Origin of the sequence: Weissella sagaensis, from assembly GCF_005405285.1 — a bacterium.
GTDB lineage: Bacteria > Bacillota > Bacilli > Lactobacillales > Lactobacillaceae > Weissella > Weissella sagaensis.
Genome location: NZ_BJDT01000002.1, coordinates 1 through 115,343, shown reverse-complemented (window position 1 = coordinate 115,343; position 115,343 = coordinate 1). Strand labels below are relative to the sequence as shown.

The 115,343-nt window shown below is 36.8% G+C and carries 92 protein-coding genes, 1 tRNA gene and 3 pseudogenes (1 of these 96 running past the window's edge); 85 read left to right on the top strand and 11 right to left on the bottom strand.

Annotated elements, in window-relative coordinates:
* The 5 genes from walK to FFM55_RS03155 form a co-directional block, all read left to right on the top strand.
* A protein-coding gene (gene walK, locus FFM55_RS03175; RefSeq protein ID WP_042492986.1) for a cell wall metabolism sensor histidine kinase WalK crosses the window boundary here: on the top strand, positions 1–985 show its 3' portion. It extends 899 nt beyond the left edge of the window; only the last 985 of its 1,884 coding nucleotides appear in the window; its start codon lies off the left edge, out of view; it ends in the stop codon at positions 983–985.
* A complete protein-coding gene (locus tag FFM55_RS03170) occupies positions 972–2,291 on the top strand; it encodes a two-component system activity regulator YycH (RefSeq protein ID WP_165206661.1) in 1,320 nt (439 codons plus the stop codon). The genes walK and FFM55_RS03170 overlap by 14 nt, the downstream gene beginning before the upstream one ends.
* Entirely contained in the window at positions 2,292–3,110 is an 819-nt protein-coding gene (locus tag FFM55_RS03165) for a two-component system regulatory protein YycI (protein WP_042492984.1), read from the top strand.
* Positions 3,111–3,218: 108 nt separating this feature from the next.
* Positions 3,219–4,019, top strand: coding sequence for an MBL fold metallo-hydrolase (locus FFM55_RS03160; RefSeq protein WP_137600478.1), 801 nt, complete (start codon positions 3,219–3,221; stop codon positions 4,017–4,019).
* Positions 4,020–4,118: 99 nt separating this feature from the next.
* Positions 4,119–5,336 carry a S1C family serine protease gene (locus FFM55_RS03155; RefSeq protein ID WP_137600477.1) on the top strand — a complete coding sequence of 406 codons (1,218 nt, stop codon included), beginning with the start codon at positions 4,119–4,121 and terminating at the stop codon, positions 5,334–5,336.
* Positions 5,337–5,654: 318 nt separating this feature from the next.
* Here the strand turns inward: FFM55_RS03155 and FFM55_RS03150 are convergent, their stop codons facing one another.
* The gene (locus FFM55_RS03150) at positions 5,655–6,098 is read right to left on the bottom strand and encodes a YwiB family protein (protein ID WP_042492981.1); all 444 of its coding nucleotides are present in this window, start codon (positions 6,096–6,098) and stop codon (positions 5,655–5,657) included.
* Between the two features lie 104 nt (positions 6,099–6,202).
* Between FFM55_RS03150 and FFM55_RS03145 the strand changes: the two genes are divergently transcribed.
* The 11 genes from FFM55_RS03145 to FFM55_RS03095 all read left to right on the top strand — a co-directional run bounded on the left by FFM55_RS03145 (position 6,203) and on the right by FFM55_RS03095 (position 20,794).
* Entirely contained in the window at positions 6,203–7,564 is a 1,362-nt protein-coding gene (locus tag FFM55_RS03145; protein WP_042492980.1) for an HD domain-containing protein, read from the top strand.
* 24 nt (positions 7,565–7,588) lie between these two features.
* Complete coding sequence (locus FFM55_RS03140) at positions 7,589–8,425, top strand: Cof-type HAD-IIB family hydrolase (protein WP_042492979.1); 837 nt, start codon at positions 7,589–7,591, stop codon at positions 8,423–8,425.
* A gap of 79 nt (positions 8,426–8,504) precedes the next feature.
* Positions 8,505–9,110, top strand: a complete 606-nt coding sequence (gene rpoE / locus FFM55_RS03135) for a DNA-directed RNA polymerase subunit delta (RefSeq protein ID WP_042492978.1) — start codon at positions 8,505–8,507, stop codon at positions 9,108–9,110.
* Positions 9,111–9,301: 191 nt separating this feature from the next.
* A complete protein-coding gene (gene pyrG, locus FFM55_RS03130; protein WP_042492977.1) occupies positions 9,302–10,912 on the top strand; it encodes a CTP synthase in 1,611 nt (536 codons plus the stop codon).
* 308 nt (positions 10,913–11,220) lie between these two features.
* Positions 11,221–12,483 carry a UDP-N-acetylglucosamine 1-carboxyvinyltransferase gene (gene murA / locus FFM55_RS03125; protein WP_042492975.1) on the top strand — a complete coding sequence of 421 codons (1,263 nt, stop codon included), beginning with the start codon at positions 11,221–11,223 and terminating at the stop codon, positions 12,481–12,483.
* Positions 12,484–12,751: 268 nt separating this feature from the next.
* Entirely contained in the window at positions 12,752–14,299 is a 1,548-nt protein-coding gene (cshA, locus tag FFM55_RS03120; RefSeq protein ID WP_042492974.1) for a degradosome RNA helicase CshA, read from the top strand.
* A gap of 145 nt (positions 14,300–14,444) precedes the next feature.
* Entirely contained in the window at positions 14,445–15,962 is a 1,518-nt protein-coding gene (alr, locus tag FFM55_RS03115) for an alanine racemase (RefSeq protein ID WP_042492973.1), read from the top strand.
* 10 nt (positions 15,963–15,972) lie between these two features.
* A complete protein-coding gene (locus FFM55_RS03110) occupies positions 15,973–16,335 on the top strand; it encodes a type II toxin-antitoxin system PemK/MazF family toxin (RefSeq protein ID WP_042492972.1) in 363 nt (120 codons plus the stop codon).
* A gap of 81 nt (positions 16,336–16,416) precedes the next feature.
* On the top strand, positions 16,417–18,720 hold the full coding sequence (gene helD / locus FFM55_RS03105) for an RNA polymerase recycling motor HelD (protein WP_137600476.1): 2,304 nt from the start codon (positions 16,417–16,419) through the stop codon (positions 18,718–18,720).
* Positions 18,721–18,814: 94 nt separating this feature from the next.
* Positions 18,815–19,834, top strand: coding sequence for a tryptophan--tRNA ligase (gene trpS / locus FFM55_RS03100; RefSeq protein ID WP_042492969.1), 1,020 nt, complete (start codon positions 18,815–18,817; stop codon positions 19,832–19,834).
* Positions 19,835–19,864: 30 nt separating this feature from the next.
* Positions 19,865–20,794, top strand: a complete 930-nt coding sequence (locus tag FFM55_RS03095) for a Ppx/GppA phosphatase family protein (RefSeq protein ID WP_042492967.1) — start codon at positions 19,865–19,867, stop codon at positions 20,792–20,794.
* A gap of 725 nt (positions 20,795–21,519) precedes the next feature.
* On the opposite strand, the gene FFM55_RS03090 is transcribed toward FFM55_RS03095, so the two are convergent.
* Positions 21,520–22,575 carry a Gfo/Idh/MocA family oxidoreductase gene (locus FFM55_RS03090; RefSeq protein ID WP_042492966.1) on the bottom strand — a complete coding sequence of 352 codons (1,056 nt, stop codon included), beginning with the start codon at positions 22,573–22,575 and terminating at the stop codon, positions 21,520–21,522.
* A 159-nt stretch (positions 22,576–22,734) separates the two neighbouring features.
* Here FFM55_RS03090 and FFM55_RS03085 point away from each other — a divergent pair, with 159 nt between their 5' ends.
* The 19 genes from FFM55_RS03085 to FFM55_RS02995 all read left to right on the top strand — a co-directional run bounded on the left by FFM55_RS03085 (position 22,735) and on the right by FFM55_RS02995 (position 43,716).
* Entirely contained in the window at positions 22,735–23,583 is an 849-nt protein-coding gene (locus tag FFM55_RS03085) for an NAD(P)H-hydrate dehydratase (protein ID WP_081839298.1), read from the top strand.
* Between the two features lie 83 nt (positions 23,584–23,666).
* Positions 23,667–25,082 carry a dipeptidase PepV gene (gene pepV, locus FFM55_RS03080; protein ID WP_137600475.1) on the top strand — a complete coding sequence of 472 codons (1,416 nt, stop codon included), beginning with the start codon at positions 23,667–23,669 and terminating at the stop codon, positions 25,080–25,082.
* 391 nt (positions 25,083–25,473) lie between these two features.
* On the top strand, positions 25,474–26,049 hold the full coding sequence (locus tag FFM55_RS03075) for a guanylate kinase (protein WP_042492964.1): 576 nt from the start codon (positions 25,474–25,476) through the stop codon (positions 26,047–26,049).
* A 3-nt stretch (positions 26,050–26,052) separates the two neighbouring features.
* A complete protein-coding gene (locus FFM55_RS03070) occupies positions 26,053–26,517 on the top strand; it encodes a hypothetical protein (RefSeq protein ID WP_137600474.1) in 465 nt (154 codons plus the stop codon).
* Complete coding sequence (locus FFM55_RS03065) at positions 26,517–27,323, top strand: DUF6681 family protein (RefSeq protein ID WP_042492962.1); 807 nt, start codon at positions 26,517–26,519, stop codon at positions 27,321–27,323. Before FFM55_RS03070 ends, FFM55_RS03065 begins: the two co-directional genes overlap by 1 nt.
* 167 nt (positions 27,324–27,490) lie before the next feature.
* Positions 27,491–28,225 carry an amino acid ABC transporter ATP-binding protein gene (locus FFM55_RS03060; RefSeq protein WP_042492961.1) on the top strand — a complete coding sequence of 245 codons (735 nt, stop codon included), beginning with the start codon at positions 27,491–27,493 and terminating at the stop codon, positions 28,223–28,225.
* An 11-nt stretch (positions 28,226–28,236) separates the two neighbouring features.
* The gene (locus FFM55_RS03055; protein WP_170999647.1) at positions 28,237–29,085 is read left to right on the top strand and encodes a transporter substrate-binding domain-containing protein; all 849 of its coding nucleotides are present in this window, start codon (positions 28,237–28,239) and stop codon (positions 29,083–29,085) included.
* Entirely contained in the window at positions 29,082–29,735 is a 654-nt protein-coding gene (locus tag FFM55_RS03050; RefSeq protein WP_042492960.1) for an amino acid ABC transporter permease, read from the top strand. The genes FFM55_RS03055 and FFM55_RS03050 overlap by 4 nt, the downstream gene beginning before the upstream one ends.
* Positions 29,732–30,388, top strand: a complete 657-nt coding sequence (locus FFM55_RS03045) for an amino acid ABC transporter permease (RefSeq protein ID WP_042492958.1) — start codon at positions 29,732–29,734, stop codon at positions 30,386–30,388. The genes FFM55_RS03050 and FFM55_RS03045 overlap by 4 nt, the downstream gene beginning before the upstream one ends.
* Before the next feature lie 322 nt (positions 30,389–30,710).
* On the top strand, positions 30,711–32,327 hold the full coding sequence (locus FFM55_RS03040) for a peptide ABC transporter substrate-binding protein (protein ID WP_042492957.1): 1,617 nt from the start codon (positions 30,711–30,713) through the stop codon (positions 32,325–32,327).
* Positions 32,328–32,655: 328 nt separating this feature from the next.
* Positions 32,656–33,576, top strand: a complete 921-nt coding sequence (locus tag FFM55_RS03035; RefSeq protein WP_042492956.1) for an ABC transporter permease — start codon at positions 32,656–32,658, stop codon at positions 33,574–33,576.
* Between the two features lie 14 nt (positions 33,577–33,590).
* Positions 33,591–34,622, top strand: a complete 1,032-nt coding sequence (locus tag FFM55_RS03030; RefSeq protein WP_042492954.1) for an ABC transporter permease — start codon at positions 33,591–33,593, stop codon at positions 34,620–34,622.
* A gap of 17 nt (positions 34,623–34,639) precedes the next feature.
* Complete coding sequence (locus tag FFM55_RS03025) at positions 34,640–35,743, top strand: ABC transporter ATP-binding protein (protein WP_137600473.1); 1,104 nt, start codon at positions 34,640–34,642, stop codon at positions 35,741–35,743.
* The gene (locus FFM55_RS03020; protein WP_042492951.1) at positions 35,743–36,696 is read left to right on the top strand and encodes an ABC transporter ATP-binding protein; all 954 of its coding nucleotides are present in this window, start codon (positions 35,743–35,745) and stop codon (positions 36,694–36,696) included. Before FFM55_RS03025 ends, FFM55_RS03020 begins: the two co-directional genes overlap by 1 nt.
* A 307-nt stretch (positions 36,697–37,003) precedes the next feature.
* Positions 37,004–38,956, top strand: coding sequence for a DHH family phosphoesterase (locus FFM55_RS03015; RefSeq protein WP_253952932.1), 1,953 nt, complete (start codon positions 37,004–37,006; stop codon positions 38,954–38,956).
* Positions 38,957–38,974: 18 nt separating this feature from the next.
* The gene (rplI, locus tag FFM55_RS03010) at positions 38,975–39,427 is read left to right on the top strand and encodes a 50S ribosomal protein L9 (protein ID WP_042492948.1); all 453 of its coding nucleotides are present in this window, start codon (positions 38,975–38,977) and stop codon (positions 39,425–39,427) included.
* A gap of 161 nt (positions 39,428–39,588) precedes the next feature.
* Positions 39,589–41,004, top strand: coding sequence for a replicative DNA helicase (gene dnaB / locus FFM55_RS03005; RefSeq protein WP_042492947.1), 1,416 nt, complete (start codon positions 39,589–39,591; stop codon positions 41,002–41,004).
* 106 nt (positions 41,005–41,110) lie between these two features.
* Positions 41,111–42,286 (top strand): MDR family MFS transporter, encoded by a 1,176-nt coding sequence (locus FFM55_RS03000; RefSeq protein ID WP_228179643.1) that lies wholly within the window; start codon positions 41,111–41,113, stop codon positions 42,284–42,286.
* 170 nt (positions 42,287–42,456) lie between these two features.
* Positions 42,457–43,716: a M20/M25/M40 family metallo-hydrolase gene (locus FFM55_RS02995; protein WP_042492945.1), complete on the top strand. Its 1,260-nt coding sequence runs from the start codon at positions 42,457–42,459 to the stop codon at positions 43,714–43,716.
* A gap of 46 nt (positions 43,717–43,762) precedes the next feature.
* Here FFM55_RS02995 and FFM55_RS02990 read toward each other — a convergent pair whose 3' ends face one another.
* Positions 43,763–44,146: a YbaN family protein gene (locus FFM55_RS02990; RefSeq protein WP_042492944.1), complete on the bottom strand. Its 384-nt coding sequence runs from the start codon at positions 44,144–44,146 to the stop codon at positions 43,763–43,765.
* A 140-nt stretch (positions 44,147–44,286) separates the two neighbouring features.
* Here FFM55_RS02990 and ispE point away from each other — a divergent pair, with 140 nt between their 5' ends.
* The 13 genes and pseudogenes from ispE to FFM55_RS10135 form a co-directional block, all read left to right on the top strand.
* On the top strand, positions 44,287–45,159 hold the full coding sequence (gene ispE, locus FFM55_RS02985) for a 4-(cytidine 5'-diphospho)-2-C-methyl-D-erythritol kinase (RefSeq protein WP_042492942.1): 873 nt from the start codon (positions 44,287–44,289) through the stop codon (positions 45,157–45,159).
* A gap of 154 nt (positions 45,160–45,313) precedes the next feature.
* Positions 45,314–46,369 (top strand): BMP family lipoprotein, encoded by a 1,056-nt coding sequence (locus FFM55_RS02980; protein WP_052348405.1) that lies wholly within the window; start codon positions 45,314–45,316, stop codon positions 46,367–46,369.
* A gap of 220 nt (positions 46,370–46,589) precedes the next feature.
* Entirely contained in the window at positions 46,590–47,777 is a 1,188-nt protein-coding gene (locus FFM55_RS02975; protein ID WP_042492941.1) for an MFS transporter, read from the top strand.
* Between the two features lie 387 nt (positions 47,778–48,164).
* Positions 48,165–48,983: an SseB family protein gene (locus tag FFM55_RS02970; RefSeq protein WP_137600472.1), complete on the top strand. Its 819-nt coding sequence runs from the start codon at positions 48,165–48,167 to the stop codon at positions 48,981–48,983.
* Between the two features lie 35 nt (positions 48,984–49,018).
* A complete protein-coding gene (locus FFM55_RS02965) occupies positions 49,019–50,032 on the top strand; it encodes an NAD(P)/FAD-dependent oxidoreductase (protein ID WP_042492938.1) in 1,014 nt (337 codons plus the stop codon).
* A gap of 78 nt (positions 50,033–50,110) precedes the next feature.
* The gene (gene gpmA, locus FFM55_RS02960) at positions 50,111–50,830 is read left to right on the top strand and encodes a 2,3-diphosphoglycerate-dependent phosphoglycerate mutase (RefSeq protein WP_137600471.1); all 720 of its coding nucleotides are present in this window, start codon (positions 50,111–50,113) and stop codon (positions 50,828–50,830) included.
* Positions 50,831–51,739: 909 nt separating this feature from the next.
* On the top strand, positions 51,740–51,958 hold the full coding sequence (locus FFM55_RS02955) for a hypothetical protein (protein ID WP_042492936.1): 219 nt from the start codon (positions 51,740–51,742) through the stop codon (positions 51,956–51,958).
* A gap of 232 nt (positions 51,959–52,190) precedes the next feature.
* Positions 52,191–53,003, top strand: coding sequence for a hypothetical protein (locus tag FFM55_RS02950; protein ID WP_240006004.1), 813 nt, complete (start codon positions 52,191–52,193; stop codon positions 53,001–53,003).
* A 901-nt stretch (positions 53,004–53,904) separates the two neighbouring features.
* A complete protein-coding gene (locus FFM55_RS09780) occupies positions 53,905–54,075 on the top strand; it encodes a hypothetical protein (RefSeq protein ID WP_155982506.1) in 171 nt (56 codons plus the stop codon).
* 177 nt (positions 54,076–54,252) lie between these two features.
* Positions 54,253–55,009, top strand: a pseudogene (locus FFM55_RS09910) (DEAD/DEAH box helicase family protein); the annotation flags it as partial.
* A 242-nt stretch (positions 55,010–55,251) separates the two neighbouring features.
* Positions 55,252–56,061, top strand: a complete 810-nt coding sequence (locus FFM55_RS02935) for an RNA-dependent RNA polymerase family protein (RefSeq protein ID WP_137600469.1) — start codon at positions 55,252–55,254, stop codon at positions 56,059–56,061.
* A gap of 77 nt (positions 56,062–56,138) precedes the next feature.
* Positions 56,139–57,008 (top strand): hypothetical protein, encoded by an 870-nt coding sequence (locus tag FFM55_RS02930; RefSeq protein WP_042492932.1) that lies wholly within the window; start codon positions 56,139–56,141, stop codon positions 57,006–57,008.
* Between the two features lie 448 nt (positions 57,009–57,456).
* A pseudogene (locus FFM55_RS10135) lies at positions 57,457–57,738 on the top strand (restriction endonuclease subunit S); the annotation flags it as partial.
* Positions 57,739–57,838: 100 nt separating this feature from the next.
* Here the strand turns inward: FFM55_RS10135 and FFM55_RS02920 are convergent.
* Positions 57,839–58,435, bottom strand: a pseudogene (locus tag FFM55_RS02920) (site-specific integrase).
* A 607-nt stretch (positions 58,436–59,042) separates the two neighbouring features.
* On the opposite strand from FFM55_RS02920, the gene FFM55_RS02915 reads away from it, so the two are divergent.
* The 4 genes from FFM55_RS02915 (at position 59,043) to FFM55_RS02900 (ending at position 62,604) form a co-directional block, all read left to right on the top strand.
* Complete coding sequence (locus tag FFM55_RS02915; RefSeq protein ID WP_042492929.1) at positions 59,043–59,957, top strand: magnesium transporter CorA family protein; 915 nt, start codon at positions 59,043–59,045, stop codon at positions 59,955–59,957.
* A gap of 172 nt (positions 59,958–60,129) precedes the next feature.
* The gene (locus FFM55_RS02910; protein WP_042492928.1) at positions 60,130–60,852 is read left to right on the top strand and encodes an ABC transporter ATP-binding protein; all 723 of its coding nucleotides are present in this window, start codon (positions 60,130–60,132) and stop codon (positions 60,850–60,852) included.
* Complete coding sequence (locus FFM55_RS02905; RefSeq protein ID WP_137600468.1) at positions 60,852–61,955, top strand: ABC transporter permease; 1,104 nt, start codon at positions 60,852–60,854, stop codon at positions 61,953–61,955. The genes FFM55_RS02910 and FFM55_RS02905 overlap by 1 nt, the downstream gene beginning before the upstream one ends.
* Before the next feature lie 4 nt (positions 61,956–61,959).
* Positions 61,960–62,604: a TetR/AcrR family transcriptional regulator gene (locus tag FFM55_RS02900; protein ID WP_042492926.1), complete on the top strand. Its 645-nt coding sequence runs from the start codon at positions 61,960–61,962 to the stop codon at positions 62,602–62,604.
* A 69-nt stretch (positions 62,605–62,673) separates the two neighbouring features.
* Here FFM55_RS02900 and FFM55_RS02895 read toward each other — a convergent pair whose 3' ends face one another.
* Both FFM55_RS02895 and adhP read right to left on the bottom strand, forming a co-directional pair.
* Positions 62,674–64,119, bottom strand: a complete 1,446-nt coding sequence (locus FFM55_RS02895; protein WP_137600467.1) for a catalase — start codon at positions 64,117–64,119, stop codon at positions 62,674–62,676.
* A gap of 298 nt (positions 64,120–64,417) precedes the next feature.
* On the bottom strand, positions 64,418–65,434 hold the full coding sequence (gene adhP / locus FFM55_RS02890) for an alcohol dehydrogenase AdhP (RefSeq protein WP_042492923.1): 1,017 nt from the start codon (positions 65,432–65,434) through the stop codon (positions 64,418–64,420).
* A 171-nt stretch (positions 65,435–65,605) separates the two neighbouring features.
* On the opposite strand from adhP, the gene FFM55_RS02885 reads away from it, so the two are divergent.
* The 6 genes from FFM55_RS02885 (at position 65,606) to FFM55_RS02860 (ending at position 73,897) form a co-directional block, all read left to right on the top strand.
* On the top strand, positions 65,606–66,622 hold the full coding sequence (locus FFM55_RS02885) for a LacI family DNA-binding transcriptional regulator (RefSeq protein ID WP_042492922.1): 1,017 nt from the start codon (positions 65,606–65,608) through the stop codon (positions 66,620–66,622).
* 188 nt (positions 66,623–66,810) lie between these two features.
* The gene (locus FFM55_RS02880) at positions 66,811–68,778 is read left to right on the top strand and encodes a sugar MFS transporter (RefSeq protein WP_042492920.1); all 1,968 of its coding nucleotides are present in this window, start codon (positions 66,811–66,813) and stop codon (positions 68,776–68,778) included.
* On the top strand, positions 68,778–70,979 hold the full coding sequence (locus FFM55_RS02875) for an alpha-galactosidase (protein ID WP_137600466.1): 2,202 nt from the start codon (positions 68,778–68,780) through the stop codon (positions 70,977–70,979). Before FFM55_RS02880 ends, FFM55_RS02875 begins: the two co-directional genes overlap by 1 nt.
* 122 nt (positions 70,980–71,101) lie before the next feature.
* Positions 71,102–71,560: an ASCH domain-containing protein gene (locus tag FFM55_RS02870; protein ID WP_042492918.1), complete on the top strand. Its 459-nt coding sequence runs from the start codon at positions 71,102–71,104 to the stop codon at positions 71,558–71,560.
* A 20-nt stretch (positions 71,561–71,580) separates the two neighbouring features.
* On the top strand, positions 71,581–72,360 hold the full coding sequence (locus FFM55_RS02865) for a glucose 1-dehydrogenase (protein WP_042492917.1): 780 nt from the start codon (positions 71,581–71,583) through the stop codon (positions 72,358–72,360).
* Positions 72,361–72,565: 205 nt separating this feature from the next.
* Positions 72,566–73,897, top strand: a complete 1,332-nt coding sequence (locus FFM55_RS02860) for a gluconate:H+ symporter (protein WP_137600465.1) — start codon at positions 72,566–72,568, stop codon at positions 73,895–73,897.
* A 58-nt stretch (positions 73,898–73,955) separates the two neighbouring features.
* Here the strand turns inward: FFM55_RS02860 and FFM55_RS02855 are convergent, their stop codons facing one another.
* A complete protein-coding gene (locus FFM55_RS02855; RefSeq protein ID WP_042492915.1) occupies positions 73,956–75,008 on the bottom strand; it encodes an AI-2E family transporter in 1,053 nt (350 codons plus the stop codon).
* 437 nt (positions 75,009–75,445) lie between these two features.
* Here FFM55_RS02855 and FFM55_RS02850 point away from each other — a divergent pair, with 437 nt between their 5' ends.
* The 5 genes from FFM55_RS02850 (at position 75,446) to FFM55_RS02830 (ending at position 81,357) form a co-directional block, all read left to right on the top strand.
* A complete protein-coding gene (locus FFM55_RS02850; protein WP_042492914.1) occupies positions 75,446–76,525 on the top strand; it encodes a BMP family lipoprotein in 1,080 nt (359 codons plus the stop codon).
* Between the two features lie 220 nt (positions 76,526–76,745).
* Positions 76,746–78,296, top strand: a complete 1,551-nt coding sequence (locus FFM55_RS02845) for an ABC transporter ATP-binding protein (protein WP_042492913.1) — start codon at positions 76,746–76,748, stop codon at positions 78,294–78,296.
* A 4-nt stretch (positions 78,297–78,300) separates the two neighbouring features.
* Positions 78,301–79,425, top strand: a complete 1,125-nt coding sequence (locus FFM55_RS02840) for an ABC transporter permease (RefSeq protein WP_042492912.1) — start codon at positions 78,301–78,303, stop codon at positions 79,423–79,425.
* A 2-nt stretch (positions 79,426–79,427) separates the two neighbouring features.
* Entirely contained in the window at positions 79,428–80,384 is a 957-nt protein-coding gene (locus FFM55_RS02835) for an ABC transporter permease (protein WP_042492911.1), read from the top strand.
* A gap of 163 nt (positions 80,385–80,547) precedes the next feature.
* Positions 80,548–81,357 (top strand): Cof-type HAD-IIB family hydrolase, encoded by an 810-nt coding sequence (locus FFM55_RS02830; RefSeq protein WP_137600464.1) that lies wholly within the window; start codon positions 80,548–80,550, stop codon positions 81,355–81,357.
* 48 nt (positions 81,358–81,405) lie between these two features.
* Here FFM55_RS02830 and FFM55_RS02825 read toward each other — a convergent pair whose 3' ends face one another.
* On the bottom strand, positions 81,406–82,776 hold the full coding sequence (locus FFM55_RS02825) for a UDP-N-acetylmuramoyl-tripeptide--D-alanyl-D-alanine ligase (protein WP_137600463.1): 1,371 nt from the start codon (positions 82,774–82,776) through the stop codon (positions 81,406–81,408).
* 182 nt (positions 82,777–82,958) lie between these two features.
* On the opposite strand from FFM55_RS02825, the gene FFM55_RS02820 reads away from it, so the two are divergent.
* The 15 genes from FFM55_RS02820 (at position 82,959) to FFM55_RS02750 (ending at position 101,793) form a co-directional block, all read left to right on the top strand.
* Positions 82,959–83,939, top strand: a complete 981-nt coding sequence (locus tag FFM55_RS02820; protein WP_042492908.1) for a rod shape-determining protein — start codon at positions 82,959–82,961, stop codon at positions 83,937–83,939.
* A gap of 12 nt (positions 83,940–83,951) precedes the next feature.
* Positions 83,952–84,161: a DUF2969 family protein gene (locus FFM55_RS02815; RefSeq protein WP_042492907.1), complete on the top strand. Its 210-nt coding sequence runs from the start codon at positions 83,952–83,954 to the stop codon at positions 84,159–84,161.
* A gap of 28 nt (positions 84,162–84,189) precedes the next feature.
* Positions 84,190–85,374 carry an FtsW/RodA/SpoVE family cell cycle protein gene (locus FFM55_RS02810; protein WP_042492906.1) on the top strand — a complete coding sequence of 395 codons (1,185 nt, stop codon included), beginning with the start codon at positions 84,190–84,192 and terminating at the stop codon, positions 85,372–85,374.
* A 111-nt stretch (positions 85,375–85,485) separates the two neighbouring features.
* Positions 85,486–86,277, top strand: a complete 792-nt coding sequence (locus FFM55_RS02805) for a pyrroline-5-carboxylate reductase family protein (RefSeq protein WP_137600462.1) — start codon at positions 85,486–85,488, stop codon at positions 86,275–86,277.
* 76 nt (positions 86,278–86,353) lie between these two features.
* A tRNA-Glu gene (locus tag FFM55_RS02800) sits at positions 86,354–86,425 on the top strand.
* A gap of 134 nt (positions 86,426–86,559) precedes the next feature.
* On the top strand, positions 86,560–89,091 hold the full coding sequence (locus FFM55_RS02795; protein ID WP_042492904.1) for a M1 family metallopeptidase: 2,532 nt from the start codon (positions 86,560–86,562) through the stop codon (positions 89,089–89,091).
* A 19-nt stretch (positions 89,092–89,110) separates the two neighbouring features.
* Positions 89,111–89,920 carry an HAD-IIB family hydrolase gene (locus tag FFM55_RS02790; RefSeq protein ID WP_042492903.1) on the top strand — a complete coding sequence of 270 codons (810 nt, stop codon included), beginning with the start codon at positions 89,111–89,113 and terminating at the stop codon, positions 89,918–89,920.
* A gap of 134 nt (positions 89,921–90,054) precedes the next feature.
* Positions 90,055–92,040, top strand: coding sequence for an ABC transporter ATP-binding protein/permease (locus FFM55_RS02785; protein ID WP_137600461.1), 1,986 nt, complete (start codon positions 90,055–90,057; stop codon positions 92,038–92,040).
* A gap of 249 nt (positions 92,041–92,289) precedes the next feature.
* Positions 92,290–93,465 (top strand): N-acetylglucosamine-6-phosphate deacetylase, encoded by a 1,176-nt coding sequence (gene nagA, locus FFM55_RS02780; protein ID WP_042492901.1) that lies wholly within the window; start codon positions 92,290–92,292, stop codon positions 93,463–93,465.
* Positions 93,466–93,470: 5 nt separating this feature from the next.
* Positions 93,471–94,175 carry a GntR family transcriptional regulator gene (locus FFM55_RS02775; RefSeq protein ID WP_042492900.1) on the top strand — a complete coding sequence of 235 codons (705 nt, stop codon included), beginning with the start codon at positions 93,471–93,473 and terminating at the stop codon, positions 94,173–94,175.
* Between the two features lie 233 nt (positions 94,176–94,408).
* Positions 94,409–95,020 (top strand): 30S ribosomal protein S4, encoded by a 612-nt coding sequence (gene rpsD / locus FFM55_RS02770; protein ID WP_042492898.1) that lies wholly within the window; start codon positions 94,409–94,411, stop codon positions 95,018–95,020.
* A gap of 239 nt (positions 95,021–95,259) precedes the next feature.
* Positions 95,260–96,993, top strand: a complete 1,734-nt coding sequence (locus FFM55_RS02765; protein WP_042492896.1) for a septation ring formation regulator EzrA — start codon at positions 95,260–95,262, stop codon at positions 96,991–96,993.
* Between the two features lie 162 nt (positions 96,994–97,155).
* The gene (locus tag FFM55_RS02760) at positions 97,156–99,732 is read left to right on the top strand and encodes a cation-translocating P-type ATPase (protein ID WP_042492895.1); all 2,577 of its coding nucleotides are present in this window, start codon (positions 97,156–97,158) and stop codon (positions 99,730–99,732) included.
* A gap of 229 nt (positions 99,733–99,961) precedes the next feature.
* Positions 99,962–101,254 (top strand): adenylosuccinate synthase, encoded by a 1,293-nt coding sequence (locus FFM55_RS02755; protein ID WP_042492894.1) that lies wholly within the window; start codon positions 99,962–99,964, stop codon positions 101,252–101,254.
* Positions 101,255–101,256: 2 nt separating this feature from the next.
* On the top strand, positions 101,257–101,793 hold the full coding sequence (locus FFM55_RS02750; RefSeq protein WP_042492893.1) for a phosphoribosyltransferase: 537 nt from the start codon (positions 101,257–101,259) through the stop codon (positions 101,791–101,793).
* 59 nt (positions 101,794–101,852) lie between these two features.
* Here the strand turns inward: FFM55_RS02750 and FFM55_RS02745 are convergent, their stop codons facing one another.
* From FFM55_RS02745 to FFM55_RS02735, 3 genes are read right to left on the bottom strand one after another with little or no spacing between them, the layout of a single operon-like run.
* On the bottom strand, positions 101,853–102,749 hold the full coding sequence (locus FFM55_RS02745) for a cation diffusion facilitator family transporter (RefSeq protein ID WP_042492892.1): 897 nt from the start codon (positions 102,747–102,749) through the stop codon (positions 101,853–101,855).
* 1 nt (position 102,750) lies between these two features.
* The gene (locus FFM55_RS02740; RefSeq protein WP_165206631.1) at positions 102,751–103,026 is read right to left on the bottom strand and encodes an ArsR/SmtB family transcription factor; all 276 of its coding nucleotides are present in this window, start codon (positions 103,024–103,026) and stop codon (positions 102,751–102,753) included.
* A gap of 54 nt (positions 103,027–103,080) precedes the next feature.
* Complete coding sequence (locus tag FFM55_RS02735; protein ID WP_042492890.1) at positions 103,081–103,878, bottom strand: hypothetical protein; 798 nt, start codon at positions 103,876–103,878, stop codon at positions 103,081–103,083.
* A gap of 132 nt (positions 103,879–104,010) precedes the next feature.
* Here FFM55_RS02735 and FFM55_RS02730 point away from each other — a divergent pair, with 132 nt between their 5' ends.
* The 7 genes from FFM55_RS02730 to FFM55_RS02700 all read left to right on the top strand — a co-directional run bounded on the left by FFM55_RS02730 (position 104,011) and on the right by FFM55_RS02700 (position 114,903).
* Positions 104,011–104,442, top strand: coding sequence for a GtrA family protein (locus tag FFM55_RS02730; protein ID WP_042492889.1), 432 nt, complete (start codon positions 104,011–104,013; stop codon positions 104,440–104,442).
* Positions 104,432–105,256 carry a Cof-type HAD-IIB family hydrolase gene (locus FFM55_RS02725; protein ID WP_137600460.1) on the top strand — a complete coding sequence of 275 codons (825 nt, stop codon included), beginning with the start codon at positions 104,432–104,434 and terminating at the stop codon, positions 105,254–105,256. The genes FFM55_RS02730 and FFM55_RS02725 overlap by 11 nt, the downstream gene beginning before the upstream one ends.
* 100 nt (positions 105,257–105,356) lie before the next feature.
* Positions 105,357–106,193: an undecaprenyl pyrophosphate synthase gene (gene uppS / locus FFM55_RS02720; RefSeq protein WP_081839295.1), complete on the top strand. Its 837-nt coding sequence runs from the start codon at positions 105,357–105,359 to the stop codon at positions 106,191–106,193.
* Entirely contained in the window at positions 106,190–106,981 is a 792-nt protein-coding gene (locus tag FFM55_RS02715) for a phosphatidate cytidylyltransferase (RefSeq protein ID WP_137600459.1), read from the top strand. The genes uppS and FFM55_RS02715 overlap by 4 nt, the downstream gene beginning before the upstream one ends.
* Before the next feature lie 165 nt (positions 106,982–107,146).
* Positions 107,147–108,403 (top strand): RIP metalloprotease RseP, encoded by a 1,257-nt coding sequence (rseP, locus tag FFM55_RS02710; RefSeq protein WP_042492884.1) that lies wholly within the window; start codon positions 107,147–107,149, stop codon positions 108,401–108,403.
* 98 nt (positions 108,404–108,501) lie between these two features.
* Positions 108,502–110,214 (top strand): proline--tRNA ligase, encoded by a 1,713-nt coding sequence (locus FFM55_RS02705; protein WP_042492883.1) that lies wholly within the window; start codon positions 108,502–108,504, stop codon positions 110,212–110,214.
* A gap of 372 nt (positions 110,215–110,586) precedes the next feature.
* Positions 110,587–114,903 carry a PolC-type DNA polymerase III gene (locus FFM55_RS02700; RefSeq protein ID WP_042492882.1) on the top strand — a complete coding sequence of 1,439 codons (4,317 nt, stop codon included), beginning with the start codon at positions 110,587–110,589 and terminating at the stop codon, positions 114,901–114,903.
* The last annotated feature ends 440 nt before the right edge of the window (positions 114,904–115,343 follow it).

The following is a 115,343-nucleotide window of genomic DNA, read 5'->3' as shown; positions in this document are numbered from 1 at the left end:
GCTTGCAGATAATCATGATGCAATAGGACGTTCAATTCTAGATATCTTACGCATTGCCGATCAATATAGTTTGCGTGATTTATTGGACAATCGTCATGAATTATTGTTAGATTTTAGTACCAATGAACATCAATTAATGATTCGGGCATACTTTAGTTTAATTGAGCGGTCATCCGGATTTATTTCTGGATTAGTCATTGTGTTGCATGATGTTACTGAACAGCAGCGCACTGAACGAGAACGTCGACAATTCGTATCAAATGTGTCTCACGAGTTAAGAACACCATTAACATCAGTTAAGTCATATGTTGATGCCTTGCAAGATGGTGCATTAGAAGATCCAGAAGTGGCTCATAGTTTCTTGAGTGTTGCACAAGATGAAACAACACGTATGATTCATATGATTAATGACTTGTTAGAATTATCACGCATGGATTCTGGTACGATGAAAATTGATAATGAATTTATCAATATTGCTAATTTATTTAATTATGTTTTAGATCGTTTCGATATGATTATTGCAAATGATGATAAACCTGAAAAATATTATACCGTTAAACGAGTTATTCCAGATTTTCAAATTTGGGTTGATGTCGATACATCAAAGTTAACTCAGGTGCTTGATAATATTATGAATAATGCAATTAAATATTCTCCTGATGGCGGTGTGATTACGGCACGACTAGAAGATCATCAAACTGAGGTTGTCTTAAGTATTACAGACCAAGGTTTGGGTATTCCAAATAAGGATGTAACGCAAATATTTGATCGTTTCTTTCGTGTTGATAAAGCACGTTCACGTGCACAAGGTGGTACTGGGCTTGGTTTGGCAATTTCTAAGGAAATTATCGAACGTTTTGGTGGCCGCGTTTGGGTTGAATCAACTGAAGGCCGTGGATCAACATTTTTTGTAGCATTACCATATGAGCCATACAACGAAATAGATGATGATTGGGATGATGGTGATTGGGATGAAGAAAGATAGGCAATGGCGGATTCGCTTAATTTATTTTCGACAACGATATGGTTTAATCATAGCCCTAATTATTGCCATTTTAATTAGCGTATTTTTGTCAGTTCAATTATGGCAAACACCAGGACATGTCACGCAAAAAAAGCAAATAACAGCTACACAACAAGAAGAAGCTGTGGGGAAGAATTTAGCGAATGTTTACGGCCTTTCAAAATTGACGTTTAATGGTAAATCAAAAAATTTAAGCGTGTTGGATTATCAAGCAGTTTCCTCGAAATTAATTTCGCGAGTTAAAGGTTGGCATCTGAAGTATAAAGGTGATCAGAAACTTTCTAAAAGCGCTTATTTGCAATCTTTATCAAAGCAAAATATGCTTGTGATGAGTTTTCCGGATTCAGTGTCAGGAAGTGTTATTAAAAACGTGTTTGGTAAGGATATCAAAATTGCTGATAATGTCATGATTGATCACGTACGTTTGCCACAAAGTGGAACAAATATTATTTTGTATAATGATGCTCATCATAAAACTTATCATTATCAAGGAACTGATGTTGTACAAACGATTAAACAGGTGAAACGTAGTGAAAGTGCAGTACCGGTAGATTATCGATGGATTGGTAAGCATGTTGTGACTGCACCAACAGAACGTGTTCAGTTACAGGCGCACAGTTATTTATTGAATTCTGATGATACGATGGCACAATTATTAAAAATTTTCCCTGATGGTGGCAAACGCACAGTTAATAATGATCAAGAAATTCTGACTTATACAAATGGGAATAATCAGCGTATGACTCGTAATATGACGACTGGTATCATTAGTTATGATGCGTATGGTATAAATGATCATGTTGATCAAGTTAGTCAACGACAACGGCAAGGTTATCAATGGCTAGTTGATTTGCATCAATTGACGGATGATTTATATTATTTTGAAGAAACTAATAATGCCAAGTCGTTAATGTACCGTTTGTTTGTAAATGGATTGCCTGTATTTAACCAAACTGATAATGGTACGGTACAGGTAAAACAAAAACCTAATAACCATGAACAAATTATTTTGTCGCAATATTCATTACGGGTGCCGTTACCAACTGATAATAAAAATAAAGTAACGTTACCAACGATGGATGAAGAAATTAATAAATTAATGGCAGCTGGGATTGATAAAACTGATATTCAAAAAATTTTACTGGGTTATCGTTGGCGACTTAATCCCAAAGATCAAATTGTGACGTTAGAACCAACTTGGTATTTTGAACAAGATCATGTATGGCGTTCGGTAGATAACTGGACAGCTGATAAAGGAGGGCAATAAATGGATTTTAAAAAAGTCTTAACTGCCTTCTTGATTGTCTTTGTGTCTTTGGATATATTCTTAGGTACGCAATGGTTACGACAATATCCATTTAATGATCGTCGTACAACGGAAGAACAAATTATAGACGAGATGCATGATGATGGTATTGCTTACCGGACATTGTCAAAGAGTCGTACAACAGGATCGTATGTGGCTGGTAAAGATGGTAGGAGTATTTTGGCTGCACATCAAGCACAGTTGAATCATGATTGGAAAAGTAAAATGGTAGGCGATACGTTGAAGGTAACGATGCCTACACCAGTTAAATTACATTATCCAAGTAAAAATGATATTCATGCTTTGAATGATTTTATAAAGCAGGACGATCAAGTTATCAATGGTTCCCAATATAAGTTGAGCACTAAATTGAGTGAAATTGCGCAAAAAGATAATAAATCAGCAAATAAATTATATGTTTATGTACAAAAGATTGCGAAAGAGAAAAGAACATTTACTACAAAGCGTGCGCAAATTATTTTTGAAGTCACACCAAATCATGAAATTAAGGGGTATGAACAACGTTATATAAGTGATACACAGTATTTACGGGATGACGTACAATTAATTTCTGAAGAGCAAGCATTGATTTCATTGTATCAATATAATGATTTATCGAATAACAGTCAGATTACCTTTTCACAATTAGGGTATCGTGAAATGACGACCGTAGGAAAAGATGTTATTTTTGTGCCAACATGGCAATTTTGGGTGTCGAATAATAAACGGAAGGCAACAATTATTACAGTTAATGCAATAAATGGTGCAATTATGAAATAAAGGTTTTACAACGTGTTAAAATATAACAAGTGGTGGAATCAGAAATAAAAAGCCGCTTGTTTTAGGATAACTAAAATAAACGGCTTTTTATTTGATAAGGAGTTAGGAATGTCAAATGATTTTAAAGTATCAATGTTAGCATCTGGTAGTAAAGGTAATGTGACATACATTGAAACTCCCAGACATAAGGTGCTTGTTGATGCTGGCTTATCAGGTAAAAAAATAACGGCGCTCATGTCACAAATTGGGCGTTCACTAAATGATGTTGATGCATTATTTGTGACACATGAGCATAGTGATCATATTGCTGGCGTAGGCGTGTTGGCGCGTAAGTATGGTATGGATGTTTATGCTAATCAAAAAACATGGCAGGCGATGGCTGGTAAAATTGGAAAAATTAATACCGATCAAATTCAATTATTTGAACCAGGTCAAACCAAATTAATGGATGATTTGGACATTGAAAGTTTTGGCGTTTCGCATGATGCGGCTAATCCGCAGTTTTACGCTTTTCATCATGATAATAAAACTTTTGCTATGTTGACAGACACGGGCTATGTAAATGATCGTATTGTGGGGACATTAAAAAATGCGGATGCAATTTTGATGGAAGCCAATCATGATTATGAAATGTTACGTATGGGGAGTTACGCCTGGCCATTAAAACAACGTATTTTGGGTGATCAAGGGCATTTATCTAATGAGGATGGCGCATTAGCGTTAACCCAGATATTAGGTAATCGTACAAAACAAGTTTATTTAGGTCATTTGAGTCAAGAAAATAATCAAAAACCCTTGGCACATTTGACTGTACAATCAGTTTTGTCAGAACATGATTTTGGGGTAGATCATGATTTTAATTTACTAGATACAGATCCAAATATTGCAACGAGATTGATTCAAATATAGCCTGGGGTTAAGGCGATTTAAAGGGAATCAGCTTAAAGTAACAACTAACGTTAGTTATGATAAATATATGATGAAATGAATAAGATATGGGGCATAGATATGAAATTATCTTCGGGAACAAAAATTGTTGTCATGAGTGTTGTTGCTGGTTTAATTGGTGGTGGTGTTGCTGCCGGTGGTGTCGTACATTTTACACAAAATGATCAAGCAGCAAACGTGACGACTGCAAAGAATAGTGCAGTTAAAGTGAATGAAAATAATGTAAAAGGCAAGTCTAGTGCAACTAAAGCGTTTAAAAATGTTTCTAGCGCAGTCGTGTCTGTTATTAATTTACAAAAACAACAATCATTACAGTCCGATTTTTTTGGGGATCAAACACAAAATCGTGATAGTGATTCGTCAGATTTACAAACAGCTTCGGAAGGATCAGGAGTTGTGTATAAAAAAGATCGTAATACGGCCTATATTGTGACAAATAATCACGTGGTGGCAGGTTCGAATGCGATTCAAGTCTTATTAAGTGATGGCACGAAGTTAACAGGAAAATTAGTGGGGACTGATGAACAAACCGATTTGGCAGTTTTGAAGGTGAAAGCTGATAAGATTAGTGAGGTTGCTAACTTTGCCGACTCTGGTAAAGTTGAAGCAGGACAATCAGTTCTAGCTATTGGGTCGCCGCTAGGATCTGATTATGCCACTTCAGTAACGGAAGGTATTATTTCGGCAACGAAGCGTCAAGTTGATGCAACAGATGAATCAGGAAATTCTCTTGGTAAAGCAAATGTTTTGCAAACTGATGCAGCTATTAATCCTGGTAACTCTGGAGGCCCACTAGTTAATCTAGCGGGTCAAGTTGTTGGTATTAATTCGATGAAGTTAGCGTCATCTGAAGATGGTACATCAGTTGAAGGGATGGGTTTTGCAATTCCGTCAAACACAGTGGTTACCATTATTAATGGTCTGGAAAAAGATGGTAAAATTGAACGGCCAGCTTTGGGTGTATCAATGGTTGATTTGAGTAACGTGTCAGCTAGTGACCAAAGAGAGGTATTGCATTTGCCAGATAGTGTTTCTGATGGTGTTATTATTGTAGAGGCACAAGATGATTCGCCAGCAGCAAAGGCTGGACTTGAACGTTATGATGTGATTACAAAGATTGACGATACAAAGGTGAGCGATTCTGGTGAATTACGTGATGCGCTTTATAAGCATAAAGTTGGTGATTCTGTTAAATTTACGTACTATCACAAGGGACAAGAAAAGACGGTTACAGTTAAATTAGATAAAACAACCAGTTCTTTAAATAATGCACAATAAACATGACGAGAAAGTACACTTCAAGTATACTTTCTTTTTTTGTGTTTAAATCGAAAGAATTATGAAACTTTTTTGTAACTTTAGTTGTATATATTATATATATTCACTTTTGTTAGTGGAATTCATTACTCCCCAAAGTATATGAAATTACATAGTTCCCCAAACTATGTATCCCCCCTTCGCTGGTTGCGATAGTAGCCGGCGGTGGACCATCGTTGCGTTCCCCCTCTTGCACGATGGTCTTTTTTTTACCCCAAAAAACCGTTTACAAAAGAATTGACAAGTGTCAATCTATTTTTGTAAACGGTTTTTGTTTTATCAGTTAGCTTTTGCTATGGATAAATTTAAGGCATAAGTGCCAATGATGCTATCGTTATTAAGCAATGAATAAGTAATCGCTAGTTGCCCATAAGGATGGTCAGCAGTGATTTGATTAACAAATGAATCAGTACGAACTGCTATTGGTATGTTTCCTTGAGAGGTAACATATTGCGTTTGAAAGGTTTTGTTTGGCACGAAATGCAGTTGCATATCAGTAAAGTCATTATGACGATGCAACAGCACAGCATCAATCTGTGATATTTTAAACGTAACGGGTGTTTCAAGGTTTTGTTGATGCTCTGTGTAGCGAATGTATAATGCGTTTTGCGTACGTGTTAAAATGCCGACTTCTTCAAATGAAAATTCTTCATGACTTGTATCCTGGGTAATTTGTGTGGTGAGGGTGACAATAGTTGACCAACTTTTTGGTGTGGTTTGCATATTAAACTCCTTATAATTAAAGATTACTTCAGTTTATTATACCGTGTTCAATAAGGTATAATATAGTAAATTAGGTATTATTCGTCAGAATTGGAAAGGATATCATGGCACAATTTATTAAAACAGGTTCGGAAAAAGTTTTTAGGGATCCTGTGTTAAATTCAATACGAGTAAAAGATCAAGTGATTTTGGATTTGATTGGAACGTCAGAATTTCAACGTCTACGTCGTATTAAACAACTAGGTGTTGCCAGTGCAGTCTTTCATGGTGCTGAACATTCTAGATTTTCACATTCATTGGGCGTGTATGAAATTGCGCGTCGGTTTGCGAATCACTTAGCGCAATTTTATCCTTCACAGGAGCCTGGGGATGGGTTATGGGATGTGAATGAACGATTGGTGTTATTATGTGCAGCGTTGCTACATGATGTTGGACATGGGCCGTATTCTCATACTTTTGAACATATTTTTAATACTGATCATGAAGCTTATACGCAATCGATTATTTTATCACCAGATACTGAAATTCATCAGGTCTTGGTAAAGGTAAGTACAGATTTTCCACAAAAAGTTGCGAGTGTTATTGCCAAAACATATCCAAATCCACAAGTTGTCCAGTTGATTTCCAGTCAAATTGACGCAGACCGCATGGATTATTTATTACGTGATGCTTACTATTCTGGCGCTACATATGGTCAGTTTGATTTATCACGTATTATTCATGTGATGCGCCCGTACGCAGGTGGCATTGCCTTTGATGATAAAGGTTCATATGCTATTGAAGACTATGTGGTGTCACGTTACCAAATGTACGTTCAAGTTTATTTTCATCCAGTATCACGTTCGTTTGAAGTTGTATTGCAACATTTATTAGAGCGGGCAAAATTTATATATGATGAAAGTAAGCACGATACTCGCGTTAATATTAATTTCATCTCACCGACGCTACAACCGTTATTTGCAGGTGATTTAACCTTGCAACAGTATTTGATGCTGGATGATGCCGTGATGATAGCTGATATTAGTGCTTGGCGGCATGCTGATGATCCCATTTTGAAAGATTTAGCAACACGTTTTATTGATCGCAAGCCATTAAAATCGATTGTGATTACAGATGAAACACGAAATTTGTTGCCAACCATTAAACAGTTAATTGATTCGGCTGGGTTTGATACACGTTATTATACTGCTGAAAATGATAGCTTCGATTTGCCGTATGATGCTTATGATCCCAAGGTTAAAAAGCCACGTACCCAAATTGAATTAATGCAGTTAGATGGCTCGCTGGTTGAATTATCAACGCAAAGTGCTTTGGTAGAAGCGATGACTGGGCGCGTCTTTGGTAATGCACGCTTTTTCTTCCCGCGTGAAATGTTAGTACAACATGCAGTGGATGATATTATGGCACCAATTTATTCAGATTTTCAAAGGTATGTCCATAACGAGACGTTGGTGGCACCAAAATAAATAACTAGGGGAAATATTATTAAAATGGGAATAGAATTAATTACAATTGATATTGACGACACATTGGTGAATTCAGATAAAAAAATTACGCCACGTGTCAAAAAAGCTTTGCAAGATGCGACTGAGCAAGGGGCTAAAGTCGTGTTAGCAACGGGACGTCCACTGTCTGGCGTAAAAGATTACTTAGCAGAGTTGGGGTTGGCTGATGAAACAAATCAATTTGCCATTACATATAATGGGAGTATTGTACAAACAACAGCCGGCGAAAAATTGGGTGGTCATGAATTATCATTGGCAGATTTTAAGAAATTTAAGGCGGTTGCTGATGAATACGATGCGTATTTTCAAATTGAATCGTTAGACTATGCGATTACTGCCAATACATTGATTAATCGTTATGCAAATGGTGAAAACAACATGGTACAAATGCCATTGCAAATTAAGTCAGTTGATGACATGTCGGCTGATGAGCATTATATAAAATTTATGTTTATTGATGAAACAGAAATAATCGATAAATTAGTTGCTAATATGCCAAAAGAATTGCAAGATAATTATTATATTGTGCAGTCGACACCTAATTTTTTAGAGGTCATGCATAAAGAATCAACAAAAGGTAATGGCTTAGCTATTTTGGCGGATAAATTGGGCATTGATCTAGCAAAGACGATGGCGTTGGGTGATCAACATAATGATCTAACAATGATTCAACAAGCTGGTTTGGGGATTGCGATGGCCAACGCAGTTGATGAAATTAAAGATAATGCTGATTTCATAACAACTTCACAAAATGACGATGGCGTTGGTTTGGCTGTTGAAAAGTGGGTTTTAGGTAAAAATGTGCCTGAGTTAGAAAAATAAAGTGAAAAAGATTTGCTGAAAAGCTAGAAATATTGTAATATTAGACATTGAGTAAAATCGCGAAAGGACGTGCAGTGATTTGGCATTAACACAATTTGACGGCCAAAATAAGGATGAGCTTTCAATGATTGAAGTTGCTCGTGCAATTTTGTCTGACCGTAATGAAACAATGGGATTTAATGATTTGTTGAATGAAGTACAATCATTCACGGGTAAGTCGGACGAAGAGATTCGTGCGCGCTTATCACAATTTTATACTGATTTGAATATTGACGGCTCATTCATTTCATTGGGTGATACGATGTGGGGATTGCGTTCGTGGTACCCAATCGACTCAATTGATGAGGCCGTTCATTTGGATCTAGAAGAAGAAGTTGAAGGCAAGCCAAAGAAGAAGAAGCGTAAGAAAATCAACGCCTTCTTGGCAGATGCTGACGCTGATGATGATGTTATTGATTACAATAATGATGATCCTGAAGACGATGATTTTGATGTAGATGCGACGGATGATGAAGTAGCAGATGCAGCAGATGATGATGATATCGATGATGACGATACCGATGACGATGACAGTACGGATGATGATTTTGGTCATGATGAAGTTGCTGGCGGCATTGGCGATGAAATTAGTGGTATTAAGACTGATGTCGATGATGATTATGGTTCAGGAGATATTGAACACTAATTAATCGGTTGAAGGTTGTCTTTGATTAATTGCTTGACAGTCATGTGTTTTTAATGTATAGTTAAATTCCGGGCTCTTGTATTAATATACAAGGCGTAATCAAAGTTGATTAATGCTCCCAACGCTACCTAAGCATTGGGAGCTTTTTTATTTTTTTTGGCATTGACATAGAACTCGGAGGATATATTTATATGACGGCTAAATACATCTTTGTTACTGGTGGTGTGGTTTCATCATTAGGTAAAGGTATCGTTGCAGCTTCATTAGGACGCTTGTTAAAAAACCGTGGCTTCAAAATCGCAGTACAAAAATTTGATCCCTACATTAACATTGATCCTGGTACCATGTCACCATATCAACACGGTGAGACATTTGTGACCGAAGACGGTTTAGAAACTGATTTGGACCTTGGACATTACGAGCGTTTCATTGATATTAACTTAAATAAATATTCAAATGTGACGTCAGGACGTGTCTACTCAGAGGTTCTTGCAAAAGAACGTCGTGGTGACTATGATGGGGCAACTGTTCAAGTAATTCCACATATTACAAATGCACTAAAAGAAAAAATGATGCGTGCAGCGGAAACGACAGATGCAGATATCGTGATTACTGAAGTGGGTGGAACTGTAGGTGATATTGAATCACTACCATTCATCGAGGCTTTACGTCAAATGAAGAGTGAAGTAGGAGCAGAAAACGTTGCTTATATCCACACATCATTGATTCCATATTTACGTGCTGCTGGTGAAATGAAAACTAAGCCAACTCAACATTCTGTTGCTGAATTACGTTCACTAGGTATTCAGCCTGATATGTTGGTTGTCCGTACTGAACAACCAATTAGTCAAGGCATGCGTGATAAGTTAGCTTTGTTTACAGATGTTAAACCAGAAGCTGTTATTGAATCATTAGACGTTGATATTTTGTATGAAGTTGTCTTGAATATGCAAAAGCAAAGTATGGACGACGTTATTTTGAAACGTCTAGGCCTAACGGCACCTGCTGCTGACTTGACTGAATGGCGTGCGATGATTGATAAAATCCGCTATTTAAAGAAGGAAATTAACATCACTTTGGTTGGTAAGTATGCCGACTTGCAAGATGCGTATATCTCAGTTAATGAGGCGTTACGTGCGGGTGGTTATGCCGTTGATGCCGACGTAAAGATTACGGCTATTAATTCTGAAAAGGTTAATGCTGAAAATGTTGCTGAGATACTTGCTGATGCTGATGGTGTGATGGTTCCAGGTGGATTTGGTTCTCGTGGTACTGAAGGTAAGATGGCAGCTATCCAATATGCGCGTGAAAATAATGTGCCATTCTTGGGTGTTTGCTTAGGAATGCAACTGGCAACTGTTGAATTTGCACGTAATGTTTTGGGACATGCTAACGCTAACTCAATTGAATTAGATGAAAAGACGGATACACCAATCATTGCTTTGATGAATGATCAAAAAGAAATCACTGATCGTGGTGGCACAATGCGTTTGGGATTATATCCAGCTAAATTAAAAGAAGGTAGTTTAACGAAAAAGTTGTATGGAGATAAGACTGAAATTACAGCTCGTCACCGTCATCGTTATGAATTTAATACGACTTACCGTCAAGAACTAGAAGAAGCTGGTATGGTATTTGTCGGCACTTCACCTGATGAAACATTAATGGAAATTATTGAAATTCCAGCAAATGATTTCTTTGTGGCTGCACAATACCACCCAGAATTCACATCACGTCCAGATCATCCTGAACCTTTGTATGCCGGATTTGTTAAGGCTGCCTTGGCTCATCATGAAAATTAATAAATGATATAAAAAGAGCTGATAATTTTAAATTGTCAGCTCTTTTTTAGGTTATTATAGTATTCAGTTGTTATAATAAAATATATAGTTATTTTTTGAATGTTTTGTATTATTTTAAAGATGTTTAATAACGACATGTTGTTGTAATTTAAATGTAACTACTGTAAAATTGACTGAGTATATTATTCATGATGATATGGGATCATTATCGTTTGGCGATAGTCATGCGAAGTAAAATAACAAAAAATTTTGAATGAATGGACCTTGATTAAGGATGATAGAGTTTTAACTCTAAAAGGATTAATAAAATGAAGAAGTTGATTATCCATGGTGGACGGCGACTCAGTGGTGAAGTGACCATTGGGGGGGCTAAAAATTCGACTGTCGCGTTAATTCCAGCAGCTATTTTAGCTGAGACACCGGTGAAATTCGACAGTGTACCTGATATTTTAGATGTTTATAATTTGCAAGCTATTTTAAGTTCTATGAACGTTAATTCAACGTTTAAGGGTGGCGAGTTGATGATCGATCCAACGGAAATTGTTGAATCAGAGTTACCATCAACAGCCATCAAGTCTTTGCGTGCATCTTATTATTTTATGGGATCTTTACTGGGACGCTTTGGTCGTGCAACAGTGACGTTCCCAGGTGGCGATAATATTGGTCCACGTCCAATTGACCAACATATTAAAGGGTTTGAAGCATTAGGTGCAACTGTATATGAAAAAAATGACACCGTGTATATTAATGCTGAAAATGGCTTGAAAGGTGCTCGTATCTTTTTGGATGTTGTTTCAGTAGGTGCCACAATGAATATCATTATGGCTGCTGTTCATGCTGAAGGAACGACAGTTTTAGAAAACGCTGCTCGTGAACCAGAAATTATTGATTTGGCAACATTTTTGAACAATATGGGTGCCCAAATTCGTGGTGCAGGAACTGACGTTATCCGCATTACTGGGGTGTCACGTTTAGAGTCTAAAAATACACATACAATTATTCCTGATCGTATTGAAGCAGGTACGTATCTTGCTTTGGCTGCGGCTCAAGGAGATGGTGTTTTAGTTAAAAATGTGATTCCAGAGCATTTAGAATCATTTACAGCGAAGTTACTTGAAATGGGTGTCAAATTAGATGTTCGCGAGGATAGCATTTACGTCCCTAAGTCAGTTGACTTAAAGCCTATTCAAATTAAGACAGCACCATTCCCTGGCTTTGCAACAGATTTGCAACAGCCAGTGACGCCATTGCTAACATTAGCAAATGGTGAAAGTATTGTGCATGAAACAATTTATCCGGAGCGTACACGTCATGTACCAGAGTTGCAAAAACTTGGGATGGCAGTTACAAATCCAGAACATGGCAAGATGGTCGTCGCACAATGCAGTGATTTCCATGGTGCTCGTGTTTCGGCTGCTGAAATTCGTGCCGGTGCTGCGTTGGTTTCAGCGGGGTTGATGGCTGATGGCGTAACAGAAGTAATTAATGCAGAACACGTATTACGTGGTTACGATCGCATTGTTTATAAGTTAACCATGTTGAACGCTGATATTGAAATTGCTGAAGAATAATGTCTCAAAATGTAAAAGTCAAACAGGTCATGAAAGCGGACTCATTTTGATTTTTACATTTTTTTTGAGTAATTAAGTAAAAAAAGAGTGTTAATGGTTGCTAATTGCTGATTATAAGGATAAACTAGATAAGTTACAAAAATTAGCGGACGATTACTAAAAACAGACGCAGTAGGGACGCCGGATTGTGTCTAGTCTGTTTTTATGTTGATAAGTTCAAGACAATTAGAGAACGTTTGTTGCGGCAATCGTTACTGGAGGAAAAATTTTGAAGTTTTCAGAGTTAGGTCTTACACAAGACCTTTTGACGGCCATTGAGAAGCATGGCTATGTAGAAGCTACGCCAATTCAGGAAAAGACAATTCCGTTGACGATGGCTGGTAAAGACGTTATTGGTCAAGCCCAAACAGGAACCGGTAAGACAGCTGCATTTGGTTTGCCAATCCTAGAAATGATTGACAATGATAATAAAGATGTTCAAGCCTTGGTTGTTTCACCAACCCGTGAATTAGCTATCCAAACCCAAGAAGAATTATTCAAGTTGGGTCGTGATAAGCATGTTCGTGTACAAGCCGTTTTCGGTGGTGCTGATATTCGTCGCCAAATTAATGGGTTAAACCATGGTGCCCACATTGTTGTTGGAACACCTGGTCGTTTAATTGACCATATTCGTCGTGGTACGATTAACCTATCACATGTTAAGACATTGGTATTAGATGAAGCCGATGAAATGTTGAACATGGGATTCTTAGAAGATATTGAATCAATCTTGAAGGCCGTCCCTGATGAGCGTCAAACATTGTTGTTCTCAGCAACGATGCCTGCAGCTATCAAGCGTATTGGTGTTCAATTTATGACTAATCCTGAGCACATTCAAATTGCTGCTAAGGAATTAACAACAGACTTAGTTGACCAATATTACGTACGTGTACGTGATTTTGAAAAGTTCGATGTACTAACGCGTATTTTGGATGTACAACAACCACAACTAGCTATTATGTTCGGTCGTACAAAGCGTCGTGTTGATGAATTGACACGTGGTTTGGAATTACGTGGCTTTAATGCTGCTGGTATTCATGGTGACTTGACACAACAAAAGCGTACACAAGTTTTGAAACAATTCAAGAATGGTGAAATTCGCATTTTGGTTGCAACTGATGTTGCTGCTCGTGGATTAGATGTTTCTGGTGTTGATTACGTTTATAACTTTGATATTCCACAAGATTCAGAGTCATATGTTCACCGTATTGGTCGTACAGGTCGTGCCGGTGCTCATGGAACTTCTGTAACTTTCATTTCAAATGCTGAGATGGATTACTTGAAGGATATTGAAAAGCTAACTAAGAAACGTATGCAACCATTAAAGCCATACACACACGAAGAAGCACTTGCTGGTCGTATGAGTGTTGCAGCTGCATCTGTTGATGCAATTGTTAAGACGACTGCTAACGTTGCTGATTCAGAATTAGTTGATCAATTAGCTGAAAAGTATGATGCTCGTGAATTAGCAGCTGCCTTATTAGGTTCTGCCGCTAATGTTGAAGAGATGGATGCTGAATTTAAGTTATCACACGAACGTCCTTTGCCACACAAGCATGGTGGTAATGGTGGTCGTCGTGGTGGCGGTAACCGTGGTCGTCGCGATGGTGACCGTCGTCATGGTAATGGTGGTGGTTACCGTGGTAACCGTGGACAACGTGAGCGTCGTTCATATGATCGTGGTTCACGTACTGGTTCAGGTGATCGTTCACAACGTGGACATTCAGGTGCACCACGTCGTCAATCACGTAACTTTGTGATTAAGAATAACGACTAATCATTAAGTCAAAAATTATTAAAAGCATCACAAGAATTTATTCAAATTCTTGTGATGCTTTTGTGTATGGTAGAATAAAAATTAAGCGAATATATTTGGACATAGAGGGTATAATGAAATTAGTATTTTTTTGGGAGGAAACAACATGATTGTGGGACATGGAATTGATGCACAAATGATTAGTCATGTTGCTGACGTTGCAAAACGACGTCCGAGTTTCATTGACGTTATTTTGACACCAGCTGAACTAGCAGTGTACAATGCTCGAAAAGGCAAACATCAAAAAGAATTTTTAGCGGGTAGATTTTCAATTAAAGAGGCTTATAGTAAGGCGATTGGAACTGGTATTGGCACACAAGCTCGTTGGCAAGATATTGAAGTTTTGCCAAATGAAGCAGGTCAGCCGGTTATGGTTAAGCACCCTAAGCAAGGGGAAGTTAACGTACATATTTCAATATCACATACAGGTGATATGGTTCATAGTTCTGTTATTTTAGAAACGGCTACATCAAAAATAACTGCACCACATCAACTTGATGTCATCGATCAAGCTGTTATTAGTACTAGGCGTCCGGCTTGGATTGAAGTTTCAGCAAGTGCCATTGCACATAATATAACGGCAGTACGCCATTTAACGGGTACTAAACGATTTATCGCAATTGTAAAAGCGAATGCGTATGGTCATGGCTTAACACAAGTGGTGTTGGCTGCGCAAAAGGCAAATGTTGATGGTTTTGGTGTCGCAACAATTGATGAAGCCATCTGGTTACGTGAATTTGGCATTGACTTACCAATTTTTATCCTTGGTGTAACGCCGGCTACTTATGCAGCTGATTTAGTTAAATATCAATTAATACCAGTTGTAACTAGTGAAGCTTGGTTAGATGAGTTAATTAACAATATGCCTCAAGGCAAGCGGCTAGACGTGTCAATTGGGGTCGATACGGGGATGGGACGAATTGGTATTCGTCAAAAAGATGAGTTGGTACGAGTCGTTGCACAAATAATAGCACATCAGCAATTATCTCTAAAAGGAATTGGTATGCATTTTGCAACAGCTGATCAAAAAGATACGGCTTACTATCAAAAGCAACTTCAAAATTGGCATGACTTGGTTGATGATTTAACTTTGCCAGCGGATGTTTGGTATCACATGGCTAATTCAGCCACGACATTATGGCATGAACAACCGACGTTAGATACCGTGCGTGTTGGAGCAGCTATGTATGGTTTTAACCCGTCTGGTGATGAATTAGCAACTGATAAGTTAATCGCTGCTTTATCATTAAAAGCAGCTTTAGTGCATGTTAAACAGGTAGCGGCAGGAACATCTGTATCCTATGGGGCGACTTATACAACTAGCCAACCAGAATGGATTGGGACGTTGCCAATTGGTTATGCAGATGGTTATGCACGTCAATTACAAGGAATGTACGGTTTGTTACCCGATGGCCGCCGTGTTGAAATTATTGGGCGCATTGCAATGGATCAATTAATGGTTCGTTTACCAGAAGCGTTACCAGTGGGAACGGTTATAACGTTAATTGGTCAAGCTGGTCAAGAAACAATTACGCTAGAAATGTTAGCCAATCGCTTAGGAACAATTCCGTATGAAGCAGCAACCAGTTTAGCGCCCCGCTTACCACGAAAATTAGTGAAGTAAAGAGAGACGTATGGCAAATAAAAATGAAATTAAACGCGGTGATATCTTTTTTGCAGACTTATCACCCGTTATTGGTTCAGAACAAGGTGGTCAACGCCCTGTCGTTATTATTCAAAATAATGTTGGTAATCAGCACTCACCAACTGTTATTATCGCACCAATTACAGCAAAAATTGCCAAGCCTAAATTACCAACACATGTTGGCTTACCGGTAGAAGCAACAGAAGCTGGCATTGGTCGTGATTCCGTTATTTTATTGGAACAAATCAGAACCATTGATAAAAGACGTTTGCAAGATCGTATTGGTTTGATACCGGATGAATTATTAGTTAGAGTTGATCAGGCATTAGTCATTAGTTTGGGACTAGTGTAATTTAATGTTAGATAGGTGGATAAAGCGCTAATGCTTTAGCCGCCTGTTTTTATTAGTAACATCCGTGAAAAGGAGGGTAGTATGGCTAAGGAAAGAGATCTTGAACAACATAGATTAAATGATGTGGCTCAAGAAATTGATAAGCAATTACAAAAAGCTGAAACGTTTTATGATAAAGCACATTCAGAGACCCGGGCAGTTGAAAGTAATTATATTGCCAATACTTCGATTAATACTGCTGAAGTAGATGATGCAATGGAAACGAATGCCGAAATTCAACAACAACGAAGTATTGTCGCCCGTGTTACGGAAACTGAAAATATCATGGCTAAAACAGTTGGTACACTTAAACTTTTACGGAAGAGTCCTTATTTTGGTCGCGTAGATATTATTGAAGATAATTGGCCTGAAACTTTATATATTGGTTTAGCATCTTTACAAGATGAGGCGGGTAATTTCCTGATTTATGATTGGCGGGCACCAATTAGCGGTATTTATTATAATGGTACGTTAGGTAAAGTTGCTTATCCCACACCAAATGGTGAACAAACGGTTGACTTACAAAAAAAGCGGCAATTTGTTATTCAGGATGGTCAAATCACGAGTATGTTTGATACAAATGAAACTGTTGGGGATGAAATGTTACAATATGCGCTTGGACAACAAAACGATGATGTGATGCGTAATATTGTGGCAACTATTCAAAAAGAACAAAATCAAATTATTCGTGATACAACTAGTGATTTATTAGTCGTACAAGGTGTTGCTGGTTCCGGTAAAACATCAGCCATTTTGCAACGTATTGCTTTTTTGCTTTTCCATTCTAGAGAAGAATTGAATTCTGATCAAATTGTGTTGCTTTCACCTAATCGTTTATTTTCAAGTTATATTGCGGATGTCTTGCCGTCACTTGGTGAACGAAATATGCGTCAGGTAACGTTAGCAGAGTTCTTTAGCGCTCGTTTGCAAGGGTTAATCGTTCAGACGTTGTTTGATCGTTATGAGCAAGAACAGCATTTTATCGGTCAGGCTAGTTACTCTGTACGCCAAGAATTAGAAAGTGAACAGATTGTATCGTTAATTGATGATTATATGGCACAACTATCTGCTAGTGATATCCATTTTGTTGATATTTATTACGAAGATAAAGTTTTCTTTGGTGCGCAAGAATTTCAGGCATATTTGGCAACGCTATCAACCAGTTATACAATACGCGAACGGATTAGCCAACTTCAAAAACATTTTATGCAAGTGTTAACTGATCGTATTGAAAGTTTACAGGACGCTGACTGGGTACAAACAGAACTAGATAATCTAACAGACCAAGAATATCAAAATTTACTTGGCGATGATGATCTTGAAGAAACGCTGGTTGCTGAAAATGAAGATAGTGTTATTTCATTAGTTGCTAAACGTTATTTAACAAAACAATGGCAAGCTATTGATGATGCTTTGTACAATAATTTTTATTTAGATATTTATCAACAATATCGTTCATTTTTACAATATGTTATGCAACAAAAAAATGATGAACAAGCTGAATGGTGGCGGGCTAAGCAACGACGTTTTGATCTGCAATTAGAATACCATCGCATTGATTTAGAAGACGCAGCACCCTTATTATTTTTGCGTGACGAGTTAACTGGTGGGGGAACTAACCAGGCAATGTCCTATGTCTTTATAGATGAAATGCAAGATTATGCGATGGCACAGTTACTATATTTGAAACATGCTTTTCCTAAGGCTAAATTTACCGTTTTGGGAGATTCTGAACAAGCATTATTCCGACAAGTTGAGACACCGCAAGCCTTGTTAAATAAATATGCGCAAGGATTTGATGCACAAAAACCAGCATTAATTAAATTAAATCGAGCTTATCGTTCAACGCATGAAATTATGAATTTTGCTAAAGCACTCTTACCTGATGGTAATGATATTGTGACTTTTACACGCCACGGCGAAAAGCCAAGCTTACGGCAAGCATATCCAGAAACGATTGTGGAGGTTTTAAATGATGAAGTAGCCCAGCTACGTCAGAATTTTCAAACAGTGGCGATTTTAACTAAAACAGCAGAACAAGCTGAATTAGTACTGGAAGCTTTACGCCGTTACCCAGAAAAAGTACAATTGCTACATGCAATGGATCGTACACGGACAGCTAATGTGTTAGTGATGCCAATTTATTTAGCCAAGGGATTGGAATTTGATGCCGTTATTGGTTATGATGTATCACAAAGCAATTATCCTGATGATAAAGCAATTGGTTTATTATATACATTAGCTTCCAGAGCAATGCATGCGTTACATTTGGTGACAATTGGTCCGGTATCACCATTAATAATTCAAGTACAAAATACGGTGGCGTCATCATTATTAGTACAATAATGATTTAAGTGCTTGTTATCATGCAAAAAAACTTTTACAATTGGGTTTGACGAATTTAAATTTGTGGTTTTACCGCATAGAAAGAAGAAAAGATATGGATGAAAAGAAAGTTTTGTTAACGGGTGATCGCCCAACTGGTAAATTACACATTGGGCATTACGTTGGTTCTTTAAAAACACGTGTTGCAATGCAAGATTCTGGTTTGTACGACCCATATATTATGGTTGCTGATAAGCAAGCATTTACGGATAATGCACGAAATCCCGAAAAAATTCAAAACTCTCTTTTGGAAGTTGTTTTGGATTACTTGGCGGTGGGCATTGACCCTAAGAAAACAACAATTTTCGTGCAATCAGCAGTACCTGAATTATCTGAATTAACGGAATACTTTCTTAACTTGGTCTCAGTTGCACGTGTACAACGTAATCCAACTGTTAAAGCAGAAATTCAACAAAAAGGTTTTGGTGAAAGTATCCCAACAGGTTTCTTTATCTATCCTGTATCGCAGGCAGCTGACATTGCTTTGTTTAAAGGCCAAGTTGTTCCGGTAGGGGATGATCAAAAGCCTATGTTGGAACAAACACGTGAATTAGTTCGTACGTTTAATCGTTATTACAATACAGACCTTTTGGTTGAACCAGAAGGTATCTTCCCACCAGAGGGTCACGGACGTATTCCAGGATTAGATGGTAATGCTAAGATGTCAAAATCTTTGGGTAACGCAATTTACTTGAGTGATGATGAAGAAACATTATGGGCAAAAGTTAAGTCAATGTATACAGACCCAACACATGTTCGGTTGACTGATCCAGGTCATATTGAAGGTAATATGGTATTCACATATCTTGATATTTTTGATGAAGATAAAGCATATGTTGCGGATCTTAAAGCACAATATCAAGCAGGTGGCTTGGGCGACATGAAAATTAAAAAGTATTTGTTTGAAGTATTAAACAAAGAATTAGCCCCAATTCGTGAACGTCGTGCGCGATATGCGGAGGATCATGATGCTGTTTTGCAGATTGTTAAAGAAGGTTCGGAAAAAGCACGCTTAATTGGACAACAAACCATGGCTGAGGTTCGTCACGCTATGGGTGTTGATTATTGGGGTTAATGATTAATTAGTACCTTTAAGGAGTATTAAATGAGTTATTTAGCAGTCATTGACTTGGGTTCAAACTCAACTCGTATGGTAGTTGAAGAACTGCAAGCAGATGGGAATTTTATTGAATTGCGTCGCCGTAAATTGGACACACGTTTGGCAGAAGGTATGGCCGAAAATGATGGTGAATTAACAGATGCAGCGATGACACGTGTTGTTAATGCATTGTTAGAGTTTCAACAAGATTATATGATGTTTGACGATGTGACAGTTGTGGGTATTGCAACAGCAGCTGTGCGTGAGGCTGAGAATCAAGCTGTATTCTTAGATAAAGTTTTCCGTGCAGTTGGTGTGGAAATTCGAGTACTAACAGGTGATCAAGAAGCCTATTATGATTATCTTGGTGCTGCATCAGCGTTGGATATTACTGATGCGTGGTTGTTAGATACTGGTGGTGCAAGTGTTGAATTAGTTGGTATTGAAGATCGAATGGCAACAAATATGATGAGCTTACCATTTGGTGCCGTTAATTTATCAGAAAAATTTAAATTGAATATTGAAGGTGTTGTATCACCTGAGTCCATTGAAAAGGCAGCTAAATATGTTAATACACAGTATGCTAAGTTGCCTTGGCTTGATGATACGGTAACGCTACCAATTATTTTATTAGGCGGTGCTAATCGTTCATTGGCCCGGTTAGATCGGGTAAAACATGGGTTACCTGCTGATTCAGATTTTCATGGATATGAAATGTCAACATCCGCAGTTGTCGAAACCTATCATAAATTAACAATGATGACTAAGGCCGAACGAGAAGAACTATTAGACTTAGAAGCTAATCGTGCTGATATTATTGTGAGTGGTTTGCTACCTTTGATTGAATTAATCAAACACACTGGTGCAAATAAAGTAATTTTCTCCGCTTCAGGGGTACGCGAGGGATTGCTACAAGAATACCGTATGGAAAATTAATAGAAAACAGCGTTTGGAGCATTGCTCCAAACGCTGTTTTGATTTGTTATACAAAACGGTAGTTATATCCGCTCTTCATAAACGCGCACCAATCAGCAACATTCCTTATATAAGCCCAATTTTGACCCAGACTCTTGGCAGAGTCAGGGCACAAAACAGGTCTTATACCGGAACGTTATTCGCAGATTGGCGACGCTCTCCATACAAAAAGCCGCCGGTTCGTTGACCCGCGGCTGTTTTTGTTAGATATGATACGTCTAACAAGGGGTACACTTTAATTTGTATCCCTATATTCAATTGTAATGGTAACTACTAGAGGTTTAATCTGCAGATTTAAACGACTGTCGCTAGCAATTACCTAAACCAACTACATCTTGCTGCAACTACTACTGCATCCAAAGTTATTCGTATAAAAAGCGAATCGTGTCGGGAGCAGCCTTCAAATCAAGATATATGCTTACGCCCTAATGTGGGTTATCATATCTCGTTGAAGAAACTGATGCTAATGATAACAAGATAGTCAATTCATGACTTAATGTTTATCTTTAAAATTTGATACGAAAATTATCTTGTTTCATTACTGTAACACGCCCATATGGATCTGTGTAGAAGAAGTGATGTTTGTGGTTAGATTAATATAATCTGTCAAATCACGCCCTCCTTTTCCTTTTGGTACACCTATATAGTAGCATTTAATGAAAGCGGTTACAAGAAAAAGTGTCTGATTAATCGTTAAAATTTACAATATGAGGACTAGGTGCTGATGCACCAGCTTCTAGAATACTAATTGTTGTGAGTAATTGCTCATTGGAAACCAGTTTATCCTGATGATTAACAAGTGTTTCATAAACGGCATCATAGACACGCCCATAATCACCATTAATAGTAGGAATGATTTTTTCGATACGATCGTTGTTTTGATTATAGTAAGTGACTTTACCATAATCTTGCGGTGCATCAATTCCAAAACCAGTATCACCAGGCATAATACCGGTTTTTAAATCATATTCTTGTTGGTCGATATTGTATTTAATATATGAACCTTTAGACCCATGTAAAATCCACTTAGGATAGTGTACTGCAGTTATTTCACTAGATTGAATCGTTGCTTTAAAAGCATCTTTATAAAATAGGTTGACTTCAAACTGGTCAGACAAACTGGCTGATAAATCACGCGCAACGCGTAAATCATATGCAACATGTTGTGGTTTACCAAATAAGGCAACCATTTGATCGACTAAGTGTGCACCATGATCAAACCAAGTTGTTTCCATAACGCCACCAGATTGTTTAGCATCATTCGGACGATAGTGATCCATATGTAGTTCAAGTTCAATAGGACGACCAATATAACCAGCAGCTAGCACATGCTGTAAAGTAATAAAATCACTATCAAAGCGACGGTTTTGGAATGGCATAAAGAAGGCGTTGTGTTGTTTGGCCAAATCAATTAATTCAGTAATTTCTTTAACAGTTGCAACAACGGGTTTATCGATCAAAACATTTTTACCAGCAGCTAGTAATTGTTTAGCAACAGCAAAATGAGTTGGCGCAGGTGTGACAACAACAACTAAATCTAGCGTGTTATCAGCAATGATATCTTGAATATCGGTTGAAAAGACAGTCCCAGTTGCCTCAAGCTTTGCACGATCACTGGGTCGTTTATCAATATGTGGTGCAACAATACGGCTAATGTGGAAATGTTCTGAACGCTCTTTAACGTAAGGAATATGATAACGATTAGTACTTTTACCAAATCCAATATAAGCAATATTAAGCATAAAAATTCTCCTAAAATATTAATTACTATTATTGTTACTTAATTAATGTATTTGTGCAATAGATGATAGAATAGTAATATAAAATAAAAAATATCGGTTAATCTTATACCACTATCTGGACGCGGTATAATTGATATACTAGACAAACGGAGCGTGACCATGGTTATTAATGAATTAAAATCAGATATTTTACATGAAGTTATTTTAAGGCGTCCTGACGATAGCCATAAAGGGGATTTTGGTCGTGTGCTGTTAATCGGGGGCAGCATGCAATATGGCGGTGCCATCTTAATGGCTGGACAAGCCAGTGTTGGTGCAGGTGCAGGTTTGACCACAGTGGCAACAGATAGGGTTAATTTAACTGCTTTACACACGAGAACACCAGAAGCCATGTTTTTAGATTGGCAAGATGATGACCAATTACTAACTAATATTGAAAAGAGTGATGTTATTGTTATTGGGCCAGGTTTGGGTGTTGATCAACACGCATTACATCTTGTGAAGTTAGTGTTTAAAGCAGTAACTAATAAGCACATTTTAGTTGTTGATGGTTCCGCTTTGACAGTGATGGCAGATAATCATTTAACTTTTCCAAGGTCAGCATTTACAATTGCAACACCGCATCAAATGGAATGGGCCCGTTTAAGTGGTATTCAATTAAATTATCAGACAGAGCACCAATTAAATGAAGTACAACGGCAAATTTTAAATTTGGATGTCTTAGTATTAAAACAACATCATACGTTGATTTATGCTGAAAACGTCTTGCATCAACTGATGATTGGTGGTGCATATCAAGCAACTGGTGGAATGGGTGATGTTTTAGCAGGCATTATTGGTGGATTTGTTGGTCAGTTTAAACAAAATCATCTTAAAGCAACGGAAGCAGCTGTCTATGCGCATTCAATTATTGCGCAAGAAATGGCAGTGCATAGCTATGTTGTTAAACCATCATTTATAGCGGATGCAATATCAAATTATATGTCACGCATTCAATCTAATTTGTAAGGGCATCTAAAGTAAGGTGTGTAATAATATAAAGAAGTGTATAATTGAGAACAAATATGAATGACTCTTGGAGGGATTTACAAATGGTAAAACAATGGCATGCTGAAGCCTTAAAATATGAAGATGATTTATTAACAGATTTAAAAGAAATGTTAGCAATCAAATCTGTTCGTGATGACGATGCAGCAACAACTGATGCACCTTTGGGGCCAGGTCCTAAGGAAGCTTTGTTGAAGTTTGAAGAGTTTGCAAAGCGCGATGGTTTCCGTGTTGGTAACTACAAAAATTTGGTTGCCTATGCTGAATTAGGTCCAGAGGATGCTGAAGAAACAGTTGCTATTATTGGACACTTGGATGTGATGCCTGAAGGGGATGGCTGGACTAAAGATCCTTGGACACCAGTTATCGAAGATGGTCGTTTGTATGCTCGTGGCTCATCTGATGATAAGGGACCAACTTTCACAGCTTATTATGCTTTGAAGATGATTAAAGATTTAGGTTTGAAACTAAACCGTAAACTCGTCTTAGTTGTCGGCATTGATGAGGAGTCTGATTGGACTGGAATGGACGAATTCTTTGCAGAATATGGTGAGCCAACAATGGGCTTCTCACCTGATGCAGAGTTCCCAATCATCAATGGTGAAAAAGGAAATGTTTCAATTGTAACGCGCTTTGCTGGGACGCAAGATGGTGCGTTGAAGTTGGTATCATTTACGGCCGGGCAACGTCCAAACATGGTGCCTGGTGTTGCTAAGGCAGTAGTTGAAACTGTGGATGCAGATGCATTAGTTGCTGCTATGAACAATTATCTAGCAACTGAATCACGCGTTAAGGGTGAGGCTGACGTTGTCGACAATCAGGTAACCGTTACTTTTTATGGTAAGCAAGTTCATGGTGCCATGCCTGAAACTGGTGAAAATGCTGGGACTTACTTGGCTAACTTCCTCCAAGAACAAGACTTTGGTGGTAATGCACAAGGATTCTTAACATTCTTAGGAGCGCAATTACATGATGATACAGTTGCAGCTAAAATTGGTGCCAAGACCCATGATGACTTGATGCATGACTTATCAATGAATGTTGGTATTCAACGCTTTGTTGATGGTGAAGATGGTTTTGTGAATGCTAATTTCCGTTATCCACAGAATACAACGGCACAAGAAATTGAAGACCATGTTGCAGCATCTTTGCCAGCTGGTTTTGAGGCAACTGCTAAGGCTGAAGGTCATGCTCAAGTACCACACTACGTGCCTGGGGATGATCCATTAGTTCAAACATTGTTGCAAGTTTATCGTGATCAAACTGGTTTGCCAGCAGCAGAACAGGTAATTGGTGGTGGAACATTTGGCCGCTTGTTGAAGCGCGGTGTTGCTTTCGGTGCAATGTTTGAAGGTGTTCCTGATACGATGCACCAAGCTGACGAATTTTATCCAGTTGCTGATCTAACACGTGCAATGGCTATTTTTGGTCAAGCGATGTATGAATTAGCAAACGTCTAAGCATATACAAATAGGATGTCGTAACAATAAACTACCTATTCTAACAAAAGCAAATTACCAATGTTATTGGTAATTTGCTTTTTTAAAAGGGTGCCGGTCAAAGTCAATATCTCATGATGCTTTTTTTCGTTTTCAATAAAAGTGTGTTACAATTATGTTACATGTCAATGCGTGATTGGTGCTTAATTAGCAAAAATGTTTTAAAATATAAGTCGTCACATAAAAGCATGTACAATTTTGTGCATGCTTTTATTGTGAAAAATTAATCGGTCAATTAAACTGAAAAGTGAAAATTAAAACAGATTGTTAGGGAACCTTAAGCATAACGCATTATACTAATAGCATAACGCATTATACTAATAATAGTTAATTAAAGAGAGTAGAAAGAGTTATGAATCGAAAAATATTCGTTTTGACGGGCAATACTGGCACTGGGAAAACGACGGTTGCTAATTATTTAAATGAATTTTATGAAATGCCAAAAGTGATTACGCACACAACGCGACCACCACGTGAAGGAGAGATTGATCAAATTGATTATTATTTTGAGTCAACTGAAAGTTTTGCAAAAAATCATTATTTAGAAAGTGTGGCATATGCTAATTTTCAGTATGGTTCATCATATGAAGGCTTAGAGCGAGCTTGGGAAAAAAGTCCCTTAATTACAATTGTTCTAGACACAGCGGGCGCTAAAACTTATGCTGATAAACTAGGAGATGAAGCGGTGATTATTTTTTTGACCGTAACTAAAACAGATGAAATTTTAGGACGTCTATCTAAACGTGGTGATAATCTAGAAGAGATGCGTCAACGTTTAACCAGTCAAGAGTATCAACGTGATATTCAATTACCAGCATCATTACAAGATACAGCTCATGTGGTGGTAAATGATGATTGGCAAAGTACTAAAATGGCAATTGATAGGATTGTCAAACAGGCTGTGATTGTTGAACCAGAGGAGGAATAACATATGGCATACCGTACACCACCATTTATGACACCGGTAGCATTAGTGTCAATTATTTTAGCAGTTAGTGCTGGAAATGCGATTGTTAACGTTTCAACGCATTCATCAAACGGGGCACCTAAATCATCAGTAGTATCAACCAATACATCAACATCTGAGATTGACTCAACGAATAGTAGCAAGTCATCAAGTGAATCAGAAAATTCTGATACAACCAGTAGTCAATCTGTTGAAGATGATGCGGATGTTTCTTCATCTAGCGCAGTATCATCAGCTAGTGATGCAGATAGTAGCCAAACAAACGAACAACAGTCATCAAGTGAAGAGACAACGGATGATGCTGACCAAGCATCAAGTAGTAGCGATGCTGGTGGCGCTAATGATGTTACCCCGGATACAAATAATGCAACAAATGATGCCACGAATAATGCGGCAAATGATGCACCCCAGGAAGGAGTAACTAATTAATGTTAACGATCTTAGATTTACTTAATCATTATTTGGGTATGTTCAATGTGAATGCGCGTTGGAAGGGGCAAGTATACTCAATTCTTGCCGGTGTTGGTAACTTTTATATTTTGTATTTGGCAATACGACATATTCAAAATGGGGCTTATCTACGAGGTGCCGGCTTATTAATCGTCTTTTTGTTTATTTTGTATTGTGTCATCCTAAATATTCTTTATTACTACACTAAAAAAACAGTTAAATGGGATATTTCACCGTTACTTGAAAAAATGTTAGGTGGTTCACAAGCGGATAAGTCAGATAACAGTTCTGCTGCGATGCCCTATGTCCCAGCCAATGGCTTATATGATAAACAACAAGTGTTACCAGCAACTGCTGTATCTGATGGTGACATGGAAGCCGAACTAAGTAAAGTTGTTGATCAACTACGTGAAAGTGGTATGTTTACCGATAATTATGGTGGTTTATCAGAAAAAGAACAAATGGCTTTTTTGGCCACAGGTCAACCACATATTTTTGCTAATCATCCGGGAACACCATTACCTTACTTTCGTTTAGAAGAGGAACGCGGTGGCTTGTCAGTTTATGGTGGTGTTAATGAAATGCTATCATCACGTTTGGCTCGTATCCAAACCATCGGTTTACAGCCAGTAGATTTAGCTTTAAAGTCATACAATTTATATATTGCTTCAGTTGTGGTATCTGGGGGGCCTGGTAAGGCACGTGGCCGCAGCTCATTAACGCCAATTGAAAAGCCTTATTTTTTATCTGTTGAATTAGCATATACCAAAAAACAAACATTTTAAATGAACTAATTTCACATGTCGTGTTAATAAACTTAACAAGATGTTTGACATTTTAGATAATTTAAGATTATTATTAGTTTAGCGACCCGTCACGATTAAACTCGCGGCGGGCCATTTTATATACCAAGATAATCCATTGAGAAGATTATCTATAAGGAGGAACCGTTATGTCGATGATCGAATTCAAAGATGTCAATAAGTTCTATGGTGATTACCATGCGTTGACGGACATTAACTTAAAGGTAGAGGCTGGTGAAACAGTTGTTTTAATTGGACCTTCTGGGTCAGGTAAATCAACATTAATTCGGACAATTAATGGTCTAGAACCGGTACAAGGTGGTCAGTTAATTGTTAATGGTCAAGACTTAGCCAATCCTAAGACTGATATGAATCGTACACGTAAAAATGTGGGAATGGTTTTCCAACATTTTAATTTGTACGCTAATAAGACAGTTTTGGAAAATATCATGTTAGCACCACGTTTGGTACTACATCGTGATGAAGCCGAAAATAAGAAAATGGCTATGGAATTATTGGATCGTGTTGGTTTGGTTAGTCAAGCTAATAAAGTACCGTCAGCATTGTCTGGTGGTCAGCAACAACGTATTGCTATTGCGCGTTCATTAGCTATGAAACCAAAGGCTTTGTTGTTTGATGAACCAACTTCAGCTTTGGATCCGGAAATGGTTAATGGTGTTTTGCAAATTATTAAAGACATTGTTAATGATTCATCAATGACAACATTGGTTGTAACACACGAAATGGGATTTGCTAAGCAAGTGGCTGACCGTGTTATTTTCATGGATAAAGGACAAATTTTAGAGGATTCACCAACCAATGAATTCTTTGCGCAACCAAAGGAACCTCGTGCACAAGAATTCCTATCGCAAATTATTCGCTAAGGAGGTGCAACATGAAAAGTAGATTTCAAGTTGTTATGAAGTCAATATTAGCGGCTTCAGCCTTTGCATTGGTTGCTGGTGTATCAGCAACCAATGAGATACATGCTGATAATGTTAAAAATGACACATACAAGCGTATCATGAAAACGGACCGTATGAATTGGGGTGTTAAAGGTGACACTAAATTAATGGGGTTGATGAACATCAAAACGGGTAAACTAGAAGGTTTCGATGTTGAGATGGCTAAAGAAATTACGAAACGTGTTAATCCAGATGCTAAGGTTGTTTATACACAAATTACATCAGGAACACGTGTGCCAATGCTAATTAATGGGAACATTGACGCGATTATTGCAACAATGTCTGTTACCCCAGATCGTCAAAAAGTTGTTGATTTTTCACAACCTTATTTTAATGCGGGACAATCTATTTTAGTAAAGAAATCAAGTAAATATCATAATGTGAAGGAGCTTAATACGCCTAAAGCACGTGTTTTGGCAGTACAAGGGTCGACTTCAATTGATGAAATTAAGGAATTTGCACCTAAAGCAAAGGTTGTTGGTCTTCAAGATTATGCAACCGCTTTGACGGCCTTAAAAGCTGGTCAAGGAGATGCGTTGACCACTGATAACGGTATTTTGTATGGTATGGCTGCTGGTTCTAAGTCATTAGAAGTTCGTGGTGGTACCTTTACAAAGGAACCATATGGTGTTGCGATGCAAAAGCAAAATCCAAAGCTAGTAAAAGCTGTTGATAAGGCCATTGATGATATTAAACAAGATGGTACTTATGAAAAGATGGCTAAAAAGTGGTTTGGTGACGTTAAAGGTATGGACTGGAAGGAGTTGGCTGGAGAATGATATCATTATTTCAATCACATGCCGGTGAATTTCTAACCGGCTTTGGCTGGACGATTCTGTCGTCGGTATTAGCGTTGATTGGCTCAACTATTTTAGGAACAGCTTTTGCGATTATGGAAGTCGTTCCCAATAAATTAGCCAACATTATCGGACGTATTTATATAGAAATTGTACGTAATATTCCATTATTGGTTATCACGATGTTCTTTTATGTTGTAATTGCTAATGTCATTAAAATTAGTGGTTTTGCAGCTGGAACTTTTGGTTTGACCCTTTATACGTCTGCATTTATTGCTGAAACGGTACGCGCTGGAATTAATGCCGTGCCAAAGGGTCAATTAGAAGGTGCGATGTCAAATGGCTTGTCATGGTGGCAAGGAATGCGTTATGTTGTTTTGCCCCAAGCTTTTAAGTTAGTGATTCCACCACTAGGTAATCAATTCATTAATCTAATTAAGAATTCATCTGTTTTGGCATTCGTTGCAGGGTTGGATTTGATGTATCAAGCTAACCAAATTTCACAGTCAACTTTTGATACATTTGGACCATTTATTATTGTTGGTATTTTCTATCTTATTTTGACGATGCCTTTGAGTTACTACATGCGTTATTTGGAGAATCGTCTTGAGAAGAAAGGAGGCCAAGCATGAGTGAATTCTTTTCAGCCTTTTCATGGGTTAATTTACGTTTTCTAATAACTGGATTAGGTGTTACGGTCCAAGTAGCTGTTATCTCAGTTATTTTGAGTTTTATTATTGGATCAGTTTTGGGTGTGATTAGATATGTAAAGATTCCCTATTTTTCACAAATTATTGGTTTTATTATTGATTTAATTCGTAATTTACCATTATTGTTGATTATCTTCTTTACTTATTTTGCTTTGCCTAAGGTTGGTATTCATTTTGGGGTGGTAACGTCAACTATCTTTGCATTGACTATCTTTGAATCAGCGATGTTGGCCGAAATTATTCGTTCAGGTATTATGGCTGTGCCAAAGGGACAATTAGAAGGGGCATTATCAAATGGTTTGAATTTCAAGCAAGCGCTATGGCATATTATTTTGCCACAAGCTTACAAGAAAATGATTCCACCAATTGTGTCACAGTTCGTTTCTTTGATTAAAGATACGTCGTTGGCAACGATTATTATGTTGCCAGAAGTGACGTATCGTGCACAAATTGTTTATGCCCAAGAACCAAATGCAATTGTGTCAATGTTCTTTGCTTTAGCGGTTATTTACTTTATCCTAAATTTCATTATCTCAAAAATTGGAGATATGTTGGATCGTCGTATGGCTGCATAACAAAATTTTGAATATAAAAGCATATGCCAATTATTTTTTGGGTTATGTTTAAAAGCGTCAATCTACCAGACTAATATGGCTAGATTGACGCTTTTTTAATAGTTTAATGAGAAATGCAAACGTCATAAAATGAGCTGAAAATGAGAAACAATATTTTGATGAAACGTTTTAATTCGTTTGTATATCAGTGTTTTTGGGGTGTAGTAGCAACTTTATTAAAAATAATCTTAAATAAATTGTTGACTAGGACAAATGTTTATTATACTATTATGAAAAAGTTATCACGTATTATAAATGTGGTTATAAGGAACGGGGAACGATTATGAATAAGACATTAAAGGTAAGTGCTTTGTTGTCTGGTGCAGTGATTTTAGGATCAGCTATTGTACCAGTTACAGCAAGTGCCGCAAAGTATAAGACAATTAACTGGACAGAAAGCGCTAACGTTGGAACGATGGACCCTTCAAAAACAACGGCCGCAATTGATTTTACATATCTACAATCAATTGGTGAAGGTTTGTACCGTATGGATAAATCTGGTAAGCCAGCATTGGCAGGTGCCACATCAGTTGATAAGTCTGATGATGGTTTGACATTTACCTATCATTTGCGTGATGCAAAGTGGTCAAATGGGGATCCTGTTACAGCTAATGATTATGTATACGGCTGGCAACGTACCAACGATCCTAAGACTGCATCACAATATGCATACCTATTCTCAGGTATTAAGAATGCCGATGAAATTCAAAAGGGTGACAAGCCTGTAGCTGACTTAGGGGTTAAAGCAATTGATGATAAGACACTTGAAGTAACCCTTGACCGACCAATGCCACAATTAGAATCAGTTATGACAATGGCTACTTTTGAACCACAGAACAAGAAGTTTGTGGACAAAGTTGGTAAGAAATATGGAACTGCTTCAAAGTATACAATTTCTAACGGACCTTTCGTCATGAAGGGTTGGACTGGTTCAAATAACAAAATTTCTTTGGTAAAGAACAAGGACTACTGGGATGCAAATACAGTTAAGACACCAAAGGTAAATATCCAAACTATTAAGGACCAAAACACAGGTTATAACTTGTATAAGTCAAAGAAGGTTGATTACACAACCCTATCACCTGATCAATATAAGGCCTCAAAGAACAAGAAAGACTACACTGTTATTTCACAAGCTTCAACGGCCTTCATTGAATTCAATGAGAACAAGAAGCCATTGGATAACACAAATATCCGTAAGGCATTATCAAAGTCAATTGACCGTAGCACAATGTCATCTAAGATTCTTGGTGGAGGTGGTAAGCCAGCCTACTCATTTACTGCTACAAAGTTAGCTAAGGATCCTAACTCAGGTAAGGACTTTGCTACAGTAGCAGCTGATAAAGATGCCAGTGGTTACGATCTAAAGGAAGCCAAGAAGCTATGGAAGCAAGGCTTGAAGGAAACTGGTAAGAAGAAGGTTAGCCTACAATACCTAACAGATGATACTGATGGTGCTAAGCGTTCAGCACAATTTATCCAATCACAAATGGAGAAGTTGCCAGGCTTGAAGGTAACTATCAAGACGGTACCATTTAAGCAACGTATTTCATTATCAGATGATAAGAAGTTTGATATGGTTAACACAATTTGGGGTGGTGACTATGCTGACCCATCAACATTCTTAGATTTGTATACATCTGATTCATCATTTAACAATGGTAGCTGGAAGAATGCTGATTACGATAAGTTGATGAGCGATGCTAAGACAACTGATGTTAATGATGAGAACAAGCGTTATGAAGATTATGCTAAGGCTGAAAAGTTGCTACAAGAAGATGCAGCAATTGCGCCAGTATACTACCAAGCAAAGCCATCACTATTGAATAAATCAGTAAAGGACGTTGTTTCAAATACAACCGGAGCACCGTTCGACTGGAAGTGGGCTTATAAGAAGTAATTTAATCCTTATATTAAATGACTGATTAAAAAGGGGGAGTGACGAATGCAGATTTGTCCTGCTCTCTTTTTTTATTCTCTAAAATAAGTAAAAAATTAGCATAGCTATTGTTAATAAGGTTCGTATAATGATTGATTTTATTAGGTAAACACGTATAAAAATTAAATGATTATGTGAAAAATTATCACAAACTCTTTTATAAACAGTAAACGTCTGGTAAAATTAAAAACATCTAATTAATAACTATGAGATATGAGAGTATGGTTATTTCAATAATGACTTTCTAGCATATTATGAATAGAAGTAAAAAATAGGGGAAGGCATAGCCATGTTCAAATATATAATTAAACGGTTAGCAATTATTGTGTTAACTTTGGTCTTGATTATTTCAGCCACATTCTTTTTAATGAAGCTGATGCCAGGATCACCGTTGGCTAACGCAGAACGTTTATCTGCCAGTCAACAAAAAATGATTGAATCACAGTATGGTCTAGATAAGCCATTAGTTGTGCAATACGTTACTTATCTTTGGGATGCACTGCATTTTGATTTTGGTGTTTCATTCCAATTTGCTAACCAAGAAGTTTCAACGTTGGTGGCACAACGTCTTGGCCCATCTGCTCAGCTTGGAATTCAAGCATTGATTTTTGGCCTAATAGCTGGAACAGGATTGGGTGCTGCAGCTGCCGTTCGACGTAACACAAAAACTGATACCTTCTTATCTGTTGTGGCAGTTTTGGGTATTTCAATCCCATCATTCGTATTCGCCGCTTTGTTGCAATATTGGATTGGATTGAAATTAGACTGGTTGCCAATTGCTGGTTGGAAAGGGTTTGCCGCAACTATTTTACCAACAATTGCGTTAGGAATGAGTCCGTTGGCAACATCAGCACGTTTTATTCGTACTGAAATGGTTGATGTGCTAGGTTCTGACTATATTGAATTGGCTCGTGCTAAGGGTCTTTCAAGTAATGAAATTATTTGGAAACATGCACTCCGTAATTCATTGATTCCATTGGTCACTTTGATTGGTCCAATGGCAGTTAACTTGCTAACTGGATCAATTGTGGTGGAGAATATTTTTTCAATTCCCGGTATTGGAAGTCAGTTCGTTGATTCAATTTTGACTAATGATTACCAAATTATTATGGGAACAACAATTGTTTATTCAATGATGTTAATGGTTATTTTGTTAATTACAGATATCCTTTACGGTATTATTGATCCACGTATCCGATTGGCTAAATAAGGAAGGAGCCGCTCATGTCTGAAAAAGTAAATTTAACAGCAGATGATTTTAAATTGCTTCCCGCTGATCGTCATACTGATAGTGAAGAGATTTTAAAGCCATCGGTCAGTTTTTTGAAAGATGCTTGGCGTCGTTTAAAGAAAAATAAAGGGGCATTCGTTTCACTTTGGATCTTAATTGCTGTTTTTGTGGTGGCTTTTGCGTCATCACCAGTGGCTAATTCAAAAGCAACTTCACGTCAAGATGTTACGATTCAAAATTTGCCAGCGCGTCTGCCAGGTGTGCTGGGTGAAATTCCTGGCTTTACAGGTGAAGCCAAATTAGATGGTACTAAAATTGATCAGTATGAATCAGCTGGTGTGTCTGATAAGAAAAATTATTGGTTTGGAACTGATCAATTCGGTCGTGATATTTTCAAACGTGTCCTATATGGAACACGTATTTCACTAGAAGTTGCCTTAATTGCGACCTTAATGGATTTGGTCATTGGTGTTATCTATGGTATTACGTCAGGTTGGCGTGGTGGTAAAGTTGATATCGTGATGCAACGAATTATTGAAATTGTTTCTTCAATTCCAAATTTGGTTGTCTTTGTGCTTTTGATTTTAATTATGAAACCAGGTATGTTGTCAATTTCATTAGGAATTGCATTAACTTCTTGGACTTCCATGGCCCGGCTAGTTAGAGCGCAGGTGCTAACAGCTAAGGAACAGGATTATATTCTAGCAGCTCGTACTTTGGGATCATCAACTTGGCGAATTGGATTACGGCATTTAGTACCGAACCTAAGTTCAACGATTATCGTACAACTAATGTTTACCATTCCATCAGCAATCTTCTTTGAGGCATTGCTTTCATTTATTGGATTAGGAATTCCAGTACCGATGGCTTCATTGGGTACGTTGTTAAATGATGGACAAAAAGCAATGCAATTCTATCCATATCAATTAGCAATTCCAGCTGTAATTTTGGGGATTATTATGATTGCGTTTAACTTATTAGGTGATGGATTACGTGATGCGTTTGATCCACGTACAAAGGATTAATGGAAGAGAGTGAAGAAATGGCAGAAAAAATTCTTGAGGTTGATGACCTTAAAATTAATTTCAATACCTATAATGGAAGTGTTCAGGCCATCCGCGATGTTTCATTTGACTTGTATAAGGGTGAAACATTGGCAATTGTTGGTGAGTCTGGATCAGGTAAGTCGGTAACGACACGTTCATTAATGGGACTATTGGCGAAAAACGCCCGAGTGGAAAAGGGTTCAATTACCTTTAAAGGTGATGAAATTATTGGTAAATCAGAAAAGCAGATGCAAAAAATCCGTGGTTCTGAAATTGCAATGATTTTCCAAGATCCAATGACGTCTTTGGATCCAACAATGAAAATAGGACAACAAATTGCAGAACCATTGATTAAACATCAAAAAATGAGTAAAAAGCACGCATGGGAAAAAGCTTTAGAGATGATGAAGCTTGTTGGTATTCCGAATGCTAAGGCACATATCAATGATTATCCGCATCAATTCTCTGGTGGAATGCGCCAACGTATTGTTATTGCAATTGCGTTGATTGATAGTCCTGAAATTTTAATTGCTGATGAACCAACGACTGCCTTGGACGTAACGATTCAAGCTCAAATTTTACATTTAATGAAGGATATCCAATCACGATTGGATACTTCAATTATCTTTATTACGCACGATTTGGGTGTGGTTGCCGGTATGGCTGACCGTGTTGCTGTGATGTACGCTGGTGAAATTATTGAGATTGGTAAGGTCGATGAGGTCTTTAATTTCCCGCAACATCCGTATACTTGGGGATTGTTAAATTCAATGCCAACAACCGCAACTGAACGTGGATCGCTAGAAGCAATTCCAGGTACGCCACCTGATTTGTTGAATCCACCTAAGGGGGATGCCTTTGCAGCACGTAATCGTTATGCAATTGCGGCTGATGAAAAGGTTAAGCCACCATTCTTTAAATTGTCACAAACGCACTATGCTGCAACTTGGTTATTAGATGAACGTGCACCAGAAGTTGTACCACCGGTAGAAGTTCAAAAACGATGGACACGTTTCCAAGCTGAGCACCCCGAAGCTGATCGGTCAAAGGCAGTTGCCGTTGAAAATTCAGCTGTTCTTGGTAATGGAGGTGGCAAATAATGGCTGATGAACGTAAAAAATTAGTTGAACTAAAAGGATTGGACATCACGTTTAATGCTGGTAAGTCTAATGAAACTAAAGCAGTTCAAAATGCTTCCTTTGATATCTATGAGGGAGAAACATTTGGCTTAGTTGGAGAATCTGGTTCTGGTAAGACGACTATTGGGCGTGCAATTATGAAATTGTATGAACCAACTAATGGCCAAATTTTGTTTGAAGGTGAAGATTTAGCACAAATTAAAAAGCGTGGTAAGTTAAGTAAATTCCGTCAGGCAGTTCAAATGATTTTCCAAGATCCGCAAGCATCTTTAGATTTACGTATGAAAGTTAAAGATATTGTTGCAGAAGGAATTGATGTTAATCATTTGGCTAAAAATGATGCTGATCGTTCAAAGCAAGTAGAGGATTTATTAGAGATAGTTGGTTTGAATCGCGATCATTCTAGTCGTTATCCGCATGAATTTTCAGGTGGACAACGACAACGTATTGGTATTGCGCGTGCACTTGCTGTTCAACCTAAGTTTATTATTGCTGACGAACCAATTTCAGCGTTGGATGTTTCAATTCAAGCACAAGTTGTTAACTTGCTGAAGGAACTACAAAAAAAGCAAGGACTAACATACTTGTTTATTGCGCACGATTTGTCGATGGTTAAATATATTTCAGATCGTATCGGGGTTATGCATTGGGGAAAAATGGTTGAAATTGGTCTTGCCGATGAAGTGTATAATCATCCTTTACATGACTATACACGTTCATTATTGAGTTCAATACCAGTGCCTGATCCAACTGTTGAAGAACAACGCGTGCCAATTAACTATGATCCGACTGCAGAATTAGATGGTCGCGATCGTCAAATGGTTGAAATTGCGCCCCAACATTTTGTTTGGGCAGCTGAAGATGAAATTGCAATCTATCAAGAGCGTGCGCGTGAGTTTGGCTTAATTGACTAATTGCTTGACTGCTCGTAAGCAAAAACGTAAAAATTAATAGCAACAAATAAAAAAGTTTGTAAGGTTGACGATTTTGTCAGCTTTGCAAACTTTTTTGGTTCGTTTTAATTGTAACAATATATTAAAGTCGAGTTGTAGCGATTCTTATGAGTATACTTATGTCTTTTTATGCAAATTGCACAACATTTTATTGGAAAGTTTCTTTATGTTATAATAATACGATACAAATAAAAGAATAGGCTAGGTGGAACGGGTGAGAAAATTTACGGTGTTACCGACATTCTTTAAAAACCAACGCCTTGGTAGTATGGCAGCGTTAGTGTCATTTATTGCCGTTGTGGGAGCAATTTTAGCATGGTTAGTTAATTGGGTTGTAGGAATCATTTGGGTAATATTAGTCGTTATTGCATTGATTGTCATTTTTAAAACTTTGCAAGATCTAAGTGAACAAACAACACATTATATTGAAAATTTGTCTTATCGTATTAATCGTGGTGAACAAGAATCAATTATTCAAATGCCATTAGGCGTGATGTTGTGTACTGATAGTGGTGATATTGAATGGGTTAATCCTTATTTGCAACAATTACTTGGTGAACAAACAATTGTTGGTCAAAACTTAAAAGATGTTTCAAAGCCGTTAACTGAAGTTGTTGACTTATGGTCAGATAACGAAAAACGCATAACAGAATGTCATTGGTTAGATCGTTTTTTTCAAGTACAGGTTCAGCCAGAACTAAATGCGATTTATTTAATGGATATGACAGCATCAGCACAAGTTACAGCAGATTATGAGAATCATAAATTGTTTTTAGGAATTGTTTCTTTAGATAATTATGATGAAGTTACGGAAGGAATGAGTGATGCAGATGCGTCTACGTTACGAACTTATGTAACCAAAACACTGTCTGACTGGATGACTGATCATGATATTTATGCGCGACGCCTTTCTGTTGATCGTTACCTATTAGTTGGTTATCGTGAATCACTGATAAAAGCGGAAAATGATAAATTTAATTTATTAAAGGTTATTCGTGAATCAACATCAATGCAGAATACGCAAATTACATTAAGTATTGGTATTGCTTATAATGAAATGGCAATTGATGTGCTAGCAGAAAATGCGCAATCTAATTTGGATCTGGCACTTGGTCGTGGTGGCGATCAAGTTGTTGTTAAATCTTCCACTGGTTCGGCACGCTTTTATGGTGGGAATACTAATCCAATGGCTAAGCGGACACGTGTTCGTGCTCGAGTGATTTCACAAGCGTTGGCTGATTTGTTTGATCAAGCTGACCAAGTGTTTGTGATGGGACATAAACGTCCTGATATGGATTCATTTGGTGGGGCATTAGGTGTGCGACGTTTAGCAGAAATGTTGGGGAAACCAGCATGGGTTGTGTATGAAGAAACCGGTCAAGAGCATTCTGACATTCGCTTACTATTAGATCAAATGGCAACGGATACTTCTGATGAAAATGCCATATTAGCACCAGATGATGTTATTGCGCAGATGACGGACCAAAGCTTATTAGTAATTGTTGATCACTCAAAACCATCGTTATCTGAATCACAAGATGTTTATGAGGCAATGAAAGACAGTGTCGTGATTATTGATCATCATCGTCGTGGCGAGGAGTTCCCCGATGAGGCTCAGTTGGTCTACGTTGAGTCGTATGCATCATCAACTTCGGAATTGGTAACAGAATTATTTGAGTATCAGCCACGTCGGGCACAAGGCTTACGTCGTTTGGAAGCTACTGCCATGTTAGCGGGTATCCAAATTGATACCAAATCATTTACGTTACGTTCAGGAACTCGGACATTTGATGCAGCGAGTTATCTACGTGCAGTGGGTGCAGATGGTTCATTACTACAAGATTTTATGAAGGAATCAGTTGATTCTTATCGACAACGTGCTCACTTAATTGAACGAGCAGAAATCCATGATAGTGCAGCTATTGTTACTGGTGAAGATGATATTCAATATGATTCAGTAGTGGCTGCACAGGCAGCGGATTCGCTGCTGCAAATGATTGGTGTGCAATCAGCATATGTCATTAGTCGTCGTGATAATAATACAGTAGCTGTATCAGCACGTTCGACTGGTAATGTTAGTGTTCAGTTAGTAATGGAAGCTATGGGTGGCGGTGGCCATCTAAGTAATGCGGCAACGCAATTTAAGGATACGACAACAGATGATGTTTACGATCTGTTGTTAACGGAACTTAATCAAGATAGTGATCAAGAGAATGAATAAAAAAGAAGGTATAAATTAATGAAAGTTATTTTCTTAGAAGATGTTAAAGGTCGCGGTAAAAAAGGTGAAGTTAAAAATGTACCTGATGGTTATGCCAATAATTTTTTGATTAAAAATAATAAGGCTAAACCAGCATCAAACGCAAATGTTTCAGCATTACGTGGGCAAAAGAAAGCGGCTGATCGTGAAGCTGCTGAAGAAAAAGCAGCTGCTGTTGCATTAAAAGAGCAATTGGAAGATGATAAAACGGTTATTGAGTTAAAGGCCAAGGCTGGTAAAGATGGTCGTTTATTCGGTGCTATTTCATCAAAGCAAGTCGTTGCTGGTTTGCTTGATCAATTTGGTATTAAAATTGACAAACGCAAAATGGATATGAAGGAACCCATCCGTGCGTTGGGTTACCGTAATGTGAAAGTAAAACTACATCATGATGTTGAAGCAACTATTCGCATCCACACTGACGAGCTATAATGAAGTAAATTTATAACAATAGGTCAACTTTTGGTTTTATTAACCTGGGTTAGACCTATTTTATTTTTCCCCATTGTCTTTGGTAATTTGGTACAATGAAGTTTGGACAAAACCACAACAATATTGTGGTTGATAAATAATGGAGAGGAGGTTATGTTCACATGGCTGATCAAAATTCTGGCGTGCCATTACAAGTGCCGCAAGATGTCGAAGCTGAACAAGCAGTTCTGGGTTCGATTTTATTAGCGACAGATCCACAGGATTTGTTAGCGGATTTAATGACTGTTTTGGCACCAGATGATTTTTATCGTACAGCTCATCGCTTAATTTATACGGCTATATTGGCCTTAGATGAGACACAAAGAGCAATTGATATTCTAACGATTACAGATGAGTTAGATAAAGATAATCAAGTTGAAAATGTGGGTGGCATGGCCTACCTAACAGAATTAGCATCAAGTGTGCCGGTTGCTGGTAATGCAATGTATTATGCGCGTATTGTTCGTGAACGTGCAGTGCGTCGCAATATGATTGATACCCTGCAAAATAGTTTGACACAAACTTATGAAGGTAGTGATTCTGTTGATGATGCTGTCGCTGATTTGTCGACGAAATTAGATTTAATCAATAGCGGCGAAAAAAGTGCTGATTTTAAAAACATTGCGGATGTTGTTAATAAATCATTTGAAGAAATTGAAGAAAACTCGCGTACTGAGGATACTGTTACGGGGTTAGCATCAGGTTTTCCAGCATTAGATAATTTAACGACAGGTTTTCATGACGGTGAAATGATTATTATTGCTGCACGACCTGCAGTTGGAAAAACAGCTTTTGTTTTAAATATTGCACAAAAAGTAGCAGTAGCTGATCCAAAATTACCAGTGGTTATTTTTTCATTAGAAATGCCTGATACGTCACTTGTTAATCGTATGTTAGCGGCGGAAGGCAACATTAATTCACAACATATGCGTACTGGTCAATTAGAACCTGAAGAATGGGATTCATTAGTTGTTGCAACGGATTCATTGGCACGTACGAATATCTATATTGATGATACACCGGGTATTCGCGTAACCGATATTCGTTCAAAACTACGTCGCTTGTATAAACGTGAGGGTCAATTAGGCTTAGTCATTATTGATTATTTGCAGTTGATTGAAGGAACACGTAGCGAAGGACGTCAACAAGAAGTTTCAGCTATTTCACGTGCAATTAAAATGATGGCAATGGAGATGAACGTGCCAATTATTGCCTTATCACAGTTATCACGTAGTGTGGAACAACGACAAGATAAACGACCAATGTTATCAGATATTCGTGAATCTGGATCTATTGAGCAAGATGCGGATATTGTGGCGTTTTTATATCGTGACGATTATTATGAGAAGTCAAATGAAGATGATGACAACCAAAATGATCCACGTGATGAAGAGCAGCAAGATATTGGTGAAATCGAAGTTATCTTGGAAAAGAATCGTTCAGGTGCACGTGGCACAGCACGATTATTATTTGTGAAATCTTATAATAAGTTTTCAAATATTGATTATCATAATGAAGAACCAGGTAGTTTTAATTAAACGGTCATAACAAAGAGTCGGGGTTGATGATGTCTATCATTGACCTCGCTCTATTTTATGTGGATAAAAAGAAAAGAGGTTTATGATGCAGGAGGTTAACAAGGGCATGTCATTACGCTGGCTATTGATAGCAAGTTTTATTAATAGTTTTGCATTTGGCTTTATTTGGCCGCTAACATCTGTTTATTTGTATAATGAATTATATCAAACGTTAGTAACCATTGGCTGGGTTATGATGGCCAACGCTGTTGGACAAGCAATTGGCTCGTTAATTAGTGGCCGTTTATTTGATCGCTTTAAACCATATGTGTTAATTCAATTTGGTGTTAGCGCTATGATTATTTTGCAAATTGCTTTTATTATTTGGCATGGTTGGCCAATTTATGCCATTATTTTAACACTAGTCGGCTTTTTTGGTGGTTGGATTACAGCGGCTGTAAATTCGTACGGGACACAAGTACGTTCTCATGATGGTCGCTTTGTTTTTAATATGTTGTACTTTACAAGTAACTTTGGTATGGTTTTTTCAACGGCATTAGTGGGACCGATTTATCCTTTAGGTATTACGTGGTTGTTTATTTTGGCCTTAATTTTATATCTTGTTTTATTTGTCATTGTTCATGCAAAATTCAACTTCACACTAGACAATCGATCAACTGGTAAAGTAATGGCTAAGATTAAATTACCTAAATGGAATATGGCATTGGTTTACGCCAGTGTCTTGGGGTTAGTCGTATTATGGATTTCATATGCACAGTGGCAGGGAAATTTGTCAGTTTATATGAACAGTGTTCTAAAACTACCATTATGGCAGTACTCAATGTTATGGACGATTAACGGTATTTTAATTGCTGCTATTCAACTGGGGATGAATGCTTTGAATTTATCAAGCAATCATCGTTCGATGTTTATTCAGATTTTCTTAGGAATTGTCATGTTTGGCTTATCATTTTTGATTCTGCCGTTTAGTCATCATTTTGTTGGCTTTGCGGTCGCAATGATTATTACGACAATTGGTGAGGCAACGGCTTTCCCAATGATTCCAGCGCTAGTTAATGAATTAACGCCAGTATCGTTAAAAGGTCGTTATCAAGGATTATCAGCAGCCGCGCCATCAGTTGGTCGTGCTGTTGGACCGTTAGTAGGTGGATTAATCATTCAACAACAAGGCTATGGGACCTTGTTTTATGCAGCGGCTGCCTTAACATTTGTTGCATTTGTTGGCTTGTTGTTTAGTATCATGACGGGATATCGTCATACTGTACGTTATGAAGAAAATTAAATAATTAAATGTTGAACGTCAATCTAATGATTTGTTAGATTGACGTTTTTAGTATGCTTAAAAAATTAATTAGCGTTTAACGGGTTTCAAATCATCTTGGGGTGCACACTATTTTGCGTATTATGAAAGAATAGATTAAGATTATCTTAGAATACGACAAGGGGAATATGATGACAGATCAAGATAAAATAACTTTATTAAGTGATTTAGTAGCGATTAAAACGGTCGCTGATCATGAAAAAGAGATTGCAATGTATTTAAAAAACTATTTTGCACAACATGGTATTGATAGTAAATTGGTAGATGTTACGCCAAATAGGGCTAATTTAATAGCTGAAATCGGTGAGGGCCATGGCCCGGTATTAGCCTTTGCCGGCCATATTGATACGGTACATGAAGGTGACTTGAATACTTGGGAAACCGATCCGTTTACGCTAAATGTGCAAGATGGTAAATTATACGGTCGTGGTGTAACGGACATGAAGGGTGGCTTAGCTGATTTGGTTATCGCTTTTGTAGAATTATACGAAAGCGATGTCCCTTTGCATGGAACATTGCGCTTTATTGCAACTGCTGATGAAGAAAAGAATGAATTAGGTGCTGACAAATTAGCAGCTGATGGGTATTTGGATGATATTGATGCAGTTATTATTGGGGAACCAACAGGTGTCGCTTTGAATGAAATTTCAGAGTATTTCACTAGTGGTGGTGCTGTCATTGAGCCGGCAACCTTGAAAAAATTACAACAAGCGGCAAAAACTTCGCCGGCAGCTGAACAGCATTTTATCTTTTTTGCCCATAAAGGCTTTTTGGCGTATGATGTCACGGCAACTGGTAAGGCTGCACATAGTTCAATGCCTAAATTAGGGGTGGATGCGATTAATCATTTGGTACAATACTATCAAGCAGAACAAGCGCTTTATGATGATTTGCCTGAAGAGAGTCCTATCTTAGCTAAAACGATGCGTGGCGCTAATATTATACAGGGAGGTGCGCAACAAAATTCAGTTTCTGATTTGGCGACGTTAACTGAGTTAACACGCACTATTCCAGAATTACCAGCTCAAACATTGATTGAACGATTACAAGCATTAATTGCTGATTTAAATCAGGCTGATGAGACAATGAACTTATCATTACACGTTAACGCTTATGATGAGGCTGTGGTGACACCACGGGATAGTCAATTAATTAAAATCGTCCAGGCAATCATCCCCCAGTATTTAATTGAACCCATGGTTGCACCAACAATAGCCGTTTCATTAGGCACTGATGCTGCCGCATTTGTTCATGCTAATCCAAGTGTGCAATTAGCAATTATCGGTCCAGGTAATACTACTGCTCATAAAGCCAATGAATATGTGACACAACAGGCTTATTTTGCGATGGTTGATATTTATCGTGAGGTGGCAAAACGATATTTAAAGTAAAAAACAATTGGTAGTACTTAGACTAGCCAATTGTTTTTTGGAGACTTTATTTTTCTACAAACCATTTTGTTAACCACCAACCACGATAAAAGCCTTCCATGGCTAAAATTTGTGATAGTGATGCTAGAATTAAGGTTATTTGTAACCAAAGCTTGCCCGACATAAAGAAGGGGATACACATGAAAGCGGCTGTAACAATATAAATGACAAGGCGATTTTTCTGAGTCAATTGGCGCTTGTAAATACCATCATGGATATACTGTTGGTAATACTTATTGTGTTCTAACCAATTCTGTAAACGTTTGGAAGACCGGCTCCAAAAATAAGCAGTTAGTAGATAAAAAGGAGTTGTTGGAATACCAGGTACCCAAATAAAAACAGTACCGATACCAAAAGTAATTAGACCTAAAATAATGTAAATAAAACGCATAGCAACTCCTTAATGAATATATAAATGTAAGTATATCAATAAAATGATGCTAGGCAAAGTTGAAATCTTTAGGCTGGTTATTTAACAATTTAATTCAACTTGCTATAATTAACATAATGTTATGAAAGGATTAAGCCGCAATGGAAGTATTAGAGCAAGCGTACGCTAAGTTAAATATTAGCCTTGATACCCCATTTCTCCATGCTAATGGTGAACAAGAATGGGATATGTTAATGGTAGCTATCGATCTAGCTGATACAGTAACCATTCGTACGACTACTGACCATCAAGAAATTGTGGTTGAGTCGACAAGTGGTGTCCTGCCACTCAATGAAAAAAATTTAGCTTATCAGGCTGCCCGTTTAATGCGAGAAATTGCTGGTAAGACTGACGGCATTGAAATTCATATCATGAAGCGAGTGCCAGTAGCTGCTGGATTAGGCGGTGGCTCTTCAGATGCTGCAGCCGTCCTGCGAGGGCTAAATCGTATTTGGCAATTAAACTACACGGAAGAAAAATTAGCTGTTATTGGTTTGAAAATCGATGCTGATGTTCCTTTTTGTGTTTATTCAAGACCAGCACGTGTTCGGGGACGTGGTGAAATAGTGGAACCATTAACACAGGCGTTGCCACCACTGTGGGTGATTGTTGCTAAACCAGGTATTAGTGTTTCAACTCCTAAAATATTAAAAATGGTTAACTATAATACCATGCAACATGGTAATATGGCGGCTTTGATGACTGCTGTCAATCAAGCAGATTTTCAAACGGCTTATCGACAAATGTTTAATGTATTAGAAGCCATAACTGGTGGTAAATATCCAGAAATTTTAAAACTTAAACAAAAAATGTACGAGTTTGGTGCTGAAGCAGCACAAATGTCAGGGACTGGGCCAACCGTATTTGCCGTTACTGAAAAGGCATCACGGGCTAAACGCATTTACAATGCTGTGAGCGGTTTTGTACCGGAATCTTATTTAGTACGCCTGGTTAATTCTGAAAAATGTAAATAATTAGCGAAACGTTCGTGTTTTAACACTGTAGCGTTTTTTTTATGTCGTTTTTTTAGTAAAAAGCTTTACTTTTGGAACATTATACATTATATTTAATGAGTAGTTCGTGATTGTCGAACAATATAATTGGTTTTTTAATAAAAAGGAGTAAAAAATGGCTTCAAACGCAAAGATGTGGGTGGCAGGTGCCGCAGTTGTAATTATTGCAGGGGGTGCATATGCCGCTTGGTCTGGAAACAAGTCAGGTGATACTAAGGATGATAAGACCTCAGTTGCCTTGATAACTGATGGTGGTGGAATTGATGATAAGTCATTCAATCAATCAGCTTGGGAAGGTATGAAAGTTTGGGCAAAAGATAATGGTGTCAAAGAAGGTAAAGGTGGGTATGCTTACTATCCTTCAAAGACAAGTGCAGATTTTACCACTAATATGGATCAAGCACGTTCTGATGGTTTTAAGAATATTTATGGTATTGGTTTCCAATTGGTTTCAACAATTAATGAACAATCAAAGAAAAATCCAAATACTAACTATATGATTATTGATGATATTGCTAAGGCACGTAAGAATACTGTTTCGGTAACGTTTAAGTCTGAACAATCATCATACTTGGCTGGTGTTGCAGCTGCTAAGACAACTAAGACCAACAAAGTTGGGTTTGTTGGTGGTATGAAGTCAGCAGTTGTGCAATCATTTGAAAAGGGCTTTACTGCTGGTGCTAAGTCTGTTAATCCGGATATTGTGGTTGATGCACAATATGTTGGTAGTTTTACGGATGCTGGTAAGGGTAAGACAATTGCCTCAACAATGTATCAAAGTGGTACGGATGTAGTCTTTACTGCTGCTGGTGGTTCTGGAGCCGGTGTCTTTACAGAAGCTAAGGATCTAAACAAAGCTAAAAATGCAGCTGATAAAGTTTGGGTAATTGGGGTTGACCGTGATCAAAATTCTGATGGTGCTTATACAGCAAAGGACGGTAAATCTAACTTTACATTAACATCTTCTGTTAAAAAGGTTGGTAAGGCCGTAACCGATGTTACGGAAAAAACTGCTAAAGGGAATTTCCCTGGTGGTAAGCACCTTGTGTACGGACTAGATGATAAGGGTGTCGCTTTGACACGTGGTCATATGTCAAAGGATGCATGGTCAGCTGTGCAAGATGCTGAGAAGAAAATCATCAATGGTGACGTCAAAGTATCGGCAAAATAAATAAATAATAATTAAAAACAAGTATCGTTTATCTGATACTTGTTTTTTTAATTTCCGATAAATAGGTTAAACAAAAAAACTTGATACTAATAATAGGTTTAAGCGTTTACAAATTTGCTTTTACAATATTATTGAATAATAATGAAACTTGTATTAGTCAAGTTATTACCGGTAATAAAACTATATACGTTTAAATAAATAGGTTTAATGGAGAAGTTTTTTGGTAAATAAAGAGAAGTTATTTAATAAAGGGTTTATCAGTGTTACATTGATAAACTTTTTGGTTTATTTTGTTTATTATTTATTGATGGTTATTATTGCAGTGGTCGCCCAAGACAAATTAGGCGCAACATTGAGCCAAGCAGGGCTAGCATCAGGTATTTACGTTATCGGTACATTAATTGCCCGATTATATATTGGTAAAAAACTTGAGGTTATGGGGCGTAAACAGGTATTACGAATCGGTATTGTATTATATTTAGTCACAACGATTATGTATCTATACATGCCGTCACTGATTGTATTATATGGCGTGCGTTTATTAAATGGTTTCTTTTATGGTATGGTATCTACGGCAACTAACGCAATCGTTACAGCATACATACCACTTGCACGACGTGGTGAAGGCATCAACTATTACGGATTAAGTACGAGTTTAGCAGCAGCAATTGGTCCATTTTTAGGGATGTTATTATTACAAACAACGAGTATTAATTTTATTGTTATAATGGCTAGTGTTATGTTGATTGTGACAACAATGGGTTGTTTTACAATCAAGGTTAATAATATGCAATTAACAACTAAACAGCGGGCTATTGCTGATAGTTGGCAAATAAATACGTTTATTGATACAAAAGTTGTCTTTATTGCAGGAATTGCATTTTTGATGGGATTAGCATATTCAAGTGTTTTGTCGTTTTTAGCATCGTATGTTGTCACAATTAATCTTGTATCCATTAGTTCATTGTTCTTCGTTGTTTATGCGCTTGTTATCACAGTTACAAGACCAATAGCCGGTAGAATTTTTGATCAATATGGTGAAAATTCGGTGATGTATCCAAGTTATATCTTCTTAGCAATTGGTTTATTGGTACTAAGTATGACAACGTCATCTTGGTCGTTATTGTTATCAGGCGCTTTGATTGGATTAGGATATGGGACATTTATGTCAAATGGGCAAGCAGTTGCTTTACACTTAGAAAAAGATGTTAGCCGGATTGGGGTTGCCTTATCAACTTATTTTGTGGGGCTAGACCTAGGTATTGGCGTTGGTCCTTACCTATTAGGCGCTTTGCGACGATTTGTTGATTTTAAACAAATGTATATCATCGTGGCAGTGTTACCAATTATATGCGCTATTTTGTATCGTTTATTTTATAAAGGTTTACCTCAAAAGCAGCATATTTAGTAAATTTAGTGATTTAATACGGGGTATTATCTGCACAATGTTCGTTAATTACGAATGTTGTGCAGGTTTTTTATTTTTATTTAGGACATCAGAGGTTTAAAACCGAATTATTTGTTTACATTAATCTTTTTTTGGGATATGATAAATATAATGCTTGAGGGGAAACGCAAGCAAGATGAAATACATATAGGGGCATATGATATTAGTTAAAAAGATACTTACAGATACTGGGGTAGTTATTCTTTAACTTGTCATAACCTAAAAAAGGTTGGTAATTTTACCAACCTTTTTTAGTCTTGATTTAAAATAGCGATGCCTGACAAAGATAGTGATATCCGTTATACTTGTTAAAAAGAGATGAGAAAGAATTAAGGAGAATAAGCACGCATGGATAACCAAGATGAAGAATTACGCAATGATAAGCTGCTTGATGCAATAGCAGTTTTTCGTGAAGAACAAAACGAGGTTACAGAACATAATTTTATCCAAGCATTGATTGATGCTGTCTTTATTGCACCTGTAAATTTCTCAGAGCAACCAAAAATTAAAGAAGATGGTAGCATTGATATTCCAGAAAATGCACAAATGCAGTTATTGACGTTTGAATTGGAAGACGGTAATGGGGTGTTCCCAATATTTACTGATTTAGATGCTTACAATGCAAAACCAATTGAATCAGATTTACCAGTTTATCCTTGGGCCATGGCCTTGTCAGATTATTTGCCAATCTTGCAAAATGATGATTCACAAAGCATAGAAGGCTTAGCACTTAATCCGTTTACTAATGGTATGCCGATTACGCGAGACAATATCGCTTATATCGCACAACAGGTCGCCCAAGATGCACAACAAGCAGAAAATGCATCTGAAAACGCAGGTGACAGTGATATGGAAATTTCATCTGCTGAAGAAATTATTCCGACACCATTACGTTATGATTTAATTGGGATTGCTGATGACGCAATGGGTGTAATCGAGAGCATGCATTTATTGTGGTTAACAAATAATGATGCACAGACATCAAACTATTTGTTGGTAGTGAATGGTCCTAATCGTGAAGACGTGCAGGCCTTGTATCAAAAAATCGCCACGACATTTGAAGAAAAGTCAGGTGAAGAAGGCAGTGGTGTAGATATTGTCTTTGCAGATGATTTCCAAGTTGATTTATCTGAATTTGATAGTCTATACAATCGTACGTTAGATTAAACGTTATAAGTCAAGATGTTAGAAGGTATGAAGTAATGAATGAAGACGTTGATTTAACAATCGTTGGAGCTGGTCCAGTTGGGATGTTTGCAGGCTTTTATGCAGGTCTACGTGAATTAAAGGTTGTTATTGTTGAAAGTTTAGCGGATTTGGGTGGCCAAGTTACAAATTTTTATCCTAAAAAAACCATTTTAGATATTCCGGGATATGTGAATGTTTTAGGAAAAGACATCGTGACCGATTTAACAAAACAACTAGAACAATTTGAACAAAAAGTGTTATTGGGCACAACTGTAACAGATATTGTTTCAAGTGGTGATGGGTTCCAAATTAAGACCGATAAACAAGATGCTTTTCATACAAAGGGTGTTTTATTAGCGACTGGTGCAGGTGCTTTTGAGCCACGTCGAATTGCGGATGAAATTTTAGGTGATAATGTTAGCCAAAATATTCATTATTCGATTCATGATTTACAGCTTTTTGCAGATAAACGTGTGTTGGTGGCTGGTGGTGGTGATTCAGCAGTCGAAATGGCACTACAATTAGAAACAACTGCAAAAAACGTTAAATTAACACATCGTCGTGACAAGTTCCGGGCACTTGAACATAGTTTAACTAAGTTGTCAGATTCATCAGTGACGTTAGAAACACCTTATACCATTAAACAAATTACCAGAGATACAACTGGGGCATTGTTGGTGACGTTACAATTGGCGCGATCAGAGGAGACCAAGGACGTTATTGTTGATGAAATTGTCATTAGCTATGGTTTTCAAACAGAAAATAAAATTATGGCTGGCTGGGCGATTAAGCCAGAATATGATGCACAAAATAAAATTTTGGTTACTCAAAATATGGCGACTACAGTACCAAATGTCTATGCAATTGGTGATGTTGCCGTTTATTCTGGTAAGTATGATGTTATTGCCACTGGTTTTGGTGAAGCCCCAACGGCAATTAATGATCTCATGACACATATTTTATCTGATGTTAAGGGACCGGCACATTCAACAGCATTAACAGTTGAAGATGGAACGGTTAAACACTAATTAATATCAGTAACTACTAAAACTTCGTGAAATTTGATACAATAGTAACGAAAACTAATAGAAAAAAGAGGTGTACCAATGGCAAAGTTGGTTTTAATTCGTCACGGTCAAAGTGAATGGAATGCATTAAACTTATTCAACGGATGGGTTGATACAAAGTTAAGTGACAAAGGTGTTGCGCAAGCAAAAGCAGCGGGACAATTGTTAGCTAAAGAGGGCATTCAATTTGATCAAGCTTATACGTCAGTTTTGACACGTGCTATTACAACATTGCACTTGGCTTTGGAAGAAGCTGATCAATTGTGGGTACCAGAAGTTAAGTCATGGCGTTTAAATGAACGCCACTATGGTGCTTTGCAAGGTTTGAATAAAGCTGATGCAGCAACTAAGTGGGGTGATGAACAAGTTCATCAATGGCGTCGTTCATACGATGTTTTGCCACCATTACTAGAAGATCAAGCTGAAACAATGACTATCGACGGTAAGTCATATCCTGCAATGGATCGTCGTTACCATGATGTACCAGCTGGTGAACTACCTAAGGGTGAAAACTTGAAGGTTACATTGGATCGTGTATTGCCATTTTGGGATTCAGATATCTCAAAGGCATTGAAGGACGGTAAGAACGTTGTTATCGGTGCCCACGGAAACTCATTGCGTGCCTTAGTAAAGCACGTTGAACAAATTTCTGATGAAGATATCATGGGTGTAGAAATTGCTAATGGTCAACCTTGGGTTTATGAACTAGATGAAGATTTGAACGTTGCATCAAAGGACATCTTGAAGCCTGAAGCTTAATTAGAAAATAAATTAATGAGACTGCTGACAGTGATGTTGGTAGTCTTTTTATTTGCTAGGGCAGATAAATATAGTTAAAAATTTTAAATTAAAAGTTTCAAAAGACGTTCTCACGTGGACGGAGTGGATATTATCTACTTAACGATAGTCCAAATAAGCACCAAGCAACAAAATTAACTATCCAAAAAAGGCAGAAAAAAATCACATTCTCTCAATGAAAGTGGAAAAGGAAGTAGTTACAAAGTCCAAGAGAGTTCTGAAAATAATAGTTCAATTAGTACTAGTGTTATTGATATGAAGTGTTTGTCTGCTAAACAAGCAGGTTTATCACGGTTCGTGGCACAATGGCAAAGTGATATGCATCAAACATACGTATGTATATATGATGGGAAAAATGTTAATCATTGATATAAGTATTATAATGAATGTACGCCTGTTTACGAAAATTTTATATTCAAGGGAGAATCTAATTTACACAACGATCGGTTACTTTAAGTTCATAGATGACGAATATATGGGGGACTTTTTAATTTAAAAAAATTATTGTTATGAAGGTGCATTATTTCAGTTTAGATTGGCGTTGCCTGCTTTTATAACTAGTTTTACTAAAGTTACTAAAAATTATTTTGATGAAGATGGTTATTTAAGGAATGATATAGCAGAAGTATTAATTAATAACGAGGAAGCAACAGAAAAAAGCGTGATTTTGTTTTTATTCCAGAATCTAATATCGAATTATTGAAGCAGCGTATTTGGAATGCTATGACCGGTGAACGCAGTGGGGCTTTAGAAAAAAGTGATATATTTTCCAGAGAAGTAAAATATTTGAAAAACTATGAAGAGAAAATGGTAAATTTTGAACTGTAAATTCTGAATGGTTAAGTAAATAAAGAGCAAATAGGAGAAGCTATGTTGGTAACTAAAAGTAGTTCATATAAAATTCAAGATGAATACAGGCTTGGTATTGTGTCTTCACAAATGATAATAGATAATGAAAAGTTAGATAAGGAACTTGGAGCAAATGTTGTGTTAAAGCCTGTTATTAATAAGTTTGCAATAGCTAAATTTCCTAGAAATAAAATGCAAAATTTGAATGTACAAGAATTAAGTTTGCTTAATGAAGATTAGAGATGTTTTTAAATAGTATTTGATTGGTTTTGCAGTTACACGATAGAAATATACAAATTAATTGGAGTTATTATTAGTAATAAATTGAGAGATTAAATGCGAAAATTTAGGAGAAATGAATGAACTTATATTCTGAAAGACATGGGAAAAGATTGCCCAAAATTAGTACTTATAGTATAATGAAGACGCGTATGCATTATTGCTTAATTTGTGTAGTAGGTATAGAAAAAATTTGACTTCAAAATTTCCTCAAGAAAATTATTATGGATTTACGGGGGAAAGATATATTGATTTTGATGAAAGTACTTATGATAAAGAGATTCATTTCAGAATTCCGAATCTTTTTCGAAATGAAGCGGGATTGATAGCATCTCCTAAAATAACGGATGATTATGATCAGTTTGCATTATTGGATTTAATTGAATTCTATGCACAAAATATTCGCGATATAGATGAAAATTGGAATAATGGAAAATATAAAAATTATAGATATATTATTACTTACAATACTGCTAGGGTGTTTAAGATATTTCAAAATGAAGTTAATGATTTCTTTACGGAAATAGGGTTGTTGTATACACTTACCGATAAGAAAATAATTGAACGAAAAATCAAGGATGGTGCCATTACTGATAGCCTCGATAAGGAAATAAGTATGATACCAGAAGATGGACTACGTAGTCTTTTAAGAGATGCTGTTGATTTATACAGAACGCCTAATAATTTAGCTCGTCAAGATTCAGTAGAGAAAATATGGGATGCTTTTGAAAGATTAAAAACTTATTATACAGCGTTAGATAAAAAAAGAAGTAGTCATAAAATTTTAGAGGCTATGTCTCATGGAAATACCAAATTTTATGAAATGTTTGATTCTGAGTTTAAAAATTTAACCAATATTGGTAATAATTTTGGAATTAGACACCATGAAACGAGTCAACAAGATATAACGGATCCCAATCATTATGATTATTTGTTTAGTAGGTGTTTGTCACTAGTGGTTTTGGCAATTAAGTACCTTGAGGATGATGTTCAAAAGAATAGGTAAACGATTAGACATTGAGAATGTGATTTTGGAGGTACTTAGTATCTTTGAGACTTGTAACGACTGTCAAAAAAATTATCATATTTTCGATGGTAGAACTTTCTATGAATAAAAATTTGAAACGGTAAAAAATGTACTAACATAGAGGGAAATAGGGTTGTTTGAAAAATATCTTGCGTTAGTTCCAACTTTTATTGGAGTAGTTGATTATAATATGTGTAGGAGACTGCTCAAAATTGACTTAAAAAAAACACTAAATGGCACTTGAAATAGGCTACTTGTTGCTCGTATTCCTCTTGCTATCAACGTTTTCATTGAATTAATAAGCACCGATAAAGAATTCGAGAAGAATACAAAGAAATCATAGCTAAGTCATTAGCTAATAAAATGGCCTTACTAATTTGGTAGTAGGGTCATTTTTTGTTGCTATGCTAGAGTTTATGGATATTGATGTGTGATATTGACATTGAGTAGTGAAGATTGCTGATAAGGTGGATTGGGTTAAAACTGATTATAATTGACTCCAAAAAGTATTATAAATTGTCAATTACTTATTATTGCTTTTGTTCAAAATAAGTAAGATTGTGAATAAAGATATTCTCTTGGTTAACACCTCCTCGAAAAAAGCATTCCAAATATGAGTAAAGGGGGATTAAATAGTGTGTACAATGTAAGTAAGGAGACACGGCAATTTTGTCATTGAGCCAATTTATGAGATATAAGGGGTACGATTTATGGAAAAATAATGTACGAACTAGAAGATGTTGCACAAATATTTTTAATATTTGGCTATTTTTCTTTAGCAATAGGTGATTAGGAATTTGTCTCTCACTTGGTGACGTTATATTTATCATTTTCGAAAATAAAAGATACCACTGCCTGTATCGCTTTTGGGTATTTATTTGTGATGTTTGTTAACAAAATAGTGGAATATAATTCTATTCCGCTATACGTTGGTAGCATTGTTGAAAACAATACGGCAGATGATATATCTGAAGATACAGCAGCCTATATTGCTAATGAATTAATTTCTGAAGAGTCAAGAAATAGAAATTCACAAGATGATCTAAGTTAGATATGATAAAAAATTATATTAATTTGTAAGCTATGTTTCCTCAATAGAACGCCGCTTCCCATTTAAAAAGCTCCCCAAATTAGAGAAATTTGAATGTCATAAATATAGAAATTGAATTATGGTAAAATGATTAAAGTGATTGCGTATAAAAAAAGATTATTAGAGGGATAATCAAGAATGGCAGGAGATAAGTTTGAACAAGCCGTAATTCAAAAATTAGGAAATAAAGGCTGGGAGTATTTAAGCAATTATTCAGGATTGAAAGTCGATAGATTACATAATCATTGGCGTGATATTCTTAATCAAAATAAGACACTCTATGATGTATAACTGCTGCTGGCAGGTGGGACGCTACCTTTGAATAGTTACAAAAATATGATAGTGATGGGATGTATACGGGATTCTTTTTTTTACAGGTGCAGTTTATTCTATCCCAGCACTCAGCGCACTATCTCGTGCGTCCCAAAAATGAACGATCATATAATCATGACTTTGTTTTTGGTTGGCGAGATGAAAATGGAAAAGATGTTACTGACATGATGGCATTTATTTACGAAGTAATGGGCATTCCAGCACTACACCGCCTTGTTACCGTCAACATGATTTCAAATGCAGCCAATGACAATTTGATGGTCATGCGGTCATATCAAATTCAAGCAACTCGAAAAATTTTAGATTGTATGTGTGAAATAAACAATAATGATTTTATTGAGAGAGAAGGCGGTTACGTTTGACATACAATCGTTTCAGGTAAAACAGTAACGTCATTTAAAGTAGCACGGTTATTAGCATCAATGCCACGTGTCCAAGATGTATTGTTGATTGTGTGAAGCTAGTCAATTAAACTTTTGGAAATTTTAAATCAATTGCTTATAAAAGCTTTGAAAACAGAATCAAAATTGTTAATGGTCATGAACTAAACCGGAAAATAAAGACACAAATGACTTTCGCAAAGAAAGTTTCCAGATGAACAATTAAAATCAATGCAAAAAACTATTGGATCAATCACAATAAGTACAATTAATTGTTGAAAGGAAAATTGAAAAATTTACAGCTATTAATTCTAAACAAAATAAGCACGACAAACCAACTTTGAACAACGCTAATAATTTAAAAAAATGCCACCAGGCATTTTTGGGTAAGAATAAAATTTAACCATGTTAGGATGTGAAAATAATGGATACTTATTTATTTGAACAAAGTTCTGATCCATATACTCTATTGAATGGTATGTTTTCTACGCAATTACCTCCATTGCTTAATAATTTGATCACTGAATATTCTTCTAATGAATTAATTAAAGAATTGCGGAATAATCCCCAAAAAACACTTTTTACTATAGAGTCATCAACCAAATTAATTAAAAGACTTAATAATGGAATTAAACCTCCAGAATATATTTATGGAAATAACTGGGCTGCTGAATCAATTAAGTTTTTTACGATAAAAATGAATGATTCTTGGAGACCAATGGCGATACCAAATATAAAGCATTCATTAATGTTTACATATAACACCCTCATTATTGCAAATTCAGTGCTTAGTAAATTGTACTCTACTGAAGAACGTTTAAATGGCAAAACAAGTCATTCTGAATCCCCCATAATTGGTCGAGACGGACTTTTTTCATCTATGTTATATGACGAAGATACAGTTGAAGACGATATACCTGTTGGTTTTATAGGATACGATGGAACAAACAGATTTTTTAAAGAAAGCAAACTACAGCGTTTTAATATAGAGTCAACATACCCATATGTTTTGCAAATGGATTTAAGTAAATTTTTCGAAAACATATATTCACATTTATTGTCTAAAATTAGGATTACTGATTCTGAAACGTTTAAACATTATCTACTTTGGTTGGATGAGTACAATCAAAAAATAAATGATGCACATACAAAAGGGATAATACAGGGGCCAATCTCCTCTAAAATATCCGCAGAATTGTTTCAATTATCATTGGATAAAAAATATTCAAGTTAATCAACAAATTAAAATTAGATATTAACTTTACTCGCTATGTTGATGATTATCGTTTTTTTTTCAAAAGAAATTCTGATTTGGAATTAATAAAGCACCATTTAATAAAACTATTCAGGCAATATGAATTATCTTTTAATGACAGCAAATTTCAAATCTATAAAGGTTTTGAAATACAAAAACAAGCGCATTTAGAACGTTATCCTATAATAAAAACTCTTACAAACGGACATATAGAACAGTTTTTGTTTGAAGATTACAATACCCTAAGAGAAACTATTATTAATCTACTTGCAGAAAGCGATATACCTACTGCAAAAGCTATCTTATCAATAATTGAAAAACAATTAAAAAACAAAAACATAAAATTTAAGAACAATAAAGTTGTGATATCTTTGATGCTTTTTTTAATAAAAGTAACATATGTCAAACCTGTACTAGCCATGCATATTTACAAGGTTATTTCTGCAGCTATTTCTACTGCAATACCAATTATTAGACACAAAATTTGGAATACTCTTTTTGCAGAATTAGATTATATTGAAGAGAGCTTTTCTGATACAGATTTAGAAGTATGGTACTTCTATGCCTTGGGTAAAGCAGGTACGTCTAAAGAAACATCTAAAGCATTTTCTGCGTACAAAAAAAAGAAAAACCAAACAGACCTTAATGTATTGGTTTTAACAGTTCTGCTGAAGCAAAACAGCAAACAAACCAATCAACGCATTGAATCAGAAATTGTTAATATAGCAAATAGTAGTTTGTCCCCTGATGGATACTGGGCAACAATTTCTCAATCCAAATGGTGGCTCCCTATCTCAAAACTTTGGATAGTAACTGAAAGAAAGGTTTGTCCTGATATTAAAAAATTGTTTATCTCAAATAATGGTAACAAAATTCAGTGGGATAAACTTGGTATAATAGAGTTTCTACTAAAAAACAATAATTAGCTAAATACTATGTAACCTTTTGAAGGCCTATCCGTATAAATTAAGCCACAAAACCATAGATAGGTTATGTTAGGAGCAAGTGTTAAGACCGATATATTACTGAATGTTAGTTATTTCAATTCAAATATAAAATCAACACTTGAAAAAATCAATGAATTATACGAATTTGAAGAATAATTATAAGAGGCCGTTATTATATAAATTGCCCCTATAAAACCCTATTAAAACGGATTCATTATCTAGCGATTAGATAACGGAGCTGTTTTTTTGATAAATGATACACTAGGCGCTATATTAGCGTAAATAAATTGGGGGAATTCAATGTATGAAAACATCAAAGCAATTATAAGCGGAGTAGGTACCTTTTTAATTTCTCAATGACTATAACATGCACTATCACAAAATCCGAATATCAATATTGGGTTGCTAGACTTTTGTCTATCACTATCATTTTTATTCTATTCATTTTCGAATGAATAAAAATTTTGCCCTCTTTTTTCTAAATAAAACGTTTTTGGCTCCAAAGTTCAAAAAAGAAGTAAATGTTTGTAATGCTGAGTCGACTATTTTAGCAAACTTTGGCATTCCAGACATAAAGAAATATGAGATTAGTGTGTCATCTATAGAAGAGCAAGAGAAAATCGGAAAGCTACTTGACAATGTAAATAACCTAATAACTTTTAACCAGTGGATTGTTGGTTTATTCAATTTTCAGGAAATTTTACATTAACGCTTTATTTTAACCCGACTTAGGAAATAGATTCAAAAAAATCATGTTTTTTTGAAAATCCATGATCTTAAATAATACTATTTGTAATAGTTTATTGATTTCACATTAGCGTTTTTAAGTAACGCATAATTTTATCAGTATTGGCATTTTCTAATGCTTGTGTATCATGTAAATAAGTTCTTTGTGTTGTATTCATGTTTGAATGACCGAGTCGTTGAGTAACTGAGGCGATTGAAACTTTTGTTGATTTATAGTCCCGTGTTTTATTTACAGAAAGGGTTAATCGTGATAAATCAAAGACATCAGATGTAATTCCTAAGTCCTCGTTAAAACGAAGATCAGTCTTTGCAACTAATAGGAAAAAATAATCAATTGAAAGTTCTTTACCTAAGTTAAGCTGATTCAGAAGTTTTGTTAGCTGTTGTTGATTGAAATACTTAATTTTATGATGTCGCGTTACAGTTTCTTCGATAGCAACTTTTCCTGTTGCATCTATGGTTAAAAGACATTCTTCAAGAGCATCTAATACCGTTTGTTTTTCATGGGTCTCAGCATAAGTATTTAACAAGTCCTGATAAACTTGCTGATTTAAATCGCTTAATCATAAATTTGGTACTAACTTTTTTAATTGTTTGTAAGTTTGTTGATATTTAGCATAGGTTATTTTAAGAACAGTTCCCTCTTTATAAATTTTCATCCATTGGTGATAGTATTCATGAAAAAGTAATGCATTTTTTGTGACATAATAGTCACCTCCTGAAAGTATTACTTAACTAATTTTAGTAAGGTAATTTAATCATCAAGAGTAGCCTTACATAAAGCAACAGAATAGTTTTCAAATATTTGTATGAATTGAAATATCAAGTATATATTTTAAGTGTGACAGGATAAAGCTGTTGAGAAATATTTGGTATTAGAAAAAAATAATGAATATACAGCAGTATACGATATGATTTACCAGTATGTTGTTCCAACGATTACAGAATGGTTAGGTAGCAAAATAAAGATGAAATATACCAGATTTTTGGGAAAATAATTGATATTATCATATTGTGCACGGATGGTGCTTTAGAAATCGGAAGAGCAAGTGCCTATCGTATTCAAATTGTTTATGAATGTTTTGAAATCGCTATGTTACTGGAAGTGGGAACGGGTATAGTTATGTTGAGGTGTAGGATGAAACAATTTGGTCATATAGTTAGATTAACGGCTGAACAAGTATAAAATAATCTGGCAGTAGAGAAGTAGTAGGTGGATCATCCTGAATAAAGATGCAAGGTTGTTAAAGAAGGGGATAAATGCTTATGTATCAAGAACATGTTGTGTTAAATGGTCAGCATTGGATTGATGTGACTGATCCGACAGATGAAGATATGCAGCAATTAAAAACAAAATTTCATTTAACAAGTAAGTTTGAATCTTATGTGCGTGATTCTAGAGAACGTTCACGATTTGAATATAATGATCAAACGAAAATGGCGATGTTGATATGGCAAGTTATCGTGAAGGATGATCAACTTAATGAATATCAAGTTGTACCAGTTAGTTTTATTTTGACAGAAGAAACGTTAATTTCGGTAGTCCCAGAGAATACCAATATTGTTAATCAGACATTACATGAATTGTTTGCCCAGATGGGGACAAAGCCATTGAGCATTTTAACTGTGTTATTACAATTATTGTGGCAATTAAATGATCAATATATGGATCAAATTGATGAGATTAATACACTCCGTGAAGCGTTGACAAAATTCCATAATAATCCAAGTAACCGTCAGATTAAGGGGCTATCTTCATTGAGTAATCAGCTCGTGCACCTAACGACCGCAATCGATAATAATGCAATGGCGATTCAACAGATAAAAATAAATGCAAATGATGCTACGGATGAGTTAGTTTTAACTGATAAGGAACGAAATCTGATTGCAGATGTTGAGATTGAGACAAAGCAAAGCCAGCAAATGACGCAAGATACAGCTGACTTGGTGGACCGTTTATCGAATACGTATAATAATTTATTGAATAATACTTTAAATGATACAATGCGCTTTTTAACAATTTGGTCATTAATTCTGGCAGTACCACCAATTATTTCGGGCTTCTACGGGATGAATATGCATCTGCCTTTGGCAAAAGGCAATCTTGCTTGGTTTGGGACGATAATAATGACGGCTATTTTAATTATTATTATTGTGTATCTAGTTAAGAAGCGAAAATGAATTTTATTTGAGAGTAAATATGGAAATGTAAATTTTCTGTATTTACTCTTTTTATTTTTATGCAAGACATACCGTTTACAACATAAAAATTAAATGATAGAATTTTAGACAAATAAGTAAGTGAGTGATTACTTACTTTGTGAAAACGTAATAATTTGAGGAGATATTTTGCATGGGGAAGACAATTATTAGTTTAAACAATGTACAAAAGAATTTCGGTAACCAGCCAGTTTTAAAAGAAGCCAATTTCAATGTTCAGCAGGGGGAAATAGTCGGATTGATTGGACCTTCTGGAGCAGGTAAATCAACCATTATCAAAATTGTTTTAGGCATGGAAAAAGCAAATGAGGGTCAAGCACTCGTATTTAATACGCAAATGCCAAACCGTGAGTTACTAAATAATATTGGTTATATGGCACAAGCTGATGCATTGTATGACGTGTTAACTGGTTATGAAAACTTATACTTTTTTGCACAAATGAACGGTATAAAAAAAGCGGTCATTAAAAATGAAATTCAACATGTATCACAAGTTGTTGAATTAACTGAGCATCTTGCTAAAAAAGTTAGTGGATATTCTGGAGGCATGAAACGACGGTTGTCATTAGCGATTGCGTTATTGGGAGAACCGGATTTGCTTATTTTGGATGAACCAACGGTTGGTATTGACCCAGGCTTAAAGAGAAAAATTTGGCGAGAGTTATATCACATTAAAGAAGCAGGGCGCACTATTTTAGTAACCACTCATGCAATGGATGAAGCGGAGTTAACGGATCGGGTTGTTTTATTATTAGACGGTAAAATTATTGCTGATAAAAGTCCTAAAGAATTGGAAGATGCTTATCAAGTAGATTCAATCGAAGCTGTATTTTTGAAAGCGGAAGGTGAACAATAATGCGTATATTAGCGATATCTAAACGAGTCCTAAAAGAATTATTACGTGATAAAAGAACGCTAGCGTTAATTTTTATTGCACCATTAGTTGTATTAGCCTTGTTATCTTATGTGTTCAACGTAAATACAACGAACAATGCAACAGTTGGTACGGTTGGTGTGGAACGAGTCGTGCGAACAACGTTAGATGATAATAATCATGTAAGCGTTAAGACGTATAAGAATGATACAACTGCAAAAAAGGCATTAACAGATGAAAAAGTTGATGCAATTATTGAAAATAAAGCAGGTGACTTGTATGTTACTTATGCTAATACAGATGTTGGTAAAACAAATGTCACGAAAGCAGCATTACAAAGTGCTTTAACCAAAAATAAAATGACACAACTTGCTAAAGCTGTTAAAACAATGCAAGAAAAGTTGCCAGCTGGTAGACAAGTTATTCAGTCATCAATGTCATCACCCACGATACACAATAGTTATAATTATGGGGATGGGAATTCAACATTTTTTGATAAGATGATGCCTACTATGATTGGCTTCTTTATTTTCTTATTTGTCTTTTTGATTTCCGGCATGGCATTGTTGAAAGAACGTACTTTGGGAACATTAGATCGGTTACTAGCAACACCAGTAAAACGTTCAGATATTGTGTTTGCTTATTTGATTAGCTATGGAATTGTTGCAATTGTACAAACCTTGTTAATTGTTGGTTTCTCAGTAACTTTGTTACATGTTGAGGTTGCCGGATCAATTTGGTTAGTGATGTTGACGACGATTTTGATTGCGTTAGTGGCACTGTCATTTGGTATTTTTGTTTCAACATTTGCAAAATCGGAATTCCAGATGATGCAATTTATGCCAATTGTTGTTATTCCGCAATTATTCTTTTCAGGACTTATTTCATTAAGTGCAATGGGCACTTGGGCACAATGGTTAGCATCAATTTTGCCACTAAAGTATGGTGCTTCTGCATTAAATACGGTTATTTTAAAGGGTGGCGATTTTAATAATATTTTGGGTAACTTGGTGGCGTTAGTCGTATTTATTGTTATTTTGTCTGTTGGTAATATAATTGGATTGAAACGTTATCGAAAGGTGTAGTTATATGACTGATGTAGTAGGAAAGAATTTTGATGAATGGTTAGATCATGCCGATATGCCCAATGGTAAACGGGAAATTTTAAAAGCAACGATAAAATTACTTGCTGAGCAGGGCTATCAAGGGACTTCAACAGCTATGATTGCACGTGAAGCTGGTTTGAGTGAAGCAACAATCTTTAAACACTTTAAAACCAAAAAAATATTGTTAAATTCAATCTTGCAGCCATTGATGAAACAATTGTTGCCAAATTTTGGTGAACAATTCATTAATCATGTGCAAGAACATGCAACGACAATTGATGATTTGATTGCATATGTTGTACGTGATCGTTACTATTTTTTAATTGATAATTATCAAGTTAGTATTATCTTATTAAATCAGATATTAGTCGATGAAAAATTTGGTGATGATTTAAAACAGACGTTACTGCCTAAGCTGACACCCGGCTTCAAACGGATTCAGCACTTACTAGATGTAACGGATGATATTGATCCGCAAATTGTCCCTAGTGATATTGTTAAGTTAGTGCTTGGACAATTTATAACGCATTTCCTTGGACAGTATAAATTAAAATTGCCTCAGGAGGAACCGGAAATAGTTATCAAAAAAATAACGACGATTACGCAACGAGCCATTCGAAAAAATTAATTACAATAAAAACGGACATACTTTTTGATAAGTGTGTCCGTTTTTGGCAACATGGTATTATACTAATTTCTAAATTTCTACATCATCGATATTAACACCGATTGCCTCAGCAACACGCTTACCATAATCCATATCAGCACGGGCCGTTTGTTGGACCATTAATTGCTTATTTTCAAGACTATCAATGGTACCCAAATTGCTCTTAAATGTGTCTACTAAACGTTGCTTTTCGTCTTCAGACATTAAGTTATATAAACGGCCAGCAGCAGAATAATAATCCGTATCATATGGTTCATAGGCACCAGTCATGCCTTGGAACATGTCACCTGTAATTGATGCATGGGGATCTTCAGTTGGTCCACTTTGTGTATTTGGCTCGTAATTAACACTAGCATCCTGGCCTTGTGCCATAAATCCATCACGAGCATAGTTATGAACTTCGTTACGTGGACGGTTAGCCTTTAATTGTTCATAGTTAGCACCCAAACGATAACGTTGTGCGTCTTTGTATGAGAACAAACGACCTTGTAGTAACTTATCCATTGAAGCTTCGATACCGGGTACTAAATTAGCAGGTGAAAAAGCAATTTCTTCGACGTCTTCAAAATAGTTGTCAGGATTGGCAGTTAATGTCATGACACCAACTTCGTGAAGCGGATAATCCTTATGAGACACTGTCTTTGTCACATCAAAAATATCATATTTATAATCTAGACCTTCTTGATATGGGATGATTTGAACTGAAAGAGTCCATGAAGGGTAATCACCATCTTCAATGGCGTTGAACATTTCGTTTTGTAGGTAATCAGTGTCTTCGCTAGCTAATTTAGCAGCGAGTTCATTGGACATATTTGAGACACCTTGGTTGCTGATAAAGTGATACTTTACCCAGAATTGTTCACCATCAGCGTTTACCCACTTATAAGTGTGACTACCGTAACCATTCATCGTGCGCAAACTAGCTGGGTTACCACGATCACCCATTAGATAGGTAACTTGGTGAATTGATTCTGGGGAATGTGCCCAAAAATCAAATTGCATATTGACGTCACGTTTATGCGTTCGTGGGTCACGCTTTTGTGAGTGAATAAAGTCTGGAAACTTTAGTGGGTCATTAATAAAGAAGATAGGTGTATTGTTACCAACAATGTCGTAATTACCTTCTTCTGTATAAAATTTAATAGAAAAGCCGTGAACATCACGAATTGTGTCAGGATAACCAGATTCACCCGCAACTGAGGAGAAGCGAACAGCGAGAGGTGTTTCTTTGTTTTCCCCATTGAACAAATTTGCTTTGGTAAATTGACTCATATCATGGGTCAATTTAAAGACACCTTTGGCACCAGCCCCCTTAGCATGAACTACGCGTTCGGGTATACGTTCACGATCAAAATGTGCTAATTTTTCTAGCAATTGATAGTCTTGCATTAAGACAGGGCCACGTTGTCCAGCCGTTAAACTATGTTGATTATTGGCCCAAGGTTGTCCTGCTTGTGTTGATAACTTATCGTTCATTGTATTCCCCCATTTTTAATTTGTTGATTACACAGTATATAGATTTTGTTCATCTATATAAGTCATTATACTGTTAATTATGTATTATGCAAATTAGATAAATTTTATAATGCATATATTTTATATAAAAATACATGCTATAAGACTGTTTTAACTAATTGATTCGATTGCTTTTAATGGCTGAGGCTGATGGTGGTATCTAAAAGAATATATAAAAAGTAGCAAATCCACTTCATTGATTTGCTACTTTTATATTAGTCTATTGATATGGGTCTTATGATAGTTAGTAATAGATAAGTTAATGAGTGAAGTCAATTACCATGCGGCCAATAATTTGATTATTTTTCATTTCATCAATGATATCATTAATTTCAGATAATGATCGCGTTTTAACAATTGGCTTGACGTTATGTTCAGCACCAAATTGGAAAGCTTCGGCCAGGTCTTGGCGAGTTCCTACTAATGAGCCAGCGACTTTAATGCCATCAAGAACGGTTTTAGAGATGTTTAATCCCATGTCTCCTTTAGGTAAGGCGATAGCGACTAAGGTACCATCAGGACGTAAGGCATTAACGGCTGTCGTAAACGATTCAGAATTGACAGCAGTAATCAGTGCACTATGAACGCCACCAACTTTATCTTGGAGAATTTTTGAAGCATCTTCCTTTTTTGAATTAATGGTTAAATCGGCACCTAATATTTTGGTGGCAACTAATTTTTCGTCATCAATGTCAACAGCTGCAACGTGGGCACCAAAAACATGATGGGCATATTGAACGGCTAGATTACCTAGTCCACCAGCACCAACAATTTCTACCCATTGGCCAGGTTGTACATGACCAGTTTTTAGCCCTTTATAAACTGTAACACCAGCACAGGTGAGTGAGGTTGCTTCAATGGGATCAAGACCTGCGGGGACTTTAACGGCATAAGAAGCAGGAACAATGCATTCTTCAGCCATTGCACCATCAACAGTAAATCCTGAATTTTCAACATTACGACATAATGTTTCACGGCCTGTTGTACAATATTCGCAGTGACCACAACCACGATAAAACCAAGCAATGGAAACGCGATCACCAATGGCAAGATTATCGGCACCGTCAGCTAATTGAATGACTTTACCGACGCCTTCATGACCAATAATACGACCAGGTACTTTACCAAAATCACCTGCAGCGACATGTAAGTCTGTGTGACATAAGCCACAATATTCCATTTTAATGAGTGCTTCACCATATTTTAATTCTCGTAATGTGACTTCTTTAATGTCGACATATCCGTCACAATTATCTCTGACAACTGCTGCTTTCATAATGTTTATCCCCCTGAAAATGTACGTTATTAAAAACAACTAAAGTATAACAAAAACTTGTTTATAGATAAAGTGAAAAAGTTCACAATATTTAAAGAGATATGAAATAAGTATCTAATTACGTCAAAAATGGTAATATTATCTTAATTAATAAGGTAGTAGGGGATAAATATGGCAAGTATTCAAGATATTGCAACATTAGCTGGTGTTTCAAAAGCAACAGTTTCCAGAATATTAAATCAAGATCCGAGTTTTTCGGTATCAGACGGTACGCGTAATCGCGTTTGGCAAATCGCGAATCAATTACATTATAAATTAGCGAATGTTGCTAACCGCAATCATCAAGACAAATTACACTTAGCAATTGTGACAGCTTTAACAGCACAAGAAGAATTAGCAGACCCTTATTTTCAAGAAATATTAGCTGGTATCAATGAGCAAGCAACCCTGTGGGGCATGAAAATTGCAGATAGTATTAGACTTCCTGCAAATAATAATGTTGATTGGCAAAATTTGGCGGTTTATGGTGCAGTTATCGTTGTGGGCGTGCTAACCAATGATGTGTTGGCAAAAATTTATCAATATAATAAAAATGTTGTGATTATTGATGATAATCGTATTTTTGATAATTATGATGTTATTCAAAATGATTTTGGTCGCCAAACAAAACGATTATTAGATTTACTTTTTGCTAAAGGTCATCGGCAAATTACCTTTATTGGTGGTGAAAAAAAGCTAGTTGGAGAGCAACGAATTGAAAAAAGTGAATTATTGGATGTACGTCATCAAGCCTATTTAGATTGGATGACGTTACATCAATTAGAAGCATACAAAGATACCTATATTACCAATTGGACATCCGAAGACGCGATGCAGGTGACGAAAAAAATCTTGCAACAAGCAGAGCGCCCAACGGCAATTTTTGCAAGTAATGATTTACAAGCAATTGGTATTTATCGTGTCATTCAAGAAATGACTTATAAAATACCAGATGATATTGCAGTCGTAAGTTTTGACGGCATCGAAATGTCTGAATATTTGTATCCGTCATTAACAACAGTGCGACCAGCAACTAAAGAAATGGGGAAGGAAGCCATTAACTTAGCGCGTGAAAAATTAGTTGGTGATCGTGAATCTGCAATTCAATTAACTATTAATTCAAAATTAATAATACGAGAGAGTATGTAAATAAAAAAACATTTGTTTATCATTTTAAAAGCCTAAGATAGGATAATTCCTGTCTTAGGCTTTTTTTAAAATAAGTTGATTTTTAAAAAGAAAGCGGTTACAATCTAGGTATTGATTAGTAAACAAGTAAACAAAACTGAAATTACTTGTTTATGTGCACTGTTTTAATAAATCTTAGGGGAAGTATTATGGAAAAAGTTAACGATCTGGCTAAACAAAGTCCAATGCAAAAAGCAATTTCACGAATTTCTTATGCATTCGGTGCATTCGGTAATGATGTTTTTTATGGGGCATTATCAACATACTTCATCATGTTTGTGACAACTCACTTGTTTAATACAGGGGATAAGGCACAAAATGATCGCATGATTATGTATATCACGGCGATTATTACGATTTTACGTGTTGTGGAGTTAATTATTGATCCATTTATTGGTAATTGGATTGATCGTACCAAAACACGTTTTGGACAATTTAAACCATGGGTTGTAATCGGTGGAACTATTACATCCATTATGTTGCTCTTGTTATTTACTGATTTAGGTGGTTTGAACCAAAGTCATCCTTATTTATATTTAATTGTCTTTGCAATTTTATACATCACAATGGATATTTTTTATGCCTTTAAAGATGTTGCATTTTGGTCAATGATTCCAGCATTATCGTTCAATTCAAAAGAACGTGAACGAACATCGTCATTTGCGCGTATCGGATCAACACTAGGTGGTGGCCTTGTTGGTGTTGTCGTAATGCCATTAGTGTTGTTCTTTTCAGTTAACCAAGTCAACGGTACGGGTGATTCACGTGGTTGGTTTGCCTTTGGGTTAATTGTTGCTTTAGTTGGTATTGCAACGTCATGGGTTGTTGGTTTGGGAACCAAGGAAGTGCAGTCTGACTTACGTAAAAATGTTAAAGATACTGTTGGTTTCAAACAAATTTTTTCAACATTGGCAAAAAATGACCAATTGATGTGGATTGCTTTAACGTATGGTATCTATGCAATTGGTATCAACATTGAAAATTCGTTGGTTTTGTACTACTTTACATTTATTATGGGTAAATCAACCCTATTTTCAATTTTCCAAGGTGTTAATATCGTCATTAGTTTAATTTCTGTTTCAATTTTCCCAAAGTTAGTGGATCGGTTTAATCGACGCCGAGTATTTGCGACATGTATTGGGATTATGTTGGCAGGACTATTGTTATTCTCATTAGCTGGTAAGTCATTTGCAATGGTCATTGTTGCAGCTGAAATGTTCCAAGTACCACAAGCAGTTATCTTCTTGGTTGTATTGATGATTATTTCAGATTCAGTTGAATATGGTCAGCTAAAATTAGGCCATCGTGATGAGTCATTAACATTGTCAATTCGTCCATTATTGGACAAATTAGGTGGTGCACTTTCAAATGGTGTTGTTGGACAAGTAGCTGTTATTGCAGGAATGACAACTGGTGCAACAGCAGCATCAATTACAGCTAGCGGTGCCTTCAAATTTAAATTTATGATGTTTGGTGTGCCAGCTGTATTGTTAATTATTGCTTTCATTATCTTTTGGCGTAAGTCAACGTTAACTGAAAAAAGACACGCAGAAATCGTTGATGAATTGGCTAAGACATGGGGAAAGAATATTGCGGTTGAACAAGAAGAGACACGCAATGTACAAAATATTGTTTTAACAGCACCTGTTGATGGTCAAATTAAGCCATTAACTTCAGTGTCAGATCAGACATTTGCGAGTGGCCAAGTTGGTCGAGGATTTGCTGTTGAACCGACTGATGGTAAAGTGTATGCACCATTTGATGCAACAATTAAGCAGGTTTTCCCAACGCGTCATGCAGTTGGATTGGTTTCAGAAGATGGCGTTGCACTATTAATTCATATTGGATTTGGTACAGTGCACATGAATGGTACTGGCTTTGTTAGTCTGGTGACAGAAGGTCAAACTGTTAAAAAAGGTGACCAATTAATTGAATTCTGGGATCCAGCTATTCAAAAAGCAGGGTATGACGACACAGTAACTGTTGTGGTAACGAATTGGCAAAACTTTACAGATTTTAACGTCGTAACGCCGGTAGATAAGCAAGTGACAGCAGTGAGTGAAGCGGTGTTTACTTTAAAGCAAGCGACCAACGATAATAAAGGAGTAAGCAAATAATGACACAAAGTAATTTAATTGATTTTGATACAAAAACGCAATCTTTTCACTTGCATAACGACGATATATCATATGTACTCGGTATTGAGGCAGGCGGGGTTTTAGCGCACTTGTATTATGGCCAACGAATCAAACAGTATCATGGCCATCTTAAGAGCCCTAGACTTGATCGTGGCTTTTCGGGTAATTTACCCAAATCATCAGATCGTACCTATTCATTAGATGCAATTTTGCGTGAATATAGTTATGAGGGAGATGGTGATTTTAGAACGCCAGCGCTTGTAGTTCGGCAAGCAGATGGTAGCCGGTCAGCATTTTTTAAATATCAAGACTATACAATTTCAGATGGTAAGCCCACGTTAGCTGGATTACCAGCAACATATGTGGTAGATGAGCATGAAGCGCAAACATTAACGGTTAACTTAGTAGATGAGGTCAGTCAGCTAACCTTGGCAATGCGCTATACGATTTATCGACAACGACCAGTTATCACACGGTCTGTTCAAATCATTAATAATGGTGAGCAGGCGGTTCATCTAGAAAAAATTGCATCAATGATGATTGATTTACCTGTTGGTGAAAAAGATGTTATTTCCTTACCTGGGGGCCATGCCAATGAACGGAATATCAATCGTGAGCCAATCACATTTGGTACAAAAACATTCCAAAGTCGACGTGGCACAACAAGTCATCATATGAATAATTTTATTGCCATTGCAGATACACAGACTAATGAATTTAAAGGTGAAGTTGTTGGCTTAAGCTTTGTATATTCTGGAAATCATAAAGAAGAGGTCAGCAAGGATCCGTATGGTACTTATCGGATTGCTGTCGGGATTAATGATGATCAATTTGATTGGGAAGTGGCTGCTAAAGATAGTTTCCAAGCACCTGAAGTAATTATGACCTACTCAAATACTGGTTTGAATGGTATGAGTCAAGCATTGCATAATTTATTACAGCAACGAATGGTTCGTAGTAAATACAAAAATTCAGTACGACCAATTGTTGTTAATAATTGGGAAGCAACTTTCATGGATTTTGATGAAGCAAGACTACAACCAATTGTTGATGAAGCAAAGGATATGGGAATTGAGATGTTTGTGCTTGATGACGGTTGGTTTGGCCACCGTGATGATGACAATACCTCATTAGGAGATTGGCAGGTGCTTGCCAAAAAATTCCCACAAGGACTGCAACATTTCGCAAATTATATTCATGAACGTGATTTACAATTTGGTATTTGGTTTGAACCAGAAATGATTTCAATTGATTCCGATTTGTATAAAAATCATCCAGAATATATGCTTAAAGTGCCAAATCGCACACCGAGCCCATCTCGTAATCAATTTGTATTAGATATTGGACGACCAGAAGTTCGTGAAAATATTCATAGTCAAATGAAAGCAATCTTTGATAATACAGATATTGATTACGTAAAGTGGGACATGAACCGTAATTTAACGGATATTTATGCAACTGATTTGCCAGCTAGTCGCCAGGGAGAAGTCATGCATCGCTATGTATTGGGATTGTACCAATTATTAGAAGAATTAACGACTGAATATCCTGATATTTTATGGGAAGGTTGTTCAGGCGGCGGTGGTCGTATTGATGCTGGGTTCATGTACTACATGCCGCAATCTTGGACAAGTGATAATACAGATGCGGTTGCACGTATGAAAATCCAATATGGTACATCACTAGCCTATCCAATTTCATCCTTTACGTCACATGTTTCAGAGGCACCAAATCAGCAAACTGGTCGCTATACTTCTTTGCAAACTCGAGGTGCTGTTGCGATGAGTAGTGTCTTTGGTTACGAATTGGATCTAACCCAGATGACAGACGATGAAAAACAAGCTGTTAAAGAACAAGTTGCACAGTATAAGCAAATGCGTCAACTAGTGCAATATGGGCAATATAGTCGCTTGATCGATCCGAATGAGGGTAATCGTTGTGCTTGGATGTTTGTTAGTGATGATAAAAATGAAGCTTTAGTATTCTCATTTAATATTTTGTCACAAGCTCAACCAGAAAATAAGATGTTGAAGTTAGTGGATTTGGATGCTGACAAAGTGTATGAAGATGTTGCTACGGGTGATGAATTCGGTGGGGATGAATTAATGCATGCTGGCATTTATGAACCAGCAGTATTTTCAGACTTTAATGCGATGATTTATCATTATAAAGCGAAGTAAGCTTAAGCAGGGTTCATTAATTTTTAGGAGGCTATCATTAATTTGATGATAGCCTCATTTTTATTTAGTGAAATATAATGAGTAAAAACAAGTTATAATAACTTCATGGAAGGGAGGGTACAATGTTGAATAACAGCAAAATCACACAATATTGGCAAAAATTTTGTGAACGACAGGGAATATCGTCAGCAACAGCCTATTCTGCTTGGTCATATGGGGATAACCCAGCAATGGCAGATGAATTGTCTGAGTTAACGCGTTGTGGTCTTAAGACGGCTACAACATCTGCAGCTGATTTATATGAGCCAAACGAAGCGCGACCATACGTTGGTGAATATAATATAATTTTAGATGGACAGCAACAACCAGTCTGTATTACGGAAACGAAAGTTGTTGAGATAATGCCTTATAATTTAGTTTCAGCTGAGCATGCCTACCATGAGGGTGAGGGAGATCGTTCGTTAGCGTATTGGCGCCAAGTTCATGAAGCCTTTTTTAAAGCAGAATATGCTAGTGTCGGGCGTCGCTTTAATGAACAAATACCTTGTATTTGTGAAGTGTTTGAAGTCGTATATGTTTAAATAAAGAGGGGAAATAAAGGATGACACAAGAAATATTTAGCATGCAACAGTTTGATTTGACTGGAAAAGTCGCTATTATTACGGGTGGTGCTTCAGGATTGGGGCAATATTATACAAAGGCGCTTAGTACAGCTGGCGCAGATGTTTTAGTGATTTCACGTTCGCAAAAGGGGTGGGATGATATTAAAGCCCATGCTAAAGTAACAGGACATCGTGCTGAATTTTTAGCGATTGATATAACAGCAGATGAGGCAGCTGATAAAATTGTCGCTTATGCAACGACAGTTTTTGGTAAAATTGATATTTTAGTTAACAATGCTGGTATGACAATCCGTCATGAATGGGATGAATTTCCCAAAGAAGATTGGAATAAAGTTATTAATTTGAATTTAAATGCCCTATATTACTTATCACAAGCTGTTGCTAAAGTGATGGCAACACAAGAAAGTGGCAAGATTATTAATATTGCATCAATGCAAGCATATCGGGCAGGAAAATTCATTTATCCATACGCAGCCAGCAAGCATGGGGTTGTTGGGTTGACAAAGGCTTATGCAGATGCGTTAGCTGCGCATAACATTCAAGTCAATGCGATTGCACCAGGATATGTAAATACTGACATGACTAAACCATTGCAAGAAGACCCAGTACGTGGACCTGAAATTTTGAATCATATTCCAGCAGGTCATTGGGCAGATCCTTCTGAATTAATGGGAGTCGTAGTATTTTTGGCAAGTGACGCTGCTAGTTATGTGACAGGTGTTACACTACCAGTTGATGGTGGTTATCTACTACGTTAAAGTAAAGTAACTGTTTCTCATGAAAGTGGAGAGGACACATTCAATCAAGTATTTAATTATGGGGCAAAAATTAGATAAAATTAATGTGTATAAGGGCTAGTCAAAACTCCTGAAAGCGATTACAATTAATAATACCGTTTTGATTGTGAACGGTATTATTAATACTTTATTGATATTTTAATCGTTATCTTAAGGAGAAATTATTATGCCATTATTTTGGGTTTTCGTAGGCATTGTTTTATTGATTTTATTAATTGTCAAATTCAAACTAAACACCTATGTCTCATTGTTAGTGACAGCTGTATTTTTAGCACTTGTGTTGGGAATTCCGGTCGATAAAATTGGCCCAGCTATTGAAACAGGAATTGGTGGTCAGTTAGGCCATTTAGCAATTGTTTTTGGTCTTGGATCAATGATCGGAAAGTTGGTTTCTGATACTGGTGGTGGGTACAGAATTGCAAATACTTTGATTCAAAAATTTGGTCGCAAGCAAATTCAAATTGCCATCATTCTAGCTTCATTTATTGTTGGAATTGCACTATTCTTTGAAGTTGGTTTAGTTGTATTGCTACCAATTTTGTTTGTGATTGCCAGCGAGCTTAAAATTCCATTACTATACCTTGGTATTCCAATGGCTGCCACGCTGAATACAGCGCATGCATTCTTGCCACCTCATCCGGCACCAACAGCTGTTGCAGGGGTATTTAATGCAAGTATTGGTCAAGTTTTGCTACTTGGAATTATTGCAGCTATTCCAACTATTATTATCGCAGGACCTATTTTCAATATTGTTTTGAAAAAAGTATATCCAAGTGTTTATCATAAGGAAACACCAAACGTTTTTGGGGAATTCAAGACATTTAAGATTGAAGAAACACCAGGTTTTGGTATTAGTATCTTAACATCAATGATGCCTGTTATCTTGATTGGAATTGCGACAATTTTAGAACCATTCTTGTCTACTAAGTCAGTTATTGGTCAAACAATCACATTTATTGGTAGTCCAGATATTGCTATGTTATTGTCATTAATCTTTGCTGTATTCACAATGGGTGTGATGCGCCATGTTAAGATGACAGATATTGGTAATACTTTGACAGAATCAATTAAGCAAATTGCGATGATGCTACTAATCATTGGTGGTGGTGGTGCCTTGAAAGAGGTACTTATCGAAGGTGGTATTTCAGGTTATGTCTCAGCATTATTTGCTGGTACTTCAATGTCACCAATTATTGCTGCTTGGTTAATCACGGCTGTTTTGCGTGTTAGTCTAGGTTCTTCAACTGTTGCTGGAATTACAGCTGCTGGGTTGATTGCACCATTAGTTGCTTCATCAACTATTAACCCTGCTTTGATTGTCTTGGCAATTGGTGCTGGTTCAGTCTTTGCTGATCACGTTAATGATGCTGGTTTCTGGATGATCAAGGAGTACTTTGGCTTATCACTAAAGGAAACATTATTATCATGGACAACTTTGACTAGTGTGTTGGCAGTAGCTGGTTTAGGATCAGTGCTTGTTCTATCATTATTTGTTTAAATAAAAAAACCAGGATAGTTATCTATCCTGGTAATAAAAGCTTGGGAGCGACGTGATGTCAATCTTGAGCTTTTTGTTTTGCATTAATGTCTTTTGGTTTACCAACAGGTGCATCTTGTACACCTAAGATACTTAAAATGAATGCCACAATTGGAATACCAATGATTAATCCCCATGCACCTAACAAGTGTTCCATGACAATGATGGTTGCAAAGGTCAAAAAGATTGGTAACTCGGTACGATTAGCCATCAAACGTGGATGCAAAAAGTACGACTCAAACAAATGGATAACAGCAACTAAAGCCCAAACTTCAAACATACCCGTCCAACTCAAGGCAGCAAATGAAATAATGCTTAACGGAATTAATGAAATAATCACACCGGCAATTGGGATTAGACCTAAAATAAAAATCAATAAAGCCATCACCATAATACTTGGCACTTTAATCAAGCTCAAACCAATCACCATTAGGATTGTGTTAATAAAAGCAATCGTTAACTGCACCTCAATGACACTACCTAAAATGAGAATAAAAGTACTACTTAGATCGTAAACATGTTTGAAAAAAACAGGATATTCTGAGTTTAAAAACTTAGTGCCAAATTTTTGAAGCTTGGTCCATGAAATGGCACAAATAAAACTCAAAAAGATAGATAAGGCAATTTTTGATAGGACACCACTAATAGCCGTAATGGTATCTAAACCACTTGCCAATAGTGTTTGCCAATTTTTAGTCACTTCAGTTAACAAATCCAAATTCTGATATGTTTCGTCTAGATACTTTTTGACATCAGGAAAGTTTTGAATAAATTTCATCACTTCATCAGGAATAACCGCAAATTGTTCAATCAAGGTTGGCATGATAAAGGTAATCGACATTCCCAAAACAACTAAACAGACGATAAAGAAAAGTAAAACAGAAAAACCATAGGGGATTTTAGTCCATTGCTTAATTTTAGTAGCGCTTTTAATCGCTAAGTAACTAAAAATAATGGTTAAGAGGACAATGCTAATTAAATCTTTGATAACGTATAAAATAGCTAAAATAAAAATTAAAGCAATTAACTTTTGAACATCTACTCGTTTAAATAATGCTTTTAAATCGTTCACGTATGTACTCCTTAAATTTTTAATAACTATTTCTCATTATACGCATGTTTTAAAAAAATAACACGTGAGGAGGCATGTCGATAACTAATGGATTAAACGCATGAGAAAGAACATAAAAATTATTTGTTATCTAATTGTAAACAAAAAAATTAACGAATAGTAACGTTAAGAAAATAACACACTACGAAATTAAAACGTTTTATGCCAAACATTTTTAATTTCGTAGTGTGGTTTATTCGCTTTTTTATTTAATAAACAGGATAAAACCATGTAAAACGTTTTACTAATGTTATAAAAAACTAACAATAATAGATTGCACATGACGGCGTGACAAGCTATACTAGTCAAAGAAATTAACGATAAACGTTTTGTTAACCGAATTGTTAACCAAACGAATTAAGCAAATAGTGATGCATGAAAGTTGAGGAGAATGAAACATGGTTTCACGTCGTAATTTAGTAATTGGTGGAGTTGCAGTTGTTATTATAGCTGGTGTTGGTGCAACGGTACTGGGTAATAAGGACACAAGTACTGATAAAAAAGATTTTTCAGTTGCCATGGTAACTGATGTTGGCGGTGTGGATGATCGCTCATTCAACCAATCGGCCTGGAAAGGTGTTACTGATTGGGGTAAATCACATGATTTAACTAAAGGTAAAGACGGTTACAATTATTTTGCTTCAAAAACAAATGCTGATTTTGCACCTAACTTCCAACAAGGAGTTTCAGCTAACTATAATTTGCTAATTGGAGTTGGTTATGCAACAAATGATGCTTTGGTTGATTCAGCATCAAAAAATAAAAAGACTAACTATGTGTTGATTGATGATGTTGCGAAGAAACCATTGAAAAATGTGGCATCAATGATGTTTAAACAACACGAAGCATCATACTTAGCAGGTGTTGCTGCAGCAACAAAAGCACAAGAATTAGGTGACAATAAGGTTGGCTTTATTGGTGGTATGAGTTCAGCAACAATTAAAGCGTTCCAAGCAGGTTATACTGCAGGTGTTAAGTCTGTTGATCCAAATATGAAGGTTGATGTGCAATATATTGAATCATTTACGGACACGGCTAAATCAAAAACAATTGCTGATGCGATGTATACATCTGGTTCACATATTATTTTCCAAGCTGCTGGACCAGCTGGAAATTCAGTGTTTACAGCCGCTAAAGATATTGATACAAAACTACCTGCCAATGATAAAAACAAAGCCTGGGTAATTGGTGTGGATATGGATCAAAAAGATCAAGGTGCATACAAGGCTAAGAATGGTGATGCATCTAACTTAACCATGGCTTCAGCAGTTAAGAAAATTCCAAGTTCAATTGTTAAAATTGCCAACCAAGCAATGAAGGGTGATTTCCCTGGTGGTAAGACTGTTACATTTGGTTTGAAGAATAATGGTGTAGGATTAACAACAGCTAATTTGAATGATAAAGAAAAGCAAGCAGTTCAAAAAGCTGAAGATGCTGTAAAATCTGATGAAGTTAAGGTACCTAGTAAGGTAAATTAAGAACATTAGTCATAATAATTTGTCAAAAAAGCGGAACAAATTAATGTTCGGCTTTTTTGACTGTTAGTTAGCATATTATAAAAGTTATGTAACAAGAATATTAAAAGGCGAATTATTTTGTGTTGGATACTAGTAAAACGACTTGAATATATGTAAAATGACTCTTATATATTGAGTTTATGATCGGTAAGTTAGAAATTTTTTCAGGGAGAAAGAAAATATGGCAGATGAGCCAATTGTGCTTGAGATGCACAATATCGTGAAACAATTCGGTGAGTTTCGAGCAAATGATGACATTAACTTACAAGTAAGACGTGGTCAAATTCATGCCTTACTTGGTGAAAATGGTGCGGGTAAGTCAACTTTAATGAATCAGTTATCTGGTTTATTACAGCCCACTTCAGGTGATATTTTAATTAATGGTCAAAAAACAATTGTTGATAGTCCTGCAAAAGCAGCCGAATTAGGTATAGGGATGGTCCACCAACATTTTATGTTGATTGATGCTTTTACAGTAACTGAAAATATCGTGTTAGGGTCAGAGCCTGTTAACGGTATGAACCTAAATATCAAAAAAGCGACACAGGATATTAAAAATTTATCAGAACAATACGGCTTAGATGTCGATCCACAAGCCTTAGCTGGTGATATTTCAGTGGGGATGCAACAACGTGTTGAAATTTTAAAAACATTATATCGTGGCGCTGATATTTTGATTTTTGATGAGCCGACAGCAGTACTGACACCACAAGAAATTGATGAATTGATGAACATTATGCGTCATTTAGCAGCTGAAGGTAAATCAGTTATCTTGATTACACATAAATTAGATGAAATTAAAGCAGTTGCTGATCAAGTGACAGTTATTCGTCGTGGTAAATCAATTGATTCATTTCCAGTTGCTGGGGTGTCATCACAAGAATTGGCTGATATCATGGTTGGACGTTCCGTATCACTATATGATACAGCAAAAACACCGGCGAACCCTAAGAATACAGTAGTCTCATTAGAGCACCTAACAGTTAAAGATAGCCGTGGTATAGCAGCTGTTAAAGATTTAAGCCTTGATTTTAAAGCTGGTGAAGTTTTGGGAATTGCAGGGATTGACGGTAATGGACAATCTGAACTTATTTCAGCCATTACGGGCTTGATGCCAGTTACTTCTGGAAAAGTTGTGCTACACGGGAAAAATATTACAAATAAAAAGCCGCGTCAGATAACGGAAGCTGGCGTTGCTCATATTCCAGAGGACCGGCATCGTTTTGGCTTGGAATTAGACATGACTTTAGCTGAAAATATTGCCTTGCAAACATATTATAAACGACCACTTTCAAAAATGGGTGTTCTTGATTACAATGCCATTAATCAACATGCTCGTGATTTGATTGAGAAGTTTGATGTGCGTACGGTTAATGAATTAGTAACAGCTGGTTCATTGTCGGGTGGTAATCAGCAAAAAGCTATTATCGCTCGTGAATTAGATCGTGATGCAGATTTTGTGATAGCAGCGCAACCAACACGTGGGTTGGATGTCGGGGCCATTGAATATATTCATCAACAATTAATTAATCAACGTGATGCAGATAAAGCAGTCATGTTAGTGAGTTTTGAATTAGATGAAATTTTGAATGTTGCCGATCGTATTGCTGTTATTTCACACGGTGAAATAACAGGTATTGTGAACGCAAATGAAACTTCAAAAAATGAGTTAGGATTGTTAATGGCAGGGATGTCATTAGATCAAGCTCGGGCACAATTAGCAGGAGAATAATCTCGTGAATAAAATTAATTCATATAGTACAGGGCTCGTTGCCGGCTTAGCTGTCTTCTTTGGTTTGATAGTTGGTGCGGTGATTATGCTTATTTCAGGATTTAATCCAGTTACTGGGTATGTTAGTCTCGTTCAATCGGCCTTAGGATCTTCATTAAATATTGGTGAAGTCTTACGCGCAATGACCCCATTAATCTTGACGGCAGCTGGTTTTTTGGTTGCCCAATCAGCTGGGTTCTTTAACATTGGACTTTCTGGTCAAGTTTGGGTAGGTTGGATTGCATCAACTTGGTTTGTATTAGCTAATCAAGGTATGAATCCTTGGATTTTGATTCCAGCTGCTGTCATTATTGGTGCAGCAGGTGGAGCCGTAATGGGCTTTATTCCAGGTTGGTTACGTGCGCAATTTGGGGCTTCAGAAGTTATTACAACAATTATGTTAAATTATATTGTTTTGTATGGTGGTAATGCAGTTGTTCAAGGTTTGCCACAAAAATTGATGGCCACAACGGATATGACTAAAACATTATCGACAACGGATTCATTACGCTGGGATTTTTTGTCTAACTTAACAGGCGGGTCACGATTTAACATTGGGTTTATCATTGCAGTTGTCGCTTTATTTGGTATTTGGTTTGTGATGAAACGGACCACGTTAGGATTTGAAATTCAAGCTGTTGGTTTGAATCCGGATGCAGCTCGATATGCAGGTATGTCAGCTAAGCGTAATGCTATTATGGCAATGACTATTTCTGGTACATTAGCTGGCTTAGCTGGTGCAACTGAAGGCTTGGGAACTTATCTAAATATCTTCTCACAATCATCAGCACCACAAGTTGGTTATGATGGTATGGCCGTTGCATTGCTAGCATCGGGTTCATTTATAGGTATTTTGTTTGCCGCCTTTTTGTTTTCAGTTCTATCCGTTGGTGGTCTTGGAATGCCATTGGCTACCGGTGTACCAACTGAATTGGTTTCAGTTGTTACAGCAGCTATTATTTTCTTCATTGGTGCTAACTACTTAATTCGTTTAATTTTGGTTAAACTTGATGAAGACGATAGCAAATCAAAGCGTAAAAAAGATAAGAATAAAAAAACAACAAAACTTAACAAAAAGGAGGCCAAGTAATCATGAGTGTGGAAACGATTTTACAATTAGTGATTTCAAGTACATTGGTTTACTCAGCGCCGTTAATCTTTACTGCGCTAGGTGGAACTTTCTCAGAACGTTCAGGTATCGTTAACGTGGGACTTGAAGGAACCATGATTATGGGAGCCTTTGCTGGAGTTGTCTTTAATCTTAGTTTTGCTGATCAGTTTGGTAGCGCAACACCATGGTTGGGGTTGATTGCTGGTGCCGTTGTCGGCTTGGTGTTCTCGTTAATTCATGCTGTGGCAACTATTACATTACGTGCTGATCACATTGTGTCAGGTACGGTTATGAACTTGATGGCTCCTGCCTTGGGTGTCTACATTATTAAGTTGATGTATGGTAAGGGTCAAACATCAATGATTTCAGAAAACTTTGGTTATTGGAATGTTCCTGGGTTAAGCAAAATTCCATTCATTGGTCCAGTGTTGTTTACAAAAACATCATCAACAGCCTGGGTAGCAATTGCAATTGCTTTTGTTGCTTCATGGCTATTGTTTAAAACGCGTTTTGGATTACGTTTGCGTTCAGTGGGTGAAAATCCACAAGCATCTGATACTTTAGGGTTAAATGTTTATGCTTTGCGCTATTCAGGTGTCTTAATTTCAGGTATCTTAGGTGGTATTGGTGGTGCCTTGTTTGCACAATCAATTGCCGGTAATTTTTCAGCGTCAACCATTGTGGGGCAAGGTTACATGTCAATGGCCGCAATGATATTTGGGCGTTGGAATCCTGTTGGGGCTATGGCCGCAGCTTTGTTCTTCGGTTTCTCACAATCAATGGCCATCGTTGGCGCACAATTACCAGTTGTTAATCAAATTCCAGCTGTTTATCTACAAATTGCGCCTTATGTATTTACCGTGTTAATTTTGGTTATCTTCTTTGCTAAATCAAAGGCACCAGCTGCTGATGGTGTTAATTATATTAAGTCAGTTTAATGATTAATAGCTGTTTTGCGTTTTACAAAATAAGGCAAAAATATTAGTTTAAATAGTTATGTTTGAGGCCACTAAATTCTTATTGAATTTGGTGGCCTTTAGTACAGGCCGTTTATTGTTATAATAGGATTGGTAATAATAAATAATTAAGAGGGTGGAAAATATGATAACAACCATTGCATTAGATTTAGATAATACCTTATTGAACGCTAATAAAGAGATTTCAAGTGAAAATGAACGGGTTTTAAAACAGCTGCATCATGATGGTAAGCGGATTGTTTTATGTACTGGTCGGCCAATCCAAGGAATTCAAAAATTATTAAAACAACTGGCATTATTTGAAGCAGGAGATTATGCAATTACTTTTAATGATGGTTTGGTACAACATAATCAAACGCAAACTGTTTTAGATCAAACAACTTTAAATAAAACAAATGTTGCTGCTTTGTATGCTGATGCACAAGTAAGAAATTACCCACTTGATGTTATTGGGCCGGATCAGGTGTATTCATTGACAGCATTAGGTAAATCTGATTATGAAGATTTTATGGGCAATGCATTGAATTTTTCAGATGTCACATTTGACGAATTACCAGATAATCAAAATTTTGGTAAAGTGGTATGCTCAGCGCCGGCTGATAAGATAAAGGAAGTACGCGCAGGTTTGCCAGGGGCTTTAACTGATATGTTACATATTGTCCCTTCACGTCCAGAATTATTAGAATTTTTACCAAAGGATGTTAACAAGGCGCGAGGATTGACGCAACTAATGGCTCATTTTGATGAATCACTTGAAAATGTAATGGCATTTGGGGATGAAGAAAATGACTATGAGATGATTGAACAAGTTGGTGTCGGTGTTGCGATGGGGAACGCGATTCCTAAAATAAAGAAAGTCGCCACAGCTGAAACGCTAAGTAACACTGAAGACGGAGTTGCAGCATATTTAAAGTCATACTTTAATCTAGATTAAAAAAATAAGCCACCTTAATTTTAAATTAGGGTGGCTTATTTAGTATATTTAATTAGTTGTCATCTGTTTTACAATATTTTCAAGGTGAACACCGTGTGATCCTTTCAACATGATCATATCGTTAGCAGAAAGATCATTTAATAAATCTTTTAGTAGTGTTTCTTGGTCGTCGATAGCATAACGTTTAACACTACCAGCTGGATAGATGTCACGTAAGACATCTTCTAATGGTGCAATTTCTTCGCCGACAAGATAAACACGTTGAATTTTATCAGGATCTAAACTATCAGCGACGCTAGCATGTAAAGCTGCTGAAGCTTCGCCAAGTTGTAACATGTCACCAATTACGGCAAATCGGTGACCAGTAGTTGGAACTTCAGCAAAGAAATTCAAGACTTCTTTAGCTGCAGTTGGATTAGAATTATAAACATCAGATAGAATTTTGCCGCCAAAATTACCAACTAACCATTCAGTACGGTTTTCAGTAATCGGTGCATCTAATAGGGCAGTTGCAATTTGTTCATCAGTAATATTTAATAGATGACCAACACTAATAGCGGCTAAAGCATTGGCAACGTTGTATTTACCAGTTAATGGAATTGTAAAACGTTGTGTGCTTTGATTTGTGACGAAACTAGCCTGTAAAGGGGTCATTTCAATTTCACTAGCGAATAGGTCGTTGCTATTTGTTAAACCGAATGAATCATAATTTAGCGTAGCGTGTTGTGCAACGCGTTCATTAAGCAAGGGCTCGTCACCGTTAAAGACTAAATGACTATTTTTCTTCAAGCCGTTAATGATTTCCATCTTTCCGTCAGCAATACGCGCACGTGTCTTGAAAAATTCAATGTGCGCTTCACCAATCATGGTCAATAAAGCGATATCAGGTTCAACAAGCTTTGATAGAAAATCTAAATCACCAGGGTGATCCATACCAATTTCGATGACTAATAGTTCAGTATCATTTGGCATTGATAAAATTGTTTGCGGAACCCCAATTTCATTATTGAAATTAGCTGGTGTTTTAACAGTACGATACTTTTTTTGACCAATTGCAGCGATAAAATCTTTGGTAGTTGTTTTACCATTTGAACCAGAAACGGCGACAACTTTAGGGTTAACCTGGTTAAGGTAGTAATTGGCTAATTGTTGATAGGCTGCCAAAGTATCTGGGACAATAATGACAGGAATATCAGTTGGCACATCAGGATGGTCAGCCTGCCAAAGTGCAACACTAGCACCGTTTTTTTTAGCTGAGGCAATATAGTTATGGCCATCATTGTCAGCAACCAAGGGAACGAATAAGCTGTTTTGCGTTGCTTGGCGTGAGTCAAAAGTTGTGTTAGTAATAAATACATCAGCTTTATTTTGAATAGGCGCATTTAAAATGGTAGCCATTTCGTTAAGTTTTAATTTCATTTTTTTCAGTCCTTTAGATGTTTTTTGTTAATTATCATTTTACTATGTTCGCAAACAGCCGGCAATCAAAGTGAATGGATGCGGATTTTGCAAGATTTTTTTTTGCGTATGGTTTATACTATTAAAGATAGTATTTAGAAATTTGGACGAGCTTGCTCGATACAAAACAAGAGGTGAAATTCATGGCCAAAGAAATCGGCGTTGATTTAGGAACGGCAAATGTGCTGATTTATGTTGATGGAGAGGGAATCATTTTAAATGAACCATCTGTGGTGGCAATTGATACGAAAACAGAAAAAATTCTAGCAGTTGGGACGGAGGCTTATCAAATGGTGGGCCGTACGCCAGGTAATATTCGAGCCGTTCGTCCATTAAAAGATGGTGTTATTTCTGATTTTGATATGACTGAAGCGATGCTGTCACGGTTTATGTCAAAATTAAATGTTAAAGGCATCATGGCACGACCAAATATCATGGTCTGTGCGCCAACTAATATCACAAGTATTGAACGTAAAGCAATTATGGGTGCTGCTGAAAAGTCTGGCGGTGGTAAAGTTTATTTAGAATATGAGCCAAAAGTTGCTGCAGTTGGCGCTGGGTTAGATATTTTTTCACCCATTGCATCGATGGTTATCGATATGGGTGGTGGTACAACGGATATTGCAGTTTTGTCACTTGGCGATATTGTAACATCAGAGTCAATTCGCGTTGCTGGTGACAAAATGAACACTGATATTACAATGATGGTTAAAAATGATCATGGTTTACAGATTGGTGAACGTACTGCTGAACAAATTAAAATTCAAATTGGTACGGCTAATCCATTGGATGAACCGGAAAAAATGGATGTTCGTGGTCGTGATGCCTTTACGGGGATGCCGCGAACAATTACGTTAGATGCCAATGAAGTTGAGCTAGCAATGCATGATACTTTATCATTAATTGTTGATGCTGCTCATGAAGTGTTATCGCGTATTCAACCTGAATTAGCATCTGATATCATTGATCGTGGTATTGTGTTAACAGGTGGTGGTGCCTTGCTACGAGGTGTTGATAACTTAATTGCCCAACACCTAGGGGTACCCGTAATGATCTCTGACAAACCGTTGGATAATGTTGCTAAAGGAGCAGGTAAGCTTCTTGCGCATATGCATGCAAAATAAGGAAGGTAAAATATGGCGCGTAAAAATAAACCAGTTGCTGTTGAAATAAATGAACTTGATGATAGTGTTTCGCAAATCATCATTAACAAAGTGATCTTGGGGACTGTTGATGAAAAAGATTCGCCGCTTGTGGTAACTTTTGCTGATGGTCACACACAAACAGCAGATAATTTTGATAACGCAGTTGCTAGTCTGCTTGCTGAATATAATTTACATCATTAATATAATGAACCAATAAAAAGGGGGAAACATGCTTAAACGTTTTTTCTCAAAAGATGGTGGTGAAATTGATTGGTCAATCATCTTTGTTGTCATGATGTTAGCGCTGATTGGCTTGGCTTCATTGTATGTCGCAGGGACACATGATGCAGGTGTTAATGTAATTAGGATGGTTGTTTTGCAATTAGCCTATTATATTGTTGGTATCATTGGCGTTGCTATTTTAATGCAATTTGATTCAGAGCAATTATGGCGAATTGCGCCATACGCTTTTGGAGTCGGAATGCTGTTGATGGTAGCTGTCTTGTTCTTTTATTCGAAAGCTTATTACGAGAGTACTGGTGGTAAGTGGTTTGCAATTGGACCAGTAACATTCCAACCAGCTGAGATAATGAAACCAGCTTTCATTATCATGCTAGCACGTGTTATTACTGATCATAATATTGCTAATCCGACACATACAATGAAATCAGACTGGCGTTTACTATTAAAAATCATGTTGTGGACAGTGCCCGTATTGATTGTTAATGGTAGCGATTTTGGAACTAATTTAGTCTTTATTGCAGTTGTTTTTGGTATGACGTTGGTGTCTGGTCTATCATGGTTAATTCTGGGACCAATTATTGCTTTTGTTGGGGCGCTAGGTTCGGTTGCTATTTTGTTAGTGACACAAACTTGGGGTCGTCATATGCTAGAAAATATTGGGTTTAAGGCTTATCAATTTACACGTATTGATGCCTGGTTAAATCCACAAAATGATACGTCTAATGGGGCTTACCAATTGTGGCAATCAATTAAAGCGATTGGGTCTGGTGGTATTACGGGTACAGGATTTAATGTGTCACATGTTGATGTACCAGTACGCGAATCTGATATGATTTTTTCGGTTATTGGTGAAAACTTTGGCTTTGTTGGGGGCGTGTTGTTGCTTATCTTGTACTTCTTGTTGATATACCAAATTATTCAAGTTGTCTTTGATTCATCGAACCAATTTTATGCTTACATTGCAACTGGTGTTGTGATGATGCTATTGTTCCATATCTTTGAAAATATTGGTATGAACATTGGGCTAGTACCATTAACAGGAATTCCATTGCCGTTTATCTCACAAGGTGGTTCGGCATTAATTGGTAATATGATTGGTATTGGTTTGATTATGTCAATGCGCTATCATAATAAATCATTTTCATTGTCTGAACGTGAAGGCTTTTCATAATAATAAGTGAGTTAAAGTGGTTGCTATTTAAACGCTTTAACTCACTTTTCTTTTGCAATAATAGGGGCTATGTTATGATAAAAAATAACGAAAGTAATAAAGGAGTATAGTATGCTTACAATTGGATTTATTGGTGCAGGTAATATAGCACAAGCTATGATACAAGGATGGTCTGGTAATCCTGAAGTGCAATTAACTGTATATTCACCAAATTCTGGTAAAAAAGTCGCAAATGAGTTGGGAATTACGGCTGAAGATTCGGCGATGGCAGTCTGGCTAAAATCAGATTTAGTGGTTTTAGCAACACCAGCAGACCAATTAGCAGCAACAGCTAAAACGTTGCAACCAGCTATTTTAATGAAACCTAGTGTGATTGTCGCATCTGTTTTAGGTGGCATTTCCTTAGCACAGTTGCATGAAGCGTTAGGTGCACAGTTAATTATTACGCGTGCTCTACCAAATGTTAATGTCGCTGTTAAGTATGGGTATACTGCATTAGCTTTTGATAAAGACACGGATCCTGATATTAAGGGGGCTGTGGCCGCACTCTTTTTGGAATTTGGCCGTACTGATGAGTTGGCTGAAGAAAACTTTGGTGCTGCTAGCGCAGTAGCTGGCTCTGGTCCAGCATTTGTGGCTGCATTTACTGAATCACTTAAGCAAGCAGCAATAAAAAATGGCTTAACTGAAGAAATTGCTGCACGTTTAGCTGAACAAACAGTTGCTGGAACTGCCCGTCATATGATCCAAGCAAAAAAGACGCCACTGACACTTGCTAATGAAGTTATGACGCCTGGTGGTTCAACTGCAGCAGGCTATGATGTCTTACAAAAAGGTGATTTAAATCAACTTGTATTGGACACAATTGCTGCTACAATGGCAAAAAATGCTGAGTTTGAATAAAAAATAAAAAAAGGCTTGCAATACATCTTTTAAACTGGTATTATTATTTATGTTGTTGAGGCAACGTAATAATAATGGCTCATTGGTCAAGCGGTTAAGACTCCGGTTTTTCACACCGGCATCCAGGGTTCAACTCCCTGATGAGCTATCAGTTAAGAGGACTAACATTAAATTTGTTAGTCCTTTTTTTATGCCTTAGAAAGACAATCAAGCTTGCAGAGACTATGCTAAAATAGGTCATATATGATTATTAGTCATAAATGATAGGGGGATAATAGATTTATGGTAGCAGGACAACGTTTGGTAGATATATTTCAACCAACACATTATGATATTTATTTAGATATTAATCGGGTGACAAAAGATATTTCAGGTAAGGTAGCAATTAAAGGGAATGCTAAGCAGACAGAAATTTTGTTACACCAAAAATTTATGACAGTACAACGAGTTATGATTGATGATCAAGTTGTGAACGCGACAGTTGATGATGATAGTGAAACCATAGCGTTTACAGCACCACATACTGGCGAAATGACGATTTACGTTGATTATACAGCACCATTAACTGATACGATGATGGGCATTTATCCCTCATACTATCAAATTAATGGTGAAAAGAAACAATTAATTGGCACACAGTTTGAGACGACAGCTGCTCGTCAAGCATTTCCAAGTATTGACGAACCAGCTGCTAAAGCGACTTTTTCACTCGCAATTAAGTATGATGAACAAGCTGGCGAAACGATTATTGCCAATATGCCGGAAGAAAAAGTAATCGATGGTGTGCATTATTTCGCTGAGACAGTGAAAATGTCAACTTATTTGGTTGCTTTTGCCTTTGGTGATATGCAAAGTAAATTGACCCAAACTAAGAGTGGTGTCCAAGTAGGCGTTTTTTCAACGAAGGCACATCAAGCATCTGAATTAAATTTTGCGTTAGATATTGCTAAACGCGCAATTGAATTTTTTGAAGATTATTATCAAACACCCTATCCGTTACCACATTCTTGGCAACTAGCTTTGCCTGATTTTTCGGCAGGTGCAATGGAAAACTGGGGGTTAGTGACGTATCGTGAAGCATACTTGGCACTTGATGAGAACAATGCTTCATTAGAAATGAAGCAACGGGTTGCGACTGTTATTGCTCATGAATTGGCCCACCAATGGTTTGGTGATTTGGTAACAATGCAATGGTGGGATGATCTATGGTTGAACGAAAGTTTTGCTAATATGATGGAATATGTTGCTATTGATGCATTAGAACCTGACTGGCATATTTGGGAATTGTTCCAAACATCAGAAGCGGCATCAGCGCTCCAGCGTGATGCGACTGATGGGGTTCAATCTGTCCATGTCCAAGTTGAAGAGCCAGCAGAAATAGATGCCATTTTTGATGGTGCAATCGTGTATGCAAAAGGATCACGGATGTTGGTAATGGTCCGTGCTTTGATTGGTGATGATGCTTTACGTCGTGGTTTAAAGGCATATTTTGAAGCGCATCAATATGGTAATGCACGGGGTGCCGACTTATGGGCAGCTCTTGGTCAAGCAGCTGGTATCGATTTGACTACAATGATGAATACTTGGTTGGAACAACCAGGCTACCCAGTGTTAACAGTTGAAGTGGTTGACGGTCAATTACAAGTAAGACAACAACAATTCTTTATTGGTAATGGTGTTGATCAAGCACGTCAATGGCAAATTCCATTGAATAGTAACTATGCAGCTGTACAAGAATTAATGGTGACAAACAAGTTGGTCTTAGGTGACTACAAGACAATGCGCCAGAATGCTGGCACACCATTCCGCTTGAATGTTGGTAATACGGCACACTTTATTGTTAATTATGAACCAGATTTGTTACAGGAAATTTTGTCTGATATTGATAACTTAGATGCGATTACACAGTTGCAGCTATTACAGGATTTGCGTCTGCTTGCTGAAGGACGTCAAATTTCATATGCGGTCATTGTACCATTGTTACGCAGCTTTGCTAATAGTCACTCGGGTGTCGTTAATACGGCATTATATCAGGTCGTTAATAATCTGAAAAAGTTCGTCACAGCTGATACAAAGGCCGAAAGTCAATTACAGCAATTAGTCAATCAATTAAGTGTCAATCAATTTACACGTTTAGGATGGCAAGGTCAGTCTGATGAAGCAGTCGCTAATCAAGTGAGTCGACCAGTTATTGTGAACGCTTCTTTATATGCACAAAATGAAGTCGCTATTAGTTCAGCTCATGAATTAGTTATGACAAATCGTGCAGCATTGGTTGCTTTACCGGCCGATGTCCGTGCTGATATTCTAGCTAATGAAGTTAAGCGTTATGGTAACCGTGCTTTGTTTGATCAATTATTATCAGATTATCAAACAACGTCTGACGGTGGATATCAACGTGATATTATGACAGCTTTGACAAAGACTAAGGATGTTGACCTGATTAAAGAAATCATCACTTCTTTCAAAAATAGTGATGTGATTAAACCACAAGATCTCCGGGGATGGTACAGTGGTATCCTAAACAATGATCAAGGGCAACAATTAGCTTGGGACTGGTTGCGTGATGAATGGGCATGGTTGGAAAAGACGGTTGGTGGTGATATGGAATTTACAACGTATATTACGGTGACCGCAGCTGTATTCAAGACAGCAAAAAGGCTGGCCGAATTTAAAGATTTCTTTGAACCAAAGTTAGATACACCAGGATTAGGGCGTGAAATCACAATGGATGTGAATGTTATTGCGGGTCGTGTGGCCTTAATTACTGATGAAAAAACAGCCGTACACCAAGCAATTAGTAAAGAAGCATAATTAACAAGGAGAAGTTAATATGACGCGTTTATTTGTAAGTGATTTAGATCAAACATTTTTGGATGGCAAACGTCATTTTAATAAGCCACGATTTGAGGCTCTTTTAGATAAGTTAACAGCAAATGGTGATCAATTTGCGATTGCAACTGGTCGTGATGAAAAGTGGGTTAAAAATAAATTTGGCAAACTAGCTAATCGCGTTCATTTGGTAACGGGTAATGGGGCAACCTGGCGAGTTAATGGTTCTGATACATTGCATGAGCAAAATATTGATACGGCGGTATTGCCAAAATTGGAGTCGTTGTTATTGAGACCAGAATTTTCGGCTATCCGCGTGATTGCTTTTTCGGCTAATAATATGTATAAATTAGCTGGATTAGAAGATGATATTGACGGCATTAAATCAGATGTTACCCAAACTTATCCAAATATTATTGTCGTTGATCATTTAGCAGATATTACAGAACCGCTAGTCAGTGTAACGGGTGCATTTTCATCAGCGAATGCACAAGCGGTTATTGACGTTGTTGACGATAATCGTCTACCACTACATGTGACGACTTCTGGTTATGGCACTGTCGATATTTTGGCGGATGGCGTTAATAAGGCAACCAGTTTGGCTAAACTGATTAAACAAATCGATATTAACCCTGCAGATTTGATCGTTTTTGGGGATGGGATGAATGATTTGGAAATGATGCAGCTTGCAGGTCAAACTTACATTATGCCAAATTCTGATGAACGACTATTCGGTCGCGGCTATCATGTTGTTACAAATGATAATGAGCACGATGGCGTATTAGCTGAAATTGAAAAAATCATAGCATAATAAAAAGATGTGTTGTCTAAGCTTAATAGATAACACATCTTTTTTAGAATGTTAAGTTTGTTGACGGTGACTTTTAAATAGCGTAAACTAGCCAATAATTGTGGTAGCATAAGCAAGTACTCGGAGGAGTGTAAATGGCATATTTAGAATTAAGAGATATTCAAAAATCTTATTATTTAGGCAAAGAAAAGTTTCCTGTTTTAAAGGGAATTGACTTGGACTTTGAGTTAGGCGAGTTTGTCTCGATATTAGGTGAATCTGGTGGTGGTAAGTCTACCTTAATGAACATTATTGGTGGTTTAGATCGTGAATTTGATGGTTCAGTAACAATAGAAGGCAAAACTTTAGATCATCGTTTAGAAAATCAATTAGATGCATACCGTCGTGGCACAATTGGGTACATTTATCAATCATACAACTTGATTAGTCATTTAACGGTATTGGAAAATGTGTTAGTTTCATTAGAAATGACAACATTGTCACAGTCGGAAAAAACAAAACGGGCAACTGAATTGTTGCAACGAGTTGGCCTAGGTGAACAAATCCGTAAGCATCCAAATCAATTATCTGGTGGTCAAAAGCAGCGTGTTGCGATTGCACGAGCATTAGCTTCAGACCCGCAAGTGATTATTGCTGATGAGCCAACAGGGGCTTTGGATGCAGAAAATACAGCAGATGTTTTAGAAATTTTAAATGAAATTGCTGCAGAAGGTCGCTTGGTTATTGCTGTAACGCATTCACAAGATGTTGCTGATCATGGAACTCGGATTGTGCACTTGGCAGATGGGAAAATTGATAATGATCAACGTTTGCGTGAACCATTTGCGTTGCCTGAAAATGTTGATCGACTATCTGATCGACCATTGCCTGCAAGTTCGTCATATCGAAATGCATATAAACATTTAACTTTTAGTTTTTGGCGTAATTCATTAATTATGTTAGGAACAGCGATTGGTTTATTTGCTGTTATGCTATTTTCTGGTTTGGGGAATGGTGTTAAAGCTTATATTAACGATCAGGTTAATTCATTAGCTAATCCAACTGCCATTACGGTTGCACGTTATCAAGAAGATGATGGTAACGGTGGTGTTGGTCAAGCAACGGCTGGTGCAGGTGGCGTTGATATTGAAAAAACAACGATTTCAAACCAGCAAATGAAACAAATTCGTCAGATGAAGGGTGCTAAAAATGTCCAACCTGGATACCAATTATCAGGTGTTAAGGGAAAGTTAGACGATAAAGATTATAATTTAGGGACTGTACAAACTTGGTCGGCAACTTATCAAAAGAAATTGATTAAGGCAGGACATGTGCCGGGCAAGAATGAAATTTTGGTTGATAAGAAAACAGTTGCCAAGCAATTTGATAAAAAAGATTGGCAATCAGTTGTTGGTAAGCATATTAATGTTACTTGGGTGACGGTTAAAGATGACGGTCAAACACCAGTGACAATTAATAAAGACTTGAAGATTTCAGGTGTAATCGATGCTGGTAAAGCTGGAACAGCCAACGTTGTTGATGCCAAAACAGTTAAAGATACGTATGAGCAAACTGGTGCAACAACTAATGCATTGTTTGCAACTGTTCGTGTAAAAGATGCTGATGCGGTTAAGCCATTCCAAAAAGCAGTGCAAAACATTAAGACCAGTGATGGTAAGCGCGCATTTTCAGCGATAACCGTTGGTTCAATTCTAGATACAATTAATACGATTGTGTCATTAGCAACTAATGTATTGGCAGCTATTGCTGCAATTTCATTAATTGTGTCAGCATTGATGATCATTGTAACAATGTTTATGTCTGTTTCAGAACGAACTAAGGAAATCGGAATTCTACGTGCTTTAGGTGAAAGTAAAAAAGATGTTCGTCGCTTATTTACTTCAGAATCAGTATTAATTGGTTTGGCAAGTTTCGTCTTAGCAGTTGTATTGGCCTTTGTAGTAGGGGGCATATTGAATCATGCATTGTATAAAATTGCATCGTTTGATATGATTCAGATTTCATTTGGTAATATTTTCGTTACGTTAATTTTGGCGTTGATTATTTCATTCCTAGCAGCATTATTGCCTGCTCGTCGGGCAGCTAAATTGAATCCAATTGATGCTTTATCTGCAGATTAATTAAATAGCTGTATATAATATACGAAAGGTGCTAATCTATCATTTTGAAATGGTGGATTGGCACCTTTTGATATGTTTACGAATTAACAAGTTGTGACGGTTGATCTTAGTAAATATTTTAGCTAATGTTTTTTGTAGAAGAGATGACTAGAAAAATCGGTATAGACCGTGTAAACTTAGAGACGATTAGAGATGAATTTCAGACGGTCATTATCCGCTTGTGTCATTGAATGAATAAGGGGAATAATCATGAGTAAAGTATTAACACACGCAACTATTTATACAGGAAATGATAATCAACCACTACTAAAAGATGCTTATATACGGTTTGATAAACAAATTGAAGCGATTGGTATGATGGCAGAATTAATAATTAGTGCGAATGATCAAGTTATTCGCGCTGATCGTAAAGTGATTGTGCCTGGATTTATTGATGTTCATACACATGGTGCATATGGATTTGATACAATGGACGGTAATGCCCAAGATGTCGTTAATATGGTTCATGGACAAATTTCAGAGGGAATTACATCGGTTTTTCCAACAACGATGACCCAATCTGTAGAAAATATATCAAATGCAATGGTGGCGATTAATGAAGCTGCTAAACAAGAACCTGCTATTGTAGGTGTTCATTTGGAAGGACCATTTATTAATCCACATTTTAAAGGTGCACAACCAGAACAATATATTATTGCACCTAGTCAAGAATTAGTGCAAAAGTGGCATGAATTATCAGGTAATCGAGTGCGTCTGATTACTTACGCACCAGAACAAGCAGCAAATGTGGCTGATTTTGAAAATTATTTAGCTGAGCATAATATTATTGGCTCGATTGGGCACTCCAACGCAACACGAGAGTTTTTACAACAACATTCAAAAGCAAGTCATATTACACATTTGTATAATGCACAACGGCCGATGGCACATCGTGAGCCAGGCGTAACTGGTCATGCCATGTTAGAAGATAATATTCGTACGGAGTTAATTGTTGATGGGTTCCACGTGTATCCTGATATGGTTAACCTTGCTTACAAATTAAAGTCAGCACGTCGCATTGACTTGATTACAGATTCGATGCGTGCTAAAGGATTGGGTGATGGCGAGTCTGAACTGGGTGGTCAAAAGGTTTGGGTTAAAGATAAGCAAGCTCGGTTAGCTGATGGTACGTTAGCAGGATCAGTGTTAGAGTTTGATGATGCATTCCGAAATATCATGGCTTTTACAGGTGCGACAGTCCATGAAGCTATTCAAATGGCGTCGGTTAATCAAGCTGTTGAATTTGGTTTAACAACTAAAGGTACTTTAGAAGAAGGTAAAGATGCTGATTTAAATGTCTTTAGCGCTGATTTTTCTGAATTAACAGCAACTTATAGTATGGGACGTCGTTTTTCTAAACAAGATGGTGTGCAAACAAAGGAGTAAAGAAGATGGGTTCTCCGGTATATATTCAAATTCATGATGAAATTCATGAAGCTATTGATGCAGGTCGTTGGGTCCCAGGTGATCGTATTCCAGCAGAACGAGAATTAGCTGATCAGTTTGGTGTTTCACGAATGACGTTACGTCAAGCAATTATGCTCTTAGTTGATGAAGGTATTTTAGAGCGACGTGTTGGTTCAGGAACTTTTGTATCAGAACAAAAAGTACAAGAGCATTTAAATGGCATTACATCATTTACTGATTTAATGGCAGATGCCGGTAAACAAGCAACATCTAAGACAGTTAGCTTCCATATTGGGCGTGCATCAAATTCAGAACAAGAACAATTATTGTTAAATGAAAATGATCGAGTACTTCGTATGGAACGTGTGCGGTATGGGGATGGTGAGCCAATTGCCTTTGAGGTGGCGGCGATTCCTGAAACATTGGTGACGGGATTATCACGCCAAGCATTGACAGATTCATTGTACCGGACATTAGCAAAAGAACGGGGCTTGAAAATTGGGCGCGCAAAACAAGTTGTGACAGCAGCAGCAGTTAAAGAACGTGTGTCAGAGTATTTAGCCATTAAGCGCGGGGACCCTGTCTTAGTATTGCGACAAATCACTTACAATGAAAAAGATGTCCCTTTTGAATATGTTCAAACGCAGTATGTTGGGTCACGTTTTGAATTTTACATGGAAAAATCATAAGGATTCAAGTAACTAATCCTTGTGTATTATTCAGTAATTTGATAGAATACTTGAAGTGTTGAAAACTGCAGCGGGTTGTCCGCAAGCTCGTCAACAATTTACCGACCCGTTTCAATAATGGCGGAGAACACACCAGTAACTGCGCTGCAGCAGCGAACGTTTGGGTAAATTGCACGAATGTGAGGCAACTCTCTAGAATTCAACAAAATAAAAATTCTGGAGGACATTTTAATATGTCACGTTATACTGGTCCTAAGTACCGTTTGTCACGTCGTCTAGGCGTTTCATTGTCAGGTACTGGAAAAGAACTTGCTCGTCGTAACTACGCACCTGGTGATCACGGTGCCGGACGTCGTTCAAAGCCATCTGATTATGGTATTCAATTAGCTGAAAAGCAAAAGGTTCGTTTTACTTACGGTTTGACTGAACGTCAATTCCACAACTTGTTCTTGAAGGCAGGTAAGGTTCGTAAGGGTACTCACGGTGATAACTTTATGTCATTGCTAGAGCGTCGTTTGGACAACCTTGTTTACCGTCTAGGTTTGGCAACTACTCGCCAACAAGCACGTCAACTTGTAAACCACGGCCACATCTTGGTTGATGGTAAGCGTGTTGATATTCCTTCATACGAAGTTAGTGTTGGACAAGAAATCTCAGTTCGTGAGAAGTCACAAAAGAACGTTTACATCCAAGCTGCTGTTGAAGCACAAGCTGGAACTCTACCATTCGTTGAGTTTGATAAGGATGCACTAAAGGGAACTTTGGTTCGCGAACCAGAACGTGCTGAGTTGGATCACGAATACAACGAATCACTAATCGTTGAGTACTACAACCGTATTGGATAATTTTAATTATCACATTGGTATGTGGTTTAACGATACAAAAAAGCTAAGACATTTGTCTTGGCTTTTTTTGTATATCCAGTAATATATACAATAAAAAGTTAAAAAATGTTAAAGAACAACAAATAAACACTAAACCGTATTAAAAAATAACATGAATGGTGTGTCACGTGGTACGCTAATCATATTAGAATTCCCGAAAGTTAGGAGTATGGTGACAATGGTTCACCAGATAAAAGAGTATGACACAGATTGGACATATTGTAATTGGCTTGATTATTGTAGTTGCAGCCATTTATTTGATTATCTTTGTCTCTCAACGATTGACGGTGCGTAAGGTTAATAAGTTAGTTCAAAAAAAGGCACAATTAACTGAGATTCCAATGCGTGATCGGTTAATCAAGGGGCGCCAGTTAAGTTTGACAGGACAATCCTTGAAACAATTTCAATTGTTGGAAGCGAAATATAATCATTTGGAAAAAACAGAATTTAATAGTATCGATTTAAAAGCAAATACAGTGTTGTTTGACTCACAAGGATTAAACTTTTTAAAAACGTCGCAGGGAATGAAGGAGTTGCAACGTCAAATTCGTGAAGCCGAGACGACAATAGATGTTGTTAACCAAGGTCTAAATGATCTAGAACAATTAGATGAAGCACATAAGCAGGCAGTTAAAGATTTAGAAGCTAAGTATCAAGAATTACGTAAGTTATTATTATCACAAAATTTCACATTTGGTCCAGCAATTGATAAATTGGAAGAAATTTTGGGATCACTTGAAGAAGACTTTGATGAATTTTCTCGTTTAACTGAAATGGGTGACCACGCAACTGCAGCTGGTATTTATGAAACATTGAGTATGGAGACGAATCAGCTAGAACAACGTATTGAACAAATTCCAACGATTAATACTGAATTAACAGATACGATACCTGGCCAACTTGATGAATTACAAAATGCGTATAACAAAATGGCGGCAGAAGGCTTTAAATTTGAAACTAACATTGAAAAGCAATTAGCAAATATTGCGGAACAACGACAAGCAGCGTTAGAATTGTTGCAAGAATTAACGTTGAAAAAAGCCACAGAAGAAATTGCAAAAATGAAGGCACAAACTGAACTTTTGTATGAAACTTTTGACGAAGAAGCAAAAGCTGCGCAAATTGTTTGGGAAAATAATGAAAAATTAACAAGTTATGTGGCACAAAATAAGCGTCAAAACCATGAATTATATGCGCGTTTAGATCGTTTGAACCAAGATTTTGTTTTTTCAAAAGATGAATTAGGCCAAATTCGTAGTTGGGAAATTCAATTAGGCAATAATACAGTTAATTTTGAAGAATTAAGACAACATATTAGCCGTCATGAGGCAGTTTTCTCAACATTAATTAGTCAACAAGAGGCAATGTTTACTGACCTTGAACGTATTGCCAAGGAACAAACGACAATGTGGCAAGCATTTCAGGAGTTACCAATGGTGTTGGAACAATCAAAAAAGCGCGTTACGCTATTAGCTGATAAGTTACGATTGATTCAACGTTCGTTTGAACGGCAAGGTTTACCAGGATTGCCAGATACGTACTTATCGATTTTTTATTCGGTTAGTGATGAATTAGAACGTGTAAAACAACAACTCGGATTTTCACGAGTGAATATGGATGATGTTTTACGTCAATTAAGCATTGTGACAGCAGATTTAGACACGCTACAAGAACGAACGGATAGTTTGATTGAGGCGGCAACGATTACGGAACGTTTAGTACGAAAAGCTTTGATGTATCGTGATAATCCAGCGGTTGCACAGTCGACGCAACAAGCACGCTACTTTTATGAGACAAGCTATGATTATGAACAATCAATGAAGACACTAGCGGTTATTTTGGATCAAATTGAACCAGGATTAACCAATCGTGTTGTGCAACAGTATCGTCAAGAACAAGCAACGTTGCAAGCGGAGTATTTAGAACAAGAATAATTGATAACACTTTATCTGAAACATTTTGTTTCGATAAAGTGTTTTTTGTTGTCAAACAGCGCCTTTAAAAGTTACGTTTTATATGAAAACTTTACAAATGGCTGATGATTTGTTAGTATTTAATTAAGGGAAAGATGAAATTCCAACAACAAAGGAGAGAATATGGTAGAAAAAGCAAGTCAGGACCATGCCCTGAAAAGCGTGGATAGAGTTAATGGGTTAACGAGTGATCAAGTTCAAAGTGCAAGAGAACAGTATGGTCAGAATGTTTTTAAAGAAGCAGCGAAAGAACCCTTATGGCAAAAAGTAAAGCGTAGTTTGAGTGATGTAGCGACAATCATTTTGATTATTGCTGCTGTTATTTCATTGATAACATCGATAATGCAAGGAAATGGTCATTATTTTGAGAGTGTTTTAATTATTGCAATTGTTATCATTAATTCAGTATTATCAATTTATCAAGAAGGACGAGCTGAAGCAGCTTTAGATTCGTTAAAAAGTTTAGAAGTGGCGCAAGCAACCGTTAAACGTGACGGCCAAATTAAAACAATTCCAATCGCTGATATTGTGGTTGGTGATTTAATGATTTTAGAAAATGGTAAGCGTATTTCTGCTGATGCACGTTTGCTAGAAACAACAGAATTACGAGTTGAAGAATCGGCATTGACTGGGGAAAGTGATGCCATTGAAAAAGATGCAGATTTTGAATCTTCTGAAGAAGATGCGTTAGGTGATCGTTTAGACCGCGTTTATCGTGGTACGGCAGTTGTTAATGGTCGCGGTGTTGCAACAGTAACAGCCGTTGGTATGGAAACTGAAATGGGAAAGATTGCTGGTTTGTTAGGCGATCAAAAACGTGAACAAACGCCATTGCAGGTACGTCTTGCACATCTAGGTAAGCGTTTGAGTGTTATTGCGATTTTAGCTGCGTTAGTCGTGATTGGTTTAGGAATATTCCATGGTGAGCCATTACTTACTTTGTTCATGACGGCTGTATCATTAGCTGTTGCAGTGGTTCCTGAGACATTAATGATTATTGTGACAATCACATTGGCATTAGGTGTACAAAAGATGGCAAAGCAACATGCGATTGTACGTCGTTTGCCTGCTGTTGAAACATTAGGGTCAGCAACAGTGATTGCATCTGATAAAACAGGAACGCTAACGCAAAATAAGATGACTGTGCGTCGTGTATGGGATGCGCAAGCTAATCAAATTTTTGATAATCAAGAAATTGCAAGTAATTTACCAGACGTTTTGAAATTCGGAGCTTTATCAACTAATGTGACAAAGCCAGAAGAAGAGGTAGTGGGATTACCTACTGAAATTGCGATGGTTAATGCTTTAGGTGAATATTCAGAATATGAAAACCTACAAGCAACTTATCCAAAGGTTTTTGAAATTCCATTTAACTCAACACGAAAGCGTATGACAACCGTACACAAAGTAGCGGATGGTTATCTGGCAATAACTAAGGGAGCTTTTGATGTCTTGTTACCAAAGTTTCCGGAAAGTGTTCATCATGATGCAACTGATGTGAACGAGCAATTCGGTTCAAAAGCATTACGTGTGATTGCCGTTGGAGCAGTTAAATTAGCATCAATTAGTGACGAACCAACTGAAGACGAAGTTGAAAGTAACATGACGCTATTGGGACTGGTTGGTATTATTGATCCACCACGTCCTGAGTCAGCTGAAGCTGTTGCACAAGCCCGTGCAGCTGGTATTAAACCGGTTATGATTACAGGTGATCACGTGGTAACAGCTAGTGCTATTGCACGTGAGATTGGTATTTTAGGCGATGAAGACCATGCATTGTCAGGGGCTGAGTTGCATAAAATGTCTGATGAAGAATTAGATAAAAATGTTGAAAAATATGCGGTTTATGCTCGAGTAACGCCAGAAGATAAGATTCGTATTGTGAAATCATGGCAAAAACGCGGTGATGTTGTTGCCATGACAGGTGATGGTGTTAACGATGCACCAGCTTTGCGCAGTGCTGATGTTGGTATTGCAATGGGTGAAACGGGGACCGATGTTGCCCGTGAAGCATCAGCAATTGTTCTAACTGATGATAACTTTGCAACGATTGTCCATGCAGTTGAAGTTGGTCGTGGTATTTACGGTAATATTCGGAAGACGATTAATTTCTTGATGAGTGCAAACATGTCAGAAATTGTGATTATTGTGGCAGCAATGATATTTGGCTGGGGATCACCATTGATTGCAACGCAACTGTTGTTTATTAATTTGGTAGCTGATGGTCTTCCTGGTTTTGCTTTGAGTCGTGAACCTGTTCACGATAACGTCATGAATCAAGAACCAGTAAGTCCAAAAGCAAGTATCTTTGCTAATGGTTTAGCTGGGCGCATCATGATAAATGTCATTTTATTTGCAGTTCCAACGTTGATTGCGCAAGGTTACGGTGTTTATGTGGGTAATCCAGAACTTGGAAACACAATGGCTTTCATTGTCTTATCACTAACATCAATTTTACATGTCTTCAATATTCGTAGTGAAGAATCAATGTTTAAGATTAAGTTTAGCGCTAACCCAATGCTAGTTATGATGGCGGCATTGGCCGGATTATTGACAATCTTACTAGTTATTGTGCCGGTAACACAAACGTTGTTTAGCTTTGTATCATTAACAGGTATAGCCTGGTTAATTACAATTTTCTTGTCATTAGTACCAAATATTTATTGGGAAATTGCCAAAGCCATTAAGAATAATAAGTAATTCATTTAAACGCACAAGACGTTCGGTTCTTGTGCGTTTTTTAGTGAAACAAAGTAGGAAAGATAGTGTTTAATGTTATATCATTAGCTTTTTAATGTTTTTTTTGATTAAAAGTCGAACTTTTAAAGAGAATAACATTGAAACCTAGCTAGTTTCTTGGTAAACTTAATTAAGTATTGAGAAAAGTTTATATTGTTCGTGTTTAGCGAACCTGAAATAGGAGGCCAATATGGCAGGGATTGTAGTTGTTGGTAGTCAATGGGGTGATGAGGGTAAAGGAAAGATTACAAACTTTATCTCACAAAACTCTGATATGGTGGTCCGTTATCAAGGTGGTAACAATGCCGGGCACACAATTTATGTAGATGGTAAAAAGTTTGAATTATCTTCTGTACCATCAGGAATTTTCAATCCTGAGCGTTTAGCTGTTATTGGTAACGGGACTGTTGTTACTCCTAAAGCATTGTTGGATGAATTGCATGAAATCCAAGCACAAGGTGTGACAACTGACAACTTACGTATTTCTGACCGAGCTCATGTAATTTTCCCTTACCATATGTTGATGGATAAACTAGCCGACGCTAAAAAGGGCGATGGCAAGATTGGGACAACTGGACGTGGCATCGGCCCAACTTACATGGATAAAGCTGCTCGTATTGGTATTCGCGTGGCTGATTTATTAGATGAAGATGTTTTGCGTGAGCGTCTAAGTAACGTATTAGCTGAAAAAAATGAAATTCTAGAAAAAATTTATAATCAAAAGCCGTTTGATGTGGAAACATTGGTAGCAGAATACTATGGCTACGGACAGACTTTAAAGCCTTATATTGTTGATACAACAGTTTTGATTAATGACTATTTAGATGATGGCAAGCGTGTGCTATTTGAAGGTGCACAAGGTGCAATGTTGGACATCGATCAAGGGACCTATCCATACGTAACTTCATCTTCACCAGTTGGTGGGGGTGCAACGGTTGGTGCTGGTGTTGGACCAACAAAGATTAACGGTGTCGTAGGAGTTGCTAAGGCATATACATCACGTGTTGGTGATGGACCTTTCCCAACGGAATTATTTGATGAAGTTGGTGACCGTATTCGTGAAGTTGGTCATGAATACGGTGTTGTGACTAAACGACCTCGACGTATTGGGTGGTTAGATACAGTTGTTTTGCGCCATGCTGCTCGTATTGGTGGTTTTACACACTTGTCATTGAACAGTCTAGATGTTTTGTCAGGACTTAAGACAGTTAAATTGGCTGTTGCTTATGAATTAGATGGTCAACGTATTTCACATTATCCAGCTAACTTAAAGGATGTGCAACGTGTCACACCAATTTATGAAGAACTACCAGGTTGGTCAGAAGATATTACTGGTATTAAGTCACGTGAAGAGTTGCCAGCAAATGCTGAAAACTATCTAAAGCGTGTTGAAGAACTAATTGGTGTACCGCTATATACGTTTGCAGTTGGCCCATCGAACGAACAAACAATTATTTTGTTTGATATCTGGAATGAGGGGTAAACATGCCGGAAATGAGATTAGCGCGCACTATTTTGTCAGTTGATGATATTGAAAAAATGGTCAATCGGGTAGCTGGCGAATTGAATGAAGTACTAGTTGATGTGGAACGTCCAGTATTTATTGGTGTTATGAAGGGTGCTTACATGTGGATGGCTGATTTAATGCGGGCTATGCAATGTGAGGTTGAACTTGATTATATTGATGTTTCTAGTTATGTTGGTGATAAGTCAACCGGTCATATTACAATTCAACGTGATTTGAAGGTTGATTTAAAAGATCGTACAGTTGTTATTTTAGATGAGGTTGTTGACTCAGGACTAACATTACGTTATCTCAAGGCAGATTTTGAGGCACGTGGTGCTAAAAAAGTTTATGTCGCAGTTGCAACTGATAAACGACAATCTGAATCAGCAGGTGGTATCACGCCAGATTTTATTGGCGCACATGTACCAGATGAGTTTTTAGTTGGATATGGTATGGATTACAACGAATATTATCGTGGTTTGCCATATGTGGCTGTTTTGGAATTAAATAATTAAAATAAAAATTCGTTAAGTTCATTTTTGAACTTAACGAATTTTTTGTTTTGAAAGATGAGTTAGATGGTGTTACATGGCTCATCAGTTTTATTTTTTTCCAGTTGAATTGTTGTGTGTTGAATGTGCATGTCATTTTGTAGCATATAACCTAATTGTGATAGCAAGGTCATATCACCAGGATTCTCAACAACCAGATGCACGGTTAATGCTGTCTCAGTAGTGGATAAACCCCAAATATGTAAATCATGCATACTGATAACTTGTGGGGTTGCTAAAATGGCATTTTCAACAGCTTCTTCATCGATATTTTCTGGGACACCATTGAAGATTAAGAGAATAGATTGTTTAAAAATCCCCCAAGAAGAAACGATAATAACAACGCCAATTAAAATTGAAACAACTGGATCAAGCCAATACCAGTCTGTCAGGAACGTTAGTAGTCCAGATAAAACAACGCCAAAAGATACACCAGCGTCGGCTAATAGGTGTACATAAGCACCTTTGGCGTTGATATCATGTTCATGATCACCAGCCATGGCAAAAAATTTAGCAGCTAAAAAGTTGATTACAATACCAATAGCTGACACAATCATAATTAAACTACCAGCTGGTTCACTGTTGCTATTGAGCAATTTATCAATCGCTTCAAACCAAATAATAAAAACGGCACCTAATAAGAAAAGAGCGTTCATGAAACTAGCTAAAATGGTGGCATTATGCCAGCCGTACGTATGCGTTGATGTCGCCCGTAATCCAAAAACAGCAACAGCAGCCCACGCTAAAATTAATGAGGCCACATCGCTAATACTATGCAATGCATCAGCAAATAAGGCTGTGGAATCCGCATAGTAGGCAAAAATCATTTCAGCAATAATAAATATGGAATTAAGAATAATGCCAATTAAATACGGCAGTTGTTTTTTTGGAACGCCTGCATGCTCATGATGATTATGCATATTATATTTTTTCCTCCAAGTGGTTTGATGCTAAGGCAATAATTTCATGGATATGGTCATCTTTTAAGGTATAAAAGATTTGTTTACCATGACGATGATGACTAATAATATCAGCTGCTTTTAATATTTTTAATTGTTGTGATATGTTTGATTGCGAATAGCCTGTCAAAATAACTAAACTGGAAACATTTTGTTCATTTTGATCTAAAATTTGTAAAATTTTAAGCCGTAAGACATTTGAAAATAATTTAAAAAATTCTGATAATTGTTTATCCATAAACATATTATAAAACGTTAATATGTTATTTGAAAGTAAAATTTCTTCCTATTTTTATAGTTGTTGCAAGAAGATAATCATAATTGTCAGTGTCTGTAGAACGGTAAAAAAGGTCATTTGATAGCGTTGTTTTAAATTCAAATTAATTAACACTAGCCAAGTAAATACGATAATTAGTACGCCCAAAAACATCCATAAGTTCCAATCTAATGCTAAAACATTGATTAGTAAAATAATACCAAATACTAGCGATGTTAAGCGTTTGTTACGTCCTTCTGGTACAAATAAGCTACTCATGAAAAATAGATAGCTGAAAAATAGGGGAAATAAACTAAGCAAAAATGGTTGGGTCAAGAATGTATTTTGTTGATAAAAAATAACAACAGGCATCACTAAGGCTGCAATACCTGAATATAAAATGAGCCCTAAAATATTTTTTAAGTTTAAGCCAGGAATATTAATTAACAATAGTGCAAGTGGTAATAGTGTAAGCAACATCACTTGTTGTCCAGTAAAATGTTTATACAAAAAATATAAAAATAGTAGTGGGACTAAGATAACGATGTAATTAAACCATTGTGCAAAATTGCGATTAAACGTTAAAAAAATAGCCAATGATAAAATAATACTATAGGTTAACAGGAGCGGGTTGTGTTGAATTTGGCCACTAACTAAACGATTAGAGTATATTAAAGGATAAACCCACCAAACCACATTTTGGGCGATGACACTGATTAACATTGATAGCCACGGTATTTTTGCTTGTGAGAAATTAAGTAAACGTGATGCAAGTGGATTTGATGATTCACGGTGTTGCGTACGAGAATCTTTAGAATTAGAACTTGGATTCATAATAAAGCCTTTCTAGTTAATTAGTTTTGCAAGAACCTATGATAATAATTGTAGCAAACTAACTGTTTAGTGGTGAGTCTGATATAATATTTTGAGTATAATTTTGTAAATTTATCGAAATGGAGTAATAAAATGCGCACAATCATGGCAAAAATTGTCAAGTATCGTATGCAACTAATGTATTTAATATTTGGTGTTTTGACAACTCTGGTAAATATTGTCGTTTATAGTGGTGCTCGCTGGATGGACTTAACGATCAATGTATCGTATGTTCTAGCATGGTTGTTGAGTGTGTTGTTTGCTTATTTAACTAATCGTAAATGGGTATTCGATAGTCAAACAACCGGGTTCGGTAATATTATACTAGAAATGATAAAATTTTTTCTGGCACGTTTGGCAACGGGCATGTTAGGATATTTAATTTTACTATTTGGTGTTCATGTGATGCACCAGAATGATATGATATGGAATGTTATTCAAAATATATTTGTGATAGTTTCGAATTATGTATTAAGCAAATTAGTAATATTTAAACTAAAGGAGAAAATTAAAAATGACGATTAAGTTAATTGCAACAGACATGGATGGCACGTTATTACGTGATGATCGTACATTTGATTATGCACGTATGGAAGATTTATTAGATGAATTGGATGAACGTGGTATTCGTTTTGTTGCAGCAAGTGGTAATCAATACACGCAATTACGTTCGTACTTTAATCCAGTTAATCCTGACCGTGTGACATATGTGTCTGATAATGGTGCATTGGTTATGAACCATGAAGAAGTGATTGCTGAATCTTCAATTACTAATGCCCAAATTAAACGGGTTATTGACTGGAATAATCGGACTAATGCGGAGTTGGAAAATTTGATTGTGCTATCAGGACACAATGGTGCATATGTTTCTAATCATGCAACCCCCGAAGTCATTGGTATGGTAAAACAATTTTATCCAATTGTTCACCAAGTTGAAAAGTTCAAAGAAATTGATGATAATATTTTTCGTTTTACTTTTGTTTGGCCACAAGGTATTGATGTGCACCAATATATTCAACAATTACGAGTAGAATTTGGTGAAGAATTACATACAACTGGATCAGGATTTGGAACTGTTGATATCTTAGCACCAGGTGTCAATAAGCGAACTGGGTTACAACAACTAGGGGAAAAATGGCATATTAAGCCGGAAGAAATGGCAGCCTTTGGTGATAATGGGAATGATTTAGAGATGTTGCGGTATGTTAAATATCCATTCGTGATGCCAAATGCGGAAGACTTCATGAAAGTCCGGGTTAATAACTTAGCTGTTAATGACAATAATCACAACGGCGTTTTGGATACGATTGAAGCATTATTAGCTGGTGCTTTTGATTAATAAAGTGAGTAAAAATTTTGATAAATAACCAATAATAGTAAAATGTTTCGTAACAAACTGTTATAATGTATAAGATTATGATGTGCTATGCAATCTATTAATGATTATTTATCAAGATATCGGAGGGAAAATCGTGTTTTTTAATGACCAACATGAGAAACATGTTGATACGCAAACAATTGAATTGGATAATGAACAAATCCCAAAACATATTGCGATTATCATGGACGGTAATGGCCGATGGGCAAAAAAACAGAATCTACCACGAGTTTCGGGTCATCAGCGTGGCATGGAAGTTGTTAAAGATATTACAAAAGCTGCCAGTGATTTGGGTGTAAAGGTGTTAACGTTGTATGCTTTTTCGACAGAAAATTGGAAACGCCCAGATACTGAAGTTGGTTTTTTAATGAAATTACCTGGTAAATTTTTTGATACCTTTGTGCCAGATTTAATTGCTAATAATATTCGTGTAAATGTGATTGGTTATATTGACCAGCTACCGATGCACACACAAAAAGCAGTGCACAATGCCATTGCAAAGACAGCCAATAACACCGGAATGGTATTAAATTTTGCTTTGAATTATGGCGGTCGTGCTGAAATTGTTTCGGGTATGCAACAAATTGCGCAACGTATCATAACAGGTGAAATCAAACCAGAAGATATTGATGAACAGTTGGTTGACCAAGCGATGATGACCGCATCATTAGATTATCCAGATCCAGATTTATTAATTCGAACAAGTGGTGAAGAGCGGTTATCTAATTTTTTGCTTTGGCAGATTGCCTATGCTGAATTTGTTTTTGTGGATGAACATTGGCCAGAATTTACACCAGCCGTTTTGAAACGAACTATTATGACTTACCAATCACGACACCGTCGTTTTGGAGGTTTAGCAGAAAATAAAAGTGATAAAAAGCAGGAGATAAAAAAATGAAAACACGGGTGATTACAGCAGTTGTTGCACTAGCAATCTTTATCCCCATTTTAATAGCAGGCGGGATTTGGATTCAAATTGCTGCGTCAGTATTGGCAGCTGTGGCTGCTTCTGAAGTAGTCTTGATGCGTCGCACATTGCTAATTGATTTTGGCGCTGTTCTAACCATGTTAGGTGCAGTCGTCATGACATTGCCAACTAGTATTTGGCATGAATTAAACTTGCCAGTAACTTTGCAACGTTCTTCATTATTATATATTTTTGTTATTTTAATGTTATTGCATACAGTTGTTGCACGTAATAAATTTAATTTCGAAGACGCTGGTGTCTTTACGTTAACGATGATTTATGTTGGACTAGGCTTTGGGATGATGGTTGCAGCACGTACAGCTGGTCTTGATACGTTAATGTATGCTTTCTTAATTGTCTGGGTAACAGATTCGGCTGCTTACTTAGTCGGGCGTAAATTAGGTAAGCACAAACTAACGGCTATTTCACCTAATAAAACCTGGGAAGGATCAATTGGTGGTAGTGTGATTGCTGTTGTATTGGCAGCGATTTATGTTTACTTCTTTCCACAACGTTATAACTGGGGAATCATGCTTCTAATTAGTATTGTTTTGTCAGTTGCTGGACAATTTGGTGATTTGATTGAATCATCTTTGAAGCGTTTTTATCACGTTAAAGATTCAGGAAATGCTTTGCCAGGACATGGTGGTATTTTAGATCGTTTCGATTCAATGTTGATTGTATTGCCATTGATGTATTTGTTAGGTGTCTTTGCGTAAGTTTTCTGTGGGAGTCACGGTATATCCAAATAACCTAACATTAAGGAATGATTTTTGAAACAAGTTCAAAAGGATCGATGATTATCATCGATCCTTTTTCAATAGTACCGTGGAAACGGTTTTTATTGTATACTAACCCTACTTAGAATGGGGATGGAGAGAAAAATGACAGCAATTATTACATTTATTATTGTGTTTGGCGTAATCGTTATTGTTCATGAGTTTGGACACTTTTACTTTGCAAAAAAATCGGGTGTACGAGTACGGGAATTTGCGATTGGCATGGGACCAAAAGTTTTGCAAACGCAACGTCATGGCACAACATATACTTGGCGTATCTTGCCAGTAGGGGGTTATGTACGCATGGCTGGCCGTGGTGATACGGACAATGATCCCATTCAACCAGGTATGTCTGTGACAGTGGTCGTGACAGATGATGTTGTCACGAAAATTAATTTGTCTGAACAAGAAGAATTAGTTGGGGGTCAAACGATGACTGTCAATCAAGTTGATTTAATTGATGGTATGTTTATTGAAGGCTATTTGGCGAACGACAATCAGTTAGTACGACTAACTGTTGATCATGATGCGTCAATTATAGAACCCGACGGGACCATGGTATTAGTTGCACCAAGAGATACGCATATTGAGTCTGCCAAGCTTTGGCAACGCGCATTAATTAATTTTGCGGGTCCACTTAACAATTTTATTTTGACATTAATTTTATTCATTGGGTTAGCATTTTCTTTACCAGGTGTTTCAACAACAACCGTTGACCAAGTGAACAAGGATTCACCAGCAGCTTTAGCAGGATTGAAACATAACGATGAGATAACGGCAATTAATGGTGAGAGAATCCATTCATGGCAAAAAATGCAAAATACAATTCAACCTTTAGCAAATCAAAAAGTTAATATTACATACGAGAGAAATGGTAAGGCGCACCATGTTACGCTTAAACCTAAAGGTGTTAAAAATGGTGGTATGGTTATTGGTCAAGTGGGTGTAACGTCTAAACAGACCAATGCATTAACGGCACGCATTCGCTATGGGTTCCAAATGACTAGTCAATCTATGACACAAATTTTTAGGGCTATTAAAAACTTGGTACAAGGTTTCTCACTAAATAAATTAGGCGGACCAGTTGCCATTTATAAAAACACATCAGAAGTCAGCCATATGGGAATATTGGCAATTGTGTCATTCATGGCTTGGTTATCGGTTAATTTAGGAATGATGAATTTACTACCAATTCCAGGTTTGGATGGTGGTAAGTTACTGTTGAACGCAGTTGAAGCAATTATCAGACGCCCTGTGCCTGAAAAAGCTGAATTAGCGGTAACTTTGGTGGGTGTTGGCTTATTGTTTGTTTTGATGATAGCAGTCACTGGAAATGATATATTACGTTATTTCATTAAGTAATTAATCAGCTTGAAATGTTGTAAAAAGACAAATGTGTTAAAATAGTAAAAGAATTTTAATGTGCGTAAAAGCGCAGAGATGAGGAATGGGTATAAATCATGAAACAATCAAAGGTTTTTATCCCGACATTACGTGAAACACCAGCTGATGCAGAAGTAATTTCACATCAAATGATGTTACGTGCGGGATATGTTCGTCAGGTTACAGCAGGGGTATACGCCTACTTACCATTAGCACAACGAGTATTAAACAAAATTACAGCTATTATCCGTGAAGAAATGGAAAAGATTGATGCTATTGAAATGACTGCACCAGTTTTGTTGCCAGCAGAACTATGGCAAGAATCAGGTCGTTATGAAACATATGGGCCTAATTTGTTTAAGTTGCGCAATCGTCATGGACGGGATATGATTCTTGGCCCCACACATGAAGAAACGATGACAACTTTGATTCGTGATGATATTAAGTCATACAAACGTTTGCCATTGACGCTGTACCAAATTCAGACAAAGCTACGTGATGAAGATCGCCCACGTTTTGGTGTTTTGCGTGGACGTGAGTTTATTATGAAGGACGCTTATTCGTTTTCAATTGATGAAGCCAGTTTAGATAATACTTATAAGAAAATGGAATCAGCTTATATTAATATTTTTAATCGAGTTGGTTTGGATTATCGTGTCATTGTTGGTGATGCTGGTGCCATGGGTGGATCTGATTCAAAGGAATTTTCAGCCCCTGCTGCTGCTGGTGAGGATACCATTGCATATTCTGATCAATCAGAATATGCTGCTAACTTAGAAATGGCCAAAGATTTATATGTACCAAATAAATCACATGCCCCATTAGCTGATTTACAAAAAATTGCAACGCCAGAAGTAGGGACGATTGCCGAATTGGCTGATTATCTACAGACAACAGCTGATCAGTTAGTTAAGACCATGTTGATGATGGCTGATAATCAACCAATTTTAGTGTTAGTTCGTGGTGACTTTGAGGTCAACGAAGTTAAAGTACAAAATTATTTACATGTAGACGAATTACGTTTAGCAACTGAAGAAGAAACGCAACAATACTTAAACGCCCCATTTGGTTCACTAGGACCTGTTGGTGTTGGCGAAGAAGTAAAAATTATTGCTGATGAATGGGTCACAGACATGGCCAATATTGTCGTTGGCGGCAATGAGCAAGGATTCCATTACTTGAACGCTAATATTGATCGTGACTTTAGAATTGATGAAGTAGCAGATGTACGTGTTGCGCGCGAAGGTGATTTATCAATTGATACTAAAGGACATTTGCAATTTACTAAGGGAATTGAAATCGGTCATATATTTAAGTTAGGAACACGTTATTCTAAGGCCATGGGGGCACAAGTCTTAGATGATAATGGTCGTCAAGCAGATGTTATTATGGGATCATACGGTATTGGTGTTTCTCGTTTGCTTGCAGCAATTGCTGAACAAAATGCTGATGAACACGGCCTTTCATGGCCAGCTAGTGTAGCACCATGGGATGTTCACCTAATACCAATTAAGTATAAGAATGAAGAGCAGGCTAAGCTAACAGATGAATTACATAATAGTTTGACAGCTGCTGGTTATGAGGTGCTTTTGGATGATCGTAATGAACGTCCTGGTGTTAAGTTTGCAGATTCTGATTTAATTGGTTTGCCTGTACGAGTAACAGTAGGTAAAAAGGCTAGCGAAGGCATTGTAGAAGTTAAATTACGTAAAGCTGATGAGGCAATTGAAGTTCGAGCTGAAGAACTTGTGTCAACGTTACATGTATTTTTAAATGGTAATAAAGATTAATCGATTGTAAATCTTTATTCTTTTTTTAAGATTTTAGATTTATAGTATAACTATCGATGAGGGATACAGAGATATCACATCGATGCCCATAATGATTACTCATAACCTAGCAGGAATGCCCGTTCCTGCAACTACTCCTTAAACTGGTATGTGTTAAATATACCTTTTCTAATCAAGTTGGACGCCCATCTAACTTGATTATAGTAACGACATAGTATTAGTACTATTTGTTACGAAAAGAGGAAGCAACTTGCCCGTTGCTTCCTCTTTTTTTGTGCTTAACAAAGCAATTAATTGTTTTGTTGTTTTTATCTTACGAGGACAATGTATAATAACAATAGATTACAAAATTCGTGAAAGGGGCGATAAGTGATGGCATTAAACCCACAAGAACAATTTCAAGTATTGTTACAACAGTTGCAATACAAGGAGGTGCCGGACACCTTTAAAGAGGCAACTTTAACAAAATTAACGGTCCATAAGCAATCACGTGTTTGGCAATTTCATTTATCATTGCCTGAATTGCCAGAAGTGACAACATTGGCAATGTTAATTAGTAAATTACAAACAACATTTGCTAGTATTGCAACGGTTAATTACGAAATTAGTTTGACAGTTCAACCAAAGTTACCCCAAATTATTAATTATTGGGGGTGGGTATTAAACCAACACCAAAATGAACCAGGGGCATTTCAACGAGCTTTTAACCAAGTAATGCCAGTGATTGATAATGAACAATTAGTGTTAAACTTTGCATCGACAGCTTGGAGTAAATATGCGACGCAAACAGGCTTACCAATCATTCAAAATGCCTATCGACAAATAGGTGTTACGACAGAATTACCATTTAAAGTGAATGTTGATGAACAACTAGTTGCAGAATCGCAAGCAACTGCTATGGCCCAACGTGCATCTCAAGATGAGCAGTTATCACAAATGGCGCAAGTTCAAATTGAACAAGCAGCTAAGCAACGTAAAACAGTCAGTTATAATGGTAAAAATGTTGGTAGCAATAATTTGGGTCGTAAAATTGCTAGTGATGCAGACGTGACGGATATGATTGATATTGTTGATGAAGAACGGTCAGTCATTGTTGAAGGCTATATTTTTGCGGCTGAAGTGAAGGTATTAAAGTCTGAACGCCAATTATTGACGATGAAGATAACTGACTATACAAGTTCGTTTGTTCTAAAAAAGTTTTCACGTGATGATGCAGATGTTGCGTTTTTTGAAAATATTAAACCTGGCATGTGGGTCCGAGCACGTGGACCGGTACAACAGGATGATTTTTTGCATGATTTGACTATGATGGCTTATGATATTCAAATTGTTAAGCACCAACCACGTCTGGAAACCTATGAAGGTGACAAAAAGCGGATTGAGTTGCATACGCATTCATTGATGTCGACTATGGATGCCACCAATGGTATTAAAGATTATGTTAAACAAGCCCATAATTGGGGAATGGATGCGATTGCCATTACTGATACTGCTGGTGCTCAAGGCTTTCCTGAAGCATCAACATCTGCAGCGGCGAATGATATGAAAATGATTTACGGTGTTGAAGTGAATTTGGTTGAGGATGGTGAACCAATTATTTTTAATCCAGCTCATGTTGAACTGAGTGATGCTGAATATGTGGTCTTTGATGTGGAAACGACTGGGTTGTCAGCAGCCTATGATAAAGTAATTGAATTATCAGCTGTTAGAATGCAAAAAGGTAATGTTGTTGCTGAATTTTCTGAGTTTATTGATCCAGGATTTCCGCTTAGTCAAACAACGACGGATTTAACATCAATTACCGATGATATGGTTCGTGGTTCAAAGTCTGAAAAAGATGTGTTTACAGCTTTTCGTGAATTCTATGGTGATGCCATCTTAGTTGGACACAATGTAACCTTTGACATGGGCTTTATGAACGAAGGCTATGAGCGTCATGGTATGCCAGTCATCTCTAATCCAATTATCGATACTTTGACGTTAGCACGTTTCTTATACCCACATATGCGTTCTTACCGTTTGAATACATTAGCAAAACATTTTGGTGTGCAATTGGAACAACATCACCGAGCAATTTTTGATTCGGAAACGACTGGTCATTTGAATCGTATATTCCTGGAAGAGGCTCGTGAGGCATATGGTATTACACATGCTGATCAACTAAATGAGCGCATGACAGAAAATGATGCTTGGCGTCATGGCCGACCAAATCATGCTGTTGTTTTGGTGAAAAATCAGGCCGGTGTTAAAAATCTATACAAAATGATTTCTGAATCAAATATTCATTATTTTTATCGTAATGCGCGAGTACCACGGTCGTTACTAAATAAATATCGAGATGGTTTATTATTAGGAACTGGTGATACATCTGGCGAATTTTGGGAAGCCTTAATGCAAAAAGGTTATGCTGCTGCTAAATCTAAAGCAAAGTATTATGACTATATTGAAATTCAACCTTCAGCCAATTATTTACCTGAAATTGAAGGCGAATTAATTAAAGATGAAGCGCGTTTGCGTGAATTAATGATGCAAGCCGTTAAAATTGGCGATGAATTGGATAAACCGGTTGTTGTGACAGGAAATGTGCATTACTTGAATCCAGAAGATGCGATTTATCGTAAGGTTTTAGTTAGTTCACAAGGTGGTGCTAATCCGCTAAATCGACACAGTTTGCCTGAATTGCACCTACGGACTACCCAAGAGATGTTAGATGATTTTAGTTGGATGGGGCCAGAGCTTGCTCAAAAAGTAGTGATTGATAATACGCATGTGGTTGCTGATATGATCGATGATGTTGAAGCGATTAAAAGCGGCAATTACCCACCTAATATGCCAACGGCTAATGACGAAATACGCCAAAAATCATATGAAACAGCGTATCGTATGTATGGTAATCCATTGCCGCAAATTGTTGAAGCGCGTGTTGAACAAGAATTAAATTCCATTATTAAAAATGGATTTGCGGTTATTTATTTAGTTGCACAACGATTGGTGGCTAAATCAAATAAAGACGGTTATTTGGTTGGCTCACGTGGATCAGTTGGATCCTCTTTGATTGCGCTATTGATTGGAATAACTGAAGTGAACGCTTTACCACCACACTATCGGAGTGTGAATGGTGATTATGTTGAATTTGTAGATCCAAGGAACTATGAGTCAGGATATGACTTGCCAGAAAAATATAGCCCCATTGATGGTACAAAACTAATTGGTGATGGTCACAATATCCCATTCGAGACTTTCTTAGGGTTCAAGGGAAATAAGGTTCCTGATATTGATTTGAATTTTTCAGGGGATTATCAACCTTTTGCGCATAACTATATGAAGTCATTGTTCGGAGAAAATAATGTTTTCCGTGCTGGAACAATTGCAACGGTCGCTGATAAAACGGCGTTTGGGTACGTGAAAGCGTACGAACGTGATCACGATAAGCAATTTAGAGGTGCTGAAATTGAGCGGCTAGCTATGGGCGCAACTGGTGTCAAGCGAACAACAGGGCAACATCCAGCTGGTATTTTGATTGTGCCGGATGATATGGAAATTTATGATTTCACGCCTATTCAATATCCAGCTGATGATCTATCAGCAACTTGGCGAACAACCCACTTTGATTTCCATTCAATTCACGATAATATTTTAAAAATGGATATTTTGGGTCATGATGATCCGACGATGATTCGTGCCTTACAGGATATGTCGGGGATTGACCCAACAACTATTCCGATGAATGATCCAGGGGTGATGAGCCTATTTTCATCACCTGAAGTGTTGGGGGTGACTGAAGAACAAATTTTTTCTAAGACTGGGACATTAGGGGTACCTGAATTTGGAACAGCCTTTGTTCGAGGGATGTTGGAAGAGACGCATCCCAAGAACTATTCTGAATTACTACAAATCTCAGGTCTATCTCACGGAACGGATGTTTGGCGTGGTAATGCTGATGAATTAATTGAACGTGGTGTGGCTACGATTGGTACAGTTATTGGAACGCGTGATAAAATCATGACCGACTTAATTAATTATGGTGTTAATTCAGAGTCGTCTTTCCAAATCATGGAAAAAGTACGTAAAGGTAAAGGGATTACAGATGAATTCCAAGCAGAAATGCGCGCAGCTGGCGTACCTGAATGGTATATTGAATCTGGTTTGAAGATTAAGTACATGTTCCCACGAGCTCATGCGGCAGCGTATGTCTTGATGGCTTTGCGTATTGCGTACTTTAAAGTCTATTTTCCAACGCTTTATTATGCGGCTTATTTTTCAGTTCGTGCTAGCAATTTTGATATTGTTTCGATGTCGCATGGGTTAAATAGTACGAAAGCAAAAATAATGGAAATCAAACATCAAGGAAATGATGCTTCAGCTAAAGATAAAGACTTATTGACTGTACTTGAAATTGCAAACGAAGCACTGGAACGCGGTATTGATTTTAATATGGTAGATCTTTATAAATCAGATTCTGAAGAATGGTTAATTGGGGGTAATACACTAATTGCGCCATTTAATGCTGTGCCTGGTCTGGGTGATAACGTGGCGAAAAAAATAGTTTCAGCGCGAGCAGCTGGAGAATTCCTCTCAAAGGAAGATCTTGCACAACGTGGTGGCATTTCAAAAACATTGTTACAGTTTTTAGATGAAAATGGTGTGTTAAATGGTATGCCAGACGAGAATCAACTAGCATTGTTTTAATTATAATTGAAGATTATTTATAGCAAAAGCTAAGGCAAATCAAGGTTTGCCTTAGCTTTTATTGTGTTTTAAGAGGGTTTTAAAATTAGTTTTGATATTTGTTTCACTTAAAGTGTTGACTTTTAATAAAATGGTGTGTAATATATATCAAGTTGGCAACGACATTACATCAATGCATATCAAATATTGTTAATATTTATTCTTAAAAAGATGTTGACAAGTTTGTATGAGTTCTGTATTATTAATTAAGTTGTCAGCGAGACAACAACGTTGATCATTGAAAACTGAATATCGTTTCGATAGAACAAATGTGTAGGGTCTTCAAGCATTAAGCTTGAAACAAAAACATTTGCGAAGTCAATTCGCTAATAAATTCGTTTAACTTCTGTTAAACAATTAAAACAACAAAATTGAGTTATACTCAAACTTTTAAAATGAGA

Coding starts and splice junctions, on each gene's coding strand:
- FFM55_RS02835 (WP_042492911.1), top strand. CDS start 79,428: ATGAGTGTGGAAACGATTTTACAATTAGTGATTTCAAGTACATTGGTT.
- FFM55_RS03145 (WP_042492980.1), top strand. CDS start 6,203: ATGGCACAATTTATTAAAACAGGTTCGGAAAAAGTTTTTAGGGATCCT.
- FFM55_RS03025 (WP_137600473.1), top strand. CDS start 34,640: ATGGCAGAAAAAATTCTTGAGGTTGATGACCTTAAAATTAATTTCAAT.
- FFM55_RS02750 (WP_042492893.1), top strand. CDS start 101,257: ATGCCGGAAATGAGATTAGCGCGCACTATTTTGTCAGTTGATGATATT.
- FFM55_RS02905 (WP_137600468.1), top strand. CDS start 60,852: ATGCGTATATTAGCGATATCTAAACGAGTCCTAAAAGAATTATTACGT.
- FFM55_RS03065 (WP_042492962.1), top strand. CDS start 26,517: ATGTTAACGATCTTAGATTTACTTAATCATTATTTGGGTATGTTCAAT.
- FFM55_RS02880 (WP_042492920.1), top strand. CDS start 66,811: ATGGAAAAAGTTAACGATCTGGCTAAACAAAGTCCAATGCAAAAAGCA.
- rplI (WP_042492948.1), top strand. CDS start 38,975: ATGAAAGTTATTTTCTTAGAAGATGTTAAAGGTCGCGGTAAAAAAGGT.
- trpS (WP_042492969.1), top strand. CDS start 18,815: ATGGATGAAAAGAAAGTTTTGTTAACGGGTGATCGCCCAACTGGTAAA.
- FFM55_RS02870 (WP_042492918.1), top strand. CDS start 71,102: ATGTTGAATAACAGCAAAATCACACAATATTGGCAAAAATTTTGTGAA.
- FFM55_RS03155 (WP_137600477.1), top strand. CDS start 4,119: ATGAAATTATCTTCGGGAACAAAAATTGTTGTCATGAGTGTTGTTGCT.
- adhP (WP_042492923.1), bottom strand. CDS start 65,434: ATGAAAGCAGCAGTTGTCAGAGATAATTGTGACGGATATGTCGACATT.
- FFM55_RS03160 (WP_137600478.1), top strand. CDS start 3,219: ATGTCAAATGATTTTAAAGTATCAATGTTAGCATCTGGTAGTAAAGGT.
- helD (WP_137600476.1), top strand. CDS start 16,417: ATGGCTAAGGAAAGAGATCTTGAACAACATAGATTAAATGATGTGGCT.
- FFM55_RS03045 (WP_042492958.1), top strand. CDS start 29,732: ATGAGTGAATTCTTTTCAGCCTTTTCATGGGTTAATTTACGTTTTCTA.
- FFM55_RS02760 (WP_042492895.1), top strand. CDS start 97,156: ATGGTAGAAAAAGCAAGTCAGGACCATGCCCTGAAAAGCGTGGATAGA.
- FFM55_RS02795 (WP_042492904.1), top strand. CDS start 86,560: ATGGTAGCAGGACAACGTTTGGTAGATATATTTCAACCAACACATTAT.
- FFM55_RS03020 (WP_042492951.1), top strand. CDS start 35,743: ATGGCTGATGAACGTAAAAAATTAGTTGAACTAAAAGGATTGGACATC.
- FFM55_RS02815 (WP_042492907.1), top strand. CDS start 83,952: ATGGCGCGTAAAAATAAACCAGTTGCTGTTGAAATAAATGAACTTGAT.
- FFM55_RS02725 (WP_137600460.1), top strand. CDS start 104,432: ATGACGATTAAGTTAATTGCAACAGACATGGATGGCACGTTATTACGT.
- FFM55_RS02965 (WP_042492938.1), top strand. CDS start 49,019: ATGAATGAAGACGTTGATTTAACAATCGTTGGAGCTGGTCCAGTTGGG.
- FFM55_RS02825 (WP_137600463.1), bottom strand. CDS start 82,776: ATGAAATTAAAACTTAACGAAATGGCTACCATTTTAAATGCGCCTATT.
- pyrG (WP_042492977.1), top strand. CDS start 9,302: ATGACGGCTAAATACATCTTTGTTACTGGTGGTGTGGTTTCATCATTA.
- FFM55_RS02885 (WP_042492922.1), top strand. CDS start 65,606: ATGGCAAGTATTCAAGATATTGCAACATTAGCTGGTGTTTCAAAAGCA.
- FFM55_RS03070 (WP_137600474.1), top strand. CDS start 26,053: ATGGCATACCGTACACCACCATTTATGACACCGGTAGCATTAGTGTCA.
- FFM55_RS03030 (WP_042492954.1), top strand. CDS start 33,591: ATGTCTGAAAAAGTAAATTTAACAGCAGATGATTTTAAATTGCTTCCC.
- FFM55_RS02775 (WP_042492900.1), top strand. CDS start 93,471: ATGGGTTCTCCGGTATATATTCAAATTCATGATGAAATTCATGAAGCT.
- FFM55_RS02735 (WP_042492890.1), bottom strand. CDS start 103,878: ATGAATCCAAGTTCTAATTCTAAAGATTCTCGTACGCAACACCGTGAA.
- rseP (WP_042492884.1), top strand. CDS start 107,147: ATGACAGCAATTATTACATTTATTATTGTGTTTGGCGTAATCGTTATT.
- FFM55_RS03035 (WP_042492956.1), top strand. CDS start 32,656: ATGTTCAAATATATAATTAAACGGTTAGCAATTATTGTGTTAACTTTG.
- FFM55_RS02990 (WP_042492944.1), bottom strand. CDS start 44,146: ATGCGTTTTATTTACATTATTTTAGGTCTAATTACTTTTGGTATCGGT.
- FFM55_RS02910 (WP_042492928.1), top strand. CDS start 60,130: ATGGGGAAGACAATTATTAGTTTAAACAATGTACAAAAGAATTTCGGT.
- FFM55_RS02865 (WP_042492917.1), top strand. CDS start 71,581: ATGACACAAGAAATATTTAGCATGCAACAGTTTGATTTGACTGGAAAA.
- FFM55_RS03170 (WP_165206661.1), top strand. CDS start 972: ATGAAGAAAGATAGGCAATGGCGGATTCGCTTAATTTATTTTCGACAA.
- FFM55_RS02915 (WP_042492929.1), top strand. CDS start 59,043: ATGTATCAAGAACATGTTGTGTTAAATGGTCAGCATTGGATTGATGTG.
- FFM55_RS03060 (WP_042492961.1), top strand. CDS start 27,491: ATGTCGATGATCGAATTCAAAGATGTCAATAAGTTCTATGGTGATTAC.
- FFM55_RS02830 (WP_137600464.1), top strand. CDS start 80,548: ATGATAACAACCATTGCATTAGATTTAGATAATACCTTATTGAACGCT.
- FFM55_RS02860 (WP_137600465.1), top strand. CDS start 72,566: ATGCCATTATTTTGGGTTTTCGTAGGCATTGTTTTATTGATTTTATTA.
- FFM55_RS03015 (WP_253952932.1), top strand. CDS start 37,004: ATGGCAGCGTTAGTGTCATTTATTGCCGTTGTGGGAGCAATTTTAGCA.
- nagA (WP_042492901.1), top strand. CDS start 92,290: ATGAGTAAAGTATTAACACACGCAACTATTTATACAGGAAATGATAAT.
- FFM55_RS02970 (WP_137600472.1), top strand. CDS start 48,165: ATGGATAACCAAGATGAAGAATTACGCAATGATAAGCTGCTTGATGCA.
- FFM55_RS02850 (WP_042492914.1), top strand. CDS start 75,446: ATGGTTTCACGTCGTAATTTAGTAATTGGTGGAGTTGCAGTTGTTATT.
- FFM55_RS03075 (WP_042492964.1), top strand. CDS start 25,474: ATGAATCGAAAAATATTCGTTTTGACGGGCAATACTGGCACTGGGAAA.
- FFM55_RS02730 (WP_042492889.1), top strand. CDS start 104,011: ATGCGCACAATCATGGCAAAAATTGTCAAGTATCGTATGCAACTAATG.
- dnaB (WP_042492947.1), top strand. CDS start 39,589: ATGGCTGATCAAAATTCTGGCGTGCCATTACAAGTGCCGCAAGATGTC.
- FFM55_RS03085 (WP_081839298.1), top strand. CDS start 22,735: ATGGTTATTAATGAATTAAAATCAGATATTTTACATGAAGTTATTTTA.
- FFM55_RS03110 (WP_042492972.1), top strand. CDS start 15,973: ATGGCAAATAAAAATGAAATTAAACGCGGTGATATCTTTTTTGCAGAC.
- FFM55_RS02810 (WP_042492906.1), top strand. CDS start 84,190: ATGCTTAAACGTTTTTTCTCAAAAGATGGTGGTGAAATTGATTGGTCA.
- gpmA (WP_137600471.1), top strand. CDS start 50,111: ATGGCAAAGTTGGTTTTAATTCGTCACGGTCAAAGTGAATGGAATGCA.
- FFM55_RS03140 (WP_042492979.1), top strand. CDS start 7,589: ATGGGAATAGAATTAATTACAATTGATATTGACGACACATTGGTGAAT.
- FFM55_RS02700 (WP_042492882.1), top strand. CDS start 110,587: ATGGCATTAAACCCACAAGAACAATTTCAAGTATTGTTACAACAGTTG.
- FFM55_RS02755 (WP_042492894.1), top strand. CDS start 99,962: ATGGCAGGGATTGTAGTTGTTGGTAGTCAATGGGGTGATGAGGGTAAA.
- FFM55_RS02790 (WP_042492903.1), top strand. CDS start 89,111: ATGACGCGTTTATTTGTAAGTGATTTAGATCAAACATTTTTGGATGGC.
- pepV (WP_137600475.1), top strand. CDS start 23,667: ATGGTAAAACAATGGCATGCTGAAGCCTTAAAATATGAAGATGATTTA.
- rpsD (WP_042492898.1), top strand. CDS start 94,409: ATGTCACGTTATACTGGTCCTAAGTACCGTTTGTCACGTCGTCTAGGC.
- FFM55_RS02980 (WP_052348405.1), top strand. CDS start 45,314: ATGGCTTCAAACGCAAAGATGTGGGTGGCAGGTGCCGCAGTTGTAATT.
- FFM55_RS03055 (WP_170999647.1), top strand. CDS start 28,237: ATGAAAAGTAGATTTCAAGTTGTTATGAAGTCAATATTAGCGGCTTCA.
- FFM55_RS02715 (WP_137600459.1), top strand. CDS start 106,190: ATGAAAACACGGGTGATTACAGCAGTTGTTGCACTAGCAATCTTTATC.
- FFM55_RS02845 (WP_042492913.1), top strand. CDS start 76,746: ATGGCAGATGAGCCAATTGTGCTTGAGATGCACAATATCGTGAAACAA.
- FFM55_RS02765 (WP_042492896.1), top strand. CDS start 95,260: ATGACACAGATTGGACATATTGTAATTGGCTTGATTATTGTAGTTGCA.
- FFM55_RS02785 (WP_137600461.1), top strand. CDS start 90,055: ATGGCATATTTAGAATTAAGAGATATTCAAAAATCTTATTATTTAGGC.
- murA (WP_042492975.1), top strand. CDS start 11,221: ATGAAGAAGTTGATTATCCATGGTGGACGGCGACTCAGTGGTGAAGTG.
- FFM55_RS03090 (WP_042492966.1), bottom strand. CDS start 22,575: ATGCTTAATATTGCTTATATTGGATTTGGTAAAAGTACTAATCGTTAT.
- FFM55_RS02895 (WP_137600467.1), bottom strand. CDS start 64,119: ATGAACGATAAGTTATCAACACAAGCAGGACAACCTTGGGCCAATAAT.
- FFM55_RS02820 (WP_042492908.1), top strand. CDS start 82,959: ATGGCCAAAGAAATCGGCGTTGATTTAGGAACGGCAAATGTGCTGATT.
- FFM55_RS03040 (WP_042492957.1), top strand. CDS start 30,711: ATGAATAAGACATTAAAGGTAAGTGCTTTGTTGTCTGGTGCAGTGATT.
- uppS (WP_081839295.1), top strand. CDS start 105,357: ATGATTATTTATCAAGATATCGGAGGGAAAATCGTGTTTTTTAATGAC.
- FFM55_RS02745 (WP_042492892.1), bottom strand. CDS start 102,749: ATGCATAATCATCATGAGCATGCAGGCGTTCCAAAAAAACAACTGCCG.
- FFM55_RS03000 (WP_228179643.1), top strand. CDS start 41,111: ATGTCATTACGCTGGCTATTGATAGCAAGTTTTATTAATAGTTTTGCA.
- FFM55_RS02705 (WP_042492883.1), top strand. CDS start 108,502: ATGAAACAATCAAAGGTTTTTATCCCGACATTACGTGAAACACCAGCT.
- FFM55_RS02995 (WP_042492945.1), top strand. CDS start 42,457: ATGACAGATCAAGATAAAATAACTTTATTAAGTGATTTAGTAGCGATT.
- alr (WP_042492973.1), top strand. CDS start 14,445: ATGATTGTGGGACATGGAATTGATGCACAAATGATTAGTCATGTTGCT.
- FFM55_RS03165 (WP_042492984.1), top strand. CDS start 2,292: ATGGATTTTAAAAAAGTCTTAACTGCCTTCTTGATTGTCTTTGTGTCT.
- FFM55_RS03150 (WP_042492981.1), bottom strand. CDS start 6,098: ATGCAAACCACACCAAAAAGTTGGTCAACTATTGTCACCCTCACCACA.
- FFM55_RS02900 (WP_042492926.1), top strand. CDS start 61,960: ATGACTGATGTAGTAGGAAAGAATTTTGATGAATGGTTAGATCATGCC.
- ispE (WP_042492942.1), top strand. CDS start 44,287: ATGGAAGTATTAGAGCAAGCGTACGCTAAGTTAAATATTAGCCTTGAT.
- FFM55_RS03095 (WP_042492967.1), top strand. CDS start 19,865: ATGAGTTATTTAGCAGTCATTGACTTGGGTTCAAACTCAACTCGTATG.
- FFM55_RS03050 (WP_042492960.1), top strand. CDS start 29,082: ATGATATCATTATTTCAATCACATGCCGGTGAATTTCTAACCGGCTTT.
- FFM55_RS02875 (WP_137600466.1), top strand. CDS start 68,778: ATGACACAAAGTAATTTAATTGATTTTGATACAAAAACGCAATCTTTT.
- FFM55_RS02805 (WP_137600462.1), top strand. CDS start 85,486: ATGCTTACAATTGGATTTATTGGTGCAGGTAATATAGCACAAGCTATG.
- FFM55_RS02955 (WP_042492936.1), top strand. CDS start 51,740: ATGTTGGTAACTAAAAGTAGTTCATATAAAATTCAAGATGAATACAGG.
- FFM55_RS02935 (WP_137600469.1), top strand. CDS start 55,252: ATGGATACTTATTTATTTGAACAAAGTTCTGATCCATATACTCTATTG.
- FFM55_RS02740 (WP_165206631.1), bottom strand. CDS start 103,026: ATGGATAAACAATTATCAGAATTTTTTAAATTATTTTCAAATGTCTTA.